This window comes from Brevibacillus sp. 7WMA2 (assembly GCF_010748895.1).
Lineage (GTDB): Bacteria > Bacillota > Bacilli > Brevibacillales > Brevibacillaceae > Brevibacillus_B > Brevibacillus_B halotolerans.
In genome coordinates, this window is the sequence record NZ_CP048799.1 from 2,982,672 (window position 1) to 3,065,000 (window position 82,329).

The 82,329-nt window shown below is 42.0% G+C and carries 67 protein-coding genes, 3 tRNA genes, 1 rRNA gene and 1 riboswitch (2 of these 72 running past the window's edge); of the genes, 22 read left to right on the top strand and 49 right to left on the bottom strand.

Annotation, left to right across the window (positions count from 1 at the left end):
* The 3 genes in view from GOP56_RS12300 to GOP56_RS12310 are tightly spaced (at most 21 nt apart) and all read right to left on the bottom strand, a layout consistent with a single transcriptional unit that may run on beyond the window.
* On the bottom strand, window positions 1-278 hold the beginning of the coding sequence (locus GOP56_RS12300) for an efflux RND transporter periplasmic adaptor subunit (protein WP_003334810.1). The gene continues 964 nt to the left of window position 1, outside the view; the window shows 278 of its 1,242 coding nt (coding positions 1-278); its start codon is at window positions 276-278; its stop codon lies beyond the left edge, outside the window.
* Window positions 279-299: 21 nt separating this feature from the next.
* Window positions 300-3,428 carry an efflux RND transporter permease subunit gene (locus GOP56_RS12305; RefSeq protein WP_163245731.1) on the bottom strand — a complete coding sequence of 1,043 codons (3,129 nt, stop codon included), beginning with the start codon at window positions 3,426-3,428 and terminating at the stop codon, window positions 300-302.
* Window positions 3,403-3,873: a MarR family winged helix-turn-helix transcriptional regulator gene (locus GOP56_RS12310; RefSeq protein WP_096887614.1), complete on the bottom strand. Its 471-nt coding sequence runs from the start codon at window positions 3,871-3,873 to the stop codon at window positions 3,403-3,405. Before GOP56_RS12310 ends, GOP56_RS12305 begins: the two co-directional genes overlap by 26 nt.
* A 478-nt stretch (window positions 3,874-4,351) precedes the next feature.
* Here GOP56_RS12310 and GOP56_RS12315 point away from each other — a divergent pair, with 478 nt between their 5' ends.
* The 3 genes from GOP56_RS12315 to GOP56_RS12325 all read left to right on the top strand — a co-directional run bounded on the left by GOP56_RS12315 (window position 4,352) and on the right by GOP56_RS12325 (window position 8,056).
* Window positions 4,352-5,821 carry a YcdB/YcdC domain-containing protein gene (locus GOP56_RS12315; RefSeq protein ID WP_163245732.1) on the top strand — a complete coding sequence of 490 codons (1,470 nt, stop codon included), beginning with the start codon at window positions 4,352-4,354 and terminating at the stop codon, window positions 5,819-5,821.
* Between the two features lie 80 nt (window positions 5,822-5,901).
* Window positions 5,902-6,441: an RNA polymerase sigma factor gene (locus GOP56_RS12320; RefSeq protein ID WP_068793561.1), complete on the top strand. Its 540-nt coding sequence runs from the start codon at window positions 5,902-5,904 to the stop codon at window positions 6,439-6,441.
* Window positions 6,425-8,056, top strand: coding sequence for a YcdB/YcdC domain-containing protein (locus tag GOP56_RS12325; RefSeq protein WP_163245733.1), 1,632 nt, complete (start codon window positions 6,425-6,427; stop codon window positions 8,054-8,056). Before GOP56_RS12320 ends, GOP56_RS12325 begins: the two co-directional genes overlap by 17 nt.
* Window positions 8,057-8,151: 95 nt before the next feature.
* Here GOP56_RS12325 and moaC read toward each other — a convergent pair whose 3' ends face one another.
* Window positions 8,152-8,640, bottom strand: a complete 489-nt coding sequence (gene moaC / locus GOP56_RS12330; protein ID WP_003334804.1) for a cyclic pyranopterin monophosphate synthase MoaC — start codon at window positions 8,638-8,640, stop codon at window positions 8,152-8,154.
* 254 nt (window positions 8,641-8,894) lie between these two features.
* Here moaC and moaD point away from each other — a divergent pair, with 254 nt between their 5' ends.
* The 4 genes from moaD to rsgA all read left to right on the top strand — a co-directional run bounded on the left by moaD (window position 8,895) and on the right by rsgA (window position 14,978).
* Window positions 8,895-9,599: a molybdopterin converting factor subunit 1 gene (gene moaD / locus GOP56_RS12335; RefSeq protein WP_163245734.1), complete on the top strand. Its 705-nt coding sequence runs from the start codon at window positions 8,895-8,897 to the stop codon at window positions 9,597-9,599.
* Between the two features lie 40 nt (window positions 9,600-9,639).
* The gene (locus GOP56_RS12340) at window positions 9,640-10,668 is read left to right on the top strand and encodes a ThiF family adenylyltransferase (protein WP_163245735.1); all 1,029 of its coding nucleotides are present in this window, start codon (window positions 9,640-9,642) and stop codon (window positions 10,666-10,668) included.
* Window positions 10,669-10,828: 160 nt separating this feature from the next.
* The gene (gene acnA, locus GOP56_RS12345; RefSeq protein ID WP_003334801.1) at window positions 10,829-13,546 is read left to right on the top strand and encodes an aconitate hydratase AcnA; all 2,718 of its coding nucleotides are present in this window, start codon (window positions 10,829-10,831) and stop codon (window positions 13,544-13,546) included.
* Window positions 13,547-13,913: 367 nt separating this feature from the next.
* Window positions 13,914-14,978, top strand: a complete 1,065-nt coding sequence (gene rsgA / locus GOP56_RS12350; RefSeq protein ID WP_163245736.1) for a ribosome small subunit-dependent GTPase A — start codon at window positions 13,914-13,916, stop codon at window positions 14,976-14,978.
* Window positions 14,979-15,046: 68 nt separating this feature from the next.
* Here the strand turns inward: rsgA and GOP56_RS12355 are convergent, their stop codons facing one another.
* From GOP56_RS12355 to GOP56_RS12365, 3 genes are all read right to left on the bottom strand, one after another.
* Window positions 15,047-15,790 carry an IclR family transcriptional regulator gene (locus GOP56_RS12355; protein ID WP_022585977.1) on the bottom strand — a complete coding sequence of 248 codons (744 nt, stop codon included), beginning with the start codon at window positions 15,788-15,790 and terminating at the stop codon, window positions 15,047-15,049.
* Window positions 15,791-15,958: 168 nt separating this feature from the next.
* The gene (locus GOP56_RS12360; RefSeq protein ID WP_003334797.1) at window positions 15,959-16,363 is read right to left on the bottom strand and encodes a hypothetical protein; all 405 of its coding nucleotides are present in this window, start codon (window positions 16,361-16,363) and stop codon (window positions 15,959-15,961) included.
* Between the two features lie 40 nt (window positions 16,364-16,403).
* Window positions 16,404-19,538, bottom strand: a complete 3,135-nt coding sequence (locus GOP56_RS12365; RefSeq protein ID WP_163245737.1) for a DNA translocase FtsK — start codon at window positions 19,536-19,538, stop codon at window positions 16,404-16,406.
* Window positions 19,539-19,867: 329 nt separating this feature from the next.
* On the opposite strand from GOP56_RS12365, the gene GOP56_RS12370 reads away from it, so the two are divergent.
* Complete coding sequence (locus tag GOP56_RS12370) at window positions 19,868-21,220, top strand: hypothetical protein (protein WP_163245738.1); 1,353 nt, start codon at window positions 19,868-19,870, stop codon at window positions 21,218-21,220.
* Window positions 21,221-21,276: 56 nt separating this feature from the next.
* On the opposite strand, the gene GOP56_RS12375 is transcribed toward GOP56_RS12370, so the two are convergent.
* The 6 genes from GOP56_RS12375 to lepB form a co-directional block, all read right to left on the bottom strand.
* A complete protein-coding gene (locus tag GOP56_RS12375; protein WP_163245739.1) occupies window positions 21,277-21,885 on the bottom strand; it encodes an HD domain-containing protein in 609 nt (202 codons plus the stop codon).
* 184 nt (window positions 21,886-22,069) lie between these two features.
* The gene (pyrH, locus tag GOP56_RS12380; RefSeq protein ID WP_163245740.1) at window positions 22,070-22,813 is read right to left on the bottom strand and encodes a UMP kinase; all 744 of its coding nucleotides are present in this window, start codon (window positions 22,811-22,813) and stop codon (window positions 22,070-22,072) included.
* An 87-nt stretch (window positions 22,814-22,900) separates the two neighbouring features.
* Window positions 22,901-23,683, bottom strand: coding sequence for an inositol monophosphatase family protein (locus tag GOP56_RS12385; RefSeq protein WP_163245741.1), 783 nt, complete (start codon window positions 23,681-23,683; stop codon window positions 22,901-22,903).
* Window positions 23,684-23,763: 80 nt separating this feature from the next.
* Entirely contained in the window at window positions 23,764-24,246 is a 483-nt protein-coding gene (locus tag GOP56_RS12390) for a PaaI family thioesterase (RefSeq protein WP_022585972.1), read from the bottom strand.
* 225 nt (window positions 24,247-24,471) lie between these two features.
* Window positions 24,472-25,425 carry a DMT family transporter gene (locus tag GOP56_RS12395; protein ID WP_163245742.1) on the bottom strand — a complete coding sequence of 318 codons (954 nt, stop codon included), beginning with the start codon at window positions 25,423-25,425 and terminating at the stop codon, window positions 24,472-24,474.
* Window positions 25,426-25,733: 308 nt separating this feature from the next.
* Window positions 25,734-26,252, bottom strand: coding sequence for a signal peptidase I (gene lepB, locus GOP56_RS12400; RefSeq protein WP_022585970.1), 519 nt, complete (start codon window positions 26,250-26,252; stop codon window positions 25,734-25,736).
* Window positions 26,253-26,479: 227 nt separating this feature from the next.
* Here lepB and ilvD point away from each other — a divergent pair, with 227 nt between their 5' ends.
* The 3 genes from ilvD (at window position 26,480) to GOP56_RS12415 (ending at window position 29,770) form a co-directional block, all read left to right on the top strand.
* Entirely contained in the window at window positions 26,480-28,153 is a 1,674-nt protein-coding gene (gene ilvD / locus GOP56_RS12405; RefSeq protein ID WP_163245743.1) for a dihydroxy-acid dehydratase, read from the top strand.
* 150 nt (window positions 28,154-28,303) lie between these two features.
* Window positions 28,304-28,960 carry a tRNA (guanosine(46)-N7)-methyltransferase TrmB gene (gene trmB, locus GOP56_RS12410; protein WP_003342443.1) on the top strand — a complete coding sequence of 219 codons (657 nt, stop codon included), beginning with the start codon at window positions 28,304-28,306 and terminating at the stop codon, window positions 28,958-28,960.
* A 477-nt stretch (window positions 28,961-29,437) separates the two neighbouring features.
* Complete coding sequence (locus GOP56_RS12415) at window positions 29,438-29,770, top strand: hypothetical protein (RefSeq protein WP_003334786.1); 333 nt, start codon at window positions 29,438-29,440, stop codon at window positions 29,768-29,770.
* Window positions 29,771-29,941: 171 nt separating this feature from the next.
* Here GOP56_RS12415 and GOP56_RS12420 read toward each other — a convergent pair whose 3' ends face one another.
* The 7 genes from GOP56_RS12420 to GOP56_RS12450 all read right to left on the bottom strand — a co-directional run bounded on the left by GOP56_RS12420 (window position 29,942) and on the right by GOP56_RS12450 (window position 37,980).
* Entirely contained in the window at window positions 29,942-30,289 is a 348-nt protein-coding gene (locus tag GOP56_RS12420; RefSeq protein WP_003334785.1) for a hypothetical protein, read from the bottom strand.
* Window positions 30,290-30,543: 254 nt separating this feature from the next.
* Window positions 30,544-33,099 (bottom strand): transglycosylase domain-containing protein, encoded by a 2,556-nt coding sequence (locus tag GOP56_RS12425; protein WP_163245744.1) that lies wholly within the window; start codon window positions 33,097-33,099, stop codon window positions 30,544-30,546.
* 89 nt (window positions 33,100-33,188) lie between these two features.
* Complete coding sequence (locus tag GOP56_RS12430) at window positions 33,189-33,785, bottom strand: DUF4269 domain-containing protein (RefSeq protein ID WP_068793548.1); 597 nt, start codon at window positions 33,783-33,785, stop codon at window positions 33,189-33,191.
* Between the two features lie 166 nt (window positions 33,786-33,951).
* Window positions 33,952-34,848: an EamA family transporter gene (locus GOP56_RS12435; RefSeq protein WP_163245745.1), complete on the bottom strand. Its 897-nt coding sequence runs from the start codon at window positions 34,846-34,848 to the stop codon at window positions 33,952-33,954.
* A gap of 330 nt (window positions 34,849-35,178) precedes the next feature.
* Window positions 35,179-37,185 carry a transketolase gene (gene tkt / locus GOP56_RS12440; RefSeq protein WP_003342433.1) on the bottom strand — a complete coding sequence of 669 codons (2,007 nt, stop codon included), beginning with the start codon at window positions 37,183-37,185 and terminating at the stop codon, window positions 35,179-35,181.
* Window positions 37,186-37,374: 189 nt separating this feature from the next.
* Window positions 37,375-37,584: a YqgQ family protein gene (locus GOP56_RS12445; RefSeq protein WP_163245746.1), complete on the bottom strand. Its 210-nt coding sequence runs from the start codon at window positions 37,582-37,584 to the stop codon at window positions 37,375-37,377.
* Complete coding sequence (locus GOP56_RS12450; protein ID WP_101669090.1) at window positions 37,585-37,980, bottom strand: hypothetical protein; 396 nt, start codon at window positions 37,978-37,980, stop codon at window positions 37,585-37,587.
* 154 nt (window positions 37,981-38,134) lie between these two features.
* Here GOP56_RS12450 and GOP56_RS12455 point away from each other — a divergent pair, with 154 nt between their 5' ends.
* Window positions 38,135-39,331, top strand: a complete 1,197-nt coding sequence (locus GOP56_RS12455) for an MFS transporter (protein WP_163245747.1) — start codon at window positions 38,135-38,137, stop codon at window positions 39,329-39,331.
* Window positions 39,332-39,503: 172 nt separating this feature from the next.
* A complete protein-coding gene (locus tag GOP56_RS12460; RefSeq protein WP_163245748.1) occupies window positions 39,504-40,535 on the top strand; it encodes a DUF418 domain-containing protein in 1,032 nt (343 codons plus the stop codon).
* Window positions 40,536-40,598: 63 nt separating this feature from the next.
* Here the strand turns inward: GOP56_RS12460 and GOP56_RS12465 are convergent, their stop codons facing one another.
* The gene (locus tag GOP56_RS12465; RefSeq protein WP_163245749.1) at window positions 40,599-41,420 is read right to left on the bottom strand and encodes a stalk domain-containing protein; all 822 of its coding nucleotides are present in this window, start codon (window positions 41,418-41,420) and stop codon (window positions 40,599-40,601) included.
* Between the two features lie 304 nt (window positions 41,421-41,724).
* On the opposite strand from GOP56_RS12465, the gene GOP56_RS12470 reads away from it, so the two are divergent.
* A complete protein-coding gene (locus GOP56_RS12470; RefSeq protein ID WP_163245750.1) occupies window positions 41,725-42,486 on the top strand; it encodes a DUF3050 domain-containing protein in 762 nt (253 codons plus the stop codon).
* Between the two features lie 135 nt (window positions 42,487-42,621).
* Here the strand turns inward: GOP56_RS12470 and GOP56_RS12475 are convergent, their stop codons facing one another.
* The 4 genes from GOP56_RS12475 to GOP56_RS12490 form a co-directional block, all read right to left on the bottom strand.
* Complete coding sequence (locus GOP56_RS12475; protein WP_163245751.1) at window positions 42,622-43,488, bottom strand: ABC transporter ATP-binding protein; 867 nt, start codon at window positions 43,486-43,488, stop codon at window positions 42,622-42,624.
* 169 nt (window positions 43,489-43,657) lie between these two features.
* The gene (locus tag GOP56_RS12480) at window positions 43,658-44,284 is read right to left on the bottom strand and encodes a YitT family protein (RefSeq protein ID WP_003334770.1); all 627 of its coding nucleotides are present in this window, start codon (window positions 44,282-44,284) and stop codon (window positions 43,658-43,660) included.
* A 318-nt stretch (window positions 44,285-44,602) separates the two neighbouring features.
* Window positions 44,603-45,559 carry an AEC family transporter gene (locus GOP56_RS12485; RefSeq protein WP_254068412.1) on the bottom strand — a complete coding sequence of 319 codons (957 nt, stop codon included), beginning with the start codon at window positions 45,557-45,559 and terminating at the stop codon, window positions 44,603-44,605.
* Between the two features lie 61 nt (window positions 45,560-45,620).
* Window positions 45,621-46,043 (bottom strand): hypothetical protein, encoded by a 423-nt coding sequence (locus GOP56_RS12490; protein WP_174250673.1) that lies wholly within the window; start codon window positions 46,041-46,043, stop codon window positions 45,621-45,623.
* Between the two features lie 354 nt (window positions 46,044-46,397).
* On the opposite strand from GOP56_RS12490, the gene GOP56_RS12495 reads away from it, so the two are divergent.
* Complete coding sequence (locus tag GOP56_RS12495) at window positions 46,398-47,513, top strand: FUSC family protein (RefSeq protein ID WP_163245752.1); 1,116 nt, start codon at window positions 46,398-46,400, stop codon at window positions 47,511-47,513.
* Window positions 47,514-47,810: 297 nt separating this feature from the next.
* On the opposite strand, the gene GOP56_RS12500 is transcribed toward GOP56_RS12495, so the two are convergent.
* Complete coding sequence (locus tag GOP56_RS12500; protein WP_003342415.1) at window positions 47,811-48,677, bottom strand: inositol monophosphatase family protein; 867 nt, start codon at window positions 48,675-48,677, stop codon at window positions 47,811-47,813.
* A gap of 145 nt (window positions 48,678-48,822) precedes the next feature.
* On the opposite strand from GOP56_RS12500, the gene GOP56_RS12505 reads away from it, so the two are divergent.
* A complete protein-coding gene (locus GOP56_RS12505) occupies window positions 48,823-49,116 on the top strand; it encodes a hypothetical protein (protein ID WP_254068413.1) in 294 nt (97 codons plus the stop codon).
* Window positions 49,117-49,161: 45 nt separating this feature from the next.
* Here GOP56_RS12505 and GOP56_RS12510 read toward each other — a convergent pair whose 3' ends face one another.
* The 3 genes from GOP56_RS12510 to hppD all read right to left on the bottom strand — a co-directional run bounded on the left by GOP56_RS12510 (window position 49,162) and on the right by hppD (window position 53,167).
* A complete protein-coding gene (locus GOP56_RS12510; RefSeq protein ID WP_003342413.1) occupies window positions 49,162-49,374 on the bottom strand; it encodes a CstA-like transporter-associated (seleno)protein in 213 nt (70 codons plus the stop codon).
* Window positions 49,375-49,759: 385 nt separating this feature from the next.
* Window positions 49,760-51,844 carry a carbon starvation CstA family protein gene (locus GOP56_RS12515; RefSeq protein ID WP_022585955.1) on the bottom strand — a complete coding sequence of 695 codons (2,085 nt, stop codon included), beginning with the start codon at window positions 51,842-51,844 and terminating at the stop codon, window positions 49,760-49,762.
* Between the two features lie 231 nt (window positions 51,845-52,075).
* Window positions 52,076-53,167: a 4-hydroxyphenylpyruvate dioxygenase gene (hppD, locus tag GOP56_RS12520; protein ID WP_163245753.1), complete on the bottom strand. Its 1,092-nt coding sequence runs from the start codon at window positions 53,165-53,167 to the stop codon at window positions 52,076-52,078.
* A gap of 186 nt (window positions 53,168-53,353) precedes the next feature.
* On the opposite strand from hppD, the gene GOP56_RS12525 reads away from it, so the two are divergent.
* A complete protein-coding gene (locus GOP56_RS12525) occupies window positions 53,354-54,052 on the top strand; it encodes a class I SAM-dependent methyltransferase (RefSeq protein WP_163245754.1) in 699 nt (232 codons plus the stop codon).
* Between the two features lie 31 nt (window positions 54,053-54,083).
* Window positions 54,084-54,863 (top strand): AIR synthase related protein, encoded by a 780-nt coding sequence (locus tag GOP56_RS12530; protein WP_003342405.1) that lies wholly within the window; start codon window positions 54,084-54,086, stop codon window positions 54,861-54,863.
* 202 nt (window positions 54,864-55,065) lie between these two features.
* On the opposite strand, the gene GOP56_RS12535 is transcribed toward GOP56_RS12530, so the two are convergent.
* The 9 genes from GOP56_RS12535 to GOP56_RS12575 form a co-directional block, all read right to left on the bottom strand.
* Window positions 55,066-56,691, bottom strand: coding sequence for a DHA2 family efflux MFS transporter permease subunit (locus GOP56_RS12535; RefSeq protein ID WP_022585952.1), 1,626 nt, complete (start codon window positions 56,689-56,691; stop codon window positions 55,066-55,068).
* A gap of 12 nt (window positions 56,692-56,703) precedes the next feature.
* A complete protein-coding gene (locus GOP56_RS12540; protein ID WP_163245755.1) occupies window positions 56,704-57,924 on the bottom strand; it encodes an efflux RND transporter periplasmic adaptor subunit in 1,221 nt (406 codons plus the stop codon).
* A 10-nt stretch (window positions 57,925-57,934) separates the two neighbouring features.
* Complete coding sequence (locus GOP56_RS12545) at window positions 57,935-58,594, bottom strand: HlyD family secretion protein (protein ID WP_003334752.1); 660 nt, start codon at window positions 58,592-58,594, stop codon at window positions 57,935-57,937.
* Window positions 58,591-59,028 carry a MarR family winged helix-turn-helix transcriptional regulator gene (locus GOP56_RS12550; protein WP_003334751.1) on the bottom strand — a complete coding sequence of 146 codons (438 nt, stop codon included), beginning with the start codon at window positions 59,026-59,028 and terminating at the stop codon, window positions 58,591-58,593. The genes GOP56_RS12545 and GOP56_RS12550 overlap by 4 nt, the downstream gene beginning before the upstream one ends.
* 187 nt (window positions 59,029-59,215) lie before the next feature.
* A complete protein-coding gene (locus GOP56_RS12555) occupies window positions 59,216-59,974 on the bottom strand; it encodes a hypothetical protein (protein ID WP_003334750.1) in 759 nt (252 codons plus the stop codon).
* A 147-nt stretch (window positions 59,975-60,121) separates the two neighbouring features.
* The gene (locus tag GOP56_RS12560; RefSeq protein ID WP_163245756.1) at window positions 60,122-61,582 is read right to left on the bottom strand and encodes a DEAD/DEAH box helicase; all 1,461 of its coding nucleotides are present in this window, start codon (window positions 61,580-61,582) and stop codon (window positions 60,122-60,124) included.
* A gap of 153 nt (window positions 61,583-61,735) precedes the next feature.
* The gene (gene pepV / locus GOP56_RS12565; RefSeq protein ID WP_163245757.1) at window positions 61,736-63,187 is read right to left on the bottom strand and encodes a dipeptidase PepV; all 1,452 of its coding nucleotides are present in this window, start codon (window positions 63,185-63,187) and stop codon (window positions 61,736-61,738) included.
* On the bottom strand, window positions 63,174-63,923 hold the full coding sequence (locus GOP56_RS12570; protein ID WP_022585948.1) for a GTP pyrophosphokinase: 750 nt from the start codon (window positions 63,921-63,923) through the stop codon (window positions 63,174-63,176). The genes pepV and GOP56_RS12570 overlap by 14 nt, the downstream gene beginning before the upstream one ends.
* A 189-nt stretch (window positions 63,924-64,112) precedes the next feature.
* A complete protein-coding gene (locus GOP56_RS12575; protein ID WP_003334746.1) occupies window positions 64,113-64,601 on the bottom strand; it encodes an N-acetyltransferase in 489 nt (162 codons plus the stop codon).
* Window positions 64,602-64,769: 168 nt separating this feature from the next.
* Between GOP56_RS12575 and GOP56_RS12580 the strand changes: the two genes are divergently transcribed.
* The 4 genes from GOP56_RS12580 to GOP56_RS12595 all read left to right on the top strand — a co-directional run bounded on the left by GOP56_RS12580 (window position 64,770) and on the right by GOP56_RS12595 (window position 70,845).
* Window positions 64,770-65,375, top strand: coding sequence for a TetR/AcrR family transcriptional regulator (locus GOP56_RS12580; RefSeq protein ID WP_003334745.1), 606 nt, complete (start codon window positions 64,770-64,772; stop codon window positions 65,373-65,375).
* A 205-nt stretch (window positions 65,376-65,580) separates the two neighbouring features.
* Window positions 65,581-65,682: riboswitch (purine riboswitch) on the top strand.
* 155 nt (window positions 65,683-65,837) lie between these two features.
* Window positions 65,838-67,598 (top strand): adenine deaminase, encoded by a 1,761-nt coding sequence (gene ade / locus GOP56_RS12585; RefSeq protein ID WP_163245758.1) that lies wholly within the window; start codon window positions 65,838-65,840, stop codon window positions 67,596-67,598.
* Window positions 67,599-68,089: 491 nt separating this feature from the next.
* Window positions 68,090-70,582, top strand: a complete 2,493-nt coding sequence (locus GOP56_RS12590; RefSeq protein ID WP_068793535.1) for a U32 family peptidase — start codon at window positions 68,090-68,092, stop codon at window positions 70,580-70,582.
* A gap of 32 nt (window positions 70,583-70,614) precedes the next feature.
* Window positions 70,615-70,845 (top strand): DUF1128 domain-containing protein, encoded by a 231-nt coding sequence (locus GOP56_RS12595; RefSeq protein ID WP_003334740.1) that lies wholly within the window; start codon window positions 70,615-70,617, stop codon window positions 70,843-70,845.
* 86 nt (window positions 70,846-70,931) lie between these two features.
* Here GOP56_RS12595 and GOP56_RS12600 read toward each other — a convergent pair whose 3' ends face one another.
* The 11 genes from GOP56_RS12600 to GOP56_RS12650 all read right to left on the bottom strand — a co-directional run.
* Window positions 70,932-73,055, bottom strand: coding sequence for a S9 family peptidase (locus GOP56_RS12600; protein ID WP_163245759.1), 2,124 nt, complete (start codon window positions 73,053-73,055; stop codon window positions 70,932-70,934).
* A gap of 116 nt (window positions 73,056-73,171) precedes the next feature.
* Window positions 73,172-74,794 carry a citramalate synthase gene (gene cimA / locus GOP56_RS12605; RefSeq protein ID WP_163245760.1) on the bottom strand — a complete coding sequence of 541 codons (1,623 nt, stop codon included), beginning with the start codon at window positions 74,792-74,794 and terminating at the stop codon, window positions 73,172-73,174.
* Window positions 74,795-75,028: 234 nt separating this feature from the next.
* Complete coding sequence (locus GOP56_RS12610) at window positions 75,029-75,868, bottom strand: alpha/beta hydrolase (RefSeq protein ID WP_163245761.1); 840 nt, start codon at window positions 75,866-75,868, stop codon at window positions 75,029-75,031.
* A 55-nt stretch (window positions 75,869-75,923) separates the two neighbouring features.
* Entirely contained in the window at window positions 75,924-77,123 is a 1,200-nt protein-coding gene (locus GOP56_RS12615; RefSeq protein WP_003334735.1) for a M20 metallopeptidase family protein, read from the bottom strand.
* 130 nt (window positions 77,124-77,253) lie between these two features.
* Window positions 77,254-77,457 carry a cold shock domain-containing protein gene (locus GOP56_RS12620; RefSeq protein ID WP_003334734.1) on the bottom strand — a complete coding sequence of 68 codons (204 nt, stop codon included), beginning with the start codon at window positions 77,455-77,457 and terminating at the stop codon, window positions 77,254-77,256.
* A 169-nt stretch (window positions 77,458-77,626) separates the two neighbouring features.
* Window positions 77,627-79,609 (bottom strand): dynamin family protein, encoded by a 1,983-nt coding sequence (locus tag GOP56_RS12625; RefSeq protein ID WP_163245762.1) that lies wholly within the window; start codon window positions 79,607-79,609, stop codon window positions 77,627-77,629.
* A gap of 11 nt (window positions 79,610-79,620) precedes the next feature.
* Window positions 79,621-81,282, bottom strand: coding sequence for a dynamin family protein (locus GOP56_RS12630; RefSeq protein WP_163245763.1), 1,662 nt, complete (start codon window positions 81,280-81,282; stop codon window positions 79,621-79,623).
* A 162-nt stretch (window positions 81,283-81,444) separates the two neighbouring features.
* Window positions 81,445-81,527 (bottom strand) — tRNA-Leu (locus tag GOP56_RS12635).
* Window positions 81,528-81,536: 9 nt separating this feature from the next.
* Window positions 81,537-81,613: transfer RNA gene (locus tag GOP56_RS12640), tRNA-Pro, on the bottom strand.
* A gap of 9 nt (window positions 81,614-81,622) precedes the next feature.
* Window positions 81,623-81,699, bottom strand: a tRNA-Arg gene (locus tag GOP56_RS12645).
* Between the two features lie 56 nt (window positions 81,700-81,755).
* A 23S ribosomal RNA gene (locus tag GOP56_RS12650) occupies window positions 81,756-82,329 on the bottom strand (it continues 2,356 nt past the right edge of the window).

An 82,329-nucleotide genomic window follows, 5' to 3' on the forward strand; every position in this document is an offset into this window, starting at 1 on the left:
ACAGAGCCTTTTTGTACATATTGACCCAGCTTTACATTTAGGGTTTGAATTTTACCTGGTGCTTTTGGTGAAATTTTTACTTCCTGGCTCGGAGCCAATTTACCAGTATAGCCTGCTCCTGAAGCGATAGAATCTTCTATTGCTGGGCTTATTTGCACCGGAGTTGGCGCTTCCGCCTCGGCAACCTGAGGAGCTGCAGCCGGTTCTTCGCCCGTGCACCCCGTTACTGTTAAAGCAGCAACGAGTATAAGCGGTAAGCCCCATTTACTTTTTACCATTGTTAGTCCTCCTTTACCTCATTACACTTCTTCTACTACAGTAGGCGTATTCTTCTTTTTCCGATTAAAACGATTCTTGAACTTACGGCCCCAGTTATCAAATGTGACATATACAACAGGGACAAGTACAAGAGTGATTAGCGTGGAGAATGTTAGACCGAAAATAACCACCACTGCCATTGGAGCTTGGGATTCGTTACCGGAACCACCTGCAAATGCTAGTGGAGTAATGGCTAGAACAGTTGCTAACGTAGTCATCATGATCGGACGTAGACGAATTGGACCAGCTTTTAAGATTGCAGCATCTCGATCTAAACCGTCCTTGCGAGCTGTAATAATGTAATCCATAAGAACGATCGCATTATTTACAACAATACCTACTAACAAGATATAACCAATCAGGGCTGGTACTGACAATGGTTGACCTGTCACAAACAATCCAACCACAACCCCAATAAAGGTAGGCGGCACAGAGAACATGATGATAAACGGACTAAATAGAGACTCAAATTGGCTCGCCATAACCATGTAGACAAGAACAATAGACAAGAGAATCGCTAGACCTAGACTGCCAAAGGATTCTTCCATATCTTTAGACTGACCGCCGTATTCAATATGGTATCCATCTGGAAGATTCAATTGTGCCAGTTTTTCTTGAACCTCACCCATAATCGAGTTCAGGTCACGACCACTAGTATCAGCGGTAATGGTAACCTCACGAGTCTGATCCGCACGTTTAATCATTTGTGCTACTTCCACTTTTTCCACTTTAGCAATAGCACCTATTGATACTTGCGCCCCGCTAGGAGTAGTAACCGTCAAACGCTCTAAATGCTTTGGTTCATCCTGAATCGTTTTTGGCAAACGAACTTTTACGTCAACCTCATCGTCACCTGTCTGATAACGAGTTAAGGTTTGCCCTTCAAAAGCCGTCCGTACATATGACAGAACCTGTTGTGTACTTAGGCCATATTGACTTGCCTTTTCACGATCGACTACTACCTGGAACTCTCGGTCTTTTTCTTCTAAAGAAGTGGTTAAGTTTGCCGTTCCAGAAACCTTGCCGACCACACCCATAATAATATTACTGATATCATCTAATACCTCTAAATCATCACCACGTAAGCTGATTTCCAGTGGCGTACCGCCCATGCCACCCATGCCATCCAAATGTTTAACCGTAATTTCTGCACCAGGTATATTTTTAACCTGATTTCGTAAGTCATCAATGATTTGATCTGTGGTACGTGTACGCTCTTTTGCATCTACTAGGGTAAGCTGTAGCTCTCCGCGGTTCGTAGCACTATTCGCTAGCACAGATACACCCGCACTCCCAATGGATACATACAATTCTTTTAGTTCAGGTACCTTTTTCACTATTCCTTCAAGTTCGTTAATAACTTTTTCCGTTTCCTGAATGCGCGTGTTATTAGCTAGTTTCGCAGCTACAGTAATTTTTCCTTGGTCCATGGAAGGAATAAATTCCGCTCCAATAAACGGTGTCAAAATGATAGCACCCACAAACATAAGGGCTACAGCAAGGTAAACGGTCTTACGCCAATTGATTGCCCATTTTAGGAATCTTCCATAGTAATGAGAAAGTTTCGTAAAGCCAATGTTAAACCATGTGATCGGATTGAAGCCCCGATACGTTCCAGAATGGTAGATTTCTTCATCCGGGATGCGTTTCAAAATTCGTGCTGACATCATAGGCACAAGAGCAATAGATGCTAAAAGTGCCGCTATATGTGAGTACACAACCGTTAGTGCCAATGGTCCGAATAATTGAGAAGCTAATCCTTCAACGAACATGATCGGCAAGAATACACAAATTTGGGCAAGAGCAGAAGCCATGACCGCTGTTCCCACCTCTTGGGAACCAAAACGAGCAGCTTGCACCATTGATTTGCCTTCCTGTCGATGTCTGAAAATATTTTCTAGGATAACGACAGCGAAGTCAACCAACGAGCCTAGTCCAAGTGTTAAACCACCAAGCGAGATCAGGTTGATTGTCTGACCCGTAAAATACATTAAGCAGAAGGTAGCAATTACAGAAATCGGAATTACAACTGCAATAATTAAAACAGAGCGAACGCTATTTAAAAACAAGAGTAGAATAATGGTCGAGAATGCCGCCCCTATCAAGGCATGCTCAGCCACTGTGTAGATTGAATCTTTAATAAACTGTGAAGAATCCGTGATCATGGAAATCTCAGTACCTGGTGGCAGATTCTCCTTTAGCCTCTCAATCTCTACTTTGGCTGCATCTGCAACTTTAATGGTATTTCCACCTGAAGCTTTTGTAACAGAAATTCCTACAGTCGGTTTCCCATTATAATAACTGAACTGGGTTTGTTCCTTATACGTATCCTCGACAAAAGCAATATTTTTTAGCGGAATAGTTGAAGCACCAACCACTATAGGTGTTTCACCAATATCCTTAATCGTTGTATATTCTCCTTGGACGCGAATGCTTAGCTTTTTATCTCCTTCACGTACCATACCAGCTGCTCCAGAAAGGTTAGTCCCCATTAAAGCCTGCTGTACTTGTTCTAAAGTAATACCGTAAGCAGTGATTTTGTCAGAATCAAGCGTTACTTCAATGATACGTTCCTTCCCACCATTAACTCCGACAGAAGCGACTCCATCAATACGTTCAATTCGAGATTTAATAACATTATCAGCTAAATCCTTTAGCTTCGTAATATCATTATTACCTGTTAGTGCAAACGTCATGATTGGCTCACTATTTGGGTCTAGCTTAAGAACGCGCGGCGCTTTAGCCGTGTCTGGCAATGCTCCCCGCACCTGGTCTACCTTGTCACGCATGTTTAGCGTGGCTTGGTCCATATTGGTGCCCCAATTAAACTGGACGATAACCTGTGAGGCTCCACTCATGGAAAACGACGATAACTTACTTACATTAGGAACAGTCCCTAATGCTTCCTCTACAGGCTTTGTTACTAATTTTTCCACTGATGCAGGTGTCCCGCCCTCAACCGAGGTTACAACAACAGCAACCGGCAGGTTCAGGTTAGGATAGAGTTCTACCGCCAATTTGGGTAGCGACACGAATCCAAAAATGAGGACGGCTAATGCCAGCATCACGATGGTTACGGGTCGATTAATCGCAAACCTTGATATGTTCATCTCTGTTCCCTCTCTCCTTTAATAAGGAATGATATTTTTTCTCAAGATAATGATTGAGCAATTCTAAAGATTGAGTAATTTGTTTTCGTTCATGTTCCTTCATCCCCTCAAATAATTCGGGTAAGTACTGATCTTTCATTAGTGGAAATCGTTTTTGAAGCTGAGAAAAATCTTGAGCAAGAAAAACCCAGACTATGCGTCTGTCGTTATGATCTCGCTTGCGAATTACTAAGTTCGCCTTTTCCAAACGATCAATGATGCCAGAAACGGTGCTATAGGATAATTCTAGACTTTTACTTATTTCTCCAATTGTCTTCGGATTTTCTTTTACTTGATGAATCACCATAATCTGAGGTTTAGTAATGCCGCTCTCCACCAGCTCTTGTGTAAAAATCCCGATGTATAAATTCCACATGTCCATCAATCGATCAGTGAGCTCATTCATAGAATCACGGCAACCTCCTCCTACTGTTTTTATTTCGCTATACGAAACATTATGTCATGATGATTACCTTGTATCAAGAATTTTCCAAAGCTACTTATGCCTAAAAGCAGCTTCTGTCATTGGTCTAACTGATAATACGTAACTCCTTACAAAAAATTTCTCTTTCCAATAAATTGATGTGCTTTTTTGTGTGAATTATAGAAAAGTTTATCTTTTTTTCATTAGAATGTCGACAATCACGCGTAAACAGCATGCCCTTTCAATACAATTTTACTCAGATAAATGCTCCTCCCTGCGTAACTTCAGCTTGAAGCAAGCTGGGGACCTCTTCTTCCCACCGTGTGCCCCCTCTATTGTCACTCCCTTGAAGAAGTTCGTTTTTATAAAATTTCCTTTTTAAAAAATAATTGTAACTTTTCTTTTTTTATTCTCGACCTTGTATGTGAGCAAGAAAAATGAAAAGAAAAGGAAGATAATTATGAAAAAATCAACGAATAAAACAGTCTTGAGTCTTATGGCAGCTCTTATGCTTTCATCAACTCCGGTATGGGCTAGTGCCAAAACAATTTCAGAAGAACCTGAAAAAATTCAAACTATACAGGAGTTAGATCAGGTCGTAAAAAAATCAATCGAACAACTGACTGAAGTTCTTCCTGAATTAAAAGAGTTTACCGAAATGGAGATAAGTCAGTTTTCTGAAGGGAGCACTCGCATTATTCTTTCTAAAGAAAAAGGCGTGCTGTACCCATCGGTTAAAATCGTATTAAATTCTGCAGGAGTCATTGAAGAATTCGACATTGATAGAGAAGAGATTTACTCTAAAGAACCCGTAGACAAGGAAATGGCAACGGAAAAAGGCAAGGCTTTTCTGAAAAAATTACTGGGCGATCGTGCCAATCAGTATAAGGTTAGCGGAAATATTAAACCTGCAGGAGGAGAGAACGATGGCACCTATTCCTGGATTAATATCACCTTTAATCGCATGATCGGCGGCATTACACTTAATGATGATTATTATTATCTTCGTATCAATCCAAATGGAGATATTATCGGAATGGTAAAGAAATCCCCAACTAGCTCTGATGAAGACTTACCAAAGCCGGAAAAGATAATCAGTAAGGAACAAGCGGAAGAGGCATTAGCTAAAGTAATTCATCCATTCATTAAAGCTAACGATGGGAAAGTAATCTATCGCTTCTTAGAGACTCCTTATGTGAATGCCGAAACAGGAGAAAGAATTATCAGCTTCCATGACAGAATTTTTTCTGATCCATACCCGACTAAGCAAAATGGAGAAAAATTGGTAGCTAAAACGTCCGATGAAGCAGCCAAAGTTCTAAAGTCCGTACTTGATTTTGATGTAACTGGATTAACCTTAGATGAACAAATGGACAATGGACAAAAACTATACATGTGGTACAAAAATAAAGAAAGGATGGCCGTGGTTGCAACAAAGGAAAATCAGGTAATAGATGTTGTAATCGATAATAAAAGAATGCCTGAAGGTGCAAAAGCTAAAATTTCTATAGAAGAAGGTCAAACGCTTGCTGTCAATACTCTTCAAAAATACCTAGGTGACGATGTAAAAGAATTGATTAATGAGTCATCGGCTTTGCTTAGTGAGAATAATGTTGTCGTTGATTACAAAATAAGTCCTGTTCATGCAGGTATTGAGATTTTTGACCGTTCTTATACAGTAACAGTGAATCGAATTACTGGTAAAGTAACCGCCATCCGTGGAATAGGTGAAACTTCTAAAAAACTACCAGACAAGGATTCAATTATTGATGCAAAAACAGCTGTAAAAGCCATTCTAAAAGATACTCCACTTAAGCTTGTCTACGTAACTGCAAGTACAACTGGCAAAGATGGGGATGCCTATCTTGCCTACACAGTAGATAATGATATAGCAATCGATGGAATTACCGGAAAACCAGTAAAAGAATAATTCTTTATATTGAAGTAATTACTCCACAAAGCCATCCTTACCTGTTGAGGATGGCTTTTATCCAGGAGGGGAGTTATGCCTTGACGGAAGACGAAAAGGAGCATATCCAGCATATATACCGTACTCATTATCAGGACATCTATCAATTTCTAGTCTATTTTACAGGTGATCAAAACGAAGCAGAGGATTTGACTCAGGAGGTATTTATTCGATTATTCCGTTCTTTGTCCAGCTATGATGGACGTTCTCCGCTAAAGCTATACATACTTTCCATCGCTCGTTATACCGCAATCGATCATTATCGGAAAAAAAAGCTCAAATATGTCTTTTCGGACATGTGGATAAAAACAATACCGGCCACATTTGGATTGCCTGAAAAAGAATTACAGCAAAAGGAATTACAGCAGAACCTACAGCAAATCTTTCAGTCACTGAAGCCAAAGCATAGAATGGTCATCATCCTCCGCGGTTTACGAGAGCTTTCTATAAAGGAAACCGCAGAAATTTTAGGGTGTAGCGAGGCAAAAGTAAAAGTCGATTACCATCGTGCCCTGAAGATTATGCAAAAAAAATGCCTTATTCCCTCGATGGGAGGATTATACGATGAACTTGCCAAGTGAAAAAGAGATCTTGCATGCTTTAAAGCAACGAGAGGATTTACATCCACGCTCTGAATTTGTTGAGGAGTGTGAAGCGGCGATCATGAAAAGTCTCACAAAAAGAAAACGAGCTCACATCTGGTATCTTCGCACTGCAAAAATATCCTGTATTGGTGTTGCCGTCATGTTAGTCGTTTGGCTCGGTTCCCCTCTCCGTCAACAACCAATGGAATGGGCACAAACAGAGCCTATTGTCAAGGAACCGTTACACAACGATCCGTCTATTTCCAAACCTCCTATAGAGAGAAAAGGTCCAACAATTCGTCCAACTGTTCAGGTCCCTACCCATACTCCGATCAAAGTACCAGATCGAGTGCCAGCACCACCTCTAGTAAAGGATCGAGATCAAAAGCCAGCACAAAATCCCGCTTCTGCATCAGTCAATGAAAAGCCAGTTGAGCAGGTTGTCGAAAAAAAAGCGAGTCCTCTTGTAGAACAGCATCAAATGACTAAGCTTGAACAAATCGCATACGATTTTCTAAAGCCAAGACTTGGCGATTCTATCAATGGCTTTCAAGGCTTTAGTAGTCCAGAGAAAACTGCAGATTCTAAAATAGTGTATTATCGCATGGTTCATAATACTCCTATTCTCGATCAAAATATAAATCTATCCATTAATGTTCAAACAGAAGACGTATCTTCTTCTATTCAGGGTAATATTATGGAAGATATTGATCCACTTCGCTTTCCTCTTCCTAAGGATGTATTACCAAAAGCGAAAGTAGATGAGCTTATGGAAAAAGAAATGCACCTTGTTTATCAAAAAGTAGCTGAAAATCAATATGTATTGGGTTATCAACCGGCTATCTATGGATATATCGATGCTAAGAGCGGCGAATGGCTACATTCTTCCTATAAACAGCTTGATAAATCAAGTGGGGTAACAATACCCCTTGCTTCAAGAAAACATTTCTCTGCCGAGTCAGAAGAAGACGTACATGCCATATTAGTTGATTTATTCAATCTGGACCCACAAACACTTAGCATACAGAATGGCTCATCCTATCAGGGAAAACAAAAGTATTATTGGAAAGATAACACAGGAAAGCTTGGTCAGATTGGAATAGATATTCTCAGTGGCCAGCTTCTTGGGTACTCTTTTGAATCAGAATCAAAAGCAAATCTTACTTTTTCTCCAATCAATAAAGTAGAAGCACAGCAAAAGGCGATCGCTTTCCTCGAACAAATCGTCCCTGCACAAATACAGGAGCTTTATCTGGACACCAACAAGGAAACTATCGATAAAAATTTTATTATTTTTACCTTTTATCCTAGCAAGGAAGGCATTCCTGTGATTAGTCATCCTTACTATGTCACAGTCGATATGGATACAGGTACAATCACGAATTATAAGGGCAGTTCTTTTGATCCAGCATTATTACCTACCAAATCCAGCATTCTATCAATTAAGGAAGCTACGCAGGCTTATATTCAGAGCTATCCGTTTCAATTAGCTTATATTTTATCCCCAAAAAACGGTATTCCCCGGTTAGTATATACGGTCTTACCAGATGACACCGAAGCAAAAACGATAGATGCAAAAACTGGGCAGCTACTTCATATGGAAAACAAATAATAAATCAGCCACCTTCTCTACTGCTAGAAAAGGTGGCTCCTTTTATAGATGAATCCATAATGAAACGCTGGCTACTCTCTCTGCATGATGTGCATCTATCCCTCTACCCGCTCATAGTCTCCACTCTTGCCACCCGTTTTTTTCACCAGATAGGTAGGGCCAATAACCATTTCCTTATCCATTGCCTTACACATATCGTAGATCGTGAGTGTTACAGCACTCGCAGCCGTCAATGCTTCCATTTCTACTCCTGTTTTCCCTGTTGTTTTCACTTTAACCCATACCCCGATCGTATCCTCCCCTTCAAATTCATATGTAACATCTACGCCGGTTAGGGCTAAAGGGTGGCACATTGGTATCATATCTGAGGTTTTTTTTGCTGCCATAATGCCCGCTACTTGTGCTACAGCCAGTACATCCCCTTTGCTGATTTTCCCTTCTTTTACGCGTAGCAAGGTCTCCGGCTTCATCACAACACGGCTTCTAGCAACCGCCTCACGTTTCGTAACATCTTTATCTGAGATATCTACCATGCGCGCCCTGTTTTGTTCGTTAAAATGTGTAAGCTGATCGTGTGTAGACATAAATGATTTCTCCTTTTTTACAAACGTACTATCTCTGTTTGATTCTATGCTAATGTATTCGATTTGACTAATCAAATAAGTAAATCTTCCTACTACTTTCTTCCACGTTTCGCCTTCTTTGTCTTTTTCCGCTAAAAGAAGGGATCGATTGTTTCATGACTTAGCTTCCGCCCTTCATTTCGCCATAGTGATATGGTATGTTCAAGAGAGAAACGGAAAATAGTAAGCAGAACGAAAGAAAAGAGGCTAATAACATGCAGGTTACCCTATTATTATTCGCCGGTTTAGCAGAACGCGCCGGACAAAATAGCATACAGATCGAATTACCTGATTCTAGTACCGTACAAGATTTACTCGATAAGCTGCCACATGAATATCCGGCTTTGAAGGAACTGCTATCCAGTTGCTTTGTATCAGTCAATCAAGAGTACGCAGATCACCATACTATTATAAAGGAAAACGACGAAGTAGCTATTCTCCCTCCTGTCAGCGGAGGCGAAGAGCCACGTTTTGCGATCACAGAAGCCCCTCTCTCGGTAGAACCTTTAATCAAACTAGTTTCTCACCGTAACTGCGGAGCTATTTTAACCTTTATCGGCACAGTACGTGAAATGACGCAAGGTCAGCGTACTGTCTACCTCTCATATGAAGCCTATATTCCCATGGCCATCGAAAAGCTTAAACAGGTCGAGGCAGAAATTCATGAGCGCTGGGAAAATATACGTGTAGCCATCCACCATCGAATTGGCGATCTTCAAATTGAAGAAATCGCAGTAGTCATTGCTGTCTCCTCCCCACACCGTAATGATTCCTTTGAAGCTGGTCGCTATGCGATTGAGCGTTTAAAACAAATCGTCCCGATATGGAAAAAGGAAATGTGGGAGGATGGAAACGAGTGGAAAGGGCATCAGCTAGGGCCTTGGAATCCAATCGCTGACTTGGATAGTGAGAAAAAGTAGTGTATTTTCTGATTGTTAGGATGGAGTGAGCATAGAAATCATGACTGAGAACAGATATTCGAGACAAATTTTATTTGCCCCGATCGGAGTGGCTGGACAAGAACGTTTGCGCAATAGTCGTGTTGCCATTGTTGGGATGGGAGCGCTGGGAACAGTGCTCTCCAACCATCTCGTTCGTGCTGGCGTCGGGTTTGTACGGTTTATAGATCGAGATTTTGTAGAACCAAGCAATTTACAACGTCAAATGCTATATGACGAGGAAGATGCGAGACAGCATTTGCCAAAAGCGATAGCCGCCTATGAGAAATTATCTAAAATAAATTCAGATGTAGCATTGGAGCCTATCGTAGCGGATGTTACTGCTTTTCATGCCGAAAAATATTTATCCGATGTTGATCTTATTTTAGACGCTACCGATAACTTTCAGGTGCGCTATCTTATTAATGATGTAGCGGTTAAACATAATATCCCGTGGATTTATGGCGGAGCTGTTAGCGCAACTGGAACATATACTGCTATTCGTCCTGGTGAAACCCCCTGCCTACGTTGTCTATTTCCCGAAGCACCGAAGCCAGGCACAACCGCCACATGTGATACAGCCGGCGTAATTGGCCCAATCATACATGTGGTTGCCTCTTATCAGGCGACAGAAGCTTTTAAAATCCTTTTACAGGCAACAAATGCCTACAATCCTCATCTGGAGCATTTCGATTTATGGAATAATACCCACCAGCAAATTAAAGTTCTCAAAGCGAAGCGTCCGGACTGCCCTACTTGTGGACAACGACAATTTGAGTTTCTGGAGACTAGTCCTGATGATGAACTCGCTACAGCCTTATGTGGTCGAGATACGGTACAACTAAGCCCTCGTGAAGCAATTACGCTTGATTTGTCTCAACTAGCAAAACGACTCGCTCCACTTGGAACTGTGGAACAGAATCGTTTCTTATTGCGGTTTTACATCGATCCCTACACTTTAGTAATCTTTCCAGACGGACGTGTGCTCGTTCAAAATACCGACGATATCGCCACTGCACGTAGCTTATTCGCCAAATTTATCGGTAATTAGGTAATTTTGTTACTATTTTGTGAAAATAGGGTGGAAGAGTAACAAGCTTTCGAGTATAATAAATTTGCAACGGAAACGAAACGTGGTTTCATCTAGTGAAACAAACAGGTAAGGAATTATGTAATTAGTTGAATTTATTTGCTCGAAGGGGGTTATTCTTTTGGCTTTTCAAGATGATTACAAAGTAAAATCGTCCATGCAAGTAGGTGACAAAACCTATAAGTACTATCGTTTGCAAGGTTTGGAAGAGCAAGGAATCGGTGAGGTATCTAAATTACCTTTCTCCATTAAAATCTTGTTGGAAGCAGCTGTTCGCCAATTTGATAATCGTGCAATAACTAAGGAGCATGTTACATCTCTCGCAAACTGGACGAAGGGCCGTGACAGTAATCAAGAGGTTCCATTAATGCCTGCTCGTATCGTTCTTCAAGACTTTACCGGTGTACCTGCGGTTGTAGACTTGGCTGCTATGCGAGTGGCAATGAAGAATAACGGTGGAGATCCGCGTCGTATCAACCCACTTGTCCCAGTGGATTTGGTAATTGACCACTCCGTTATGGTTGACTCATTCGGTTCAGCTAATTCTTTGGCAACGAACATGGATTTAGAATTTGAACGCAATGAGGAGCGTTATCGCTTCCTACGTTGGGCCCAAACAGCATTTGATAATTTCCGTGTCGTGCCACCAGCTACAGGTATCGTTCATCAGGTTAACCTTGAGTACTTAGCATCTGTAGTGGCTAATCGTGAAGTGAATGGTGAAACATTTGCTTATCCAGATTCTTTGGTAGGAACGGATTCCCATACTACCATGATCAATGGATTAGGCGTGCTTGGCTGGGGTGTCGGTGGTATCGAGGCAGAAGCTGGTATGCTTGGACAACCGCTTTACTTCGTTACTCCTGAGGTCGTTGGCTTTAAATTGACTGGTACTTTAAAAGAAGGATCTACCGCAACAGATCTAGCTCTTACCATCACGCAAATGCTTCGTAAAAAAGGCGTTGTAGGTAAGTTCGTTGAATTCTACGGTTCTGGTCTATCTAATATTTCTCTTGCTGACCGGGCAACCGTTGCCAATATGGCTCCAGAGTACGGTGCAACAATGGGCTTCTTCCCGGTGGATCACCTGACACTAGACTATATGCGTCAAACAGGTCGCAGTGAAGAGCTAATCAATCTAGTTGAAACCTATACCAAAGCTCAGGGCTTGTTCCGCACAGATGACACAGAAGAGCCTGTATATTCTGAAACGCTATCACTTGACTTATCTACAGTAGTACCAAGCCTTGCAGGACCAAAACGTCCACAAGATCGCATTGAACTTACGAGTATGAAAGAATCCTTTAACTCCAGCATCCGCACTCCAATCGAAAAAGGCGGATTTGGACTAAGTGAAGAGAAAATCAACACTTCTGCTAACGTTACCTATGCGAATGGGGAAAAAGCTGAGCTGAAAACAGGTTCCGTGGTGATCGCTGCGATTACTTCCTGTACAAATACGTCTAATCCTAGCGTAATGCTGGCCGCAGGGATCGTAGCGAAAAAAGCGGTAGAACGCGGATTAACCAAACCTGCTTTCGTTAAGAGCTCCTTGGCACCTGGTTCTCGCGTAGCAGCTCAATACTTAGAAGATGCAGGACTAATCGATTCTTTAAATAAAATTGGCTTTAATATTGTCGGCTTTGGTTGTACTACTTGCATTGGTAACTCCGGTCCTTTGCCTACAGAGACCAGTCAGGCTATTGCTGACAATGATCTGACAGTAGCGGCTGTACTATCTGGTAACCGTAACTTCGAGGGCCGTATCCATGCGCAGGTAAAAGCGAACTACTTAGCATCACCTCCATTGGTTATCGCCTACGCATTAGCCGGTACAGTAAATATCGATTTAACTACAGAGCCTATCGGTATTGGTAACGATGGTAAGCCTGTATATCTAAAGGATATCTGGCCAACTCCATCTGAACTGGATGAAGCGATGAAAAAAGCGACGAATCCAGACCTGTTCCGTGCTGAATATGAGCATGTATTTACAGCAAATGAACGCTGGAACAAAATTGATGCTCCAACTGGAGATCTGTATGAGTGGGATAGCAAGTCTACCTACATTCAAGAGCCACCATTCTTTAAAAATCTGGAAAAAGAAGCTGGTCATATTGGAGAAATCAAAGGCGCTAACGTCCTAGCACTCCTTGGTGATTCCGTAACAACCGACCACATCTCTCCAGCCGGTAACATCACACCTACTAGCCCTGCTGGTGTTTATCTGCAAGCAAACGGTGTAGAACGAAAAGACTTCAACTCCTATGGTGCTCGTCGTGGGTCTCATGACGTTATGATGCGTGGTACGTTTGCCAATATCCGTATTCGTAACCAAGTGGCTCCAGGTACTGAAGGTGGAGTAACGAAGTATCTTCCTACCGATGAAGTGATGTCAATCTATGATGCATCTATGAAGTATCAAGCTGACACCAAAAACCTAGTCGTTATTGCTGGAAAGGAATACGGTACTGGCAGCTCCCGTGACTGGGCAGCAAAAGGTACATTCCTATTAGGTGTCAAAGCCGTTATTGCTGAGAGCTTTGAGCGTATTCACCGCTCTAACCTGGTAGGCATGGGCGTACTTCCGCTTCAATTCCTGGAAGGTACTAACTGGCATACATTAGGATTAACAGGACGCGAAACCTTCGATATTCTTGGCCTCAGCGATCAAGTTCAACCAAGCCAGATCTTGAAGGTTGTAGGTACTCGCGAAGATGGCTCTACATTTGAATTCGAAACTATCGCTCGTCTAGATAGCACAGTTGATATCGACTACTATCGAAATGGTGGTATCCTTCAAACAGTTCTTCGTCAATTATTTGACGAAAGCAAATAATACTTGAGAGTTGTTACATCCCCTGCTGATTAGCGGGGGATTTTTTTATACCAAGGTTTCATGAAACAAAAGTTTTGTAACATCAATTTCTTACTGCTTCATGCCACGGAGTAAAAAAGCTCGAATAACTTTCTGAAAAAAGGCATAACTTCCTTTTTCCTTTATAAGAAAAATGTAGTAAACTGTTGTTGGAAACAAACTGCTTTTACCAGAAAGGAGATGTTTACTATGAGAAATAGCATTGTCAAAAATCAAATTGTTGGTGGGGATCGCAGAGAATCCTGTTAACATGGGCATATTTCCTAAAACCGGATTCTTCTGTGGTCATGTCTAAAGCTTTATACATGATTAGAGGAGGAGTCCTACTTTGGATCTCAAAACATTAGGCTGGAATCAAAACTTTGAACAACATTTTGCAGCATATTCTTTTCCTACATATATTGTAGGCCGAGTTACCTTAGAGCATAAACGTATCTATCGCGTCATGACTGAAGGCGGCGAGCTACTGGCTGAAATTAGTGGAAAAATGCGATATCAGGCTTTTGATCGAGAAGATTATCCAGCAATAGGCGATTGGGTCGTCATGCAGCCTCGCTGGGAAGAGCAAAAAGCTACGATTCATGCTATTTTACCACGGCAAAGTAAGTTTTCACGTAAAGCGGCTGGCAATGCTCTCGAAGAACAGATCGTTGCAGCCAACGTAAATACTGTATTTTTAGTTAATGCTCTTAATTTAGATTTTAATCTTCGTCGTATTGAGCGTTATCTGCTGGTCACATGGGAATCTGGCGCTAATCCTGTGATTGTGCTTAGCAAAGCTGATTTATGTGAGGATATTGAAAGCAAGATCGCTGAAGTGGAATCGATAGCATTGGGAGTACCGATTTATGCGATTAGCACTTTCGCTCATCAGGGATTGGAGCAGCTTCTCCCCTATGTTCAAACTGGGCAGACCGTTGCCTTACTTGGATCATCTGGGGTTGGAAAATCCTCGCTAGTCAATGCATTAAGCAAGGAACAGCTTCAGGTTGTACAGGAAGTCCGCAGCGGTGATGATCGAGGAAAGCATACGACCACCCATCGCGAGTTATTCTTGTTGCCATCTGGAGGCCTCATGATTGATACTCCAGGAATGCGCGAGCTCCAGCTTTGGGATTCCAATGAAGGCTTAGCAGATACCTTTAAAGATATAGAGGAATTGGCAGAACGCTGCCGCTTCTACGATTGCAGGCATACAACTGAACCGGGATGCGCTATTAAAGCTGCATTGGAGGAAGGAACGCTCACAGACAAGCGCTATCAAAACTATGTAAAGCTACAGCGTGAGCTAGCCTTTCTAGCACGTAAGGAGAACAGACAGGCACAAGCGGCGGAAAAGAATCGCTGGAAACAAATAAACAAATCGCTGCGTGATGCTCCTAAAAAGCGATAATCCTGTACTTTTTCTGTCTTCAACTAATAAGAAAGACTCGAGCTACTAAACTCGAGTCTTTTTGATGCCTACATAAGCATTTTCCCCATCCGAAAGGCTGCATGCATGATGGGAGCCGCAATTTCCTTCATCTTCTCTTCCGTTAATCGGCTTGATGGGCCAGAAACAGATAAAGCAGCAAATACCTTTCCCTGTTTGTCATAAATGGGGGCAGACACCGCTGCCGCTCCTACCTCTCGTTCTTCACTACTGGTGGCAAATCCGACTTGCTTAATCAGTTTTAGCTGTTCTTGATATTGAGGCTTCTCTACCGAATCAGGCCAATTTGGAGACGTCAATAGTTCTTGCAGTAGCCTTTGATCCGCAAAAGCCACCAGTACTTTACTGGAAGCTCCTACCGCCAACGACATTTTAGCCCCCACGGGAGCTACTCTTCTAATCGGTTGATTGCTTTGCACTGCCTGAATGCGAATGCGCTCAAGCCCGTCTATGACATACAGGCTCACCGTTTCTCCTAATAGGTCGCGCAATTTTTCCATCTCTGGCAATAAAATGACTGCCGGATCATCCTCCCGGGTCAAATTAGCTGATAACTCCCACACGCGAAATCCTAAACGGTATTTTTCCGTTTGAACGTTGCGTTGTAAAAATCCCTTGCTTTCAAGTGCGGCCAACAACCGATGTACAGTACTTTTATGCAAACCAATCCGAGCAGCGATTTCACTTAATCCTAATTCCGTTGCGTCCGTAAAACAAAGAAGGACATCTAAAGCCCTTTCTACGCTACGAACGGTTGCCTTGGGTTCTTCCATGACTATTCCCTTCCTTCTCACGGTCGTTCCATCTAGTGAAACCATGTTCTATTTTTAATAAGTATACCTGATTTATTGGCCGCTGTAACTAATTTTCCCTTCCAAAAAAACAGTGATCCCTTCCTTGGAAGCAGATCACTGTTGGATACCTTTGAAGCATTCTCTTGTTTACTGTACCTCCATGATTACACCTGGATTGTAGCGTTTGAGGTAATGAAATATTTCCTGTCTTTGTAAAACCTCATACTCAGTTAGCATGTTGTGCTGCGTTAGATATTCAGATAGGGCTTTTGTTCCTTTTTCCATGCGTCTCATAGCGGCATCGGGAGTTGTCAGCATGGCTGGCACCAGCAGTTGATAGTACCAGATTCCCTTCGCTTCCTCCGATACATCTACAGAAAGCTCGATATCAGGATTTTCAAAAGCAAACAGTGTGTTAAATCGTTCAGAGGTTGTCACGTCTTGAGTTGTAGGAATCGAGATACGCCATACAGAAAGATAGTACTCTTCATTAAATAGCGCCAGCTCATCGGTAACAAGCTGGTACGACTTTTGATCATGATTCACTTCCATTTCACAACCTCCTAATAGTTGGCCGCTTTTTTATGAATCACTAAAATAAATTACTTCCTTCCCCTAACGCTTGGGCATCCTCTGCCGTAATTAGCACTGTACGGGGCTTTCCTCCATTTTGTCCTGCAACGTAACCGCTAGCCTCCATCATTTCAATTAAACGGGCGGCACGATTGTATCCGATACGGAATCTGCGCTGTAAGCTTGATGCCGATGCCTGCCCTTGTTCGGCTACAAATACAAGTGCTTCATGGAATAGTGGGTCATCTCCCATCTCAATGGACGAGACCTGAGCCTCTAATTCTTCCCTAGTAAAAATATATTCTGGCTTGCGCTGTTTCTTGATTACAGATGTCACTGCATCAATTTCGTCATCATTGACATAATTTCCTTGTAAACGAATCGGAGGCGCTCCGCTTTCTAAAAAGAGCATGTCCCCTCTTCCAAGTAATCTTTCTGCTCCACTTTGATCCAAAATCGTCCGGGAATCAATTTGCGAGAACACAGCAAACGCAAGACGTGTAGGAACGTTAGCCTTGATATTCCCAGTGATGATATCTACAGATGGTCGCTGCGTAGCAAGCAATAAATGAATACCGCAAGCTCGCGCCTTTTGAGCAATACGGATGATACAGTCCTCAACATCCTGCGGAGAGACCATCATCAAATCGGCTAGCTCATCTATTATAATGACAATATACGGTAATTGATCATCTGTCGTTTGGTTGTAGCGTTCAATATCCCGAACACCAGCCTCAACAAACAGGGCATACCGTTTTTCCATCTCTTCTACAGCCCATTTAAGAGACGCAGTTGCTTGTTTAGCATCTGTAACAACAGGAGTAACCAAATGCGGTAGATTATTATAGGGTGCCAATTCCACCATTTTCGGGTCAATCAGCAACAATCGTACTTGTTCTGGTGTGGACTTAAATAGCAAACTAATAATAATCGAATTGATACAAACACTTTTCCCTGATCCAGTAGACCCTGCCACCAAACCGTGTGGCATTTTTTTAATATCAGCCACGATCGGCTCTCCACCAATATCCATTCCAAGCGCTATAGCAAGAGGCGAAGGATGGTTCTTGAATTTGTCTGATTCCAGTATACGGCGGATAAAGATCGGCTCGCTTTTGTTATTTGGAACCTCTATGCCGACCGCATTTCGTCCAGGAATAGGAGCTTCTATCCGAATATCCTTAGCAGCCAAATTTAATTTAATATCATCCGAAAGACCAGTAATTTTATTGACTTTAACCCCAGGTGCCGGTTGTAACTCAAAGCGTGTTACTGACGGACCTTTAACTATATTCACTATATTTGCATTTACGTTAAAGTTACTTAGCGTTTCCTCTAGTAGATTCTTTTGATCCAATGTATGTTCGTAATCATCCTCGGTTAAAGCCTGAGTAGGCGTTAATAGCGAGGTCGACGGAAATTCATACATGGGTCGTTCTTCGGGCAAATCTTCTCTAGATGTCAGCTTTTCCGAATGATTTTGAGAAGCATTAGGCGATATCTTTAGGGATGCTTCTCCTACTAGCTCAGACTCTGTTGGTTGCACTGCTGGAAAAACAGGCGCTTCTGGTTGAACAGAAGATATCGCTGTTGTCTTCGGCTCCTCCACTGTTTGTACCTGTTCTACTCGGTCTATATGAGCCTCATCAGTGATACTATCCTCTTTTGCTGCTACATAGGAAAAGGGAATAGGTAAAACTGGTTGCTTTTCCTCTACCGTATTCTTCTCATCCGAGATGGAAAGGTTGTGTACATGCTCCTGTTTGAGCATTACATCCCCTGCATGAACTGCCCCACTCATTTCATGTTGAACGGAAACAACATTTTTTAGCTCCTGTTGCTCAAAATCTACTAGCTCACTAGAAACTGCTGGCGTATCCGACTGCTCATAGGCCGTTATTTCTGGTTTAACTGCCTCTGATACTTCTAATTCAGCTTGTTCCAATATCTCTGGTTCAACAGCCTCTGACATTTCCGGTTCTGCTTGTTCCACTGCCTCTGGTTCAACAGCCTCTGACATTTCTGATTCGGCTTGCTTCACTGCCTCTGCTTTAACATCTTCTAACATTTCCGGTTCTACTTGCTCAAAAACGGCTTCTGGCTTAATGCCCTCTGGTACTTCTGGTTCTACTTGTTCCAATACCTTTGGTTCAACAGCCTCTAACACTTCTGATTCAGCTTGTTCCACTGCCTCAGGTTTACTAATATCTGCTGCTTCCAGTTCTGGACGATATACTTTCTCTTGTACGCTTAGCTCAGACGTTTTACCTTGCCTTGCTGCTTGCAATCGTTGAGCTGCCAAAGCAGCAGCCTGTTCTCTTAAAGAATCAACTTCTGGCTTTTCATACTCCTCATGTTCTGCTTCCCGAACCGGTTCATCCACCGTTACAATCACAATCTGCCCGTCCTCGTTAATTCGGGCTTGTCGAATCTGTTCCTTTTTAACCGTGTTATCTCCTTCTTTAATTTTCCCATAGATCGGTGAGAACAGCTCTGTAGGTGCAAAAGGCTTTTTAAAGCTGTTCGGCTCAGATTGATTGTAACTATCCCCCGAGGTTGAGCTAGGCACATGCTCTTCCTGATAAGTAGCATGAGAGGAATGTCTACTGTAGCGTGAATCGGATTCCTTTTGTCCTCGTTGAGCGTAGCTATCTGTCACAGGCTGTTCTAAAGAACCCGTTTTCCATCTCTGGCGGCCTTCTGATTCTGACGCAATTCGTTCCTGTTGTGTAAAAGCATAATCTGTATTGTTCCTGCTTTCTCTGGAATCCCATAGCCCCTGCTCACTTTGACCCTGATTACGCTGATACTGGGATGGCATCTTATCCGAAGCAATATCAGTTAAGCGCCTTTTCGTTTTCCTCTGCTTTTCAAACTCACTGTCCGGCACGACAGGAAATCGGAAAAATCGGGGACGCGTTCTTTCCATGAACTCGTTTAATTCCTGCTCGTTATGATTCCTTGGGTAAATATTTTTGGTGCGTGCCCTCGTAGAAGAAGTCTGCCTCGGTTGACGGCTAACAAATTCTATCGGTTGCTCTTCATCTATAGGAACGTGTTTAGCTTCCCGATTATCATCCTGCTCATGTACTTCTACCTCTACTTCCATCATTTCTTGCCAAAATTTCTTTAAACGTTCAAACAAACTAGCCATCTCTACTAGTCCTCTCTTCCTCTGTTAATTTAGAAAAGCTGGCTTTTCTGTCTTTTTCACTGTGTCACTGGCTGCTTTTCCCGATAAACTTCAGAGAAGCGATATTGAGGAATTTACTTTTACTCCTCGTCCTTCTGCTTCCTATTGTTGCACAGAAGGGTACGTCATCCATTTTATCACGAAAAGGGCAAACAGAGGCGTCAATTCAATTTTTTGAACAAAATTCGAAACCATCTGCATTCTCATGCGTATAACCTTTTGAAGGAAATTATTTTACAACCTAGAATATTCATCCATGACTACCCAATTTGAAAAGAGGTGCTTTTTTTATGAAAAAAACAACTGTAGGGGCTGCTGTATTGGCATCATCTGTTTTAGTAATGACAGGATGCTCAACCGATGGGACACTACTTCGAGATGCAACCGTAAATAGTATGGAAAAAGGAAGCTACAACCTTGCTGGTTCCTTTAAACTAACTGGGAATTTTGATGAAGTTTTGAAAAAACAAAAGGCGTTAACAGATGAACAAGTTGGAATTCTAGAAAGCGTAAAAGAAGGTATTTCGTTTGAAGGTGTGAAAGGCGACACTGCAAGTTCTAAACTAACAATGTCTCTCAACAACGATAAAGCTTTACGGGACCACAAAGTATGGGAAGGTAAAGACAAAGCATCGATTGAAATGATCGTAGATAAACAAGATATCTATGTGAAATCCCCTATCGATAAGAAATATTTGAAATATGCACAAGATATGCAATTGACTGAAACAAACAACATAGATCCGGAGCTTGTGAAAAAATTCAGCGAAGATGTAAACAACCTCTCCATGAAATTCGCTAACAGATATATCAAGGGCTTCGACTTTAAAGGCTCCTCTGTACAAAACAAAGGCGAAGAAACGGTTAAATTACCAAACGGTGAGGAATTAAAAGCAACCCACCTGATCATTGAGCTAGATACGAAAAATCTGATTGAACTTGCTTACTACATTGCCAAAGATGCAACAGTTAATCCAGAGGTTCGCTCTTTTGCTATTGATTTGACCACAATGGCTACCAAGTTCTCAGATAAAGCTATTGAAGCGAAGAAAACTCTTCTAAAAGACGAAGAATATCGTAAAAATGCCACTGATCAAGTAGACTTAATGATCGCTGCTGCAAAAGTAGGCATTGCTGATTTTGAAAAAGAAAACAGCCCTGAAAAGCTAGTAGAGCTAGCTAAAACAGAAGGCGGGCTACAAAACCTGAAGCTGAAATTAGACTACTGGATCGATAAGGATAAATTGCCAGTACGTTCTACTGTAACACTTGATGTTACTATGAAAGATCCAAAAGCTACAGCGAAAGATGCAACTCCAATTACATTTGGCTTCATTGGCGATAGCTACCAATGGAACTTTGGCAAAGCAACACCATTCGTAGTTCCTAGTAAAAACGACGTAGTTAATTTCGCTGATCTAGCGAAAGATAAAGACGCCATCAAAAACTTTGATGAAAAAGGCTTCTTCCATAAGATCATTAAGGAAGTACAAGCACAACAAGAAGAAATGAAAGCATTTGAAGCTGAAATGGAAGCCCTAGAAGCAAAAGAAAAAGCAGCTGAAGCTAAAGACAAAGCGGCCGAAGCTAAACCAAAAGCTCCTGAGGCTAAACCAAAAGCTCCTGAAACAAAAACAAAATAAGCATCTGATGTAAGAAAAGACCGTAGAGCGATTCCTCTACGGTCTTTCTTGATCTATTACGCCAGTAGATATCCCTTTTCTACCGCACTGTTAATCAGCTCTTCAGCATATGTCCAAAGTGATTCAGACCCCTCCTGAATCGGTTGCTTCACTCGCTTAATCACCTGATCCCTTGTAATATGATTGGTTTTCCAGGTGGCCCCTTCCGTGTAATAATTAAATAACAAGGGTTGAAACCGATCGAGAGCAACAGCAAATCGGGCCTCCGGAGTAATCCTTTGTTCAAATTCTTCCCACAAGCCCTTAAACTCTACCTCCTGATCGCCAGGTAATAAGGCATAGATTCTATCAGCAGCAGCCCTCTCTCGTGCCTCTTTGTCAAGATATCCCCGATCATCGTACACATATGTATCTCCCGCATCAATCTCTACAATATCATGCAGTAACAGCATTTTTATCACTCGTAACAAATCCACCTCAGTATCACTAGCATGCTCTTGCAAAACCATTGCTAACATCGCTACATGCCATGAATGCTCAGCATCATTTTCACGCCTAGAGCCATTCAAAAGTAAGGTCTGTCGGTAGATATGCTTCATTTGATCAATTTCTCTTAAAAATTGGAGCTGCTGTTCAATTCGTACTCCTGTTTGATTCAAAATCATGTTATTCTCCCCTCTACCTTTTCTGGTTGTAAGCGCTGTATTTTTTGCAGATGATTCAAAGTTTTCTTACTTATAATAAATAACCGAATCATTATAAGTGAGTGTAGGAAAACCTCCCGCTATGTACAGGAGGTTCTTCTTTCCTTTATAAAGAAAGATTCGGCAAAAAGCCCGTCTTTCCTTTTTAATGAGATGAAAGTACAGTACCAACCTGATCCGAAACCAGTGTTCCTAGATTCTCACCTTCACAAATCCGCTTCATGACATGCTTCTTATCAAAATTAAAAACATGGATAGGCAAGGCATAGTCACGGGCCAAAATGATGGCAGATTGATCCATTACCTTCAATCCCTGACGAATCACATCATCATAGGAAAGCGATTCATACAGCTTTGTTTTTGCCAAAATGCGCGGGTCTCCATTGAGTACACCATCTACCCCATGCTTGGCAACAAGGATCGCATCAGCTTCCATTTCTAAAGCGCGCTGTACGGCAGGATAATCTGTTGTGACATAAGGCTGACCATTTCCGCCAGCAAAGATAATGACATGTCCTTTCTCTAAATGATGCATCGCTCGCAGACGAATATATGGCTCGGCAACTGAATTAATTGGATTAGCAGTCATCACACGTACCTCATGATCAGTTCTGTTGTTCAACACACCTCTGAGCATAAGACTGTTAATAACCGTTGCCATGGTGCCGATATTATCCGCTTCCACACGGCCAATCCCCCATTCATTGGCCATATTCCCTCTAAAAATATTGCCCCCACCAATGACGATAGCTACCTCCACGCCTAACCGTAACAGTTCCTCTACTTCATCCGCAATGTGTGTCAGCCTATCTGGATCAAAGCCAAATCCTTTGCCTCCAGCTACAGCACCACCACTTAATTTGACCAGTACACGCTTATATCTTGGCATAGCTCTCCCCCTTACTTTGTGGAAGAATTCCTTCCGTATTGTAATCAGAAATTAGGGGTTTTGGCAATCTTTTCAAGAAAAAAATAGCTAACAATAATCTCGCATCATCTTGCATAGCTCATCTTGCAGCGCTCCCCCACTTACAATCATGCTAACCAGTAATTCGGGATGATAAGCTTCATATGTAAATGCTTCTGCACACCAACCAGTCATTTTCGCCCCTGCCTCTTGTGCAATTAAGACGCCAGCCGCCACATCCATCATGTTGGTTTTTTCCATTACAATGTAATCAAGCCAGCCATTTGCCAGCAAACAAAAATCTAGCGCAGGAGAATAATTTCTCATTAAACGTTTCGTGTGTAGGAACAAATCTCTAGTGGTCTCTATTTCTTGCTCTTTTGTCAATGCCTCTCTACCTCGTACGTAAGAACCTGTTGCACGGGCGAGTACATTTTTATTACTGACCTGCATTGGGGTGCCATTTAAATAGGCTCCTTTGCCCTTCTCTGCCCAAAATAATTGGTTAGCTATCGGATTGTATACCACTCCTGCTATCAGCTCTCCACGGTGCTCTAGCGCAATCGAAACAGAAAAATAAGGATGTCCCACGAAGAAATTATTGGTTCCGTCCATTGGATCAATCACCCATAAATACTCGTCACCTCGACTAATCGTACCGATTTCTTCAGAGTAAATAGAATGATCGGGAAAGTGGCGGTGAATTACTTCAATAATGCGGCTTTCACTCTCTCTATCTTCTACTAGCTTGACATCATTGTGCGATTCCAATTCAGGAAACAATTGTTGTGAAAAACGTTGCTTTAAATAAGCTCCCGCTGTAAGTGCTGCCTCTTTTGCAATTTCTAGCATGGCTAATTCTCCTCACTCTTGTATCTGTTCATCTTTCTTCATATCTATATCTTTTATTCCAGACTTTCTATTTGAATAAGCTAGATTCTTCCGCGGTCAATTATGACAAAGGTTCCAGTACCATGCGCAATTAGCCGATCCTGATCGTCATAGACAGACCCCTCCATTACGGCCATTAGTCCACCTCGATGAATCAGTTTAGCAACTGACTTTAGCTTCTGACCTTTACCAGGACGTAGATAACGTATTTGCAAATCGCTCGTAACAGCAGCCTTTCCCTCTTTAGCCATTACCTTATTGATCAGAGACCCCATCGTGTTATCAATTAATGTGGCCGTAACACCACCATGCACAATCTTGAGGGAGTTATGCATATATGGAGTGATCGGAACCTCAAATTGATAGGTTCTTTCATCAATAAAGGCTCCTTGCAATCCTAAGAAACCAGATAGATAGGCACTATTTCGCTCCCGCTTCTGCTTAATTGCTTGTAGGGCTAAACGAAGAATTTCACGTTCCTCATCGGTTCCCTCCATCATAATTTGTTGCCACTCCTCTTGCATCTAATAAAGCCCCCTTTACTATCCTGACATATTGGTATAGGCAATGACCTTCTACGATCATACATAAAAAGCAGTAGAAACAAAAGTAGACATGTCCAAATGTGGCATTCCTATCCCTGAATAGAAAAACAGGCAATCTCTGTTCCGAAAATGCCTCGGATCAAGACCGCCTATCTGAGATAGCTAGAGTATAGTTTGTAATGTAATTCCGAAATTCATACAAGGTTATAATTTTAACTCCTGCACCTGCGGATTCGTGCTTGAAATCGAGGCAAGACTTTTTTTCGGACGCGAGGACCAATAGACACCTAATAGCACGAGCACACCGCCTATTATTTGAGACAAAAGCAACTCCTCTCTTAAAAACAATACAGCAAATAAGGTAGCAAAAACCGGCACTACATTCATAAACGGTGAAGCTTTTGTTGGTCCTAAAAAGTGGACTGACTTCGTCCAGCAAAAGAAAGCAATTACCGACGAGAAGATACCTAAGTAAGCAATTGACCATAGATTCTCCCAGAGAAATAACTGCACAGGGCGATAGCTTAGCTCCAACATCATCAACGGCACTGTAGTAATTACACCTGCAAAGACAATCAAAGTAAAGCCGATCAACCCCGGTAGCTTGTCCGCTGTTTTACGAAGCATAACAGAATAAATGGCCATCAGGGCATTACTTAGAATCAATACGATATCGCCATTATTTAACCGAATGTCAGCAAAGGTTCCAAGGTGTCCTTTGCTGACGATCCACAAAACGCCTAGCAACGATAAAAGAATACCAATTACTTGGTTGCTAGTAATTCTCTCATGCAGCATAAAGTAAGCAACGACAGTGATAAAGATTGGCGATAAGGATGAAAGTAAAGATGCATTGACCGTGTTGGTATGCTCCATCCCCCAATACACCAATCCCGTAAATAATGCAATTCCCAAGAAGCCCATCACTACTACTTCTTTCCAAAACCTCAGATAAAATTCCCAATTTTCACGCAATAACTTCCATGTAAAAGGTAACAGTACAAGAAGAGCAAAAGACCAACGTAAAAAACTAAGAGTAAATGGTGGGACGTGATGTAAAATATTTTTGCCAATCAAGAAATTACTTCCCCATAACAAAGTTGCTAACAGGGGAATCAAATAGACGATCCGATTAGCTTTTTTACCTTGAGTACCCAATCTGATCCCCTTCCTTCCATCAAATATGTAGAACTTGTTACAATCAGACTTGTTTCGTTGTTATTGTATCACCTAGAAACACTGTTTTTAGTGTATCTGAATTTTTTAAAAATTACGCGTTTATTCATTGCTTTCATACACAAAAGCGTTTATGTATTGGGATATTACAACGTTTATGCAGATATCAAATAAAAATAAAATGAATACAATATACATATTAATGAATAATTATACCAAAACACCCAAAATAAAAACCCGCGAAACCAGTTACTGTTTCACGAGCTTTCACTTCTGTTTCACATGTTTTTTTACATGATTCGCATATGATTAAACGGATAGTATAAAAAGATACCTTTACCTACCACCGCTTTTTTTTCAACAAATGGCGTTGGCCATAAATGTGAATCAAAACTACCGTTCCGATTATCTCCTAAAAAAAAGTAGTTGTCTGGCGGTACATGGACAGGAGCGAAATCATAATTCATCGCTTCTTTTAAGTATGGTTCCTCTATCTTTACACCGTTGCGATACAAGAAACCTTGTTTTATCTCGATGGTATCTCCTCCTTTTCCAACCAAGCGTTTAATAAACAAGTCCTTATTTCCCTGAATTGGTGGGGAAAACACAACAATATCACCATATTGAAAGTTTTCTGGATTGGATATTTTCTCAATGAAAAGACGGTCATCCACTTGCAGGGTAGGAACCATAGACGTAGATGGAACATAAACAGCTTGAACCACAAACGTACGGATTGTAAAGCTCAGCACAAGAGCAATAGCTATTATGGGTAGCCACTCTCTAACTATTTTTGGTAACTTCTTCATTATAAAGATCCCTCCTCTTAAGTATACGAGCAACAGGCTGAGTCAATTTCACTCTTTGTCAATTTTTTCTTGCTCGAAATGAACAAATGTTCAGATCATTTTGCTTGTTTCATACTTTCGTATAGTGCTACAATAGTGAAAATACTTTGGATAGGGTGTTGTCGTACGGCTTCATTCCCAATGAAATAACTCTTACGATATCTGAACCATACTGGAGGATAGGCGACATGAGACAAAGAAGCGATATGATCAAAAAAGGCTTTGACCGAGCTCCTCATCGGAGTTTACTACGAGCGGCAGGTGTACGGGACGAGGATTTCGATAAACCGTTTATTGCCATCTGCAACTCTTATATAGATATTATTCCTGGCCACGTCCATTTGCAAGAGTTTGGTAAGATCGTAAAAGAAGCCGTTCGTGAAGCAGGCGGTGTTCCTTTTGAGTTTAACACAATTGGAGTAGATGACGGAATTGCCATGGGGCATATCGGGATGAGGTATTCTTTACCAAGCCGAGAATTGATTGCTGATAGTTTAGAAACAGTAGTTTCGGCTCATTGGTTTGATGGTCTCATCTGTATTCCGAATTGTGACAAAATTACACCAGGCATGATTATGGGTGCTTTACGTGTTAATATTCCAACCATTTTTGTCACAGGTGGTCCAATGAAAGCAGGAAAAACTAGCGATGGACGTTCAATCTCCCTCTCTTCCGTTTTTGAAGGCGTAGGAGCCCATCAGGCAGGTCTGATTGATGATGATAAGCTGTTGGAATTAGAACAATATGGCTGTCCAAGCTGCGGTTCCTGTTCAGGCATGTTTACAGCTAATTCAATGAACTGCTTGGCTGAAGCATTGGGAGTTGCCCTCCCAGGAAACGGCACAATTTTAGCTACCTCTCCCAAACGTCGTGAACTTGTTACATCTACTGCAAGTGCCCTAATGCACTTAATTAAACATGATATCAAAATGCGCGATATTGTTACCAAGGATGCACTAGATGACGCCTTTGCTTTGGATATGGCGATGGGTGGGTCTACAAATACTGTTCTGCACACATTAGCGCTCGCCCATGAAGCTGGCTTTGAATATCCCATAGAAAGAATCAATCAGGTAGCTGAACGCGCACCACACCTATGCAAGTTAGCTCCTGCCTCCGATTATCATATCGAGGATTGCCACAATGCTGGCGGCGTATCGGCCATTTTACGGGAGCTCATGAAACGTGAAGGAATCCTGCATCCTGATCGCATTACTGTAACTGGTAAGACACTGCGTGAGAATGTAGCTGAAGCAGCGATTTTAGATGAAGCTGTGATACATCCTCTTGATAAACCTTACAGTGAACGCGGAGGACTTGCTGTTCTGTTTGGAAATTTAGCTCCAGAAGGCTCCATCATTAAAACGGGAGCCGTGGACCCTTCCATTAAAAAACATGTGGGGCCAGCTATTTGCTTCGACTCTCAAGAGGAAGCTTTAGAAGGCATCGCAAACGGAAAAATTAAAGAAGGACATGTTGTGGTTATTCGTTATGAAGGACCAAAAGGCGGACCAGGTATGCCGGAGATGCTTGCACCCACTTCTCAGATTGTCGGGATGGGGCTTGGTACTAAGGTAGCTCTCGTAACAGACGGACGTTTCTCCGGCGCTTCCCGAGGAATTAGTATTGGTCACGTTTCCCCCGAAGCAGCTGAAGCCGGACCGATTGCATTTGTCCATGATGGGGATATCATCAGCATAGATATGGAAGCACGTACCATACAGCTAGAAATTTCTGACGAGGAAATGGCAAAACGCAAAGAAAGCTGGGCAGGATTCGAACCAAAAGTAAAAACAGGCTACCTTGCTCGTTATTCTAAGCTAGTCACCAATGCATCAACTGGCGGCGTATTAAAAATTTAACGTTGAAATCCAGACTCCCCTATGAAGAGGGAGTCTTTTTCATCCGGAACAAAAAGAATGGCAACAAAATTAACTTGAAACCAGCGTCCATGCATAATAAAGTAGAAGAGTTAGACCCGATGAATTGCAAATGCTCGCAAGGAGGTTTTTATGCGTTTACGCAATATCCCTGGTGCAGAAGATATGCTGCGCCAATTTCCAACCTATGTAGATAATCCTAGTCAATATAAGGGAAAATGGTCAGACTGCTTTGGCAATAACAATCCGATTCATGTTGAGATTGGCAGTGGTAAAGGACGTTTTATTAATACATTGGCAGCTCGCTTTCCTTCCATCAACTTTATCGCAATCGAGTTAAAAGCAGAAGTGCTGTATCGCACAGCCCAACGTACGGAACAAAAGGAAATTCCTAATTTAAAATTGGTTCAATTTGATGCTTTCAAAATTACAGAACTGTTTGAGCAAGAGGAATTAGATCGTATTTACTTAAACTTTAGTGATCCATGGCCGAAAAAACGTCACAGCAAACGCCGCCTGACGCATTTCTCCTTTTTGCGTCAATATCGAGCTGTGCTAAAACAAGATGGAGAAATTCATGTAAAAACAGATAATCAACATCTGTTTGAATTCTCTCTCAATCAATTCGCTAACGAACTGTTTCAATTACGCCATATCACATTTGATCTTCATTCATCCGAACAGGCTGCAACGAATGTGATGACTGAATATGAAGAACGTTTTTCCAATCGTGGACAACGCATCTTCCGCACAGAGGCTCTTTGTAAGCCAATAGCACCCACAAATTAATCATTATTCTTATTTACCGTATAACGTCTTGAGCGAAGCAATCATTCTTTTGGAATGGTTGCTTTTTTTGTATATATTCACCATAATGTCAAAAATATTTCAAATATAAAGATATATCAATTATATTTATCTGAAAAATAAAATAACTAATAAATTGGGAATAGTTACTTGCACTTTCTTGCACGCAAGCTGTTTCATTTTCTTAAAATTAGTGTAAAATTTCCTAAGTAAGCAATAAAAACCCAAGTATTAATGTGTTAACTAGTTTTAACCAGTATATATTTTCCATTAATTGCTTATAATATATGATGAATTGTATATTTTACAAAATTTTAAAATTTATTGAACAGCACTTTTTCAGCAGATAACTACTTTACAAATCAAATAAAAGGAGTAAAATAATAATTGCTGAAGGACTTTTGTGCTGACTGGTCAATACAAAAAATATATGTACTTTTGGAAGGATAGGTGGACTCTATGAAAAAACAATTAATTTTAGGCATGACTGTACTAGCCTGTGTATTCTCTGCGTCTTCTGCATTTGCTGCTGAGGAGAACGCAACAAAAAGCGAAACAATGGCACCACAAACATTCTTTAACGTTCAGGTAGCACCACAAACAGTTGCACCTGCATCTGTTGTTGTACCAACTGAATTTACTAGTGACACTACAAAAGGTGAAGTAGTAAATTTCTCTATCTTTACTCCAGTATCTGCTCCTACTCAAGTAACAGATACTACAACACCAGCAACTGGTATCCAATCTGCAACAAAAGGTGAAGTTTTTAAAAGCACAGTAATTTTCGGTTAATTACTTGCTATAAAAATTCTCTCTTTTTTACCCTCTTTTTAAAAAACTGGTCATTAGCCTCCACTTGTTGGGGGCTCTTTTTTCTATATAGGTACTGTCTTACAAAAATAAAAAAACGCGTAACATCATCGCTACGCGTTTTTTCTATATGCCTCTGTAAAGCTGTATCAGCTATTCTTCTAGCTGGCTTACCTCTTCAACTTCTCTTTCCTCTTCGGGATGCCAATGATCCAATACTTTACCTTGAAGGACACGCCCTTCAATAAACTCGATCTGATTGGCAGAAAAACAGGTTTTCCATTCTACATGAAGCTCTTCCGCCATCTTCACTACCGTGAGTAGCTCTGACCAAGCTACATATCGCTTATACCAGAAAAATTGCGGCTGTTCATTCATATATGGATATAAATCATCAAACTCTGTATGTTTACAGTCAAGAGCCCGTTCAAAGTGAACTTTCGCGTGTTCCAGTTTCTCCTGGAAGTAAGATTGCAAATCCTTTTGAGAAAAGGTAGACACATGAATCCCTCCAGTTTTCCATTTACAGTTTCGTTGTATGAACCATTCCGAGTCATTCCGAGTTATCAACAAAACTTATATCACCATTCTAACACGCACTGCAGTCTGTGAAAATAGTCATAATCTTGTCAATCTAACTATATGAAATGGAACAGGACACCTTGGTTATGAAGAAAGGCAACCGTCCTATGCTACGGTTGCCTTTTTCAATCTTTGTTCGTTAGTTTCTTCTATTCATCTTACCATAGTCTCTATTAATTACCTGCTCCTTGCTGGGAGGGATCAGTTGATTGAGTAGGGTCTGGGATGTCGGCTGGTCTTTGACTGGCATTGGGATCAGCACCGTTGCCTGAAGAGCCATTTCCCTGTCCATGCCCCTGTCCGTTGTTCTGATTATTTCCTCCGTTATTGCCGTTTGGTAAACCCTGAGGTGTCGAATTGCTATTGCCACTGTTATCAGTGTTTCCATGGCCTTCTTGCTCAGAAGATCCATTTGAACCGTTATTCGGGGATTGATCACCCTCGGTTGAGTTTTGGTTATCTCCGCTATTGTTCTCCTCATGCTGATTTTCACCATTTTGCAGAAGCTCTTCTAATTGTTTGGTATTTACTTCTCCAATATTAGATGGGCTTCCAGGGTTACCATTTTCATCATAAGGTACAACAAAGTATTTGTATAAGACGCCTTCCTTAACCTGATCAACAAAGGTTTTACCACTTTGCTTGGATGATATCTTTTCAGCCGACTCAGGATTATTCAAATAACGCATTACATCATAACCCGTCGTTTTTTCGTTAGCATCATCCCACATTAATAAGGCTACTGGCTGAGAACCTTCAATGGTAAGTCGAACAGACAGAGCAGGTGGTGTGGTTGCTACTTCCTGATTCTCTTCTACCTCGTGACGTTCGCTTACTCCATTTGGTCGTTCAAAATCCATTGGTTTTTCATTCTTTAACGCTTCCTGCATCACGATGCTAAACATACGCGCCGTCTTACCGCTACCATCATACATAATGTGGCCCTTATCCTCTTTTGGGAAGCCCATCCAGATGGAGCCGATATACCTAGGGTTATATCCAACAAACCAAGCATCCTTGTTTGCCTTGGAGCTTAGGGCTGATTGCGTGGTTCCCGTTTTACCTGCTACCGGCCAATTTTTCATTTTCGCACTGGTACCCGTACCGCTTTGAACAGCATTACGCAGCAATTCGTGCATTTCCCAAGCGGCATTAGGTGAAATAACTTGTGTTTCCTTTACAGGTCTAATCTCTTCTTTCCCTGTTCTGAGGTCTTTAATTTTATCAATGGCATGTGCTTCTTTTACTACACCGCCATTTGTAAATGCTGTATACGCTTGTGCCATTCGCAGTGGTGATGTTCCTTTATGCAAACCACCCAATGCAATGGATAAATTACGATCGGTCGGATCAAGCGAAATACCAAAATCCTTGATGTACTTCAAGGAATTATCAATTCCAATTTCGTTTAACAACCAGACCGTAGGAACATTGAGTGACATCTGAACAGCTTTATCCATACGTATGGATTCACTGTATTGGTTATTCCAGTTCCTTGGCTCATAGCCATTAAAGCTTTGACGTTTGTTACTTAACTGAGAGCCTGCATGCCATTTCCCTGTATCTAATGCTGGTGCAAAAACAGCTAATGGTTTAAAGGATGAACCCGGCTGATGCAGACTCAGCGCATTATTCCAGCCCTTGTGCACATAGTTCCGGCCACCTACAATGCCGGCAATACCACCGGTTTTAGCATCGAGAACTACCATTCCGGCATCAACCTGATTGGTGCTTCCATCCTTCGGGAAATTCTTGGCATTCTCAAAGTTCTTCACCATTGCATCCTGTACATCGGTATTTAGCGTCGTATAGATTTGATATCCTCCGCTATATAGCTCATTCTCAGCAATGCCATAGCGTTCTTCGGCCTCATCAACTACGTAATCAAGGAATGCCTGATACGAATTGCCCACGGTGACTTTTTTAGTAGGAAGCGCTTCTTGTTGAGCAGCCTCTTTTTCCTGCACCGTAATGATTCCTTGTTCGGCCATTAAGCGAATGATCGTATCACGGCGTTCTTTAGATTTAGCCGGATTGTTAAATGGAGAATAGATAGACGGTCCCTTTGGAATCGCCGCTAACTGAGCAATTTCAGCAGTCGTTAGAGTGTCCAGGTGTTCCGCCTTTTCTTTACCGAAGTAATAATTAGCGGCTGCCTTAATTCCATAAGCACCATGACCTAAATAAATTTTATTTAGATACATCTCCATAATCTGATCTTTCGTGAATCTGTTCTCTAGGTTAATGGCAATACTAACCTCTTTCGTTTTTCGCCAGAACGTTTTTTCATGAGAGAGAAACACATTTTTCGCTAGCTGTTGGGTTATTGTACTTGCTCCTTCAACTGCACTGCCTGCTCGAATATCCTTCCAAATCGCTCCACCGATCCGGATCATATCTACACCATTGTGCTCAAAGAAGCGTTTATCTTCTACAGCCACAAATGCTTGCACCAACTTTTTAGGCACTTTGTCGATTGTGACGTATTCACGATCCTCTAGAACATATAATTTGGATAGCTCTTTACCGTTCACATCCATTATTTTGGTTGCTTCCAGTTTAATGTCTCTTAATTTATTTTCATCCATCTCCACCATTTTACCGCCCGCATATAAGAGAGCGAAGTAACCTCCGATGACGGATAAAATTAAAAAGACAGCAAATCCAATAATAAGCATTATCCATTTATTTACTTGTTTTTTCTTTTTTTTCTTCTTGGCTTGAGCCATATATTACCTCCAGATTTCTTTCCTCTCTCCACCTTTTTAGACGATTAAGTCAAAAAAAAGTTTCTGACCCGAAACAATGCAGCATCTAATTAGTAGCTGCCCTCGGTTCTTTTTGATGGGTGTATGAGCTTAAGCAGTTGGCTGTCTGTGCAACCGTAAAGCTCTAGCATACGCTCATAGGGATCATCCCCACCCAGTTGAAAATAGTGAACAAAAGCAGGCTCCGTCTTATATCCCTGTTCCTTCAAAATTTGAATATCAGCACGTGCCGAGTCCTTTGCCAAATGCAGCAGCCGTTCTTCAACAATCATATGTCGATATGCATTCTGTTGTCGTACAGGTATCGATTGACCAAAAATTTCAATGGGCCACTCTTGATAAGAGAACGATAGAACGAGTGCTCTTCCTCCTCGTAGTTCATCGACAAACTCCAATTGAAAATTTGTACAATCTCCATACGCCTTTACAACCTGCTGTGTAAACTGATCCAGATCGGAATCATTCACCTGACAAATAATGTCGAGATCACTTGTCGCTATCTCAATTCCAAGTGGAATCGTTCCTGTCAGTATCGGATCGTAGGAAGACAGCTGTTTAAACAAATCAAGCTCCTGTAACACAATAAATGCTTGCCTTTGCCGTTTCGTGCCTGTTTGTAAATAATCTGGCTTGTCTAGATGTATCATGTATATTCACCTGCTTTCCAAAATTGAACCACAGATACAAAACAGCCACTCTACCATGATAGTATAAAGTGGCTGCTTTGTACCAAACAATTCCTGCCAAAAGAATTTCGTTTAGAGGTTCGTTTAGCTGAAGATAAAAGCTATAGAATATATAATGTACTTCCTTTTAATGAATAGCAGCTTTTGCCTGCCGTGTCTGTTTCTTATTTAGCATCAAAGGAGGTATAGCGATTCCCAATAATATCAGCAGAATACCACTCCATTGGAGCGTGCTTACATGTTCTCCTAATACGGTTACAGAGGCAATCACTGCGGCTGGAAGTTCTGCTGCACCAAGAATCGTCCCCAATCCAGAACCAACCTTTGGTACTCCTATCGAGAAAAAGACAACGGGAATAATTATACCTAAGGAAGACAGCGCCAAGCCATACATCCACAGACCCTGCCCTAAAGCTCCATCCACTAAGAAGGATGGGGAAAACACCGTAAATACAATAATCACAGCCGTTGTAACCATAGTTAAGCTTTTTGTAAACACGGGAACATCCAAGCCCAATCGACCACTAGCAAAAATATAGAGCGCAAATGTCACCGCCGATAATAAACCATATAGGATACCAGCTAACGAAAGTGATTCAAATCCACGCTCTAGTAATCCTCCTGCAAGAGCTGTTCCCATAAGCAATACAACGATGGAAAATATCTTTTCCTTGCTGGGCTTTTTCCGATCCACGACAGCTTCTAAGAGGACGCCAATCCACGTAAACTGAAATAAGAGGACTACTGCAATCGACGCAGGTAATTCGGCTACAGACAAATTATAAAAGATGGTGGTGCCACTTAATGCAAATCCGCCTGCTATCAATTGCAAAATAGAGCGTACAGGCACACGCTTTCTATTAAACAGCAATGTCAGAAGGATTAACAGTAACCATCCAATAAAAAATTGACTACCTACTAGCTGACTTACCTGAAAGCCTTCCTTCATACCTAGCTTAATAATGGTCGACAAGCCTCCATAGCTACAAGCCCCTAAAAAAACCAACAGAGCATACTTAAGCATTTTTGTTGCCTTCCTTTCTCCTTACATCGATTTTTGCAAACACAAAACCCCCCATCCAACGGATAGGGGGCGAACGAAAAAAAGAAATGCATATCTGATCATCTCTTTTGAAAATTTCGCCACTTACATGTAGTCATACAAGCAAGTTTCTCATCATTGTAATTAAAAAGATTCTCACTTATTTTAAGAAGAGCAGAATTAAAAGTCAATGAGAAAAGGTGCGAAAAATCGGATAAAAGCGGTCACAGCTTTTATGTCTATAGGGGAAAAATCATGTCTAAAGCCTCCTCTACTTAAAAGAGAGGAGGCTTTAGTAAACATGGTAACTTCTTATTTTACTAAGCTTTGTGCTGTTTTCACGACATTTTCAACAGTAAAGCCGTATTCTTTCATGATAATCTCGCCAGGAGCAGAAGCACCAAATTGGTTAATAGCAATAATTGCTCCATGGTCACCTGTGTAGCGCTCCCAACCTAGTGGAGAACCCATCTCTACGCCAACGCGTGCTTTAACATGCGGAGGAATCACAGAGTCACGGTACTCTTTAGATTGACGATCAAATAGATTAAAGCTAGGCATGCTTACGACACGTGTTGGAATGCCGTCTGCTTCTAGTTTTTCACGAGCTTCCATGCACAGAGATACCTCGGAGCCGGTAGCAATCAATACAACCTGAGGCTCACCATTAGATGCCTCTTTTAGAACATAAGCACCTTTTGCTAAACCTTCGCGAGCCAAGTCTTTGGTCTCTTGGTAGATAGGCAGGTTTTGACGAGTTAAAGCTAGTACAATAGGCTCGTCTTTGCTCATAGCCGCATAACGCCAAGCTTCGTTTGTTTCATGCGCATCAGCAGGACGCAACACAGTTAGGTTCGGCATAGCACGGAAGGCAGCTAGATGCTCAATCGGTTCATGAGTTGGTCCATCTTCCCCAACTGCAATAGAGTCATGAGTAAATACATATGTGGTAGGCAGCTTCATAAGAGCAGATAAACGCACTGCCGGACGAACATAGTCGGAGAATACGAAGAACGTACCGCCGAAAGCTTTTACACCACCGTGCAGCATCATTCCATTTAGAGCCGCTCCCATAGCGAATTCACGAACACCAAACCAAAGATTGCGCCCCTCATAAGAACCCGGCAAGAAGTCTTTAGCACCTTTAATTAGAGTGTTGTTAGAGTGTGCCAAGTCAGCGGATCCACCAATTAAGTTAGGCATGCGTTTTGCCAATCCATTGATTGCATTACCGGAAGCCGCGCGAGTCGCTAGCTTACTGCCAATTTCATAAGTCGGTAGATCAGCATCAAAATCTTTGGATACCTCTCCATTACTTACTTGTTTAAATTGTGCAGCTAGTTCCGGATAAGCTTTTTCATAAGCTGCTAGCAGCTCATTCCATTTTGCTTCCTTCTTTTGACCTGCCTCTACTAGAGTAGCGTAGTACTCTTTTACCTCTTGTGGCACGTGGAATGCTTCATGCTCCCATGCATAGGTTTGTTTTGTTAAAACAACCTCGTCTGTACCAAGTGGGGCACCGTGGCTGGCACTGCTCCCGCCTTTATTTGGAGAACCGAAACCAATTGTTGTTTTCACTTCAATCAGTGTTGGACGCTCCAAATCTGTACGTGCTTCAGCCAAAGCCTTTTCGATAGCATCCACATTGTTTCCATCTTCTACACGGATATATTGCCAGCCGTACGCTTTGTAACGTGCAGCTACATCTTCTGTGAAGGATTGGCTTAGATCGCCATCTAGACAAATATCATTAGAATCATAAAGAACAATCATTTTACCTAGTTTAAGATGAGCAGCTAGAGAAGAAGCTTCAGAAGAAACGCCTTCCATCAAGTCTCCATCTCCACAGATAACATATGTAAAATGATTAATTAGTTCATAGTTATCTTTGTTGTATGTTGCGGCCAAATGTCTCTCAGCCATCGCCATACCAACAGCCATCGCAATTCCTTGTCCCAATGGGCCTGTTGTTGCATCTACACCAGGAGTGTGGCCGAATTCAGGGTGACCAGGCGTTTTGCTTCCCCATTGGCGGAAGTTACGCAAGTCATCCATACTTACGCCATAATCCATGAGATGCAGCATAGAGTACAACAGCATAGAACCGTGACCAGCAGATAATACAAAGCGATCACGATCAATCCATGATGGATTTTTCGGGCTTACTTTCATAAAACGGCTCCACAACACGTGTGCCATAGGCGCCGATCCCATTGGCATTCCTGGATGTCCAGAATTCGCCTTTTCAATAGCATCGATTGATAGTGTACGAATAGTATTGATTGCCAATTGATCTACATTCATTTGTTGAGTAGTCATTACGGTTAATTCCCCCCTACAAGTAACTGCAGTGTGATTATAACATAGGAAAAGCGAATAGAGTAAAAGCGCTTTACAAAAACAGAGTATTTTCTATGAAACGTAACAATTCCCTATCATTACATGCTAGGTTAGTGTGTTGCATAACTAGCTTTTTTATGAGAGAAAACCAAGCGCTATGTCTTACTTTCACTGAGTTTCATCAGCATACATTCTTTTACGTTTATCAATTTCTTTCATCGCAAGAGAAAACTCTTCTTTATCAATGACCTTAGATGTCAGTAGATCGCGGATCTCATCTTCAATCATCAACCAATCACCCAGCGGATCTCCGGTATAAATCATGATTTGAAAACGACGTAAGAACTCAGGAAGATGAAACGTATCTCTATCGCTCATTTATTTCCCTCCCAAATCAGCTTCCATTTCTCGGCATACGGCTTCAAAGTCAAACTCGACAAGGAAACCAGTAATGGCAACAATTTTCGCCTCTGGATAATTATTTCTCCACTGTTCCTCTTCTCCCTCTTTTATGCCTACTAGGTAAAGAGGCTGCTTTTGCACATGTTCAAGCTCTTGACATTCTTCCAGTAAAGTAGGTAGACGGTCTTCCAATCCAGACACATTGATCACAAGCACAGACTGAGTAATTTCGCCTGCCTTCAACTGCTCTTCTATCATTTGAAGCGACTTCTTAGTAGGTACCGTTGCATTCATAATAGGAAAATAATCTAACAGCTCATCCAACCAATGATCCTCTTCTGCTGCGAGATAATATAACATCTTACTGGCCATTTCATTCATTCTCCTTTTGCCTTACTTCCAAGTGCTTTCATTATAACATGTCAACTGCATCAGACCCCAGTTCTCACCTTGACTTCTTTCCGTCCATTTCGTATGGTGGAGAGTAGCTTGAACTTTTTTATTGTATAGAAAAGAGGTTTTTCCTGTGGAAAAGAAACATCTCTTCCTTCTCTTTAGCATTATCTTTTTAATGATGCTTGGCTTTGGAATTATTATCCCTATATTGCCTTTTTTCGTTACGGAAATTGGGGCGACCACAACACAATTGGGGATATTATCTGCCAGCTATAATATCATGCAATTTATATTTGCTCCCATCTGGGGACGCTTATCGGATCGCTATGGACGAAAGCCGTTTATCCTTTTAGCCCTATTTGGATTTTCTGCCAGCTTTATTCTATTTGGATTTTCAAGTAGCTATTACGAAATGCTGTTTTACCGTGTACTTGCTGGGATTACTTCCGCTGCGGGTATCCCAACCATCACAGCAATGGTAGCAGATATTTTTCCGCCAAAGGAACGGGCAAAAGGAATGGGGATTGTAGGAGCAGGTGTAGGTCTTAGCTTCGTATTCGGTCCCGCGCTCGGCGGTATCCTAGGAGACGTTAGCTTGTCACTGCCATTCTTCGTTTCAGGAGGTCTAGCTTTTATTACATTCGTTTTCACATGGATTTTACTTCCAGAGAGCTTGCCCAAGGAAAAGCGCGGTAAATACCTTAAGAAAAAGCCTATCAGTTCATTGGGAGCCATTTTTAGTAACCTAGGATTATTGTATCAGATCATGCTGGTTACTTCGCTTGCTTTTGCAGCGATGGAGACGGTCTTTGCTTTATACATATCATATGAATTCAATCTGACCTCCAAGGACATGGGCTATATGTTTCTTATCATGGGCTTAATCTCCGCTAGTTTACAGGGCGGGATTGGCAAATTAGTAAAACGATTTGGTGAATCAAAATTGCTGGCTACAGGAATATTCTTTTATGTTCTAGGATTCTTCTGTGTTTTACTCGCTTCTACTTTCCTAGAATTTGCACTCACCCTTTGCTTATTTGGTCTAGGTCAAGGTATGATGCGAACTACGAACACCGCCATGATTTCGCAACGTACGCACGATGGACAGGGGGCTACATCCGGGAACATGAGCGCCATGGATACCATGGGGAGAATTGCAGGTCCCATTTTAGCTGGATGGCTCTTTACCTTCTCACATAGCTTGCCATTTATAATCAGTGGCATACTGTGCTTCGGTCTTTTAGCGATCTATGTAGGCAGAGTGCATCACCTGCCAGAACCAGAGCCAGAATCTGAGTCGGACGCGTATTCTCCCGCCTCTCAGTAACCATTTCATTTTCTGTATACATAAAAAAGGAACGAGCTGGGATACACCAGTTGGTTCCTTTTTTATGCTTACAAACCTGTAAGCTTAGGGTAATCTGGATCGATGTTACGAAACACTGCATTTCCTTATAGTAAATTGAGATGAGATGACATCACAAAAGAAGGAGTAAGTAATGAACGATTTCACACAAAAAGATCGGATCGATACCCTTGATTATCTTCGTGGTTTTGCTCTGATGGGTATTCTTCTTGTTAATATCTTGGCTTTAATGAAAGTACAGTCAGCCCCTGTTAGCAGTGCAAATGCTTTTATTGAGCACATGCTTAACTTCACCGTAGAATCTCGTTTTTTTGCTATTTTCTCATTTTTATTTGGAGTAGGATTTTATATTTTTAAAAGCCGCTCTCAAGCAAAAGGGCACAAAAGTACATTGCTATTTATTCGCCGGTTGCTAGTCCTATTCGCGATTGGATATCTTCATCAGCTATTGCAGCCGGGAGAAGCATTATTCATCTATGCTATTTTTGGCTTTGTATTACTGCCTTTTTATCGTTTATCGGCCAAAAAAAATCTACTGCTTTCATTATTTCTGCTTATTCCTACCTCTATTTTGGGAGGAAAGATTCTTGTTGTTTTCCCATTATTTTTGTTAGGGCTTGCTATCGGACAATACGGAGTCTTCCGAAATATTCCAGACTTTATGCCCAAGATAAAGCAATGGCAAATGGTTTCTTTCATTCTCATGATAGTCGGGCTTTTTGTTCAATATGTGCTCTTGACAAAAACAGCTTCAACTGACTTCGATGACTCATATATTCATGCCTTACACAATTACGGCCTGTGCATTGTCTTTGTTGGACTCGTGATGGCTGTATTTTATGTAACTACCATTATCCGCCTGCTACAGCAAACAACTGTGCAGAAATGGTTAGCTCCCTTAAAGTATTACGGTCGCATGGCTTTAACGAACTATATCGGGCAAACTCTGATCATTATTGCGTTGCGTGATTTATGTAATCTTTCAGGCAAGCTGGGCCATTTGCAAACTACGCTAATCTGTCTTGGTATTTATGCACTACAAATGCTAGCCAGCTACCTATGGTTGTCGATTTTTACCATGGGTCCACTGGAATGGAGCTGGCGTGTGTTGACGTATGGAACATTTACACCTCTGATAAAACGTAACAGCGAAAACGCATCCTGAGTAGTCGGATGCGTTTTCGATTATTATAAAGTTTCTCTCAAAGTTCTCCTCAGGCAACACACCTTACTTCCCTTTCTGAGGTGTGTTCTTATCCCCTTCAAATAGCACGTTGCCCGTATCTACATCATAGAAGGTGACCGTTGTATAAGGTGGCGTACTGATCTTACCCGCGACATAAGGGTAGCTAATGACCATCGGATACATTTTATTTGCCTCTGGTTTGGTCTGTTTTACGTATACTTTTAGCATTTCCCAGCTTTGTTCCGTATGATCCACAACTAAGCCATACCCAGGATTAGGAGCTTCTCCATAGGCAATCACATATAAATCACCCTGTTGATGAACCCCGCGTTCTCCTTTAACGCTTTCGATAAAAGATTTCTCCTCCGCGCTTAATTGCTCTTCTGTCAGTGTTTGGAAGGTAGAAGCAGGCTTCTCTCCCTGAACCACGGGTAGGTTTGTAACCTGAATTTCATCCGCTTTACCATCCCACTTTACTTGTGCGGATAAGGATTCCATTGTCCAGCGCAGGGGCACATACACCTTGCCCTGATAAAGCACAGCTCCCTGCTCTACCTTTTGTTCTTTTCCATTCACCGTTACAGTAGATTTACCAGTCTGAAATATCAGAGATTTCTGCTGAACCTTCAATTGATAGGTTCCTGCTTTTTCTGTGAGCTGACCGCCTGTTATATTACGTAATTCCTGTAGGTTAATCATTGTCCGTTGGTTAACACTAATCAATGGTGAGTGTTTGATTACCTTCTGTTGATTTATCATAAGAGAAGTGGACACCGGTTTTACTGTTGCTTGAGCCATGCCTGGTATAGCTGAGCCTACAAGTGTAAGCCCCATTACGGCTACTGCTGTCGTTTTTCGTAACATTTGTACTCAATCCCTTCGCTTTTTTCGTCAGGTTCCGCTATTGTTACTTTGTTCATTTTTCTTATGCTACTTGTTTGACTTAAAGATTCCCCATAATGTTTCATTTTCTTACCTACATCTTATTATCTTTTTTTTGCTTCATGCTGATATTACTATTTACCCATAATTTTTACCAATTGGCTACATAAATAAGGCAAATGAGTGACAATTGTCACACTGCTATTTTGCCTATTTTTATTTATGCGATAATTATAGGTACGAAGAAGATTTTACCAACTAAGCTCGATAACAAAGGAGTTTTCAAATGACAACACTTATGTCCATGCCAAAGGTTGACGTGGTTCGCCAACAACTGATTTCTCATCCAATTTCGATTGCTATGCAGACACCGGAAAGCGTTCGTACCTTTATGGAACACCATGTGTTCGCTGTATGGGATTTTATGAGTTTATTAAAACGTTTACAATTAGATGTAACTTGCACAAGTGTACCTTGGCTTCCTGCTCCTCATGCTGCATATGCTCGTTTCATTAATGAAATTGTACTCGGAGAAGAAACTGATGAAGATGGCAATGGCGGCTTTACCAGTCACTTTGAGCTGTACTTGCAGGCTATGAAGGAAGTAGGGGCTGATACATCTAAGATCGAGCATTTTCTGGGGTTGCTAGAAAAGGGTACTTCTCCTGATGAAGCTCTAGCATTATGCAACGCTCCTGACAGTGTACAGCGTTTTGTAAAACAAACCCTTCACTTGGCTAAAGAGGGGGGAACCCACGAGGTTTGTGCTGCCTTTTTCTTTGGTCGTGAAGATATTATACCAGACATGTTTCAGGTACTTGTACAGGAATTGACCTCCAAAGGAGAAGCTCCTGCTTGCCTGTTGTATTATCTAAATCGTCACATTGAGCTAGATGGAGATGAACATGGACCTTTAGCTGAAAAACTTCTTGCTTCTCTTTGTAAAGAAGATGCCCAAAAATGGAAAGAAGCAGAAGCAACAGCTATTCAATCCCTTAATAGCCGCATTTCCTTATGGGATGGTGTTCTAGCAGATATTCAAAAATAATTCTTCTGGGGGGACCCACACTCTCCTGTAACGGGTTATGTAGGAAATCCTTTACAAAAAAAGAGCTTGTCACCTCTTCATTTTTTCGAGGAAACAAGCTCTTTGCTTTTGAGATTCTTCTGGTGATCTGTGGTGCTAACGCGCTACAGCCAAGGTCGCGTTCTCTTCATTTGAATCTAAAATGACACTATCTTTCTTTGGTTTACCAGAAACACTTCCTGAAGCCAATCCGTATGGAATGCATAGAGGAACACCACTGCGAGGGTCTGGAATAATGTCAGCCTCAATGCCAAATACATCCCACAGCATTTGATGCGTCATGACCTCAGCAGGGGTCCCTTGAGCCATTACTTTCCCTTTTTTAATAGCGATAACATGATCGGCATAACGAGTAGCATGGTTTAGATCGTGAACAACCATAACAATCGTACGCTTCTCTTCTGTATTTAACTTAGCTAGGAGCTGTAACACTTCTAATTGGTGAGCCATGTCAAGGAACGTCGTTGGTTCGTCCAAGAACAAAATATCCGTCTGCTGGGCTAACGCCATTGCAATCCATGCACGTTGACGCTGACCACCTGACAATTGGTCGACTCCTCTTGTAGCAAACTCATTGATACCGGTAACTTCCAGTGCCCATTGTACAATTTTTTTATCCTCTGGCGTCATGCTCCCCATACCCTTTTGATGAGGGAAGCGTCCATAAGAAACCAATTCTTCTACAGTAAGTCCATCCGGAGCTACTGGATTTTGCGGCAGAATAGCTAAATCCTTGGCTACTTTGCGAGTATCCTGTTGGTGAATGGATTTACCATCCAAGAAAACTCCACCTTTTTTCGGTTTCAAAAGACGTGCCATCGTTTTTAGAATGGTAGACTTACCTGATCCATTTGCACCGACCAGAGCAATGATTTTTCCATCAGGTAATGATATGTTTAAGTCTTCCACAATGAGATTATCATTATAGCCAATGTTTAACTGTTGTGTATGTAAGCGAACCATGATCATCTTCCTTTCGATGTCACGCAATAATATCCTGAATGATACCTTCCCTTAAAATGATATTGGTTCTCATTATCATTGTCAAACATTTTCTATAAAAAAACCAATTAACAGGGGCATTGTTAGCTGCCAAGCAGACTAACATTCACCTTATTAACTGGTTTTTTCGTTACGCCGCACTGTGTGCCAGCTTCGTTTGTTTTTCTTTTGTACCATATTCGTAGGTCCATGTAACCACTTTACCAGCGATTGAAACTGCTAGAAGCGTGTACAAGACTTGAGGTATTGGCAAGAAAAATAACGAAAGCAATAACACAAGGACGTCAAATATTAATAAAACGGTACCTACTGACATACCCGTCCACTTACTTATGAATAGAGACAAAATATCGTCTCCACCTGTTGCCCCACCGAATCTAAGAACCAATCCTAGACCGAAGCCTGTGCTGATTCCAGATAATAAAACAGCGAGCAACATGGCATTGCTAAAGTCAAATACTAGCGGCGAAAAACGCTCACATAGTTCATAGAAAAAGGAAAACGATGTCGCTGCTACAATGGTATTAATCAAAAACTTACGTCCCTTGATCATCATTGCAACTAAAATGACTGGAATGTCTAATGCTAGCATCGTAATAGACGGTGACCAATCAAAAGCGTATTTTCCAAGTAATGATAACCCCACAAATCCACCTTCACTTAAATTATTCTGAAAGTTGATGTGGTAATAGCTAAAGGCCAATAAAAAAGTTCCCAGTAAAATCATGAAGGTTTGTTGGTATGGTTTTGTCCTCATCGAGGCTTCCTCTTTTCGTAGTTAGTTAGTCACTTTCTCCACTAACTACGAAGCAGGTCCTGACAGGATCGCTTGCTTGTATCATAAAGCATCTCTCTTTCGTAGTTAGTGTTCACAGATCAAGAGTGGAACGCTCTAACTACTACGCTACGTATCTGAGAGATCAAACCGTTTCCAGATTGTCCTTCGCGGTAACATCACTATCCGATCCTTTCATTGTAAAGTTACATTTTCATTATAACATAAAAATCGCTTCATGAATCAAACAAGTGGTAATATAGGCTCTTTTTTTATATTTTTTCTAGATGATTACTCATTTTAAAAAAGTGATACAGACAAGATAAATTGACCTAACATAACAACTAAAGGAATGGTTACGAAGCTGATAATTGTGGAACTAACGGTCGCCATCGCTCCTAAATCTTCATCAGCCGCGTATTTGGCGAATAACATGGAGGCTAGCGTCATTGTAGGCATTGCTGCCATCACTAAAGTAACTCGGCTAATCTCTGTCGCTAAGTGAAAGCTCCAAAGCAAACCAGCAACAATGACTGGATACAAGAAAAGCTTAACAAGCATAGACAAACTTAAAATGGGGAGTGCTTGTGCTGTTTGTTGTTTACGTACCAACAGATCGGGAATTAATAAACCGATGTACAGCATGGCTAAGGGAGCAGCTATAGAAGATAACATGGCAGTAAGTGATTTAACCATCTCTGGCGGTTGCCATTCCATTAATGCCAAAACCATCCCAACTACAATAGCCAGCATTGGAATATTTACGATGCTCCTCATATTCTTCCATGTACATCCTTTTTTTCCCTTCAAAACCATAACACCGATTGTCCAGAGCACCAGATCAAGCCCAGCATCGTAGACTGCCGCAAGCAGTCCCCCTGTCGGTCCGAACAGCCCGACACACAAAGGAAGCCCGATAAATCCGGTATTGCCCAGTCCAGCAATAAAGGAAAATTCTTTTCGCTTATTGATCGGCACCTTACATAGGACTGCAAATAAAAAAGCAAGAAGCATTCCAAGACAGCTTAGACCAACAGCAATAAAAAAGATGAGAAATATATGATGCAAGAGTTGCTGGCTCATCTGTGTGTGAAAAATTCCGTTGAGAATGATGCATGGAACAGCTACATTGATAACAATGGTAATTAACAATTGGCGAGCATCAGCAGTGACTGGTTTCATTCGACCAATCATTGCCCCTATTCCAATAATGACAGCCATCATACCCACAGATGAGAACAATGGTGCAAGGGTCAAGCGAATTTCCCTCCTGTTACACTAATAGTATGGCGAAATTCAAAGATTATGTCTGATGCTCCTAAGACATTTGCCCCGATTCTGTCTCCAGTAATAACCATTGCAAATCTACGTTCTCTTTTTGCTCGCAGGTTTGCAACAAATCCCCAAGTAAAGGAATGGCCTTTTCAAGTGAAATAGCCCAATCTGCTGGTACTGGCAGCCCTTCGCCTTCTACGGTGATGATTCTTCCCGCCACTTCCGCATCACCCTGCTTCGTGGTTAGTACATAATGACTGATGTCACGTGCATACTCTTTCCATTGAATTAAGACGTATCCTTCATCACCGCCCGACACAACCAAATCAACATGGTCGCCATAGGCAGCATGTACCAACGTTCTCATTTTCCCATCCAAGCTCGCAATTTCTCGCAGCACCTCGTGCCAAGACACATGTTTTCTTTCTTCTTTGCGTTCATCTGTGTACATGCGCCAATCGTTCAATCGCCTCGCCCCTTTATTAATTATGTTCAACCTTATAAAAGTAATATTGTTCAAAATAATCCAACATTAGTAACAGATATTATCTTCGACTCTGCTTTTTTCATTTTAGCTGATTGTCAAAAGATATCCTTTATTTTAGCATATCGAAGCAAGCTCTCCTGTACAAAAATGCGAAGAATGCACATGTTTGTAAATGTATTCGCTTTCATTCATGAATAAACGCTTATAATTGTGAAAAGAAGAACTTTATCGAAAATCTGTCAAAATTATAAGCATTTGTATCAACATTTTTGGTTTACCATGATGGTTGTAACAAACACTAAAACAGCTTAGAAAAACAAGGAGGTGAGTTCCATGGTGCAGCGCAGTATGAATTGGTGCGCTCGCTTTGGTCTCACGTTTCATGTGTGTAAAACCGTCTTAGCATCCGGCTTGTCATTGTTGATCGCCTCATTATTGTTCGGCAATCATTTTGCCTACTTTGCTCCGCTTGCTGCGGTATTAACCATGCAACTTACCATTGCAGACACTCTGGAAAAGGGAATTTATCGTGTAATTGGTGTCATTGGCGGAGTTGTCTCTAGTATTATTATTCTTCCTTATTTTGAAAATGGAATTCTAGGTCTCGTCCTTGTTCTATTGGTAGGTATGGGTACCGCTACCGCTTTGCGCTTAAATCCACAAATTATTTCACAAATCGGTGTTAGTTCTGTGATGGTAATGACCTTTCAACAAATGCAAGGTTATTCGACTGGCAGGATTTTAGAAACCATTATCGGAGCAATCGTGGCTGTTTTCATTCAAATGGTCATTCGACCAGAGAACTATGTTCCTACTGTTCAAAAGAAACATGCCGAATCTTGTAAGCAATTAGCACAGACATTAACAATTATGGCCACTGCATTAAATAATCACTCTGATGGTGCAACTACTCCGATTGTCGATCCTGCCTCCCTTTTAAAATGGAATAATGAGCTGGAGGCTTCATTAAAGCATGCAAAGAAAAGCCTAAAATATAATGTATTTTACCGAAAAGACCTTAATACGCTCTATTATCTGGAACAACAAATTGATTCTGTTCAAAAGATGTTGATCTCTATATGTAGTATCCTATATACTGCTCAGGAATTAAAATATCTCCCCACTCTTCGGCATACTCTTGATCAGCCTTTGCTTGATGCTAGTGCCGCCATTTCAACATATGGCGCCTTTGTTGCAAATCCGTCCGCAGAGGCCCATCAGGAGCTACTGAATCTGTTATACAGGGTACAACAACAACAATCTCAGCAGTTCATCACATCAATAGAAACTGCCGGTATCTCTTCTTTACGAGAGGTTGGCTGCCTGTACGCAGAGATAAATCGTATGATTGTTGAGATGGAATATTCTGCTCACGTATGGGAGTTATCCACAGCTTCTAAAGACTGCACTGACGAGCGGGTGTCAACGAATTACGCATACAGAGCATAGTAGAAAAAGAGCCTTACCCCAAAAAGGGAAAGGCTCTTTTATTTCTGCAAACTACGTATGATTAATCATTACAGAAACACACCAATATTACAATAATAACGATAATCCATAAAAAGCCGCCATCGAATATACCACCTCTTCTACCGCATCCCATGATCCTTCCTCCTTCTCACGGTCTAGTAGCGGAGAATGCATGGACTCACATACTCCTGCTAGTACCCTATGAATTTCGGTCATGTGATGCTTGGATAAGCGCGTATAAAAGTGAAAAAAAGGCAGATTGCTATGGAAAAATACCTATGTATGATCTTTTGCATCTTGCGCGGAACGAATCAGGTTCATGTTACTACGAATAAACTGTTGTAACTCCTCATAAAACGTCGGATTACATCCCATTACACTGCTTTTAGCATCGTATGGAAGTTCCTTGCCTTCCATTGTGGTAGCAGTACCGCCCGCTTCCTGAATAATAAGCTTGCCTGCTCCAAAATCCCATGGGTTTAATTGCAAGCTGACGTAACCATCCAGTCGTCCTGCTGCTACGTAAGATAGCTCCAAGGCCGCGCTTCCTAACAAGCGCATACCGCGAACTTTCCCCGCTAACTCTTTGAAAATAACATCGATGCCTATCTGCTCAGCGCGTTTATGCCAAAACACACTTGTACAAAGTAAGGCTTCCTCTAATTTTACTTGACGGTGAATACGTAGCTGTCGATCGTTTAAATAAGCTCCTCCACCTTTAGTTGCATAAAACAGCTCATCACGTGATGGGTCATAGACAACACCAACAATTGCTTCCCCTTTGTGATACACGGCGATTGAAACTGAAAAATTAATTTGCTGATGAACAAAATTAGTTGTTCCATCAATAGGGTCAATGATCCACAGGGTATCATATTCAGAAGGGGCCATACCCTGAAACCGATTTTCCTCACCCAAAATGCCATGCTCAGGATATTGCTTAAGAATCATATCAATAACCATCTGCTCTACTTCTTCATCTACAGCTGTGACTAAGTCAGAAGCAGAGGTTTTATAGTTGACTGTATAGGGCTGATTCATTTTCTCCAAACTTAGCTTACCGGCTGTTTTGGCGCATGTGATCGCCAATTCTTTCCACTGTTCCAGTTCATTCGGTTGCAAAGATATCGCCACCCAACCCATCCAATTTTCTTTAGTGTATCATATTTCCCCTTCTCCTACACCTTACATTCCTAAACAACGGCGATGAATAGTTTATCTATTATAAATGCTACACTAGTAATACTATCTCCATTTCGCGACATATTTAGAACGGAAGTGATTATACTTGACCTTTTTTGTATTGATAGTCGTACTATTTAGTAGCCTGAAAATAATGGACATGATAGGTGCTTATCGATATCACATGGTTTACGAGGGACCTGAATGGGAAGCATTTGAATTATATACGTTTTTACAACAGCAGGGCATCCGCTGTCGAATTCGTAATTCTGTAACTGCTACTTTGTTTGAAGATCACCATCTTTTTACAAACAAAAGGCTCTCCTATGTAGAAGTCTTGCACAAGGATGAGACTCAGGCACATATCTTCCTGCGTTCTTTTTGGCATAAAAATAAATAGGACTAGTGTAGTAGCCCCCTTTTTGCTACATAGCCCTATTTCCCATCAACAGCAGCGATTCATTTCACCGCTTTCATATTTGTTTTTTAATGCGAAAAGATAAAATTCCTTCTCTGTCATCGGAAATATTCCAGGAGCTCCGTGTGTCGTATACCAATGCTCCAGATAACGATCATAATCGGGCATACCAAAAATTGTTTTAATGATGGAACGCACCTTTTTGAGTCGCCGTTTCCAGTATCTTATTTTCTTTCGCATTCTCACACACCTCACTTTTCCAACATAATATCCATAACTGACTATATTATTTTTAATACCACTATAACTTTATTAAACATTTCCACTACTAAAAAAATATGATTTTTTACTATATTTTTTGAAATTTCTTTGGGTAAACATATAGATTTCTTTATTGAGACTGTTTTATGATATAGATGGAGCATTTTCTTAGTTTTGTTGTCAGTCCGCTCTCTGTTCCTAAAATGTAGAACTTTATCCCAAACTGCGTTAAAACGCACCCCTATAGTTCTCCTTCACAGCATTTTTTGAACAGTTCTGAAAGCGGACTGGCAACAAGCCTTTGAAGCTAAAGGTAAGCGAAAAACCAGCACATGAGCGGTTTTTCGCTTTTTTATTGGTCTAGTTAAGCGATTAGATTCCCCTTATGATCACGTTTGGTTAGCACAAAAGGTTCCTCTTTCAGCTCGTATCTCTTTCCATTCGCAATAGAGAGCCATAGACGTATTCCATCAACAATAATGGCTATTGTAATTAGTAAAAAGATCGCACAGACAATGGTATCTACCATATCATTAAAAATCATTTTCTCGGCTGCTTCGACGGATGTTACTCCTTTTGGCAACAGTCCTGCCGCTAAAGTCTCCTTGAAGTAGTTGGCATGCGCCCAAAATCCAATCGTAATATCATTAGAAAAAATCTTTTGCCAAGCCGCATACAAGGTGGCCGATGAAAGCCATGCCATTGGAACGAGTGTAACCCAAGCGTAGCGAGCCTTGCCCATTTTAATAATGAGCGTGGTACCAACTACAAAAGCAATTGCCGCTAGCATTTGGTTGGCAATACCGAATAATGGCCAAAGTGTTTTAATCCCGCCCAATGGATCAATAACCCCTTGATACAAAAAGTAGCCCCATCCCGCTGTCACAGCAGCAGACCCGATTAGATTGCCCGGTAGATAGTCCATGCGTTTTAATTTTGGGAACACGTTGCCCAGCATGTCCTGTACCATGAAACGGCCAACGCGTGTTCCAGCATCAATGGTAGTTAAGATAAACACGGCCTCAAACAGAATTGCAAAATGATACCAAAAGGCCATAAAGACTTTTCCACCGATAAAACCTGAAAAAATATGTGCCATTCCCAACGCGAAGGAAGGCGCCCCTCCTGTTCGGGATAAAATACTTGTCTCTCCTACATCCTTGGCTGTTTCCGTTAATAGCTCCGGAGTGATTGGGAAGCCATAATGGTTGGTAATCGTAGCTGCCGCTGTGACTGCATCAGTTCCGATTGCTGATGCGGGTGCATTTACTGCAAAATACAAGCCAGGTGTTAATACGCAGGCCGCAATCATCGCCATGATAGCAACCATAGACTCAGTCAACATTGCCCCATAGCCAATTAAAGGAGCATCGCTTTCCTTGATAATCATTTTTGGCGTTGTGCCTGAAGCGACTAGAGCATGGAAGCCGGAGATGGCTCCGCAAGCGATCGTAATAAAGAGGAAGGGAAAAAGGTTACCGGTAAATACTGGCCCAGTACCATCAATGAACTTTGTTAAAGCTGGCATTTGTAGATTAGGTAATGTGAAAACGATGCCAATGGCTAGAAAAGCGATTGTACCAATTTTTAAAAAAGAACTGAGATAATCGCGTGGGGCTAATAAAAACCATACCGGTAAAACAGAGGCGATAAAACCATAAATGATAATCATAATAGCAAGCTGTGTACCTTCATAATCAAACAACGGGGCCCAGGTAGGCGATTCTGCCACTGCTTGGCCAAAATAAAGAGAGGCAAATAACAGCACAATTCCGATAACAGAGGCCTCCAGCACTCTTCCCGGTCGGAAATAGCGCATGTACAACCCCATCAAAATAGCAATTGGTAGCGTCATGGCAATCGTAAAGGTTGCCCATGGAGAATGAGTAAGAGAATTAACAACAACAAGCGCCAATACAGCAATAAGAATAACCATGATAGCTAGTATTCCAATCATCGCAAGGACGCCCCCAATAGGTCCGATCTCCTCCTTGGCAATCTGACCTAAGGATTTTCCATTGCGTCTCATCGAGCCAAATAGAATAATGAAATCCTGCACTGCTCCTCCCAATACAACCCCTACAATAATCCAAATTGTACCGGGTAAATATCCCATTTGAGCTGCCAATGTAGGTCCTACTAATGGCCCTGCACCTGCAATGGCCGCAAAGTGATGTCCGTATAAAACCCACTTATTGGTTGGCACAAAATCCTTGCCATCGTTATGTATTTCGGCGGGAGTAGCTCGTCTGTCATCCAAGCCCATTATTTTACGGGCAATAAAACGGCTATAAAATCGATAACCTACTGCATATGTACATAAAGCAGCCGTTAATAACCAAAAAGAGCTTACCTGTTCTCCCTTGGATAAAGCCAACGCTCCAAATCCAATGCCTCCTAATGCAGAAATAACTGTCCAAATGATTATGGAAAGTAACTTTCGCTTCATAAAAAGTGCTCCTCCTTTCAGAATGTAAGACACATAACAATAATCTAAATTATCTGATTTTTAACAAAATAACCAGAATCTTTTTTTATGATACCTTACTTGTAGATAAGCTGAAAAGCTTTTTTTAGAAAAATATACATTTTTTTCAAGAAATAGCTGATTATAAAAAAGGAAGCCACTTTTCATACCGACGTAAAAAGTGGCTTTCCTGCTTATTTCGTTATGGGATTGTTATAGATTTCCACGCAACTCCTGCTCCCGCTCCAGTGCTTCAAATAACGCTTTAAAGTTACCATTTCCAAAACCACGGCTGCCTTTACGCTGGATAATCTCAAAGAATAATGTCGGACGATCTACTATTGGCCTACTAAACAATTGCAATAAGTAGCCTTCATCATCGCGATCCACTAAAATTTTTAGCTCTTTTAATTTCTCGATGTCCTCTTCAATTGCCCCCACACGCTCCGCTAAATTTTCGTAATAGGTGTCCGGTACACCTAAGAAATCAACCCCATTTGCCGTTAATTGCGAAACGGTTGTCAAAATATCATTAGTCAATACAGCAATATGTTGAACCCCTGGCCCTTTGTTAAATTCCAGATATTCTTGGATTTGCGATTTGCGTTTGCCTTCCGCAGGCTCATTGATTGGAAATTTAATTCGCCCCGTACCGTTTTGCATAACCTTGGACATGAGCGCGGAGTATTCAGTAGAAATGTCATCGTCGCTGAAGTTTTGGGAAGATGTAAAGCCCATAACTTTCTCATAGAATCCAACCCATTCGTCCATAACCTCAACGTTCCCTACGATATGATCGATACCAATTAGACCTGTAGGCTGACAGGCAAACGGAGCTTGATAAGGTTGGAAGCCTGGATAAAACACCCCTTTATAATCCTTCCGTTCAATAAAGGAATGGACTGTTTCTCCATAAGTAGCAATCGTTGCTTTTTTTATGGTTCCATGCTCATCACTAAATTCCGTAGGCTCCATGATAGATGTAGCGCCACGGGAAATCGCTTCCTGGTAAGCCTTTTCACAATTTTCAACGCGAAGAGCAATGTCCTTAACTCCCTCGCCGTGTAGCTTAATGAAATCAGTAATCGGATGATCAGGCTCTAATGCTCCTGTCAACACCAAACGAATGTGATTCTGCTTTAACGCATAAGAGACCTGAGTGCGACTCCCTGTTTCCAAACCACGATAAGCATACGGCTCAAATCCAAATGCCTTTGCGTAATAGTACAGTGCCTGTTTCGCATTTCCTACATACAACTCAACATAGTCCCAATCTTGAATAGGGAAAAAGTCTTTTACGCTCACACCGCTCAACCTCCGACTATTCTGAATTTTTAAACCTATTTATTTGAGATTACATGGTCTGTTTTTTTCATGCAAGAATATGGAGTAACGCTTAAACGCTTTCATGCAATATCAATAATAGTCTTCTGTCTATCTGCTCCAATCAGTTATGATAAGTAAAAGGATAGTTGAAGGGAGCGAAGTGCGATGCAGGAGTGGAATACATTTGTTTCAGAGCAATGGAATCAAATGGCAGGTGATTGGCATGAGCGAAGCAAGGGAATGTGGGAACAGGGCAGTCGGAAAACGATCCTCCCTTTATTTACAGAGCTTCTTTCTGCCAGCAAGGGTCGAATACTGGATGCTGGCTGTGGAGATGGATATGCTAGCTTCAAGCTAGCCTCTGTAGGGTATGATGTAACAGGCTTGGATATTTCCTCAGAAATGATAGCCTATGCCACCAAGCAGGCCAACCTGCTTACCGATTCTCCTTCTCTACAATTTATGGAGGGAGATATTTCTGCTACGGCATATCCAGACCAATCCTTTGCAGGTATCCTATCCATTAACGCGATGGAGTTTACTTCCTCTCCCCTAGTTGTCCTTCAAGAATTTCGACGCATCCTGCAACCAGATGGATTGCTGCTACTGGGAGTCTTGGGACCCACAGCAGGCCCGCGGGCACATAGCTATCCACGTTTGTATGGGAAAGCCACTATCCAGAACACGATCATGCCCTGGGAAGCAAAACAGCTAGCACAGGAGAATGGATTTTTTCTGCAAAAGGAATCACATGTGTATAAAGATGATTTTCCTCCTGTCCTCGCTCATTCTCTGAGCATGGAATTACGTGAAGCAGTCAGTTTTGTAACCTTGCTTGCCTTACGTAAGCACCCAGATCTCTAAACAAATCATTCATTTTGTAAAGGAGCCAGCTATGCAAGTACCCTATCTCACAAATCCATTACACCATTTGCAAAAGGTACGTGATCTGACGCTACTTCGGATCAATGAAGCACAAAGCATCGTTATCGCCTGCGATTCAGATGGCGGCATCGGCACCAAACCACAGGATATCGTCCAAATAGCACCCGATCTGTTAGGACGGTTTGCTGTTCGTGTACCGCTTTTTGAATTGATTGCTTGTGGAGCCACTCCGTTTATGATATGCGATACGCTAGCGGTAGAGCTTGAGGGCTACGGGGAAGAAATTCTCCGTGGTATTAAGGAATATGCGCAAGAAGCAGGCGTCACTGAGGATATACAGTTTACAGGAAGTACAGAGGAAAACATTCCAACCACGCAGACAGGGATTGGTATAACCGTACTTGGGCTGGTACAGCAAGCTCAGTTTTCCCCAGGAACAGCCAAGCCTCAAGAAGCTATCATGTGTGCAGGTATTCCAAAAAGCGGACCCAAGCATGAGGTTCGATTAGACGATCCCGAGATGCTTTCCCTAGCTGACTTAATCCAACTACGTGCTCATCCTGGTGTTCATGATCTGTTGCCCGTTGGCTCAAAAGGAATCGCTTATGAAATGGAGCAGTTAGCTGCAAGTGCCTCGCTTACATATCGTCTCACTACTCCTCTTCCTCTTGATCTGAAGCAATCTGGCGGCCCTTCTACTTGTGTGATCTTTTCAGCGGCAGTTGAGCTACTTGAAGAATTTCGAAATCAATTACGTTGTCCTGTACATGTTTTAGCTATTCTTGAATAAAGTAAAAGGGACAGCGTGAAGGGCATTGCCTACTAAGTAAGAAAACAGCTTGTCCAACAAGTGCAGAGCAGTGGACTGTATCCATCGCAAGGGAGAGAACAGCTATCTTCTACCTTTAGAAGAAGCTGTTCTCTCTTTCTGTTCCCACTCAAAAAAAAGACCTCAGTTAGCGAAAACAAACTGAGGTAGCCTGTATTTACATTTATCCCTCCATAGGAGAGGTAGTACCTGAGGTTTGAGGTGTTGCCCCTGCTGGTTTTTCAACAGGAACTCTTTTTGCTGCTACGAAATCATCTGGTGCTTTTCGTTTTTTTAGGAAAAACAGCACCAATGGAATGCATAAAAGAATTGGCAACGCCGATACCATAAAAGTGTCGGCAATCCCTCTCGTGAAGGCTTCTTTCTGAATCAAACCCGCGAGTATGGCAGAGGCGCCTCCCATTGAAGTAGCGGAGTCTACCCCACTTTGTGCATATACCCCTGATAGCATGCTCAGCATTTGATTTGCTGTATCGTTTGTCACTTGCATATTTTCACTGATCCGCACGGCATGGAAGGTTTGCCGATTACTCATCAGTGCTGTCAAAATCGCAATAGCAAAGGAGCCCATCACTTGGCGAATCAGATTAGATAACGAAGAAGCACGACCAACCATAGATTTCTCGATGGCGTTCATCCCCACTGTTGAAAGTGGTGTCATACAAAGTCCCATTCCCAAGCCCCTAATGGTTAATAACACATCAATCCAACGATGGGGAGTGTCTTGAGCTAAATTTTGAAGCTCGAAGGTGGTTATCCCCGCGAGAGTCAATCCAATCAATCCTAATGGAACAACACCGAATTTATCAAATAATTTACCGCCTAACGGCATCATTAACGCCATGGCAATTGACTGGGGCATCAATAGAATACCTGTCTGCATGGCAGATAAACCTTGGATATTCTGCATATACAACGGCATCATAAAAATACCACCGAACATTCCCATAGTAAGAAAACTAACAATCAATAAACTAAGTGAGAATGTTCCATTCTTTAAAATACGGAGCTCAATCAATGGTTGCTCCGTAGTTAGCTCTACATAGACCAATAACGATAAGCTAGACACAGCCACAAATAATAGGCTAACGATGTACAATGATGTCCAACCCTCTGATTGTCCCTTTGATAAGGCTAGCAATAACGAAGCAAAACCAATGATAGATAAGATGGCCCCGGGAAAATCAAATTTCAAATCCTTTTTTAGTGGTGTTTCTTTTAAAATCATGCTACTCATAATTACCGCTAGAACCCCTACTGGCACACCCATGAAGAAGAGAAACCGCCAGTTGAAATATTCGATGACGTATCCGCTCAACGTAGGACCGACAGCAGGAGCTACCATGGCTGAAATCCCCCATAAGCCAAGCGCTGTCCCTATTTGTTCCCGTGGCATAATCGTGTAGATGATAGACATCCCGATCGGCATAATGAAACCACCGCTTAACCCTTGCACCACTCTGAAAAAAATCATACTGCTATCATTCCATGAAAATCCACAAAACGTTGAGCTGATCGTAAAAAAAGCAAGTGAGGTTACGAATACCCGCTTATAACCAAACTTATCTCCAAGCGCCCCGCTCATGGGAATCACAACCGCGGAAGCAAGCATATACCCTGTCAGCACCCATTGAATAGTGTCAGTGGTGGAACCAAATACAGCTACCAGCTTAGGCAGGGCAATGTTGATTAAGCTATTATTTAAGACGGCCACGAAAGTCCCCATTACAATAGCAGCCAACGCCAACCATTTATAAGAAGCGTTCTCCTTGTTGTTAGAAGCAGACAAATTGATCGCCTCCTAGTTTATTTGGACCTGACTACCATCATGCAGATCTTTAGCTGGTTGTGTAACAATCTGATCGTTAGCAGCAACACCTGCTTTTGCATATAACCAATCAGAATTTTTCTCTGTTACTTCAACAGGAGTCATGTGAACGGTATTTCCATCTACTTTATAAACAAATTTTTTACCATCCTGATCAATGACAGAGCTTTTCGGAATCTCTACTCCTGTAGCCACTTGAGCATCTGTGCCAAAATAGACCTCAGCAATCATTCCAGCTAATAACGAACCGTCATTTTTCACTCTGATTTTAACAGGGAAAGTCGTACTGTTTGCATCAGATACAGGGCTGATAAAATCAATGGTTCCTACCATTTTCTTATCCTTATTTACTACAACCTGTACCGTCTGTCCCTTTTTCAAAGGATTTACTTGTTCTTGAGGAACACTCGCTTTTATAACTACTGTATCCATGTTGACGATGGTCATTAGCGGGATACTAGGCGCCGCCATTTCCCCCGGCTCGATATTGCGAATCGCAATCATTCCATCGATTGGCGATGTGATCGTTGCGTTAGATAATGTTGTCTTCGCTAAATCCAAACCTGCTTTTTGACGCGTTACATCCGCTTGCAGAGCTGTTATAGAATTGGAGGTTGCACCTGCTTTAGCTAAATCAAGCTGTGCTTTGGTTTGCTCATATCCTGATTTAGCTTGTTCTAATGCAAGCGATGCTTTATCTAATTCAGCTTGAGGCACAGCCCCTGTATCAAATAAAGCCTTCATGCGATCATAGGTTTTTTGAGCGACATCCCATCCCACTTTTGCTTGCTGTAAGGCGCTGTTTAGCCGCTCCAAATCCTGTTGACGTGCACCTGCCTTGGTATCATTTAATTTTGCTTGAGAGGCTACAATGCCAGCTTCAGCTTGTCGTACTTGTTGTACTAGCTCAGCGTTTTCAAGAGTTGCTAACACCGTTCCCTTTTTGACACGATCGCCCTCTTTTACGTTGACATTTGCTACTCGACCGGACAATTTGGAAACCACCTGAACCTGTTGATCGGGTACAATTTTGCCTGATGCCATCAAGCCAGAAGAATTCGTAGTAGATACAACTTTCATCGTTTGTACAATGGGAGCATTTGTTATTTCATTGTCGCTATTGTTGCTACAGCCACCGAGCAACAAAGCCATTATGGCAAAAGTACCTGCTATCCCTTTTTGTCTTTTATTCATACTCTTCACCCTAATTCCCTTTCAAATGAATTTTAATCACAGCACTCATACCTGGTAAAATGCGGCTGTTTTGTTTATCGTTAATAGAAATTTTAATTGGTATTCGCTGTGTTACTTTTGTGAAGTTACCACTTGTGCTAGTTGCAGGCAACAAAGAGAACGTAGAGGCTGTCGCTGTTCCCAATTCGGAAACCTGTCCTCTAAATGTCTGACCTTTAAATGAATCTAAGGTGAATTCAACAGATTGCCCTACATGAATCCGACCTAAGTCTGTCTCTTCAATGTTAGCTGACACGTAGAGCTTGTTCATATCCACAATCGTTGCAACGGACTGACCAGGAGCTACCACTTCTCCACTTTTAGCCGTTACCTTTAACACTGTACCGGTAATCGGAGCACGCAAAGTAGCATTATCTAACATGTTGCCAGCGATATTTGTTGTATCCTGTTGACCCACAATTTGCTCTGCTATAACGCTTTGACCATCTGACAGGTCTAGCGAAGTTAATTTGCCAGATATCCGTGGCATTACACGATACGTATCACCCGCAACACGAGCATCTTCCGTAGTTATGTAATGGGTACCTTGGTACCAATAGTAATAACCGATTCCTCCACCTGCTACAACCATAAGCAGTAGTATGGTGGATAGAATAAATTTCTTTTTCATGTTCTCTCCTCAATCCTCTTCTCAAATTGTCTAATGAGCAGTTGTAGGGCATCGACGATTTTGTCTATCTCTTCTTCCGATAGGTCTTTTATGAGTTCTGTAAAATATTCCTTTTGCATCACCGGGATGGAATTAGCCATCTCCTCGAATTTGTTTGTGATGTGAATCCAGACTACGCGCCGATCAGCAGTATCCCGCACACGTTCGATGTACCCCTCCCTCTCTAAGCGATCGACTATCCCGGAAACTGTACTGCAAGAGAGATAGAGGTCCTTACTTAATTGGCCAATCGTCATAGGTCCATCCTTAATCTTGCGCATCACACTAATCTGAGGCATCGTAATTCCTACTTCGCTAAGCTCCTGTGTAATCATCATTCCAATGATTTTATTAAGTTGTCTTACCCCATCACGTATGATCAGCCCTTTAGGCACCTCATATCACCTCTTACATATATTCGCGATCGCTACTATTATTTCGCACTCAAAAATTTCGTACACGAAATAATATAGGGGAGAGAAAAAATTTATGCAAGAAATTTTTTAATAAAAATGCACTTTTCCTATCTGCAAATAAAAAGACCCGAAAAATGGACCGTATGTTCATGGCCCATTCTTCGGGTTATAGCACTCTTTCTCTTGCTAGATATTTACGTGATTCTGAAATACCGGGGTGCTGTTTTACAATGATTAAAATATTTTCGATGAATAGATAATGCCCTTCCAGAAACTCCAAATCTCTTCGTTGGAACGAATCAACTTGTAAATACTGTTGCATCTCAAGCGTGTATTTTTCGAGCTTGTGTGCAAATTGATTGGCATTAAGCATCTGTTCTACTTCTGGGAATTCCGTTTTGAGCCTACGTATCTCTTCATATAATTTCGTGGCTTCACTGATTAGTTGATAGGCAGTTCGTTCTAAAGCAGCTACCGATGTTTGTTCTTCCTCACGCCGTGCTTGAAGCAAAGCAGACAGGTACGTAATAAAATGATAGATTGTTAAAAATAGAGGACCTAAAAAAAGAATGATCCCTGCTTTATATACATGCTGATTGGTTATATTGGTTACTAGTACAAACAAATGGTACAAAATAGCTCCCAACCACACATAGATAATCACTTGATGGTTAACCCCACCAGCTTCACCTTGTTTGGAAAAAACAAAGGTTAAGCCCAGCAGATAAAAAGCAAGTAATGTAAAGCTGGCACTAAACAAAATCATTTCCATTTCTAACAGCCACGTTGCTTCAGCAGGTATGGTAACAAAAAATTCAACGGTTAAGACTATTAAGCTAAAGATGAAGCCCATAATCCAAAATCGGCTCACATCTCGATCAGCTCGGCGGCGCATTCGATGTCTTTCTGATCGGGAGTTTTTCATGCTTTTCACCTCACTCTACACCCGATACATTTCGCCATATTTCGTCAAAATCCTTTTCTGTAACAGAAAGAAGCCCTAGTCCCGTTACATAAATAGGAAAAGAGCTTCTCCGTTGCGATATTTTACTTTGTCCAAGCGAAAAAACGCTTATTTGCCAAATCGTTTACCAGGTCTGCTTGGTGCTTGTCCCGGACGACCAGCCGCTGACTGTCCTCCTGAACGAGGTTTTGCTTTACCTTTATTTGCTTTAGCAGCTTTCTTTGCTTCTTCACGCTTGTGATTACGGTCGTATTGTGTTTTCCACTCTTCCATTTCTTGCTTCAGCTTGCGCTTATAACCAGGCTTTACCTTTTTATTTTTTACAAGAGCATTTTTAAGTGGAGCTTCTTTTTCTGCTTTTGCAATTTGCTGCTGTTTCTTCTTCTCGGTTTTGAGCTCAGTATAATGCTGCTCACGCTCTGCTGCACGTGCTTTGCGCCCTGCATCCAAGTGACGAGTATGCGTAAGTAATTTTTCTTCGATATCCGCCTTTGTTGCAGAACCAAAGCGAGCCATGACGCTTTTTTGGCGTGGAGTCACAAAAGAAATAGAATTTCCAAGCTGATTAGCGCGTCCCGTACGTCCAACACGGTGAATATAGCTTTCTACATCGCTTGGGATATCGTAGTTAAATACATGAGTAACCCCTTCGACATCAAGTCCGCGAGCCGCAATATCGGTAGCTACAAGGAACTGGAATTTCATATTCCGAAAATCCTTCATCAGAGTTTCGCGTTTCTTTTGAGACAAATCACCGTATAACGCCTTGGCATCATAGCCAGCCTCTTGTAAACGTGTTGTTAAGATCTTTACACGCTGTTGTGTGTTAGCAAAAATAATACCTAGGAATGGCTTAGTGACCTCAATGAGATCAAGAAGCGCATCGATTTTATCTGTTTGATTGATTACATAGTATTCTTGTGTGATATTAGCAACCGTTTTTTGCTTTGATTCAATTTTAATATGCGGTGGTTGCTTCATAAAACGTTGTCCCAGCTTCTTTACCATATCAGGCATAGTCGCCGAGAATAGCAATACCTGTCGGCTGCTTGGTGTGGAAACAATAATCTTTTCCACATCCTCTAAAAAGCCCATCTCTAGCATCTTGTCAGCCTCATCCAATACCAATGTATGAATGCGGCCAAAATGTAGTGTTTCACGACGCATATGATCAAGTACGCGTCCTGGAGTTCCCACTACGATATGAACAGTCCCTTTTAGCTTATTCATTTGACGCTCAATATCTGTACCGCCATGCAAGGATAACACACTCACATTCAGGTGTTTCCCCAGCTTCTCAATTTCACTAGCAATCTGAATAGAAAGCTCACGGGTTGGAGTAAGGATCAATGTCTGAATATCCTTTTTTCCTTCCTGTAGCTTTTGGAGGATCGGCAATACAAACGCTGCTGTTTTCCCAGTACCCGTTTGCGCTTGTCCGATGACATCCTTACCTTCTAAAATCAATGGAATCGCTTCTTCTTGAATAGCTGTCGGCTCTTTATAAAACAGGTCGGAAATCCCCTGCATAATCTCCGGTCGCAAACCAAATTGTTCGAACTTAGCCATCTTTTCACTTCCTTCTTAACGAAAACCGTACTGTCTGATCCAGTCTGCTACCACTCTCTTTTGGATCTACCAGCCTATTCGCTCATGTTTGTCCTAGAAGACACTTTCTCTATAGTAATATAAGTATTTCCTAAAAGACAAGAAAGATATGGCTTAGTCTTTGGCTAATTCAAAAATTGCCTGTGCGTAGATTGCTGTCGCCTTCAATAAATCTTCCACTAACAGGTATTCATCTCGTTGATGAGCCGTATCTTGTCTCCCAGGAAATAGTGGCCCAAAAGCAACGCCAACATCTAGGGCACGCCCGTATGTTCCCCCACCGATTGCTAACAATTCAGCCTTTTCACCGGTCTGCTCCGTATAGACGCGCTGTAAAGTTGTTACTAAAGGATGAGCCGGGTCTACACGATGCGGCTTTTTATGAGTAATGATTTCCAACAGATAACCATGCCCAGCTGCGACTTGTTCAAGTCTTGGCTTCCATTGTTCAAACAAAATAGAATGAGGATAACGAATGTTCAGATCAAAACGTACGTCCTCATCCGCTATATAGTGAAAAATTCCAGGATTCAACGTGAGTGCTCCCATCTCCTGGTCTTCTGCTTTAATTCCAAATGCCTCACCATCATGCTGCTGGAATAAATAACTGGCTATAAAATCAACGAATGCTCGTCCCCGTACGTCCAAATCACATTTTTGTAGAAAGTGAGCCAGATAAGCTCCTGCATTTATCCCTTTCGCTGGGTCCATTCCATGAACAGAAACTCCCTGTAAATGAAATGCTATCCCTTTCTCTGTTTGTGTGAAATGACCTCGACACTGTTCTTTTTCCAAATAAAGTTGGTAGGCTTCTGTCCATGCCGCGGCTTGTTCAGGCGAGCAGGCTAGCTCCGCTTCCGCTGTCTCTGGCACCATGTTCACACGCATTCCGGCATCGAAGGAGAGAAGCTTCGCGGTTCCTTCCTGACTACTAGTCGTCTGAGCCAGATTCGTCAATTGTGCAAAGCTTTCATTCGTTTGGCGTAAAACTAGATGAGTTAATCCTTTTTCAGCATAAATGAGCGGGAAGTCTGCATCAGGAGTAAAGCCCATTGTCGGCATTTCCTCAGATTCAAAATAACGTTTTACGCAATCCCAGCCCGACTCTTCATCCGTACCAAAAATCAGTCGAACCCGTTTTTGAAGAGGCAGCTCAAGCTCCTTAATTATTTTGGCAGCAAAAATAGCCGCCATAGCAGGTCCTTTATCATCCAAGGCTCCACGTGCGATTATTTTTCCCTCAATGATCTCTGCTGCAAACGGAGGAGTCGTCCAGCCATCCCCTGGAGGGACTACGTCTACGTGGCTTAAAACGCCAATGCATTCGTCACCCTGTCCAAACTCAGCATGGCCAGCGTATCCATCAATATTTTTGATAGTCATACCTGCATCCTCACATGTTTGCAAAGCGAATTGCAGCGCTGCCTGAACTCCCTTGCCAAATGGAGCCCCTTCCCCAGCCGTATCTGGGTCCAGCACGCTATCGATCTGCAAAAAACGCTGTGTCGCAGCAATTAACTCGTCTTGTCGTTTTTCCACTTCCTGCTGCCAATTAATTGTGTTCATTTTCTTCCTCCTTGTCCTCTTGTAGTTCGATTGGCTTCTCATCAAAATAGACCGATTCAGTGTCCACGTCTAAATCAAGCTCCACAATGCTTAGTAATGGGTCAATCGGGGACTCCTTTTTCCTAGTAAATTCGATCTGGGCCTCCTTAACCTCATCACGAATTTTATTCATCTCGTTATCTAGCGTATAGGAAGCTTTGGCTGATTCAACCAGACGCAGCTTGATATCCTCTGGAATAATTCCTTCGTATTTATACTGTAAGGAATGCTCAATTGTGGCCCAAAAATTCATGCCCAGCGTTCGAATTTGTATTTCAACAGGTATGGTTTTTTGTCCGTCTATGGTCATGATCGGATACTCCACTGCTAGATGATAGCCGCGGTATCCCGTCTCTTTAGGCTGTGTCACATAATCCTTTTCCAGAAAAATCTTCATATCCCTGCGCTCGCGTAGCATATCTACGACAAACGATATATCATCAATAAACTGACAAATAATTCTTAATCCGGCAATGTCTCGAATTTCCCATGCAATATTATCATTGATGGGAAAATGTAGGCGAGTCGCTTTGTTATAAATGCTATTAATTGATTTGACTCGACCGGTAACAAATTCTATCGGCGAGTGAACTTTCCGTTTTTTAAATTCATTACGAATATTTTTTAATTTAACCTTTAGTTCCTCTACAGCTTGCTCATAAGGCATTAGATACAAGTCCCAATCCATTTTTTGCACGTTTTTCCCTCCGACTTGGATTCCTTGTCCTTATATTTATTCAACAGGTAATAAGGAATATCCTGCTTTTGAAAGCCCTTACACAATTATGTAAACACATTGCATTCTTCACGCATAAACTGAGAGTGAAAAAGCGAGAAAAAGCTGCCACCATTAGGTCTGGCACATTCTTCCCGCTTTGCTCCTCATTTATTCATATTCAGTTGGCTCTAATATGCGTACCATAGCAATTTCATCACACATCGGTAATTTGGAGCAATTGATGCAATCCTTCCATACCTTTTGCGGCAAGGCCTCTTTTTGAACAATCTGAAAGCCGCATTTGTGAAAAAACTCAACCTGATACGTAAGGGACAGGACTCGCCGAATTCCTAATTTTCTCGCTTCTTCTACCAAAGCCAGCACTAGCTTCTTCCCAATCCCCATTCCCTGCGCTCGTTCAGCCATCGCAAGCGAACGAATCTCCGCTAAATCCTCCCATAAAATATGCAGGCCACCCATACCCATTACACCTTTCCCATCATGTACGATGATATAAGATTGCAGATGCTCACAAATGGACAGCTTCGTACGGGGGAGCATTAAGCCTTTTGCGGCAAAATGATTAATAATTTCCAACATTTGATCTACATCGTTTATAGTTGCCTGGCGAATTACCAGTGTACCTGTCATACTCATGGTTATATTCCTCCACTCGTAACGTATAAAAATACATAATTTATAATAAATATACATTCAAACTCTGCCAACGTAAAGTGTTTTTTGTTGAAATAATCGCACAATTTTCTTGACGATTTCCTAGTGAGTCAGCAAGATTATGATATACTTCTACCAGGAGGTGTTAGCTTGATTACTCGCAGAGAGCGAAAAAAGCGTGAAACAAAGGAACGTATTTTTAATGCCGCTATTAAATTGTTTAAAGAATATGGTTTTGAAGCGACCACAATTGATATGATCTCCGAGGAAGCGGATGTGGCGCGAGGGACCATTTTTTTACATTTCACCTCAAAAGAAGCGATTCTTGCCAATTGGGGCTATGAACGCTTACAGGAAATTGAAGATAGGCGCGAAGAATGGGATTTTGGAGATAGTTGTAAACAACGCGTCCTACGCATTTATAAAATCCTAAACGAAGTAAATATACAGAACTATGATTTTCTGAAAGTATTGATTGAATCCTCTATGAAGCATCGTAAGGTTCTGGAATCAGAAAAGAAAAATATGTACTTTGAGCTAAGAGAATTATTTGCTGATTTGATTGAAGATGCCCAAGAAAAAGGGAGACTGAAAAGTAAAATTAATCCATTAATTGCGGCCAATATGCTGGAAAACATCTATTACAATGCCTTGTATGATTGGGTACGTAGCGATGGTGGCTGGCCTTTGGAAGAGATCATGGAGGAAAAGGTCTCGATTGTATTTGAAGGACTTGATGTATCTACCCAATCATAAGAATAGCGATTTCTAGTGAACCGGTTACCCGAAGCCTTTTGGTAGCCGGTTTGTTTATGTTATTGATTTCTGTATCAAATAGTAGTCCACCCCCTTCCAATAGCTCCCTTGCTTAACGAACCATAAATATATTGACTTATCTTTCTTGTGCTACTACAATACAAAACAATATCTATATTAAAAAGCCTCTCAAGAAATGCCTTTACAACATTAAACATGATAGCCACGTATAATCATAGGAATATGGCCTATAAGTCTCTACCGGGTTACCGTAAATAGCCTGACTACGCGGATGATACAATAAGACTGCGAATGATCTAGCGGTTTATTTTGTTATACCTATAACAAATTCCCTGCATCCTTCACGTCTTATCACGTGCTTCTGTGTTCATAGAGCCCCAGGTCGATTCCTGGGGTTTTTCTCGTTATGTAAAAACTTTAATTACTAGAGGAGCGATTCAAATGAACATTCAACCTTCTGCCTTACAAAAGCGTATCCAAGCAGCCTCCAAACACACGAAAGCTGATTTGGTTATTAAAAATGGCAAAATCATAAATGTCTTCACTGGAGAAATTGTCGAGGCAGATGTCGCCATTACAGATGGTATGATCATTGGAATCGGAGCCTATGAAGGTAAGGATGTCTGGGATGCTAAAGGTAAATATATCGCTCCAGGCTTCATAGACGGGCATGTTCACATTGAATCATCTATGGTAACACCTGCTCAATTTGCCGAAATTGTCCTCCCTCATGGAGTAACTACTGTAGTCTGCGATCCTCATGAGATTGCCAATGTATCAGGTGCCGCTGGTATTCAATACATGCTAGATTCATCAGAAGGGCTTGACCTTGATGTATATGTGATGCTCCCTTCATGTGTACCTGCTACTTCCTTTGAACACTCAGGTGCGAAGCTGTATGCCAAGGATCTTGCTCCCTTTTATCATCATCCCCGTGTGCTTGGCCTAGCTGAGGTCATGGACTATCCTGCTGTCATGAGCGGCAATGAAGATATGGTTCAAAAAATCGCTGATGCCAGACAACGTGGTAAAAAACTGGACGGGCATCTCGCTGGACTTTCCAAGGATGCCATTAACGTATACATGACAGCGGGAATCCGCACAGATCATGAAGCGGTGTCCTTGCAAGATGCCAAGGAGCGTCTTCAATTAGGAATGTACCTACTCATTCGCGAGGGATCGGCTGCCAAAGACTTGAAGAATCTTATTTCGATCGTAAATGAACGTACAGCAGCACGTTGTCTGTTCTGTACCGACGATAAGCATTTAGATGATCTATTTAAAGAAGGCAGCATAGATTACAGCATACGTCTCGCTATTCAATGCGGTGCTGATCCAATTACGGCAATTCGCATGGCTACACTTACCGCTGCTGAATGCTACGGTCTTGCAGAAAAAGGCGCTGTTGCTCCCGGCTATATAGCCGATCTAGTTATCATGGACAATTTAGAACAAGTTCGTATCACCGATGTTTGGAAAAATGGTAAGCAGGTTGCTAAAAACGGTCGCTACGAAGGAAATATCACTTCTCCTGCAAATGTACCACCTACGATCACCAACAGCGTACGTATCAAACCGGTGACAAAACACGAGCTTCAACTACCTATTACTAGGAAGAAAGCACATATAATTGGTGTCATTCCTAATAGCATTGTAACCAAGCATCTGATTGAAGACGTAGACATCTCCAATGGATTTTTCCAGCCCTCCATCGACCGTGATCTGGCTAAAATGGCTGTAGTGGAGCGCCATCACCAAACAGGTCATATCGGAGTAGGAATTGTAAAGGGCTTTGGCTTACGCTCAGGTGCAATGGCTACTACGATTGCACATGATTCCCATAATATTATTACTGTCGGAACTAACGATGAGGACATGCTGATTGCAATTCAAACACTAGAAGAGATGCAGGGTGGGCTTGTCATTGTTGAAAACGGAAAGGTATTAGCTTCCCTCTCGCTAGAAATTGCTGGTCTAATGACAAGACGTCCAGCAGAACGTGTGATGGCAGAACTCCACCAGTTAGACCAAGCGCTACTTCGTATTGGAGCATCTCAGGAATTCTCTCAATTCCTGACGCTTTCCTTTCTAGCTCTCCCCGTCATCCCTGCATTGAAACTGACTGACATGGGACTTTTTGATGTGAAGCAATTTTTACACATGAACGTATCTGCCGATGAACGTGAACTAGTGATGAAGTAAAAATAAGTAGGCTAAATAGATAAGGAACAATAGGTGTTTCGAACCGCCGTTGTTCCTTTTTTACTATCTACCATCGATACACTAAGTTTACCACAAATTGCAAACAAAAAAGTGAATAAAATGTAAATTTATGTTATATTTTGCCGAATGAATGAGTAGAGATCATCATCACGCGCAGTAACAACGACCAATTTCTTCTTCAGCACATCTTTTTCTTGCGACTCATCCTATCTTCTCCTATGATGGAGGGTAGAGATTTTTTCTAGATTGCTAGATTTGTGCCTGTCTAAGCCTTATGAGAACATGGGCAAAATAAATCTAATCCCTATTGAAGAAACGATAATATTGCAGACTCGAAGACATTTGCCTTACGATCTAAAAGCAAATGTCTGTTTTTTACTACATGCTTTGTTTTGCTATTCTCAATTGCTCTTTTCGTATTTTTCATCCTATGAAAAAGAGCGTCATATTTGTTTGGAGGGTTACCATTCGTGAAGAATCAAATCAGACGAGAAGATATTGAATTGCTAGCACCGGCAGGTAATTGGGATTGCCTAAAAGCCGCTGTTGCCAACGGAGCAAATGCCATCTTTTTTGGTGTAGAGAAGTTTAATGCTCGCGCTCGTGCCGAAAACTTTCAAATGAAAGAACTACCTGAGATTATGGCTTACCTGCATATGTACGGGGTGAAGGGCTTCCTTACCTTTAACATTCTTGTCTTTGAAAATGAATTAGAAGATGCAAAAGAGTTAATTGATGCCTGTATTGAAGCTGGTGTAGACGCAGTAATTGTACAGGATTTAGGCTTGGTCAAGCTAATCCGTGAAATCAGCCCCGACTTCCCTATTCACGGTTCTACCCAAATGACCATCACCTCTCCAGAAGCGGTCGAATTTACTAAACCATATAACATGGAACGAGTCGTATTAGGTCGTGAAAACTCATTAAAAGAAATCAGGAAAATCGGTGAAAAGGCAAAATTACCGATGGAAGTATTCGTTCATGGAGCCCTCTGTGTTTCCTATTCTGGACAATGCCTTACCTCAGAAATGTGGGGCGGTCGCTCTGCCAACCGTGGTGAATGCGCACAGGCCTGTCGTCTGCCCTATGATTTAATGGTAGATGGAATCCAAAAAGAGATGGGTAATATCGCTTATTTACTCTCTCCAAAGGATTTGGCTGCGATTGATATCATGCCAGAATTAATTGAGGCAGGAGTCACTTCCTTTAAAATTGAAGGACGTTTAAAAACACCAGAATACGTAGCCAACGTAGTTAGCAAGTATCGAGCAGCTATTGATCGATATTTTGCTGGAGATAACGCTAAGCCAAGCAAGGAAGAAATTCGTGAGCTACAACAAAGCTTTTCCCGCGGATTTACTCATGGTTTTCTTGAGGGAACAAATAACCGCCTCTTATTAGACGGTAGCTTCCCGAAAAGCCGCGGTGTCTACCTTGGTACTGTAAAGAAGGTGTTAAAACACGCTCTCTTAGTAGAAGTTACTTCTCCATTAAAACGTGGAGATGGTATCGTATTTGATGCAGGTGATCCGACTCAGAAAGAAGAAGGCGGTCGTGTTTACGATATTTTAGTGCATGGTGACAAAGTAGAAGGTCAGGTGCGGGAAGGTTTATATGAAATTGTCATGGGTCGAAACGATGTAAAGCTAGGTCGTATCCATGTAGGTGATCGTGTGTGGAAAACGAATGATCCTGAATTAAACAAGCAGCTGCGTAAAACCTTTGAAACCGAAAAGCCTTATACAACCTTCCCAGTAGCCCTGCATGTTTCTGGACGCGTAGGAGAGCCACTACAAACCGTGTGGATCGATGAGCAGGCTAATCATGCGGTAACGATTGCTTCTGCAATGCCTTTAGAGCAAGCGATGAAGCGACCAATGACCCATGCCTCCTTATATGATCAATTTAGCAGACTTGGAGGAACCTTGTTCCATCTGCCAGAGGATCGTCTCTCCTTAGACTTGGAGGGTGAGGTAATCATTCCTGTCAGTGAGTTGAATCGGATGCGTCGTGAAGCAAGCGAGCAACTGCTTTATCTTCGCCGTAAACCGCCTGTTTATCAAAAAAATCCAGTAGACGTGTATGCTAGTGTGGCCAAAAATAAACCAGTGGAAAATCCCCTACTAACTGTGCTTTGTCGTTCCTTGGAACAGATAGAAGCGGCTGCAAAAACCGATGTTGACTTTATTTATGCAGACTTCGAATTTGTAAAGCAATATCCCCAAGCAGTTAAACTAGCACATCAGTACGGAAAAAAAATTGGACTTGCTACTATGCGTATTCATATGCCGGATGAAAATGGCGTACTGGCTCTCATTGCAAAAAGTAAGCCGGATGCTATCCTAGTTCGTAACACAGGGGCGTTGTACTACTATCTCTCACGCCGTGATGAAATAAAAATTCCATTAATCGGTGACTTCTCTTTAAATATTGCTAATCATAAAGCTGTTGAATTATTCATGGGCTATGGTCTTGAGCGCGTCACACCATCCTATGACTTAAATATTCAACAGATGGTCGACATGCTTGAACATGCAGATGCCGCTCCGTTAGAATTAGTTATTCATCAGCATTTGCCAATGTTCCATACCGAGCATTGCATCTATTGTACATTCATGAGTGAAGGGACAGATCACACGAATTGTGGTACTCCTTGTGAAACATCACGTGCTTCCTTGCGAGATCGCGTAGGCTTCTCTCATCCAGTCCGTGTAGATACCGGTTGCCGTAATACGGTTTATAATGCGATTGACCAATCTGGTGCCGAATATTTGTCAGAATTTAAGCGATTAGGAGTAGGGGCATACCGCATAGAATTTTTAGAGGAAGAACCTTCTCGCGTACAAGAAGTGATTCACTTATATCGCAAAGCTCTACGCGGAGAGATTTCTGGCACAAAGGTTTGGAAGGCCTTAAAAGCAACCAATCAGCTTGGTGTAACACGCGGACAACTAACCAAATAGACAAAAAAGTTGAAAACAAAGGAGAGTAGATCATGGCCAATTTGCAAGAAGCAACGTTAGAAAACCTGACTGTTATTATCGAGGGAATTAAAAGCAAGCTAAACATGGCAAATACCCAAGTAATGCGCCCAGAGGATTTTAAAATGGATAGCTATGAGGACCTGTTATATCTATATAACATGGTGCAAAAGAAAACCAGCTTTAGCGTGAATGAAATGACCGCGATTGTTGAAGAGTTAGGTAGCATGCGTAAAACAGATTAGAATGCAGTAAACTAAGTGCCGAAACGGCATGAGACAACAAAAGGACCACGTCCCCTAGAGATGTGGTCCTTTTCTGTTAGAAGCATTTAGACATATTCGTCAAACCATCCAGCAATCGCTTGTAGCCGGATAATTCTATGCCCAGGGTCACCGCTTCGCGACAATTCGTGTGTTGCATCTGGAAAACGCATAAGACGTACAGAAGCTTTATTATGCTGTTTAATAGCAGTAAAAAATTGTTCTGCCTGTTCAATGGGGCATCGATAATCACGTTCACCATGTAAAATGAGCAAGGGTGTTTCAACGTTTTGAGCGTAGCGTAACGGAGAATGCTGCCAGAGCCTATCTGGATCCGTAACCAAATCACCATGAATTTCCCATTTCGCAAAATAATAGCCTATGTCACTTACTCCAGCAAAGCTGATCCAGTTCGAAATAGAGCGCTGGGTCACCGCCGCTTTGAACCGTTTATTCTGTGTAACAATCCAATTCGTCATAAAACCACCGTAGCTCCCACCGGTTACTCCCATCCGCTGCTCATCTAAATAATCGTAATGGGTTACTACATAAGTAACCCCCTTCATCAGGTCTTGATAATCTTTTCCTCCATAATCGCCACGAACTGCGTTGACAAACTTTTGACCGTATCCATGGCTCCCGCGTGGATTCGTGTACAAAATAGCATAGCCCTTAGCCGCTAAAAAGTGCAGCTCGTGAAAAAATGTATAGCCGTACATTGTATGTGGTCCGCCATGAACTTGCAGGATCAGCGGATAGGTTTTACCTGTTTGATAAAAAGACGGCTTTAGTAGCCACCCCTGTATCTTCCATCCGTCTTCGGTTTGGTAGGTAATCATCTCTGGGCTGGATAGCTCCACTTCTTTTAACCATTGATTACTTGTTGTCAGCCGTTTGCTCTTTCCTTTTTTTATATCAATGAAAAACAAATCCCCAGGAGTCAATGGATCGCTTATTGCCACGACAGCCTTACCGCTCATAGGATGGAGAGTCCATCCATATACATGGTGCTCTCCGCTTACAATCGGAATGTTCTCTCCCGTGACGGAGATATAATGAAAATTCACTCTACCTTGCTTTGAAACCGTGATATAGTTGCCCTGACCATCTGCACTCCAGACAGCACCTGGATGAACGTGCCTACTGCGCATATCTCCAACCATTGCATCTGAAAAATGTACATCCCACTTTTCTGTCAAACAGCGCCGATTCCCTGTATCTACTTGAAAATGCCACACATGCATTAATTTTTCCTGTTCAAATATCCGCTCGTAGCCTACACACGCGATCGTTTTGCCGTCTGGCGACCAGGTCGGATACATGAACGTTCCCGTTGAACCAGACAAATTGCTCCAAGAGCCATCTTCTACTGAATGTAGCCATAAATCGCAGGTTGGATAAAATCGTTCACTTTTGCGCTCTATCACACAACATACAATCTGTTTGCCATCCGGTGACCAGGCGGCCATCGAATGGTCCTGCTCTTCAGTCGTGATTTGATGCAATTGACCGCTGATTCGATCGCAAACTACAAGTTGACTGTACTTTCCATCCCAAAAACCAGCGTCATCAGATTTATAACGAATATAATCCACCTGTAAAACTGGCTTTCCATGTAACGCAGGTAACGGGCTGATTATGCACTCCTTCTGGTCAGGCTTGCTATTGCTTTCTTTGTCTTTATCCGATGCCGATGATAAGACAGGTATATTTGTTGTTTTAGCATGCAAAGAGCTGCGTGGTGAATCCTCAGGAGCTGTCGTTTCCAGTTCCTGCGTTTCATGTAGCGTTTCATTTGGAGATAATCTTACTTGAACTAGCAGTTTTTCACTATTTGGTGACCAAACCGGCTTTGCTGCACCATGTCTGTTCGTTGTTAGCTGGCGAGCTTCTCCTCCCTTAACAGAAAGGAGCCAAACCTGTGTATCTCCAGAACGATCTGACTCAAATGCAAGCCAATTGCCATCTGGTGACCACCTGGGATGAGAATTCCGGTGGTTACCATACGTCCACTGCTGTTCCCAAGAGTCTACTAGAGAACGGATAAACAAGTTAGAAATATACTTTCCGCTAGAATCAATCGTTCTTTTTATGTATACGACTTTATTCCCATCAGGAGATATTTGCGGGTCCTCCAGCCATTCAAAACGTAACAAATCTTCCGCAGTCATCTTTCGTTTTCTGGTCACCATAGTCATTCCCCCTCATGTCCATCTGTAGCTACACACCACACATGTACTTTCACGTATGTTACTAAAAAAAAGACACGACTTACCTAAAAGCAATAGGTCGTGTCTTGGATGGATGTTTAATGATTAACAATGCCTACTCGTACCTCTTCCTGCTCAAGCTCCAGAGCCTCTGCCCCTTGTTTCCACAGTAGATATCGAATACTATCTGTAAGTGCCTCCCAGCTAGCCTCAATCACGTTCGTTGATACTCCCACTGTACTCCAGTTCTCTCCCTGATGAGTGGATTCAATTAGCACACGCACTTTAGCTGATGTCGCTTCACTCTCATCTAGTACACGTACCTTATAATCCTTTACATGCATGTGACTAAGAGTTGGGAAGTGCTGCTCTAATGCCTTTCGTAATGCATTATCTAGCGCATTGACCGGCCCATTTCCTTCTGCTACCGTATGTACGGTTTGACCACTGATCTTACACTTCACCATCGCTTCAGAGACAATGGATTTATCCGGCTTTTTTTCCATAAATACTTTAAAGGATTCTAACTGGAATAGTTCAGATTCTTCCCCCGATTCCTGTAAGAGCAAGAGGGTAAGAGAAGCTTCTGCGCCCTCGTATTGGTAACCAGCATACTCTTTGTCCTTCAGACGCTGTACCACTTCTTTTGACACTGATTTTTCTCCATGAAAATGTAATTGTAATTCTTCTGCCTTTGCTACTAAATTACTCTGTCCGGATAGCTCCGAAACAAGAATTCGTCTACGATTCCCGATAACTTCCGGTTCAATATGCTCATAAGTAGCTGTGTTTTTCATAACGGCACTCACATGGATGCCGCCTTTGTGAGCAAAAGCACTATTACCTACAAATGGTTGATTAACTGCCAACGTAATGTTAGCTATTTCAGCAACATAGCGAGAAAGACTGGTTAGCTGCTTTAAATGATCATCAGATACACAATGATAGCCTAATTTCACCTGTAGATTGGCAATAGCAGAAACTAAGTTTACATTTCCACATCGTTCACCAATCCCATTTATCGTTCCTTGAACCTGCTCTGCACCAGCTTGAACCGCTGCAATCACATTGGCCACAGCCAACTCACAATCGTTGTGAGGATGAATGCCAATCGGTTTCCTACAGGCTTCCTTTATCTGGATAACAATTTCTTTCATTTCGTGAGGAAGCGTACCGCCATTCGTATCACATAAAACGATCCAGTCTGCACCAGCTTTTTCTGCTGCTTGTAATACATCCAATGCATATAGAGGATTCGCTTTGTATCCATCAAAAAAATGCTCTGCTAAGAACATGACTTCAAGCCCGTTTTCATGTAAATATTTTACGGAATCATAAATCATACGCCGATTTTCGGCTAGCGTGGTTTTTAGTGCGTCAGATACATGTAAATCCCAAGCCTTTCCGAAAATTGAAGCTACAGACACACCACTTTCCAGAATTGCGCGTAAATTATCATCCTGAGAAGCTTGAAGATTAGGTCGACAGGTGCTACCGAAGGCTGTTAATCTCGAATGCTCTAGCCCTATTTCCTTCATTCTTTTGAAAAAGGCCATATCCTTAGGATTGCTCCCCGGCCAACCGCCTTCAATATAATCCACTCCAAACTGATCTAGGCGTACAGCGATTTTAACCTTATCCTCCACAGATAGACTGATGCCCTCTCCCTGGGTACCGTCCCGTAAGGTTGTATCGTACAGATAGATTTTTTTTCCCTTCATTCTGATCCCTCTCCATCATCCATCTTTTTATTTTGATTTTTTAGAAAAATCATTCTCCAATCCAAGCCCTCTATTTTGCCTATCAGTATATCATAAGCAAAAGAGCGAAAAAAAGGCATTTATCGGAAAAACAATCGACATTTGAATGAATCGAGCAAGATTTTTAAAAATGAAAGGGAATGGCAGGGGAAATCGAAAACAATACATGTAACACTGACTTCCCCCACTACTTTATTATGGTTGAGTATTTTGTAGGACAAATTGGGCAGTAACTTCAATCGCCTCTTCCAATTCCGCACTCGTTCCCGTAAACGGATGTCTTGTATTCATTACATGGTCCGCTTCGCCAATCCAGTGCAACCTGGCTTTCGGATAGGCTTCTTTCAATCGTTTAGCGCCTTGTACCAGGCGGCCAAAATCCTTCTCACCTTGTACAATCAAGAGAGGTTTATCAAGCTGGGACACTTTTTTCACCAAATCATAAGCCTCTGCATTTTGATCGACATCCTCAATCACCTCAGGCGTAATTGGCATTTTTTGTCCAGTTCGCCCGTTTATCATATAAGCTATGCCGTTCTCCTTTACTTCTTGACGTACATTTTCATCAAATAAATTGACGTTGGCTATGCCGTTCCAGGTAATAATTCCCTTGATAGCTGGATGATCCGCTCCAAATAAAACAGAATCACCGCCGCCCTTGCTATGCCCCATTACAAAAATGTGTTCAGTATCAAAATGCTCTGCCAAAGGTAGCTCACGGTCTAGTATCGCCCTCATGAGTACATGCAAATCAGCGAGCTCACGTGCATACGTATTGATTCCGAATTTTTCTAGCTCATCGAATTCAGTCAGGCTCGCCCCAACTCCATTTGCTGAAAAATTAAAGCAGATGACTGTCATATTTTTTGCGGCTAGGGTATCTGCTACATAAGGGAAGCTACCCCAATCCTTAAAGCCTTTAAATCCGTGGCAAAAAATCAGGACAGGCTGTTTCTCTCCTGGACCCGCTGTAGTATGCACATCTCCGCGTATCACAAAAGAATCTTCAAGAGGCAACACAAAAGCTTGTTGCATAATAAATTCCCCCCACCATTTTGTTATAGATCAATATTCTTTCATCCTATCCCCATTATCCCTGATGATTATGTAAAAAAGCTAATGCTGCCCGCCCCAATACTTCAGCGGCAACTAGCATGGCTCTCTCATCAATATCAAAACGTGGATGATGGTGAGGATAACAAGCGCCAATCTCTTCATTCCTTGCTCCAATAAAAACGAAAGCCCCTGGAGCCTTTTGTAAATAGTATGAAAAATCCTCTCCGCCCATGGTCGGCTTTAACGGGATAAGTCGCTCTTCCCCAACCGCTGATATAGCCGCTTGACGTACCATTTCTGCTTCCGCTGCTGTGTTGATAACGGCAGGATAGCCTCTGTCATAATCTAAAACAGCGGTTCCTCCCATCATAGTAGCTGTACCTTCCACGATTTCTTTTAATCGCCGTTCACTCAAATCACGGATTTCTGGCAAGAACGTACGTAGAGTTCCAGTCATTTTGCAAGAATCAGCGATCACATTAAAGTTATCTCCAGCGTTAAAGGTTCCAATCGTCACAACAACACTCTCCAATGGGTCCACATTACGGCTAGCAATCGTTTGAATGTTATTGACAATCTGTGAGCCGATTACTATAGAATCCACTGTTTGATGTGGAATGGCACCATGCCCACCCCTGCCCTGAATTTTAATAGTAAAATCATCAGCATTAGCCATTACTGGACCTGGTGCAATCCCTACACTGCCATATGGAAAATCAGCCCAGAGATGCGCTCCAAATACTGCATCTACTCCGTCCATAGCTCCATCCTGCACCATATAGGTTGCTCCACCTGGATTCTCTTCCTCAGCAAATTGAAACAAGAATACGATAGTACCAGGAATCTCTTCACGATGCTGTGCTAAAACACTAGCAAGACCTAATAAGCCTGCCGTATGACCATCATGCCCACATGCATGCATGACACCTGGAATCTTGGATTTATATTCGACATCTTTTTGATCCTGAATTGGCAATGCATCAAAATCAGCGCGAATCGCAACCGTTTTTCCTGGCTTTCCTCCAATCAGAGTTCCCACGACACCACGGCCGCCCACTTTTTCACGTACTTGGTCTAGGCCCATTTCTCGTAAGATGCTGGCAATCATCGCAGGTGTGTTCTCTTCCTTAAATGACAGCTCAGGGTATTGATGGAAGTGACGGCGCCACTCCACCATTTGAGTAAAGCATTCCTTCAAATATGCACCTAAGGGCATTCCAACTTGACTGGTCATAGCAATTACTCCTCTTTTGTCTCTTTTTTCTGATGATAACAAACCAATGAGCAATACGAAAGTCTTATCAAAAAGTAAAACGACCACTTAAGCCCCGAAAGGCAAAAGTAGTCGTGATTTATGTGTAACATTATGGATTCACTTTTTCAACGTTGGCTGCTTGTGGACCACGCTGCCCCTCCACAATATCAAATGTTACTTGTTCACCCTGCTCCAGATTACGGAGCCCTGTACCATTAATGCCGGTATAGTGAACGAAAATATCCGTACCGTCTTCCCTTTCAATAAATCCATACCCTTTTTCCTTGTTAAACCATTTTACTTTTCCTTGCATTCAAAAATGCCTCCCTTACCATCAATCAGTAAAGCAACAAATGCTTTCTTGGCATGTTATGCAGGGATCTTCCCAAATGCTTGCGGGAAAGCAAGAAAATTTCATCTGTCTTTCTAAGAAAGCAGTATTCTTTAGCTTGTTCTTATAAGCCTTTGTATGAAGAAGCCAACTAGCTTGCAGACTCTGTTGAAATGCTAAGAAGCTCTGCCTGTACAGCTTGAAGCTTGGCTATATCAATATTACTATCTAGCGCTGCCAGCAAACCGTTCACGTATTCATCCACTTGCTCTTCCACTTTGGCCCGCTCCTTTTGCCACATATCCGCTACCGCTTTTGTGAACACGCCCTCTAAAATCTGGTTTCCCCAAGCAAGCTGCTGATCTATTGGTTCCTGCAATAATTTTTCTATGATTTCTCGCATTTTGGTTTTGCCTTCCCCTTCAAAGAAATCACGTGGGTTTTTAAAAGCTTGTAAGGCAGGTTGAAAGTATTGAGTGGATATTTCTTTCAGTTGCTCAGGTACTGCTGGTGTTTCAATCTGCTGTTGGGTATACGGGGCAAGTAACAAGCTGTGAAAGGTTTCCTTCACATCGTGCTGCCAAGCCTGTACACGTTTATTTCCTTCCTTATGCAATACCTTTTCTAATCGTAGAGAGGTAGCTCGCATCTCTTGTGCTAAATCATACCCAATCGAACGCAGCAAGTCATCCAAGCATGCTTGAGCCGTTTTCTTCAGATTACGACCATCATCTTTTAAAACAGAGGGATTAAATGCTTGACTAAATAACTCCGACAACCGTAAAAATAGTCGTTGCTTCACATAATATAAAAGTTCAACTCGCTCCTGTTCCATAAAACGAGTAATTGAGCTTATTTGAGCTGCCTGCACGCGTTGGATTACAGTCGCTCTTTCCTCTTCAAGATGTGCGCGTCTCTCTTCTCTGACTGTCTCTCCTTGTTGCGACAGGTCTAGAAACTCTGCTAAGATCGTGCGAGCGCGGTTAATCTCACTCTCTGCTGCGGCTACAGCCATATGAGCTAGACCATCTATTGTAAAGTGTAAGAAATCCTGTTCAAATTTATCCAAGCCTGATAATTTCAATCCTTCATGAAAATCAGGCAATGGTTCACTTTCGTTAACGCTGACACGCTGTCGATAAATTTTCTCAGAAGAGGAGGTGAGCTTCCCGTTTTTATGCAGGTGTGCAAGCAATGCTGTCTGGCTCGATACCGGATAAATTCGCGGATGTCGAATGCCACAGGATAACAGGTTTTTCTCCACATGTGTAAGAACGTCTTGTAATTCATCATCATTTTGTGCTAAATCAGCCGCGTTGACAATAAAGAACATTTTATCCAACTCAAACGTATCCTTTACACGACCCATTTGTAGTAAAAATTCTCGATCAGCTTGGGCAAACGCATGATTATAATAGGTCACGAATAAAATTACATCTGCATTTTTTAAATATTCAAAAGCCACTCCTGTGTGTCTGGCATTGATAGAATCAGCTCCTGGTGTGTCTACTAATACCATTCCCTGCTCCGTCAGCGGACACGTGTAATACAGCTCAATATAATCGGCAAAGCATGCTTTTTCCTCTTTAGCAACAAACTTTTTAAACTCTTTTTCATCTACCAAAAGCTCCTGACCGAGATGCTTTTCAATCTCTGGCAGCCCTTTTATTACTGCCTTTAAAAAGGTGTAATGAGGCTTGGCATTTGGAGCGATGTCTGATATGTCAATGGAAGACACCGCCTCACATCCACTAGTCAAGTCATGCGCCTGCTTACCAAACACCTCTAACGAGCGCAGAACATCCTGCTCGATCGATTCATGTGATTTTAGTACAACACGTACAGTTCCATGTGGATATTCATCGGTTGGTGGCATTATTTTATTAATGGCTGCCGTAGTAGGGTTGGGAGAGACGGGCAGGACCATATCTCCCATTAATGCATTTGCAAAGGATGATTTTCCCGCACTAAACGCACCGAATAAAGCAACAGTAAATCGATTTTCCTCCATACGCTGCGCACGCTCTGTCATTGCTTGGGCTTGTTGCTTTAACCCAGTAATCTGATTGATTAACTCGCTTGCGTGACGTAGCTTGCCTGCACTTGTACGTAACATCTGTTTTACTTGGTTCATAATGGTCTCCTTTATATGTCTCCTGCTAACAACGATGTTAGTTTTTGTTTTGTGTTCGTTTCCTGATCGAGATAAGTCTTCTGTTGCTTAAACGCTTGTTCTAATTTTCTTAATTCAACCAGACGTTCTTTTACCTTGTTTTCTTCAGTGATCGCTTGTTCAGTCAGTTTTGAATTTAATTGATCTATGAATGATAGGCCTTGTTTTCGATACTTTGCTTTAATGCTATCAGAAATATCCTGACAGTAATTCATGACATACTCACTAGTTCCTGCTCCTTCTTTGACTAGAGAAGCAAGCCACTCGGAGGTAAGCTCGATCTGATTAGCGTGAACAGCTTTATTGTAGGCCTCATCACGAATGTTATAGCGATCAGCAAAGGCTAACAGTAGTTGTTTATAGTGGAAGTCGAGATTACCGGCTACTTTTTCTGTTACGTCATTCAGCAACGCTTGTAGCCTTGCTTGTCGCTCTTCTTCCGTCTTTTTAGCTGTAAACAAGAACCCTACCTTAAAGCCCGGCTTGCGCGTTTCTACGTAAGCTTCAGCGGCCTGATTTGTACTATAGTAGGTTAAGCGAGCGTTTTGTAATAAGCTTGTAAGCTCCTTTTCCATTTCGTTATAGGCTTGTTGGTTATTTTGCTGTAAGTGAGACCATTCTTTTTCAGTCAAAGCTAGTAATTGCATCAGGCTCTCTTCATTTGTTACATCGTATCCTTTTTCCTGTAGAGCTGATAAGCCATTATCTATTTGCTCGATTACTTCTTCAAGCTGGGTCTGGTTAGCACGGCGTAAAAAGCGAATATGCTCCTCAATCAAGGCAAGAGACGCATGTAGGATACTGTCTGCCAGCAATTCTGTACGGTGGTGATATAAGCTAATCAATTTTTCAAGGAATTCCTCGTATTGATTTTCCGGATGCTCTGGTTCAGCTAGAGTGGTATAGAAGATCCCGTTTGGTTTGATATTCCAAGTGGCAAATGCCTCTTCTACACTCTCCTTGTAATCATCAAAATCCAATTCAAAATCAACGTGCTTATCAATCATATTAATGACAAGATAGACAGGCTTCTTACGATCTGTAAGCATTTTGGTAAAATTAAAGTTTTCTTCTGCCTGCACATGGTTGTAATCCATCATATATATCACTGCATCTGCCAAGTGCAAAGCAGATTCTGTCGCTACTTTATGTGCGGCATCTGTGGAATCTATTCCCGGTGTATCCAATAAGCTTGATTTCTCATCAAGAAACAGTCCTGGATAGCATATTTCTACCCATTCTACTTGGTCACCATCTACAGCAAACTTTTTTAATTCCTCCAAGTTCGTTTGTGGATCGAAATGAAGAACTCCGCTATGACGCGTATATACATTAGCAGCAGGCTGTCCACCACGAATCTTTACTACATTTGCACTTGTTGGAATTGGATTCGAAGGTAATAGCTCCTGTCCAAGTATGGTGTTAATCATTGTAGATTTTCCAGCAGAGAAGTGTCCACAAAAAGCAATGCTCATCTCTTCAGCATTTCCTTTTGTCACAAGCTGTTCTATTTTAAGTGCTTGCGACTCATCACCATGTTGGCGCATGAGCAGTGCCACATGACCTAGCTGCTCCACTCGTTGTTGTAGTGCTTTCTTATTTTCTTGTTTCATCTCTTCTGTATATCCAATCACGTGTAATCACTCCATCTTAATGACTCTACCATGACCGAATGTACCATACTACTACCTCGGGTTCAATCTATATGTGCGAATATTTTCATAAGTATACAGTTGGCATAAAAGGAAAAAACCCCGAGACAGATGATAACATCGTCTCGAGGCTTTGATTATGTATGGTGCCGGTAGAGGGACTTGAACCCCCACGGTTTCCCTCACGATTTTGAGTCGCGCGCGTCTGCCAATTCCGCCATACCGGCATATTTAAATGGTCGGGAAGACAGGATTCGAACCTGCGACACCTTGGTCCCAAACCAAGTACTCTACCAAGCTGAGCTACTTCCCGTTATAATGATGGCGTGCCCTGAGAGATTCGAACTCCCGACCTTTTGATTCGTAGTCAAACGCTCTATCCAGCTGAGCTAAGGGCACAAAAAGAAAGAATTGTTCTTTCAAAACTAGATAATGAAAGTCAGCATAAAGGCAATGTGGATAAGTCCTCGACCGATTAGTATTCGTCAGCTCCATGCATTACTGCACTTCCACACCGAACCTATCAACCTCATCGTCTATAAGGGGTCTTACTAGCTTGCGCTATGGGAAGTCTCATCTTGAAGGGGGCTTCACGCTTAGATGCTTTCAGCGCTTATCCCGTCCGCACATAGCTACCCAGCTGTGCCACTGGCGTGACAACTGGTGCACCAGAGGTGCGTCCATCCCGGTCCTCTCGTACTAAGGACAGCTCTCCTCAAACTTCCTACGCCCGCGACAGATAGGGACCGAACTGTCTCACGACGTTCTGAACCCAGCTCGCGTACCGCTTTAATGGGCGAACAGCCCAACCCTTGGGACCTACTTCAGCCCCAGGATGCGATGAGCCGACATCGAGGTGCCAAACCTCCCCGTCGATGTGGACTCTTGGGGGAGATAAGCCTGTTATCCCCAGGGTAGCTTTTATCCGTTGAGCGATGGCCCTTCCATGCGGAACCACCGGATCACTAAGCCCGACTTTCGTCCCTGCTCGACTTGTAGGTCTCGCAGTCAAGCTCCCTTGTGCCTTTA

What these genes read in the sequence shown, in the direction of transcription:
- GOP56_RS12305 (WP_163245731.1), bottom strand. Translation starts at nt 3,428, where the DNA reads ATGAACATATCAAGGTTTGCGATTAATCGACCCGTAACCATCGTGATG.
- GOP56_RS12310 (WP_096887614.1), bottom strand. Translation starts at nt 3,873, where the DNA reads ATGAATGAGCTCACTGATCGATTGATGGACATGTGGAATTTATACATC.
- GOP56_RS12315 (WP_163245732.1), top strand. Translation starts at nt 4,352, where the DNA reads ATGAAAAAATCAACGAATAAAACAGTCTTGAGTCTTATGGCAGCTCTT.
- GOP56_RS12325 (WP_163245733.1), top strand. Translation starts at nt 6,425, where the DNA reads ATGAACTTGCCAAGTGAAAAAGAGATCTTGCATGCTTTAAAGCAACGA.
- moaC (WP_003334804.1), bottom strand. Translation starts at nt 8,640, where the DNA reads ATGTCTACACACGATCAGCTTACACATTTTAACGAACAAAACAGGGCG.
- moaD (WP_163245734.1), top strand. Translation starts at nt 8,895, where the DNA reads ATGCAGGTTACCCTATTATTATTCGCCGGTTTAGCAGAACGCGCCGGA.
- GOP56_RS12340 (WP_163245735.1), top strand. Translation starts at nt 9,640, where the DNA reads ATGACTGAGAACAGATATTCGAGACAAATTTTATTTGCCCCGATCGGA.
- GOP56_RS12355 (WP_022585977.1), bottom strand. Translation starts at nt 15,790, where the DNA reads ATGGAAGAACCCAAGGCAACCGTTCGTAGCGTAGAAAGGGCTTTAGAT.
- GOP56_RS12360 (WP_003334797.1), bottom strand. Translation starts at nt 16,363, where the DNA reads ATGGAAGTGAATCATGATCAAAAGTCGTACCAGCTTGTTACCGATGAG.
- GOP56_RS12365 (WP_163245737.1), bottom strand. Translation starts at nt 19,538, where the DNA reads ATGGCTAGTTTGTTTGAACGTTTAAAGAAATTTTGGCAAGAAATGATG.
- GOP56_RS12370 (WP_163245738.1), top strand. Translation starts at nt 19,868, where the DNA reads ATGAAAAAAACAACTGTAGGGGCTGCTGTATTGGCATCATCTGTTTTA.
- GOP56_RS12375 (WP_163245739.1), bottom strand. Translation starts at nt 21,885, where the DNA reads ATGATTTTGAATCAAACAGGAGTACGAATTGAACAGCAGCTCCAATTT.
- pyrH (WP_163245740.1), bottom strand. Translation starts at nt 22,813, where the DNA reads ATGCCAAGATATAAGCGTGTACTGGTCAAATTAAGTGGTGGTGCTGTA.
- GOP56_RS12385 (WP_163245741.1), bottom strand. Translation starts at nt 23,683, where the DNA reads ATGCTAGAAATTGCAAAAGAGGCAGCACTTACAGCGGGAGCTTATTTA.
- GOP56_RS12390 (WP_022585972.1), bottom strand. Translation starts at nt 24,246, where the DNA reads ATGCAAGAGGAGTGGCAACAAATTATGATGGAGGGAACCGATGAGGAA.
- lepB (WP_022585970.1), bottom strand. Translation starts at nt 26,252, where the DNA reads ATGAAGAAGTTACCAAAAATAGTTAGAGAGTGGCTACCCATAATAGCT.
- ilvD (WP_163245743.1), top strand. Translation starts at nt 26,480, where the DNA reads ATGAGACAAAGAAGCGATATGATCAAAAAAGGCTTTGACCGAGCTCCT.
- trmB (WP_003342443.1), top strand. Translation starts at nt 28,304, where the DNA reads ATGCGTTTACGCAATATCCCTGGTGCAGAAGATATGCTGCGCCAATTT.
- GOP56_RS12415 (WP_003334786.1), top strand. Translation starts at nt 29,438, where the DNA reads ATGAAAAAACAATTAATTTTAGGCATGACTGTACTAGCCTGTGTATTC.
- GOP56_RS12425 (WP_163245744.1), bottom strand. Translation starts at nt 33,099, where the DNA reads ATGGCTCAAGCCAAGAAGAAAAAAAAGAAAAAACAAGTAAATAAATGG.
- GOP56_RS12430 (WP_068793548.1), bottom strand. Translation starts at nt 33,785, where the DNA reads ATGATACATCTAGACAAGCCAGATTATTTACAAACAGGCACGAAACGG.
- GOP56_RS12435 (WP_163245745.1), bottom strand. Translation starts at nt 34,848, where the DNA reads ATGCTTAAGTATGCTCTGTTGGTTTTTTTAGGGGCTTGTAGCTATGGA.
- tkt (WP_003342433.1), bottom strand. Translation starts at nt 37,185, where the DNA reads ATGACTACTCAACAAATGAATGTAGATCAATTGGCAATCAATACTATT.
- GOP56_RS12445 (WP_163245746.1), bottom strand. Translation starts at nt 37,584, where the DNA reads ATGAGCGATAGAGATACGTTTCATCTTCCTGAGTTCTTACGTCGTTTT.
- GOP56_RS12450 (WP_101669090.1), bottom strand. Translation starts at nt 37,980, where the DNA reads ATGGCCAGTAAGATGTTATATTATCTCGCAGCAGAAGAGGATCATTGG.
- GOP56_RS12460 (WP_163245748.1), top strand. Translation starts at nt 39,504, where the DNA reads ATGAACGATTTCACACAAAAAGATCGGATCGATACCCTTGATTATCTT.
- GOP56_RS12465 (WP_163245749.1), bottom strand. Translation starts at nt 41,420, where the DNA reads ATGTTACGAAAAACGACAGCAGTAGCCGTAATGGGGCTTACACTTGTA.
- GOP56_RS12470 (WP_163245750.1), top strand. Translation starts at nt 41,725, where the DNA reads ATGACAACACTTATGTCCATGCCAAAGGTTGACGTGGTTCGCCAACAA.
- GOP56_RS12475 (WP_163245751.1), bottom strand. Translation starts at nt 43,488, where the DNA reads ATGGTTCGCTTACATACACAACAGTTAAACATTGGCTATAATGATAAT.
- GOP56_RS12480 (WP_003334770.1), bottom strand. Translation starts at nt 44,284, where the DNA reads ATGAGGACAAAACCATACCAACAAACCTTCATGATTTTACTGGGAACT.
- GOP56_RS12495 (WP_163245752.1), top strand. Translation starts at nt 46,398, where the DNA reads ATGGTGCAGCGCAGTATGAATTGGTGCGCTCGCTTTGGTCTCACGTTT.
- GOP56_RS12500 (WP_003342415.1), bottom strand. Translation starts at nt 48,677, where the DNA reads ATGGGTTGGGTGGCGATATCTTTGCAACCGAATGAACTGGAACAGTGG.
- GOP56_RS12510 (WP_003342413.1), bottom strand. Translation starts at nt 49,374, where the DNA reads ATGCGAAAGAAAATAAGATACTGGAAACGGCGACTCAAAAAGGTGCGT.
- GOP56_RS12515 (WP_022585955.1), bottom strand. Translation starts at nt 51,844, where the DNA reads ATGAAGCGAAAGTTACTTTCCATAATCATTTGGACAGTTATTTCTGCA.
- GOP56_RS12525 (WP_163245754.1), top strand. Translation starts at nt 53,354, where the DNA reads ATGCAGGAGTGGAATACATTTGTTTCAGAGCAATGGAATCAAATGGCA.
- GOP56_RS12530 (WP_003342405.1), top strand. Translation starts at nt 54,084, where the DNA reads ATGCAAGTACCCTATCTCACAAATCCATTACACCATTTGCAAAAGGTA.
- GOP56_RS12540 (WP_163245755.1), bottom strand. Translation starts at nt 57,924, where the DNA reads ATGAATAAAAGACAAAAAGGGATAGCAGGTACTTTTGCCATAATGGCT.
- GOP56_RS12545 (WP_003334752.1), bottom strand. Translation starts at nt 58,594, where the DNA reads ATGAAAAAGAAATTTATTCTATCCACCATACTACTGCTTATGGTTGTA.
- GOP56_RS12555 (WP_003334750.1), bottom strand. Translation starts at nt 59,974, where the DNA reads ATGAAAAACTCCCGATCAGAAAGACATCGAATGCGCCGCCGAGCTGAT.
- GOP56_RS12560 (WP_163245756.1), bottom strand. Translation starts at nt 61,582, where the DNA reads ATGGCTAAGTTCGAACAATTTGGTTTGCGACCGGAGATTATGCAGGGG.
- pepV (WP_163245757.1), bottom strand. Translation starts at nt 63,187, where the DNA reads ATGAACACAATTAATTGGCAGCAGGAAGTGGAAAAACGACAAGACGAG.
- GOP56_RS12575 (WP_003334746.1), bottom strand. Translation starts at nt 64,601, where the DNA reads ATGAGTATGACAGGTACACTGGTAATTCGCCAGGCAACTATAAACGAT.
- ade (WP_163245758.1), top strand. Translation starts at nt 65,838, where the DNA reads ATGAACATTCAACCTTCTGCCTTACAAAAGCGTATCCAAGCAGCCTCC.
- GOP56_RS12595 (WP_003334740.1), top strand. Translation starts at nt 70,615, where the DNA reads ATGGCCAATTTGCAAGAAGCAACGTTAGAAAACCTGACTGTTATTATC.
- GOP56_RS12600 (WP_163245759.1), bottom strand. Translation starts at nt 73,055, where the DNA reads ATGGTGACCAGAAAACGAAAGATGACTGCGGAAGATTTGTTACGTTTT.
- cimA (WP_163245760.1), bottom strand. Translation starts at nt 74,794, where the DNA reads ATGAAGGGAAAAAAAATCTATCTGTACGATACAACCTTACGGGACGGT.
- GOP56_RS12610 (WP_163245761.1), bottom strand. Translation starts at nt 75,868, where the DNA reads ATGCAACAAGCTTTTGTGTTGCCTCTTGAAGATTCTTTTGTGATACGC.
- GOP56_RS12615 (WP_003334735.1), bottom strand. Translation starts at nt 77,123, where the DNA reads ATGACCAGTCAAGTTGGAATGCCCTTAGGTGCATATTTGAAGGAATGC.
- GOP56_RS12620 (WP_003334734.1), bottom strand. Translation starts at nt 77,457, where the DNA reads ATGCAAGGAAAAGTAAAATGGTTTAACAAGGAAAAAGGGTATGGATTT.
- GOP56_RS12625 (WP_163245762.1), bottom strand. Translation starts at nt 79,609, where the DNA reads ATGAACCAAGTAAAACAGATGTTACGTACAAGTGCAGGCAAGCTACGT.